This is a genomic window from Catellatospora sp. NPDC049133, assembly GCF_040648455.1.
In the GTDB taxonomy this organism is placed as follows: domain Bacteria; phylum Actinomycetota; class Actinomycetes; order Mycobacteriales; family Micromonosporaceae; genus Catellatospora; species Catellatospora aurea.
The window spans coordinates 1-92,573 of the sequence record NZ_JBEZDT010000013.1 but is presented as its reverse complement, the minus strand read 5'-3'; the positions used below and the strand labels follow the sequence as shown (position 1 = coordinate 92,573).

Sequence of the window (92,573 nt, the reverse complement as noted above, 5' to 3'; positions counted from 1 at the left end):
TGACGCCGTCGCGGTAGATCACGCCTTGTCGGAGCCTGCCCCAGCCGCCCGCGCCACGTACGGCCGGGCGCCTCGACGGTCTTCCACGACGCATTCGCAGCTCTCAAGCGAACGTCGGCAGCGCCGGCCTGCGTTGCTGCTCGGTGCGCTGTCGCAGCAGCACGAGGGCGAGGCCTGCCAGGAACCAGACGGCGAGGATGGCGAGCGGCGCTGCCGTGTGGGATCCGTCGAAGTAGCCGAACTTGTTGACCGCTCGCACGGCCGCGCCGGGCGGGAGCTTCGCCGAGATCGCTTGGGCCCATCCCGGCAGTAGGTCGAATCCGATCGCCGCGCCGCTGGTCGCGTTGCCGATCGTGGTGAGGGTGAGTACGGCCAGACCGATGCCGGCCGGGCCGAGCCAGGCGCCTAGGGCTTTGGTCGTGAAGGCGCTGGCTGCCGACAGGAGGATCAGTGAGAGCGCGAGCAGTGGGAACGGGGCTGTCAGCGAGCCGTAGACGGGACCGGCGATGGTGGCCGCGACCAGGCCGATCGCTATCGCGAATCCGCCCATGGCGTAGAGCCGGTGGCGCAGGCGCACCTTCGTGACGGCTGCGGTGAGGCCCTGCGCGAGGACGAACGACGAGAGGGTCACGCCGAACACCACGTAGAAGGCCGACAGCCCTCGGCTGTCGTAGCTGGTCAGCGGCACGATGTCGTGCTCCTGGACGGTCGCTCCGACGTGCGTTGCCAGGCCCGCGACGAGTTGACGTGCGGCGCCGCTTTCGCTGAGCCCGCTGGCACCGGCGTAATCGAGTCCTAGGGTCGTCGGGGAGGTGGCGTCGAGCACGGCGATGGCTTCGCCTGAGCGGACCATGGCCCGTCCGTCCTCGATACTCGTGACCGGGGTGACGGCGACGGCGTCGGCAAGACCGGTCCGGGCGGTGCCCGCCAGTTGCTCGCCTACCACCGCGATCGGCAGCCGGCTGGGCTCGGGGTCGCGTTGCAGCCCGACATAGACGGCGATGAAGGCTGCGCCGATGACCAGGCCGGTGAGCACCAGGGAGGTCCAGGCCCGGTGCTGTGTGAGGATGGGTTTGTCGGTGTCGGCAGTCGGATCAGGTGATGAGGACATGTTCACTTCCCCGCGTAGTGTGGTTTGAATGTCAAACCAGGCAGACTCGAAGGCTAGCACGGGCGGTTTGAAAACCAAACCGACTCGTGACGCTCTGGCTGTCGCGCTGGACGTGGTCAACGACAGATGGTCGCTGCACATCGTGCGAGCGCTCGCGTTCGGCGCCTCCCGCTATACCGAGATCCTGCGGTCCGTGGGCGCACCCAGGGACGTCCTGGCCGCCAGGCTGCGCAAGCTCACCGAGTCCGGCATCCTGCGGGCTCGGCTCGCCGAGCACGACGCGGCCGCGGGATACGAACTCACCCAGAAGGGGAAAGACCTGGGCCAGGTCATTCTGGTGCTCAAGCGCTGGGGAGACACGTACCGCGACGTCGATGTGCCCGAGGTCGACTTCATCCACGACGTCTGCGGGCAGGTGTTCGTCGCCGAGGTCTGCTGCCGCGCCTGCGGCAAGCCGGTGCGGACCGGCGAACTGTCCCCCGGTGACGAGTCCACCGGATGCTGACACGGCGGGCACCTGTATTTGGTAGTGCCTGGCCGCCCGGTCGGCGGCTGATCGCCCCGATCCGGGTCGCGGTACCCCGGGTTCCAGGCTCGCCCTCGGACACTTTTGCTGATTTAGCCATATTCATCGCTAATATTTTCTGGGTAATCGGACTTTTGGCCTACGTCAGGCTGCGCGCTTTGGGTCGGCGACGAGGGGTCCCGTGGCGCTGGTGAGACGTTCTGTTGGCCCTTGCGGATTTGACTTCGTGGCCAGACTTAGACGCCGTTCACATCGAATCCATCGACCGCAGGCTCGCCGACCCGGCCGCTATGTCGCGTCGGCCTGGGCGAGCATCGGGTTGCGAAGGGTTCCGATGCCTTCGATCCAGGTGACCAGCACGTCACCCGGAGCGAGAAACTTCGGGGTAGTGCGGCCGACGCCGACGCCGACCGGGGTGCCGGTGAACACCACGTCGCCGGGCATTAGGGGGCACACGGCCGACACATAGGTGATGATCTCCGGTACGCCGAGGACCATCCTGAAGGTGCGGCTCTTCTGCAAGATCTCGCCGCCTTTGAGCCTGCAGCCCAGTTCGAGGTCGTCGGGGTCGGCGAACTCGTCGGTACTGACCAGCTCCGGGCTTAGCGGAGCATAGCCACGGGAGGACTTGGCCAGGCCGAACTGCGGTGCCGGTCCGGCCAGTTGCATCCGGCGTTCGGAGAGATCGGCGCGTGTCAGAGCCGCCGAAATTTCTGTTTCATGATGGTCTGACGCATGTTACTCGCGTCGGGCCGGGATGATGCACGAATGCCGCTAGTGAAACGGGCCGGCCGGCGTCGGACAAGGAGACGAACTAGTGAAAACGTGGACCCACTTTTCCGTAGTGGCCGAGACCAGGAGACTGTGGCGGATCACGTTCGACAACCCTCCGATCAACCTGGTCTCCCCGGAGACGCTCACCGAGCTCCCGCGTCTGCTCGACCAGCTGGCGGCTGCTTCTGAGCTGCGTGTCGTCGTGTTCGAATCGGCGAACCCGGACTACTTCCTCAACCACTACGACACCTCCCGGGTCGCCGAGACTCCCGAGGAGCTCGGGGCGAGCGGCTACCCGCTGCTGATCGACGCGAGCACGCGCCTGTCGCGCCTGCCCGTCGTCTCGATCGCGAAGATCCGGGGACGGGTCAGAGGCGTGGGCAGCGAACTGACCCAGGCGATGGACATGCGCTTCGCCAGCGAAAGGGCACTGTTCGGCCAGCCTGAGGCCGCCAATGGCAACCTGCCCGGCGGCGGCGGTCTGGAGCACCTGCCGCTGCTGCTCGGCCGCGCACGGGCCTTGGAGGTCGCCCTGTCCAGCGACGACTACCCGGGCGAGCTGGCCGAACGGTACGGATGGGTCAACCGCACGGTCCCCGACGGAGAGCTCGACTCGCTGGTCGACGACCTCGCCAGGCGGATCTCCTCATTCGACAAGGAATCGATCACCGCGGTGAAACAGCAGGTCAACAGGTATACCCTTCCGTCCGCGGACGATCTGAAGTCCTCCTATGACATGTACCTCTCGTCCTTCGGCTGGCCGGGATCCGAGCGCAGGCTGCCCGCCGCCGACGCTGCCGGACGTAATCAGCCGGGCGACTACGAGCTGCGCCTGGGATATCACCTCGGGCGCCAGCCGGACGTTGTTTCTTCACGAGACATCTCATAGAGGCGTGGCTTTTCCGAGACCGAACGCAGTTCCGGCTCGACGGCCCCGTCGCCGGTACTACGCTGATCGCGGCGGAGCAAACGAAGGTCAGGGCTGCCGGGCCGGTGCTCGCCGGCAAAGGGTCCCGGTCGGTCGCTCCGCGTGGGCGGCTGGTGGCCGACCCGATCGGCCTGGTCTTCGCGGTGCGCGCGCACGACGACAGCTACCGGAGCTGGCAGTCGGGGGTCTCGGCGACCGGGACGCGCGCTCACTGTTGGCGTCGGCGGTGCCCGGACCGCTCGATGAGCGGGTGCGTGAGCGGATCCTCGTCGAAGCCCGGGGCAACCCGCTGGCCTTGCTGGAACTGCCAGGGGAGCTGACTCTGCCGGAACTGGCCGGCGGATACGACCTGCCCGGTGTCCGGCCGCCGACCAGCCGGAGCGGCCGGATCGAGCGGGGCTACCTGCGGCGCTTCGACGGCCTTGCCCCACAGACTCGACGGCTGCTGCTGGTGGCAGCCCCCGAACCCCTCGGTGACCCAGCCCTGCTGCGCCGTGCCGCATCCCGGCTGGGCCTGCCTGCCGACGCCCTGGAGCCTGCGGAAGCAGCCGGGTTGATCACGGTCGGCGCCTGGGTGCGCTTCGCCCGCCCCCTAGTGCGCTCCGCCGTGTATCGCTCCGCCGCACCGGCCGAACGCCGACAGGTGCACCTGGCGCTGGCCGAGGCGACCGACCGTCTGACCGACCCCGACCGGCGCGCCTGGCACCTCGCGGCGGCGACGGCGGTGCCGGAGGAGCCGGTCGCCCGGGACCTGGAGCAATCGGCGCAGCGCGCCAAGTCCCGCGGTGGCGCCGCGGCGGCCGCCGCCTTCCTGCAACGGGCCGCCGAGCTCACCCCCGACCTGCGCCGTCGAGGAGAACGCGCCCTGGCCGCTGCGCAGGCCGCGGGGTGAGGCAGGCGCTCCGGCCGCGGCCAACGACCTGCTGGCGATGGCGCAGCTGAGTCCGCTCGACCGGCTGCAGCAGGCCCGGTGCGAACGCCTGCGTGCGCAACTGGTGTTCTACCGCAGTCGTGGCAGCGACGCGCCAGACCTGCTGCTGCAGGCCGCGCAGCGACTCGCCCCACTAGACGCGGCGATGGCCCGGGAGACGTACCCTGAGGCGTTGCTGGCCGCGATGTGCGCAGGCGCCGGACAGCCGCAACCCGAGGTCGGCGTGCGCGCCGTCGCCGCCGCAGCCCGGACGGCGCCGGTCGAACCGGGCTCGCAACAGGCCGCCGATCTTCTACTCGACGGGCTCTCGGCGCAGTTCACGCAGGGATTCCCGCAGGCGGTGCCCACCCTGCGCAGGGCGTTGGAGGTCTCCGGCTCCGGCCATACCGGGCTCACCCTGGTCTGTCTCGCCTGCTCGCTGGTGGCGATGGAGCTGTGGGAGGACACGGCGTGGCTTAACCTCCTGGAACGCGAAGTTCGGGTGGCCCGGCAAACGGGCACGCTGAGCATGCTTCCCGTGGCGCTGGACTATTTGGCCAGTTACCACATCCAGGCCGGGGACTTCACCGCCGCGGCGGCGTTCAACGACGAGTCCGTCGCGCTCGACGCCGCCATCCGAGTCTCACCCCCGCCGTACTCCCCGCTGATGCTGGCCGCCTGGCGCGGAGACCAGCAGAGCACTGCCCAGCTGACCCGGTCCGGCATCCAAGACGCGTCCCCCCGCGGCGAGGGCAGCGCTCTGGTGCTGACCGAATACGCCGCCGCGGTGCTGGACAACGGCCTGGGCCATTACTCGTCGGCGCTGGCAGCCGCCGAGCGCGCCATCACCGGCGACGTCCTCGTGGCCAGGTCGTGGACGCTGACGGAAATGGTGGAGGCCGCCGCCAGGGCTGGGCGGCGCGATGTCGGCGAACAAGCGCTGGAGCAGCTCGCGGAGCGAACGCAGGCAAGCGGCACGCAGTGGGCGCAGGGCAGCGAGGCCCGCTCGCGGGCGCTGCTGGGCGAAGGTCCGGCAGCCGAGGACCTCTACCGCGAGGCGATCGACCGGCTCGGGGACTGCCGCATGAACGCGCACCTGGCGCGGGCACATCTGGTGTACGGCGAGTGGCTGCGCCGCGAGAACCGCCGACAGGACGCCCGCGAACACCTCCACCGCGCCTACGACATGCTCACGGCGATGGGCGCTGAAGCGTTCGGGGAACGCGCCCGAAACGAACTGCTCGCCACCGGCGAGACGGTCCGTAAGCGCTCGGCGGACACGATCTCAGACCTCACTCCCCAGGAGGCCCTGATCGCCTCCCGTGCCCGCGACGGGCGCACCAACCATGAGATCGGAGCCGAGCTGTTCATCAGTCCCCGCACCGTCGAGTGGCACCTGCGCAAGGTCTTCACCAAGCTTGCCATCAACTCCCGCAGGGACCTGCGCGAGGCCGCCCTCGACACCAAGCTCAACGGCGCGTGGACACCTCCTCAGTCCAGGTCATCTAGTTGATGGCTGGCACCCCTGGGACCTCACCGTGCCTAACGAGGAGACCAGCGAGGCCACACACGCTGCGCGCCACCCAGCACCGCCCGCTCTGGAACGAGACCACGGAACAGGACTGCGGCGAAGACGAGCACTACCGGCCGCTGTGGTCCGCTGAGATCCTGGACGAGGTGCGGCGCAACCTGCCGCAGTCGGTCAGCGCGGCGGCCGCGGATCGTCGGATCCAGGCGATGCGCAGGTTCTTCCCCGAAGCCGAGGTCGACGGGTACCAGGACCTCGTGGACCAGATGACCAACCACCCCAAGGACCGGCACGTGCTGGCAGCGGCCGTGGCAGCCCGCGGACTTCATCGTGACCGCGAACCTCCGCGACTTCCCGGTCCACGCACTCGACCCGCACTCGGTCGAAGCACTGCACACTGACGACTTTCTGTGCGACCTCCTGGACGCGTCGCCCCGCCGCATCGTGCAGATCCTGCATCAGCAGGCCGACGCGACGGGCCGACACGGGCACACCAAACTCACGGTGAAAGACGTTCTCGACGGCCTCGCCGGATGCAACGTGACGCGCTTCGCTCACCGGGTGCGCGACGCCGTCTAGCACGGTCTTGGTTGATCATCAACAAGCACGCCCCGCGGTTCGACATTCACTGCAACCGCAGCTCAGCTGCCATCGTGATCATGTATTTGGGGTTCAACTCGCCCCTCGTACACGTAATTACCCCACGAAGCTCATTCGCATCTGCTGCGGATGGGCCTCTTCGGTTTGCGACGCTTACTTGTCGGCAGGTTCGATGGTCCAGCTGGTGCCGTTGGTCGTGATCGCGAGCCGATCGAATCCATGGTGTACGAGGTCGCGCCGCCACGGAGTTCGTGACGGCGCGACCTCGTACCAGATGGTGCTTGTCTACCTCAGGCGGCCGTTCTTGCCGATGCGGACGACGTCACCGTCCAGCCGGCCGACGCCGGCCAGTGACGTGCCGCTGTTGGCCTTGACCCCGGCGTTGGTCGGCGGTGTGCCGCCCAGCCTGATGATCATGGCATCGGTGTCGCGGACGAGCACCGCCCGGATTTCGGCCTCGGGCACCAGCGAGGTGTTCAACGCGAGCGCGCGGAACTCCTTGAGCTGGTTGATGGCCTTGGCGTCGTTGCCGTTCGCCTCGGACTGGCGAGCCGCTGTCAGCTTGGTCGTCAACTTCTTGTGCGCGTTGGCCGACAGCCGGCTGGTCGCCTTGAACCGGTCCAGCAGGTTCTGCATGTCCCGGAACGAGGTTGTCACGTAGAACCGCACTGTCGAGACCGTCTTGTTGCCGGCCTTGTCGGTGGCGGTGACCGTCAACTCGTGCAGGCCGAGCCGCAGCTCGTACATGGCCTGCAGGGTGCCGGTCGCGTACGGCGCGCCGTTGAGCGTCCCGACGACCGACGCGATACCGGAGGTCGGATCGACGGCCTGGAAGGTGACCCGGACGTCCTGGCTGTCGCCGTAGAGCTGGCCGTCGGCCAACCCTGCCACGATGACGGTCGGCTGGTTGCCGTCGACCTTCAGGATGGCGGACTTCAGCGTCTCCACGTTGCCGGCCCCGTCGGTGGCCTGGTAGAGCAGCTCGTGCTGCCCGTCGCCGCCGATGTTGACAGGCTCGGTGTAGGGCGTCCACGGCCCGCCGTCCAGTGACCACTCCAGTTTGGCCACGCCGGCACCGGCGTCGGTGGCGGCGAGCACCACCGGCACCTGCCCGGCGTGCCAGCCGTCGTCGTTGGCCGGTGCGAACGTCGCCGTGGTGATCGGCGCCGTGGTGTCGACCTTCACCTCGACGGTCTTGGCCTGCTCGACGTTGCCTGCGGTGTCGGTGGAGCGGTAGCGCAGCTGGTGCGTTCCTGTCCCGCTGATCAGCACCGGCGCGGTGTAGGCGGTCCACGTCGTGGCGTCGTCGAGCTGGTACTGGGTGCTCGCGACGCCGCTGCCTGATGCGTCGTCGGCGGCGGTCAGGGTGACCGTCGGCGACTCGGTGTACCAGCCGGCGGTGGCCGCGCCGGTCACCGCTGCCGTGGTGACCGGCGCTGTGGTGTCGCCGGCGCCCGGCGTGGTCAACCGGAAGTAGTCGAAGCTTGCCGGCTTCGACGCCGTCTGGTTGGCGCCGAGGGTGAACAGTCCGACCTTGGGTGTGTCACCTACGGCCGTGTTGGTCAACGGCTCCAGCGCCGTCCAGGTGGTGCCGTCGGCCGAGTAGGAAGCGGTGTAGACGCTGCCCACCCGAGCGAGTCGCAGGTGCCATACCGCGTCGGTGAGGTTGGTGATTCCGGGTTGCGGGTTCTGCACGACACTGGCGATCTCGCTGCGGAACTCGATCCGCCGGCTGACCGGCGAGCCGGCGGTGTTGTCGACGATGTAGTCCAGCTTCAGGTAGTTGTCGTCGTCGAGGTAGACCAGCAGGCCTGCCTGCTGGTACTGCTCGTTGAGCTGGCTGCCGTCGACCTTCGTCTCCAGCGTCCAGTCACCGGACGGCGCGTTCTGCAGGATGAAGTTGGTAGGCCCGGTGTTGCTGGCTGTGTAGATGTCCCCGTTGGGCACATCGATCTCCAGCTTGCCGCCGGCGACGCGGTACTTGGTGGTGTCCTCGCGGACTACCGCGTTCCACTTGCACCGGTCCAGGGCCGACCCGTCGAACTCGTCGGACGGGTCGATCGGCCCGGCCGGAGCGTCCGGGGTGAGCTGGAACCAGTCGAACGCCGCGTCGACGACCGGCGCGGTGGTGCCGCCGTTGAGGGCGAACATGCCCACCTTCGGGTTGACGATGCCGGCCAGCGCGGCCGACTGCCCGACCGGCGCGAACGTCACGCCGTCAGCTGACCAGGCCGCCGTCAGGTTCACGCCGTCACTGATCAACCGCAGGTAGGCGGTGCTGCCGAGCTCTGCCGGGGCGTTGACCGCGTCGGCGGCGCCGTTGCGCGGCACCCCGGCGGTCTCCCGGATGAACTCGAACTTCCTGTTGCCTCCGTAGAGCAGGTCGAGCTTGGCGTAGTTCTCGTCGTCGCCGTACACGATCAGGCCGGCCTGCTGGTAGTCGGCCGCCACGGCGACGGACACCTTGGTGGTCGCCTGCCATGCGCCGTCCGGCGCCGGCTGCAGGATCAGGTTGGTCGCGTCGTTGCGGGCGCCGTAGAGGTCGCCGACCGCGGTGGGCAACCGCAAGGTGCCACCGGTCACCGAGTAGAGCTGGTTCTCGCGGACCACTGTCGACCAGCGGCCCTTGTCCAGTGCCGTGCCGTCGAAGTTGTCCGACCGGGCGCCCAGGCAGGCGTTGTTCGGCGCTTGCACCCTGACGACCACATTGGCGTACGACTTCGCGCCGCGCGCATCGGACACGGTCAGCGTCGCCGTGAACGTGCCGGGGGTGGCGTAGGTGTGCGTGGCGTTGGCGGTGCCGGCGGTGGCGCCGTCGCCGAACTCCCACAGGTAGGTCAGCGGGTTGTCGCCCTCGGTGTCGGTCGCCGAGCCGGTGAAAGTGACCAGCACCGGCGCGGTGCCGGTGGTGGGCGTCGCCGACGCGGTGACCACCGGCGGCGCGTTGTCGGTCACGCCGCGTCCCAGGAAGTCGACCCAGTTGACGTTGAACAACGAACCCGTACCGGTGTCGCCTGCCGGGTTCTTCGCCACCAGGAACAGCGGCCCGGTCACCGTGCTCGGGCTGCTCAGCGTCGCCGTGACATCGGTGAAGGTCTGCCAGCCGCCGGTGCCCGGCACTGTCGCGGTGGCCAGCACCGGCCCGTCCGCGGTGCCGGCCCGTACCTCGATGCGTCCACCGGCGGTGTTCGACGCGACCCGGAACCGCAGCGCGTCGATGCCGGTCAGGTTCACCGGGGCGTGCGACCAGAAGTCGCCGTCCTCGATGAAGCCGATGTTCTGGAAGCCGCCGGCGGTGTCGGTCGTCGTCTCCAGTTGCACGCCCGGGTCGCCGCCGCCGACGCCGTCCGGAGCCCGTCCGGTGGCGGTGAAGTACTCGGCCTGCTTGCGCTTGGGCTGCAGCTGTTCGATCGCCCTGCCGGTCAACGCGTTGGCGCCGCCGACTCCGCCGGCATCGGTGTAGGTGGCCTCGAACACGGCGAACACGTTGGCGTCGGCGCCGTGACCGGAGGCCAGCGACGTCTGCACGGTGCCGGTGCACCCGGTGTACGACTGCAGGGGGTGCGCGTGCTGGTCGTGACCCAGGTAGTACTGCAGCCTCACCCGCGAGCAGTCGATCGTCCCGTCCTCCGGGTCGGTCACCGTGATGGTGTACTTGACCTGGTCACCCCACTCGAAGAAGCCGCCGTCGGGAGGGAACGAGATGGTGACCGTGGGCGCGGTGTTGCCGACCGTGACCGTCACGTTCGCGACGGCCGTACGGTTGGCGGTGTTGGTGACCGTCAGCTGCGCCGTGTAGTTACCCGCAGCCGGGTAGGTGTGCGACGGGTTGGCCGCGGTGGAGGTGCCGCCGTCGCCGAACGTCCACGCGTAGCTCAGCGCCCCGCCGTTCGGGTCACGCGACCCGGCGCTGGAGAACTGCACCGAAAGCGGCGCCGGTCCGGAGTCCGGCGTGCCGGTCGCCACCGCGATCGGGGCCCGCTCGCCCGCGATGTAGTCGATGCGGTAGATCCCGGAGTCGCCGTTGTTGCCGCCGAATCCGGTTCCCCACTCGATCAGGTAGAGCGCGCCGTCCGGACCGAACTCGAAGTCCATCGGCCGCAGGAAGGTCATGCCGGCCAGCATGTTGTTGATGTCGACCAGCGACTTGCCGTCGGCGGCGACCTGGAACGCGTACATCTTGTTCTGGTTCCACTCGCCGAACATCGCCTTGCCGTCGTAGTACGCCGGCCACTTGCGCTCGGAGACGAGGTCGGGGTCGTAGCGGTAGACCGGCCCGGCCATCGGCGCGCCGCCGCCGCCGAGCTCCGGGAACAGAGCGTTGCCGCTGTAGTCGTAGTCGACGGTGGCGCTGACCGCGGGCGGCAGGTTGGTCAGGCCCGTGTTGTTGGGCGAGTTGTTGACCGGCGCGGCGCAGTCGAACTTCGCGCCGGACGGTCCGCTGGGGAAGGTGTAGTCGTTGTAGGCGTAGTTAGCGCCGTGGCAGTACGGCCAGCCGTAGTTGCCGGGCTGGACGATGTTCCATTCGACTGTGCCTTCCGGGCCGCGGTTGGGGTTCGCCGCGCTCGCGTCGGGGCCGTAGTCGGCCACGTAAAGCGTGTTCGTCTTCGCGTCGATGCCGATCCGGAACGGGTTGCGGAAGCCCATCGCGAAGATCTCCGGCCGGGTCATCGCCGTACCCTGCGGGAAGAGGTTCCCGCTCGGGATGGTGTAGGTGCCGTCGGCCTCCGGGTGGATGCGCAGCACCTTGCCGCGCAGGTCGTTGGTGTTGCCGGCGGTGCGCTGGGCGTCGTAGTTCTGGCGTCCGGCCCGCTCGTCGATCGGGGTGAACGAGTCGGACTCGAACGGGTTGGTGTTGTCGCCGGTGGCCAGGTACAGGTTGCCGGCGCTGTCGAACACCATCGAACCGCCGGCGTGGCAGCAGGTGGTGCGCTGCGTCGTCACTTCCAGCACGACCTTCTCGCTGGCCAGGTCGATGCTGTCGCCGCTGACCGTGAAGCGGGAGACCCGGTTGCGCGTCATGCCGTCGTTGGGCGCCCAGTACAGGTAGACCCAGTTGGTGGTGGCGAAGTTCGGGTCCAGCCGGATCCCGATCAGGCCGTCCTCGTTGCCGGTGAAGACATCCAGGTCGACCGCGGTCACCGTGGTGCCGGTGGCGGGCTTGATGATCTGCACCCGGCCGTCACGCTCGATGTAGAAGACCCGGCCGTCGGGCGCGATGTCCAGCTCCATCGGGTTCTGCGTGTTGCTGTCCAGCGTCACCTTCTCGTACCCGCTGGTCAGCGACGCGCTGCAGTCGGAGTCGAGCGCGCCGGCCGCTGTCTGGATGCCGCCGAGCAGATGAGCCAGGAACGAGGGCTCGGTGTACGACGCGATGGTGTGACCGATACCGGTGTACCAGGACCGGCCGCCGTCATAGTCCTGGCACCACGCGATCGGGTGGTCGGCGCCCATCGCACCGGTGCCCGGCGAGTAGGACCGCTCGTCCAGACTGGCCAGCACATGCACGTTGCTGCGCGGGTTCGTCTGGTAGTTGTACCACTCGTCGAGCCGCGACCACTGCGCCGGCAGAGAAGCCGTGGACGGGTGCGACGGGTCCTCGACCTTGATGGTTGCCTGCTGGTTGTTCGGGTGCGCCGAGAAGTAAGCGCCAACCAGACTGCCGTACCACGCCCAGCCGTACTCGGTGTCCGATGCCGAATGCACGCCGGCAAAACCGCCACCGGCACGGATGTAGCGCTCGAAGGCCGCCTGCTGGGCGGCGTCGAGCACATCACCGGTGGTCGACAGCCAGATCACCGCCGCGTACTGCGCGAGGTTGGCGTCGGTGAACGCGCCGGCGTCCTCCGTCGCGGCAACCGTGAACCCGTTGTCGACGCCGAGCTGCTGGATCGCTGCGATACCAGCGGGAATGGAATCATGCCGGAACCCGGCGGTCTTCGAGAAGACCAGCACCGAGAACGGAGCAAGCGCCGCGTTGGCTTGATTGGTGGTTGCCTGCGCGGCCGGGGCGGGCGCCTGCCCGACGGCAATCGCGATCACGGTCATGGCGAGCGCGAGCACCGAACCGAGGAGAGATCGCGCTCTTGTATTCGGATGGGTGCGGCTTCGACGTCGTGATGACATTCAGAGTCTCCAATGTTTGGGCAGGATTGCAGACCCCTCCGCGGCTCGCCGAAGATCAGCGGGGGTAATAGTTGAGCCACTGAACAAACTAGCGCCGACACCGAAGTCGTGGTCAGATTGTTGCTGATCAATTTCATAACGTTTCGATAGCGCGGGTGTCATCGGCGGAGTTCTGGCCGTTCGATCTCTTTGGGACCCTCCGTAAGCCGGGCACGACCACTCCTAATCGAGCCGCCCGACGATTGCGGCTCCGAAGACGATCTCGCTGCCAGAACGGCTTCGGCCTACGCGAGTTTGCGCTCGGCGACGTCACGGGCCCGTTGCGCGGTGGTTCGGGTCGGCGAAGGTCCGTAAGTTCCTCTCGGGCGTCGCGTCGCCAATGCAGCTCGGTAAGTTCCTTCTCCAGCTCGGCCAGGTCGCCGATGGATCGCTGCTCGGCCTTGGCCGCCTCGTCCAGCGTCGAGCGGGTCCGTGCATCCACCATGCGCGCCGCATCAACGCTGGCACGTGACCAATTGATCTCCGCTGTCCGCTACGAGGCGCCCCGGGAGCTGCTCACCGTGAAGGTGCCGAGACCCGGAACGCCGCTGCGCTCAGCTGCTGAGTCAACTGGATCGACGTCGACAGCGCCGGACTCGGTTGGGCTTTGGTTGTGCTGACCTCGGACACTGTATGAGTAACCTGCATAACGTCTGTAGAACATCATGGAGATCAGCTTCGCGACCCAGGCAAGAGTCCAGCGCCGGTCGTCATAGTCTGCCGCGGCAGGGCGAGGTGGGCGACTAGGCGCAGCACCGGACCGGAGGGTCTTGATTAGCACGCAAGCTCTATTTTCGAGTCAACCCTCTAAACCTGGCGGCGTTCCTAGTCGCCAGCGGCGGCGAGGACGCCCTGGCCTCGAGTAGCCCGCCGGGTTGGGCCCGCAAACGGTCTAACGTCGAGTCGGAAGGTTCCGACATTGGCCGACCGCGTACGAAGCAACATCGCGGTTAGGTCATGGAACAGGACCCCCAACAGTATCGAGAGTCTAGAATCGGACAGTTCTCCGAAAGCAGCTCCGATGTCGAGAGAGCATACAGCGCTGCCGCCATATTAGACTTTGATGCTGCAGGTACCAGACGCACCAACGACGGCCGGTTGAAGGATCGAGGAAGCCGCTGCCGGCACTGTATTTACTGGCCAAACTGGAGGTTTGTAAACCAATACACACGCAACACCCCACCATCACCTGTGTGCCGAGACATATTCAGTAACGCTGCGAGCTTAGCCTGGATGACCCAACGGTGAGGGCAGGAAAGAACGGGCCAAACTGTAGGTCGTTCTTGTTCTCTATTTGAAAGAGTTTGGCACTCAACTGCTCCGAATGTCGCCGCCGACGGGCGAGTTCAAATGGAGGTATCATGTCACTAATCATGACTATTAGAGTTGAGACCGAGACGCTGGAGGGGGCGCTCTTCGACGTCGATCTTACTAAGAGTGGCAAAGGTCGAATTCGGCCCGAGATTTATGAGTCAAACCAGCCGGTGGCGAGAGGCAATTCGCGAGCCTACAATGCACGATTGATACAGTTCATTAATGACTTTCAGAATCGTATGGGTGTAAGTGGTGACCTGATAGCGATCGCATTAATTCACCCAGGTATTGTCGATTCAAAGCAAGGGGTGGCGGTAAATTCTCGATTTGAAATCTGGAACGAGCCCGTTGCGAATACCATCACAGAGGCGTTCAGTACTCAAGCCTTCGTGTTCCACGACGCACCTTGCCTTGCCTTGGGGGAAGTAAGGTATGGAGCTAATGGAAGTGCAAGTGTGAATACACCCGATGGCCGTCCGAAAACTCCTAAAAACTTTGTCTATGTGATAGTTGACGAAGGGGTAGGAGGATGCATCTTTATTGAGGGAAGGCCATACGCTGGGGCAAGTCTTAACGCGGGAGACCTGGGACATATCTTGTTGGACGATCATGGTCCACTTTGCCGGGCATGTGACCGTCCAGGATGTCTGGAAACCTACACAGGAAGGTATTGGATCGCGGAAGATATCCTTGCGCGGTATAGACGCCTGCGAGAGACGAAGTCAGCTAGTATTCAGGACTCTCCTTTCTCCAGGCGTCTCTCCTTCCTAGAGCCCGATAATGTAACTGTTGAAGACATAGCTAGCGGCACGCGTGAAGGCAACGACTATGTAGTTCCCGCCATCGAGCAAGCGGCAGATCGTTTAGGCATGGGGCTCGCTTACGCGCTTGACTACCTAAATCCGGAGGTCGTGATTCTAGGTGGTGCGTTGATGACAAAGGTCGACTTGTACTACGAATTGGCGATGCGAGCCACACAGCGGCGATGCCTTCCCATCGCATGGGAGAGCACCGCCTTTCGTCGAGCAGGTCTGGACCACGCTGAGCATTATGGTGCCATGGATCTCGCGTTGACGCGTATTCGTGCCGAATTGGGTCGATCCCACCGCCAGTCGACGGCATGATCCTGATCCCACAAATGAATTCTGCTCCAGCTATATGTCTGGAGCGGGTGTTGAACGATAATGGACTCGATACGTTGTTAAGGATTAGATCCGATGAGTACGAAGTTACGTCTCCGCAAGTAAGAGAGAGGTCAACGTGCTTGCAATAGGTTTAGATCTTGGAGGTCACGGCGTTAAGTCGGGGATCGTCCGGCTGGGAACCCTTGAGGTTAATCACTATGAGGACTTACGCTACAATGCCGCGAAATCCAATCGTGCCATCGCGAAAAGCGACATACCTAGAGCTGTACGGCTACAGGCAGTCATCGAATCTATACAACGTCTTATTCGTGTCGAGCCAACGGTCGGTGCGATCGGACTGGCCTCGACAGGCATCATTGACTCGGCCGCGGGAATCGTTCTAGACGACCAAGCCCCAGATTATGTTGGCACGGATTGGCTTTCGGAACTTCGCCAAAACTTCGGTAACGAGTTCTACTTCCATGTCGAGAATGATGCGAAGTGCGCGGTATGGGGCGAGTATGTAACGTGGAACAATCGTCCTGGTGAGCGAATTGAGCCTCCCAGCAGTCTTGTTCAATTGACCATAGGGTCGGGCATCGGCGCGGGTGTAGTTCTCAATGGCCAAATCCTGTCGGGGGCGAACTATGTCGCGGGTGAGTTTGGAAGCCTGCCATTTAGGTCTTGCGGAAGCAAAGATTCTGTGACCATAGAGTCAATTTCGGCTGCGCCTGGGTTATTGCGCAATGGGAAGTGCGATTCGTTGGTGCGCCTTAATGAGCTCTATTCTGTTGGGAACAAATCTGCAGTTTCAGCCGTAGCGCTCGGTGCTGAAGCTCTCGGGCATGGGTTGGCCGCCATTATCAATATTCTAGGTCCGGCTGCCGTTATTTTCAGCGGTGGTGTTGTTGATCTTGTTCCGTCGTATAAGAGTCTCATAATCGAACAAGCAAAGCCTTACTGTGAGCCGGCAGCACTTAAAGCTGTGAAGTTCGTGGAGGGGTCACTTGGAAGATTTGCTGGACTGGTGGGTGCAGGCAATCTGGCGCTGAGCGCCCGGCGCTCGGTTGGGTGAATAATGTACGCGAAAGAAGTACTGCAGGCAGTAATTTGGGATATTGACGATGTATTAGTCGACACATCTCGCACATATCATGAGTCTCGAGTAGCAGCTTTACATGTCATCGGGTTATCACCTGAACGTGTTCAGGAGGCTCTGGCCGTTTGGAATCGTTTATTCTGGTACTTTGACCAAGATGATCTCCGAGGGATTGTTTTAGCGTTAGCTCATGAGCTCGAGCTTGATCGCGAACATGTTGCGATGAACTTCGATCGTGTACAGGAGCAATACGACGCTGTTTGGAGTATTGGTATACCCCCGATAGGGGGGATGGCTGGGATCGTGTCTGGCCTTCATGCTTGCGGTGTACCACAGGCAGTGGTCTCCGGTGGAGATCCTGACTATCAAACCGAAAAGCTAAAGTCGGCGGGGCTGGACATCTATTTCAATCGGGATGCTATAGTTGTAGCGCCTTCAAATTCGGTACTCGCGAAACCTAATCCGGCTGGCATCTTGAAAGCATGTGCCGTTCTCAAGGTTGATGCTCGGCGGACGTTGTATATCGGTGACAGGATTAGTGATGTAATTGCTGCCAGGTTGGCAGGGTCAATACCTGTATATTTTGACCGAATTCCATCAGCCCCGGAGGTTCGGCGTGCGCCAGAGGCCGGTTCTCTCCTCCTCGAAAATCCACAGTACCGAGTGGTAGGTGTGGATGGTCTGAGGAACGTTTTAACGAAGCATTTTCCGTCATTATTCATATAATCAAGAAAGGCGAGAAGGAATGTATATTGGGATCGATAATGGAGGAACGTCGACGCGCGTCGCGGCGTTTGTTGAACCGAGTTCCGGTCATTACGAGGTAGTTGGACAGTTTGCTACCAAGGATGTATTTGATCAGCAGATCGAGGCGATTGTCAAGGTTATTAATGCGGGATCTTTCGCTGCAGTGAATGGCATCGGAATAGCCATCGGTGCACAAGTGGCCGTTGACGGAGCATCGGTCGTCGATTCGGTAAACCTCTCAGACTACGTGGGAAAGCCGGTCGTCGATGTGCTTAGCCGAGAATTTGGCTGTCCCGTACGTATGGCTCACGATGCGGTCTGTGGACTACTCGCGGAGAGGGCATTCGGACACCTTCGAGGTCAAGAACGATGTGCATATTTGACTGTATCAACTGGAACTGGCGTGGCTGTGCACATTGGCAAGGCCGAGGTAAGCCAGTCGTTCTCGATCGAGATGGGACATCAGATTATCGGTGGGAATTCGCTGGTGTGCTTGTGTGGTCAAATCGGCTGTCTGGAGACGATCACTGGTGGAAAGCAAATCGAGCTCCGGACAGGTAGACGTGCTGAAGAAATTAGCGATCTTGAGTTTTGGCGGGAGTTTACTGAGACGCTCGCTATCGGTTTGGTTAATCTCGCGCAATTAACACGCGTGGAAGCGGTCACTCTCAGTGGCGGCATCGGACTTCATAATGAATATCTTCGTTCTAATCTTCAGGGCGCAGTGAACAACTTGATCAGAGGAGTTTCACTTCAAGTTAGCTGGGCGACTCTTGGTGAGGCTGCCCCACTAGTAGGTGCGGCCCTGTTGCTCAGAACGCCAGAGGAGGGTATTCTCCATTGAGAAACGTGAGTTGATCTAAGCTTTCTCGGTGCCCGGGGCATCCCATCCCTCGTAAATAAGTCGGTAGGCCATACTAATATGACCCCCAGTGACGATGCTCGCCTCGAAGTTCTTCATGTACATTATTCGGAAACGTTCTCGATAATAGGTGCACAGGTAAGGACGCGCGATCGGCTTGTTTTGGCGGTCCTTGCGTCACTCGCCTTGCTGGCTATTGATACCTGGCTTCCGCAACAGCTTGGAATCGTAGTTGGCGGTGTCGCTCGGGAGAAGTTTGGAGTTGGCGCGACATTCGGCCCTGGATTGCTTACCGCCGTTCTATGGTCACTTTTCACTGTTTCGGTCATTAGATATTTTCAGTCGTGCGTCTACTTGGAGCGGCTGTACAGGTACGTTCATGCATTAGAGTCCGACCTCAGTCGTTTTTTTTCTGGGGTTCCATTTACGCGCGAGGGGGAATTCTACTTAAAAAAGTATCCGTGGTACTCGACGGTAATCTCGACCGTGTATTCATTTGCTCTGCCAATTGGCGTAGTGGTGGCAGTTGTCTTAAAATTGTTGGACGAGTTCTCTAACGTTGCCTCCGTGCCGGCGTTGATTGTGGATACGTCCCTCGGTTCAATAATTGTAACTGCTTCCATCCTGTATCTTGTGCATGTGGTGTTTACGCGGTGAGGTAGGCTGCAACCTTGTTCGGTAATCTCGGCTCCCGAAGTGCTCGCTAGGATAATGCTCCAGGTGCGTTTGCTAAAGCGAGGTCTTCACGGGAAGCGCTACATCTGGGGACGTGATGGTGTGCGCACGCCATCGTAACCTCGATTGACTTGATCACTGCTTGGTATGTCGGTGGTCAGGTGTGCCAGGAGACGACAGGCCTCGGCAACGGTAAGCGTGGTAGCCCTGGCCGTTTAGCGCCACTTTGCCCGTTCTGTAATGACGGCGAGGAAGGCGGGCCAGCATGACGAGCGTGATGCAGCGGTACCATTCTGCATTTCGGACCTTTGTATTCGTCGAGTCCGACTCGGTTTTTGACGCTTGGATAGTTATTCTCCGATGCACCGTCTGGCTCCTGCGACCCGGATTAGCCTTTCGCCGTGAGTGTCCTCGGTTCGTAGCAGAGGAAGAGCGCAAGTTCGGCGAGGTTGGCGATCGACCGGCAGATTAACAGCCAGTACTCCAAGCCGCACTTTCGCCGAGGAGTTTGCACTGCTGGACACGCATGGAGGGGCACCTTACGAGTAGCCACGTGTGTCCAATATGGATGCACGTGCTTGCGAATGGTGCGGATCTTGCGGGATGGGTGGCAGGCCTGGACGACCTGGTGGCGCGGTTCGCCGGCCGGTTTCGGGTGGAGCCGCGTCGGCGCGCCGGGGCTTACCTGCTGGGGTTGTTGTCGCCGTTGTCGGACAAGAACGGCAGGACGTTGGCGGAGGCGGCCGGGGAGAACACGCCCGACGGTATGCAGGGCCTGCTCAACGACGCGGCGTGGGACGCCGACGGCGTCCGCGACGACCTGCGCGGCTATGTCGCCCACCACCTGGGCGACCCGGACGGTGTTTGATCATCGACGAGAGCGGGTTCGTCAAAGAAGGGCAGCAAGTCTGCCGGGGTGCAGCGCCAGTAATCCGGCATCGCTGGGCGGACGGAGAACTGCCAGCTGGGCGTGTTTCTGGCGTATGCGTCCCAGCACGGACGGACGCTGATCGACCGGGAGCTGTACCTGCCGCAGACCTGGTGCGACGACACCGTACGCCGCGCCGAAGCCGCAGTGCCCCCGCATGCCGCGTTCGCGACCAAGCCGGCGCTCGGGCTGGGGATGCTGCGTCGGGCGCTGGACGCCGGGATCCCCGGCCCGGTGGGTGACAGCCGACGAAGCCTACGGCAAGTACGGCAAGTTCCGGTTCTGGCGACAGGCATGCCATATGCCCTACGCGCAGGCCGTGGCCTGCAACCAGAGGTTCCCGACCGAGGGCGGCAGCGCCCGCGCTGACACCCTCGCCCGCCTGGCCCCGGACGTCGCATGAAAGCGGCGCAGCTGCGGCGGCGGCGCCAAGGGCCCTCGCCTGTACGAGTGGGCGGTGGCCAGCCTGCCCGACACCGGCACCGCCGATCACGGGTTCACGCGATGGCTGCTGGTACGCCGCTCGATCACCGACCCGACCGAACTGGCCTACTACCTCTCCTACGGCCCGGATGGCACCGACCCCGAAGAACTGATCCGGGTCGCCGGCACCCGATGGGGATCGAGGAGTGCTTCCAGACGGCCAAGGGACAAAGTCGGGCTCGACCAGTACCAGGTCCGCCGCTACGACGCCTAGTACCGGCACATCACACTCGCCATGGCGGCCCACGCCTTCCTGTCCGTCACCGCCAAGAACGCAAAAGAGGCACTGCGACCGGGACGGACTCGTGCCCCTCAGCCTCGCCGAGGTCCGAGGGACTGAGTCGAAAATAAGCTGAGTCGAAAATAAGCTCACCCGGTGGGGTTGAGAGTGGCCTGGAACCCGAGTCGGTTCAGTTGGTCGAGTAGGCGTCTGGCCTGGCGTTCGGGGTTGACGCGGGTGAGGAAGTGCTCAGGGCCGAGGTCGTGGTAGTCAACCCCGTTGGTGATCATGTGCCATGTCGCAGTCAGGATGCTGTGGCCAAGGGCGACGAGTGCTCGTTTCTTGCCGCGGCGGCCGGCCAGGCGCCGGTATCGGGCCTGCAGGTAGGTGTTGCGTGTGCGCGCGGCACCGGCGGCGGCTTCGCCGAGGGCACCGCGCAGCCAGGAGTCGCCTTTGCGGGTGCCCGGCGGTCGGGAACCGGGTCATGTCCGCCCCGATCTCGGCGAAGATCACCTGGGCGATGCGGGTGCCGACGCCGGGGATGCCGTCCAGCCGCTGAACGATGGCGGCGAACGGTGCGATCTCGGCCACGATCCGCGCGGACAGGGCCTCTATCGCGGTGTCGGCGGCGTCGATGCGAGTCAACATGGCGCGGCAGATGAACGCGTGGTGCGCGCTGAACCGGCCGACCAGCGCCTCGCGCAGCGCCGGAAGCTTGGTGCGCATCCGGGCTCGGGCCATGTCAGCCAGCACATCGGCGTCGCGTTCACCGGCGATGAGCGCCTCGATCATCGCGCGGCTGGACACGCTCAGCGTGTGTGAAGTGACCGTGGACAGCTTGATCCCGGCGTCTTCCAGGACCTTCTCCAGACGCTGGATCTCACGGGTGCGTTCGTGCACGACCGTGGTGCGGTAGCGGGTGAGATCACGCAGCCTGCGGATGCGCGGCGGCGGAACGAAGCTGGGCCGGACCAGCCCGTGTTCGACCAGTTGCGCGATCCAGGCCGAATCGGCGACATCGGTCTTGCGGCCGGGGACGTTACGCATGTGCCGGGCGTTGAGCAGCTGGACATCGAATGCGTCCTCGAGCAGGTAGTAGACCGGCTTCCAGTAGTCACCAGTGGCTTCCATACCGACGACGGTCACTTCGTTGTCGGCCAGCCAGTCGCGCAGTCCCAGTAGTCCAGGTGTGGTGGTCGGGAATGTCCGCACCTGCTGGCTGCGCCGTCGTCCGTTCGGGATGCGTATGCATGCCTTCAGGTCCGCCTTGCCGATGTCCAGTCCCGCGCAGCGGGCCACCACCGTGTCCATCGCCTGTCCCTCCTCGCGCCGTTGCGACCCAGGGTCGGGCGGACCGGAGAGCCGCACAGGCGCAAGAGTCTGAGTCGCGTGCTCGAGGCAACAATCAAGGGGCACCTGTCGCGCGGCTCCAGCGTCCCGCTGTGTGACGGGATCGAAGCACCACAGTCCCACGACGTCACCGGACCGCCCTGCCACCGTTTTCAGCCCTACCAGGGCGGCCTGGCCAGGCCATCCCCGCTGTGTGACACAAACGGCTCAGGTGCACATTCGGTGGTGACCGTGCGTGGGGTCAGCTCAGCAGGATGCGATGGCGTAGCAGCGTGAAGCCGGCTCGGCCGTGCATCTGGCGCATGATCCGTTTCGTTTTGGTGTTCACGCCTTCGGTCCCGCCGTTGTGGTAGAGCAGGGTGACTGCCGCGTGGACGGTGTCGCGGTCCTGGACCAGGCCTCGGCTGAAGGAGTGCAGGCAGGGTAGTTGAGCGGCTCGGGCTTTCGTGATCCACGCGTCCAGTCGTTCGCTGTTGCCTTCCCGGGGCCGTAGGAGGTCGGCGAACGAGTGGATGAGTTCGGCCAGGTCGATCATCTCGGGGCAGCTGGCGGTGAGATCATCGCGGACTGCGCGCTGCTTGTCGGTTGAGGCCGTCCGGGCGGGTGAGCATGAGCCGGGCCAGGCGGCGGGGCGAGATGGACGGCCGGTCGCCTTCGACTCGGCCCTGGGTGATGTAGCGGATCGCAGCGGCAGGCGCGAACCCAGCCGTACTCACGGCGAGGTGGTCGGCGTGCGCCGCCCCCGAGCACGCCCGCGCTGCGCGCCCGATGGCGGCACGCCCCTATGCGGTGCTCGACCGGCACGTGCGCCATGTCGGCAAGGACCGCCTGGTCGCGTTCGACGCCAACCGGGTACTCCGTGCCGGCCCGCAGGGTCCGCCCGCGCCAGCTGGTCGAGGTCCGGGCTTTGACGCTCGGATCTCGATGGGTTCGGTGGCGGGCAGCGGATGGCAGGCCCTCGTTGGTGGCGCGTTTCGAGTTGATGGATGCCGGGTGGTTGTTGATCGAGCCGTTGATGCTGGTGGCGGCTACTGGACCGCTGCCGCAGCGGTGCGGGAGCGTTCAAACGAGATCCTGCGGCGGTTTAGGACCGGGTCGGCGTGGCGTGATGTTCTCGAGCGGTAGGATCCTGGCCCGATGGAGAGGACAAAACCAAGCCATCGCCAGACGCAGCCACAACAAACATCGCCACGGCTCTGCCCACGAGCGCTTAAGCACTACATGCCGCTGGACTACTAGCTCCTCGAATCACCTAACGGCAGGCAAACTCGAAAACCAATTTCATCACTCGCGTCATAGGGGGCCAAGCGACCCCTCTCTGTCAGGTTTGATCGCTCGACAGTGGTACGCCACGAGCCGCCCTTAACGACCCGCGGCCTTTGACCTAGCAGGTCGTCGGTATTATCATCGGTTCGCTTTGATGCATATGTAGTTTGACACCACTCCCACACATTGCCCACCGCGTCTTCAACTCCATGTACGCCACGCCCCAATGGGAACATTCCAACTGGGCACACGCGGTCGAGACTGTTGGCTGCCTCATCACCGACAAGTTTGATATTAGCACGGTCGGAAAGGTGCTCATCGCCCCATGGATACAAGGTCATTCGCCGCCCACGTGACGCGAATTCCCATTCCGCCTCGGTCGGCAGTCTGATCCCAGGCAGGCCTGTCTTTGCCGACAGCCAGCGACAGAAGGCTACTGCTTCATACCATGTCACCTCACATCGAGGGCAGGCCTGGTCGGCAGGCTCGGACCGTACTGGAGGAGTCGAGCCAGGCCGCATTCGCCACGCCATAGCTTCTGGCGAGAAAGCCCACCAATCTGGATTGGACCAACCATCAAGATCTTCGACGAATGAGTGATATTGAGCATTCGTTACCGGAAATTTCGACAACTGAAACCTGCCAATCCGCGACCGTGTCCTTTGCGTTGTCCGGCCAAGAGAAATGTAGCCCCCGTCGATTGGATCAGACCATCGAATGTCTGGAATTCCCAAGGCGGAAACTCCGATACCTTCTCTCGTGTCGCCCAGCACCCCCAGAACTTGTCCTGCTTCAAGTCGATTAAGGGGCGTCAGTGCGCCCGTTTCAATTAAATTCTTGAGCCAACCCAAGATCCTATTGTGGACAACATGGGACCGGCCTCGCTCGGGTGCTTGATCCACGCCGCATCCAGTGAGGCACAATCCAGCGAACAGCGCCATAGTCCACTCAATGTTTTGAGGGTCGGTGAGGCCATCGAGCGGCAGATCGACTGGAATAAGCTCGTCCAACAAGTCGTATAGTTGACGATATCGACCAGGGCCTGGCACAGACTCTCCGGCAGCTAGAATTAGAACTTCCCGCCATCGATCTGGATCCTCCCGTGCGTGAACTACAAGTTGTTCAGGAAAGAGCGGGTCCAAACAGAGATGACAGGCAGCCATGTACTCTTGAAAAGTGCGGTGGGGAAACCGATATACGTCTTCATCGTGGGCGACGAGAATGCCGGAACGGTCACGCAGCTCTTGTGCTAATGAAAAGGGATTGAATGCCACATCGTCAGTTGGGTCAGGCATTAGTGCTCTGTTTAAAACAAATGCAAGATGCTTAAACGTGATATCGGCGCTATCGCGCCCGGCGTCCATCGACATGTGGGCTTCATATGCTACTTGACAGAGTGCTGCGTGCAAATCCTCGGGTTTTATTCCATGACCAATGAAGGCAGCTAAGCTACTTGGCGAAGATTGAGTCTCTCCTGTCTGTGGGTTGAGTACGTTCTTTAGACCCTCCCAGTGAACTAGTAGTAAATTAGTAATCTCGCGGTAGAGCGCTGCCCGTCGATGCGGGAGCATGCCGCTCCCGTGACTATGAATTGACGCCATTAGTGAAAGCAGCAACGGACGTTGCGCCAAGTAGCCCAGGTCTTGACGTTGTGCGATCGCGCGCTTTAGTGAAACTTGCCGACCTCCTAGCTCCGGGCGCCGCCTGGCTAGCGCTGTGTACCATCGGTCAATATACGCATCAATTTGCCGTGTCTCAAAAGGTGCTATTTCCGCTTCGGCAAAGCCCGAAAGTTTCCAGTCCTGACTACGAAACGCATAAGTTCGCGTTGTCACAAGAATTCGGCAATCTGCGAATTCCTGAGAGAAGGATCGTATGCTGGCCAATACATCAAGGCGCCGTCTTTTCGCCTGTGGCACCTCATCCATCCCATCTAGTACGACAAAACATTTTCCAAGAAATAGTCGGCGCCTGAATTCGGGTACCAGCTCGCCGTAGTTAATTTCAATTGCCTTCAGCATATACTTGAGCAGCTGAAGACCCGCAAACTCATCGGACTGCTCACCTCTTGCCGCAAACTCCCTGAGATCGACGTAGATCGGAGTCATCGGTCCATGAGTCCATCCTGATCCCAATCCGATAAGTCCTAATCCCCCATTGAGAGTGGGGTCTAACTCCGCGGACGCGAGGCATAGTGCCACATACCGAGCTGCAGTGCTCTTTCCAGCTCCAGGGTCGCCCATCAGAACCAGTTGTTGCTCGGTCGCGATCATATCCGTGACCGAGATGGTTTTTCCAGGCAACTTGAACATTTGCTCGGTACTGGTCGGAGAGCTCCTGGCTGTTGTGTCGAGTGGAGTCCAAAGCCGTGGGAGATCCAACTCATCTTCGGCCATTTGGTCTATTGCACTGAGTGGCAGTGCGCTCAACCGATGTATCAGGCTCCTGAGGTAGCTCCGGTATACGGCCCTGGTCGTCGCAGGCATCTGGCCGAGATCGCGAGGTGGCGGCTGACCTTTCCGTAGGTGTTGAACGAGTTCCCGGCTAGCAGTTTCGCGTTCGCCTGTGAAGTCGACATATTGCAGGTCAATTATTGTTAACGGAATGTCGCACGGTTCAATTAGAACTGGAAAAATAATTTTGTCGTGATCCTGCGCGTAAAGAATTTCTTTTGCTACGAAGGCGGATTCCACCGCTCCCTTGGTCAAAATCAGCACCACAAAGTGGGCCGAATCAATCAATTCTTCGAGCTGGCGTGACCAGCCCTCCTTCGCCGCAGGGCTCAAGGCGAGATCATATGACACGTTGATCTTTTCGCCAGGCAACCCGTGAAGGTAATCGACGAGCCACTGAACGAATTCTTGACCGTCATCACGGGAGTAGCTCACAAAGAGCTGGATCATGGGCCCGTCCTATTGTGGGTGTTAAGCAACGTAGTGTAGCCGAGGGCGCCAGAAACGTTGCTCGATCTGCGCCCTCGCGGCGCGTCTGTATATTTGTACTATGAGCGGACGAAAGGTATAATTTGCCTTTATGGCATTGCTATCTATTAGATCGTAGGAGTTGGGTCACTACGTCACATCGCTCAACCGAGTCATTTTAAATAGTGATCGCTAGACCTAGACCTTTGAAGGCTGCGCCACGGTATAGTCATCAGCGTCGATTGCCCCGATCCGTCCGTGGAGGTTCACTGATGACGATGAACACTAGCGCCTTGACGTCCGAAGCGACGGTATCGCTCAATATTGCTAACATGTTTGAGTTCAACTCCAGGCACGCCCGAGACACTGATGACGAAAGTTTGTCCCGCGCCCGGAGGGCTAAAGAAAATTTTGGTGTATCGGCTGAAGCAGCTTTGTTTTGGGGAGGGGCAACGCGGAGGCGAATCGTGATTACGCCAGAGCCGCCAGACGCCGACTTCCTCCAAGAGATTCAGGAACTGCTCGGTGTTCAAATAGAGTCATTTTCGCCGAAACTTGTTACCGGCTGGGTGTGTCGCGACTTGATGCGTGACACAGCATGCCTGCAGAGACTGTTCGATATGCTCCAGAATGAGATCTCCTCCGTGCTTCCGTGGGGGTTTACGAGTGACCTTCTTCGGTTGCTGTCTCACCTTCAGGATTCCGGACTTTCGCTTATTTTAGAGGAGTCGAATCTTCCTTCGTCGGCGGCCAGTGTGGACTACCTGGATAGTAAGATCGGCTCAAGGTCAATTTTTGAACACGTCCATCATAAGGTTCCAGAGTTTTATGCAATTCCAGGTTATGCTTGCCAGAATTTGGATCTGGCAAAAGAACTAGCGAGTACTCTCTTAATCAGTGGATCTGATCCATTAGTGCTGAAATCTGATCGTGGGCACGGTGGTTCAGGCGTCAGGCTGCTGGACTCAATTGATTCGGCGGCACTCACATTTAGTGAAATCTTGACGACTGGAGACGGCATTTGGACGGACACTCCAGTATTGCTCGAGCGTGCCATAGGCGGTGGAACTAAGCCCGCTGTTCCAAATTTTAACGGAATTGTCGGAATGAACGGCGACATCCGTACGTGCGGCATCGGTCAGCTTAAGATTTCTGGCTTCGGGACCTACGTCGGAATGGAGTTCGGGGTAAACGTAGTGTCCGACGAGATGTTGGCATTAGCGGAGTTGGCTGGCCGCGCAGCAGGTGATTTAATGCGTGAGCTCGGTTATGCGGGATGGTACGATCTCGACTTTATATTGGATCCTTCAAGCGATAGGCTTTATGGATCCGAAATCAACGCTCGTCGTACTGGTGGTTCTGTTTGTATTGAGCTGGCAGACCAGTTGCTCGCCACTGACTGGCGAGCAACTATGCATGTGAGCTCTTATGAGCACGTAAAGATTAGGTCTAGTTTGGCTGGGTATACATATCTTCGCCCCGCATTCGCGGACGTCAGGAGGTCTTTAAGCGGGGATTGCGGGATTGTGCCAATCTTCACTCGATCAATTAGTCTTAAGTCGGCATATGTGGGCTACGTCATATATGCGCCAAGTCGTGCAATTGCGGCGGCAATCGATAATGAGATCAAGATGTTGTTGGGGAAATTATCTTAAGACTTTAGCTGCACGTGGCAGAAGCGGTCCGACCGAGGTTAAGCGGGGTCGCCGACAGGAAGACCAGGTAGTCCGACCAGTCGGCGAGCAGCTGTCCGAGCTGATGGGATCTTCTGCCACGGTTGCATAGGTAGTGGGCCTCGTCGACGATCACCAGGTCGAAGCGAGGGCTTGCTTTTGTCAGAGCTTCGAGCACACCTCCGGCGGCGCGCAGCGACTCGAGCGAGATCACGCCGTGGATTTGTGCGGGGTCGCCGTCTTCGAGGCGTTGGGCGAGCTCGGCCAGGTTTCGACGGGCGCAGCAGGTCGAGCCTGCGGTCAAAGCGCCGCTCCATTTCCGATTTCCATTTCAGGGTCAGCACTGCCGGTGCGACGACCAGGACTCGGTCGAGCGTGGCGCGTTGTTCTAGTGCCCCGTCACGCGGCCTTGATTGTGTAACCCGGCTCGCGAATGCGGGAGTTGGGTGCGAAGTTGGTCTTGGGTTGGGCGCGGTGGTTGCGCCATCGGACATAGGCGCCGATCGCTGCGTTCTGCTCGGCGTGGGACTGGTGGTCGGTGCCGTTGAGGGCGAAGTAGCGCAGTGCCGCGAACTCGCACTCGATCCAGTTCAACCACGAGGCGTAGGTCGGCAGGAACACCAGTTCCACCTGGTTGGCAGCGCACCACGCCTTCACGCTGGCGTGCTTGTGGGTGGAGAAGTTGTCGGCGATCAGGTACAGCTTCTGGCCCGGCCACCGGGCCCGCAGCGCCTTGAGCAGGCCGAGGAACTCCCGGGCGCGTTTGCGGTCCTTGATTCGGTAGAACACCTTTCCGCTGGCCAGGTCGAGGGCGGCCAGCATGTGCCGCACCCCTTCGGTGCGGGTGTAGGTCGCGGGCAGCCGGCGGGTCCGCCCGACCGGCCGCCACACCCTTCCGGCCCGGGGTAGGAGGTTGAGCGGCCCGAACTCGTCGACGCAGACCACCCGCCCGTCGGCGGGCGGGTGGTCGTAGAGGTCGAGGATCCGGCGGAGTTTGGCCTGGAAGTCGGGGTCGTTGGACGACTTCCACGTCTTGGTCGCCTGCCATGACACCCCGCCTTCGTGCAGGATGCGCCGCAGCGTCTCGCGGCTGACCGCGGCGACGAGGCGGCTGTCGATGAGGTGCCGGCGCAGCTTGGACAGCGACCAGGTCGAGAACGGCAGTTTCAGGAACCGGGGGTCGCACCAGGCGATCGTGACGATCTTCGCGCGGATGACGTCACTGATCTTCTTCGGTGGGCCCCCAGCCCATTTTGGGTCAAGCGCGTCGAACCCCCGCTCGTTGAACGCGTGGATCACGCCACGGACGTAGTCCGGGGTGACCCGCATCAGGTGCGCGATGTCGGCGGCCGGCTGGCCCTGGGCCGACATCAGCACCACGATCGACCTGCGCAGCTTGACCGGGTCCTTCGCGGTGCGCCCGATCCGCTGCAGCCGTTGACCCTCGGTCATCGTGATCGCCCGTACGAACACTTCCGGTGGACGAGCCATAGCCACCCCTGCAACCCGAGAAACAGTCGCAGCAAAGCCTGCCTCACCGGCTGCCGGAATCAGCGGATTACACGGCCAACCCCATGGGACGAGCCCCTAGTTCGCTCCAGATCAGGCCTGCTTCGATGGTTTTGCCGAGGCCGACTTCGTCGGCGATGAGGATCCGCCCCGACGAACCGTTGAGGATCTTGAGCGCGGGCTTGAACTGGTATGATCGGAACACTGTCTTGCTGTAGGCGAACGAGTAGAGGGTGTCGGTCAGCGGATGCGACAGCTTCGTCCACGTCAATGTCAGCGAAAGGTCCGCCGCACCGACCGGGTCTTGGGATAGCCAGAATTCGGGATCGCGGGGGTCGCCGACTTCCAGGCGCAGCGCCTGCTCGCTGTAGGTCTTGATCTCGCCTTGGACGTCGACGTGGTATTGGTAGCCCTCGCCTACTGCGGTGACGCGCTTGATGCGCCCGACGTGGCTGGCGCCTGCGGCGCGCACCATGTCCAGCGGCTTGAACTTGGCCCGGCCCGCGAACGGTCCTGCCTGGCCCCACAGCTGCTCGTGCAGCAGGTACGCGGCTACCAGGTGGCTGTCTTCGGTGTGTTTGCGTCGGGCGCTGTCGGTGCCGCGTGGCTGTCTGCCGGCGCCGGCGATCAGCACATGCCAGACACCTGCGTGCGCGAACGCGTAGGTGCCGCGGTGCAGCATCGACACGAACGGGCTCGACTCCACCGAGCGTGTCTCGACCGCTGCCTCGTTGATCACGTCGCGGTCGTTGTCGGGCACGGTGCCGACGACGAGGCAGGTGGCAGGTTTCAGCGCCCCGAGCCAGCCGTTTTCCACGTGTGGCGGCTCGTAGCGCAGATCATCCATCTTGGTTATCCCGTCGAGATATCGGCCCTTGCCACGTTTTGCGGTATTTCTCGCTATGCAGTGTCGCTGCCCTCGTGCAGTCTGGGCACCACCTGTAAGGAGGACGCAGACTGGCGGTCAGGACAGTGGCGGCGTCCTCCTCGATGCTTTGGCAGCGCGGGGCGGCTAAGACGACCACCTGGTGAGCAGCATGCAGCGGGTCAGGCGTTCGTCAACGTTCTTGGTCAGCCGCTTGAGCCCCAACGTCTCCAGTGTCACCCGGAACAGGACTTCCACGTTGTCCCAGCCGTGAGTCGACGCGACCCGTTCCAGCAGCGCAGCGATCTCGGCCGGGGGCACGTCGTCCAGTGCGCGCGGGCCGAGCCGGCGCACCTGCACGCTGGGCTGGGATGCCAGCCGGTACGTGCGTGGCTTGTTGCCGGCTTCACGTAGCGGGTTCTCTTCCACCAGCGTGCCGCGGCGCACCGCGAGCGTGATCGCCGAGTTCAGTGCGCTGGCGATGGACTTGCCTACGCGCTGGCCACCGGAACTGCGCACGTAGGCGGTGTGGATGCGGTCACCGAGCACTGGTCCTTCGGCGGTGACGATCGCGATGATCCCGTCGATCAGGTCCTGCTTGGATGCTTCCGCCGGTGACCGGACGCTGCCGAGGAACTCGTGGTAGGCGGGCAGGGTATTGGGTTGGTCAGCAACGGCCGCGACCATGGCCGGGTCTGGTTCTGGTTCGGCGTCGGTCGCCTCCAGCAGCGCCGCCTGCACCTCGGGCCCGAGATCGAGCTCGACGGTGGTCACCGTATCGAGGACCTGGGTGTCGGTCATGGGGATAGTTGCCACGACGGTGTCGAGCTGGACGGTGCTGGGCGCGGCGACTGTGACCTGTGGTGTGTCACGGGCGGACGTTTCCTGCCAACCGGTGTCGGTTACCGAGGCGTCGCCGATGAAGGGCTCTGTACGCAGGCCGTCAGGCACTTCCGCCTCGATGACCTCGGCGTCGTCGGTGTCGGTCGCGGCCGGTAGCGGATCAACCAAATCGACTGTGGGCTGGTCGCCGATCTCCTCCTCGGCGGTGGAGGTCCAGCCAGACGGGTGGATGTCCAGCTCCCGCAGGGTCGCCCAGAGGTCGGCCAGTGCAGCCGGCTCATCGACGTAGAACGCGGATTCGCGGATGCGGAAGAACCGCCACCCGCAACGCTCCAGGTTGCGCTGGCGGGCCAGGTCACGTTCGTAGGCGTCTGGGCCGTGCCAGGCGTCACCGTCGCACTCAACTGCCAGGCGCGCTTTGCCGCCGACGACCACAAGGTCGATGCGGTACGAGTCGACCTGGTACTGCGGCAGCACCGTGTACCCGCGGTCGATGAGCCGGTTGTAGACGCGCTGCTCGAACAGTGAATCGAACGGCTCCACCCGGCGGTCGTGCGGGGCGCCGCCGGAGATCGCCGCCGGCATCGCCGACGAGGCACGGCCGGTCACGCCGTAGCAGTAGTCGAGCAGCTGAAAGCGCATGTCTTCGGGGTTGCCGACGTCGGAGAGCCGGATCGAGTAGAATAGCTACATCTGGTCTTTGGCCCGGGATGCGGCGACGTTGTAGCGCTTGACGTAGTCGTCGCGGGTCAGCGAGATCAGGGTCCGGCCTGGTTCGATGGCGGCGACCATCGACAGGAACACCACGTCACGTTCGGAGCCTTGGAAGTCGGCCGAGTCGCCGCAGCGCAGGTCACGGGCTGCCCATTCGGCGGATGGGGGACCGCGAGATCCTTCCCGCACGCGCGGGGGGTCATCCCGTGCCCATGAACACCACCTGCAGTCGGCTGTTCTCCTCTCCGTGCACACGGGGTCATCCCTTGGCACCGGCGTCGTCCGGCTCTCTCCAGACCCCCACCCCCCGCAAACGCGGGGGTAATCCCTCGCCACGCAGGCCCACCACGGACGACACCAGCTGCTTCTCGCGAGCGCGGGGGTTAATCCCGGCACGGCGAACGAGTCGATCATGCGGTTGGTCGTCTACTTCTTCAGGTTCCGGCCGTGAGTTGCGTTCGCGGCCCGAGCCATGCGGTGCAGTCTGGCCCGGCAGGGACGGCGGAGAGGTCGAGTCCGATGCAGTTCGGGCCGGCGTGGGTGCGCTGGTGGAACATCCAGACGATGACGCCGAGAACCCGCAGGACTGAGACCTGTTCGGGGAGGCGAGCGGCGGTGTGAAGGCGGCGGAGTTGGTTGCGTAGCAGGCCGTCGTTGGTCTGGAGCTGGTGGTTGAGCGAGATCCATAACTGGTGGGGCGGCGGTTTTATCGCGCATTCGACGACCGCGTCGTGGACCGGGATGAGGCGTGGCCGCTTACGAGCGAGCAGTGTGCCTGCGAGGACCGGACCGATGCGGTGCTGTGCGGTGAGCAGGTGCCATGCCCGGTTGGCAGCGCTGCCATCGCGGACGAGTTCGAAGGCCTGAGCGGTGCCGAGGTCGACGTCGGTGGGGATGGCGCGCAGCTGCTCGGCCACCTGCCGGCCGAGGTCACCCTCAAGCAGGGCGATAGCGCCTTCGGCTGGGACGGTGACACTGAGTAGGCTCACCGCGGCGATGTCGGCTGCGGTGATCTGGTCGGGGTGCGGGTCGGTGCCGTCTGGTCGGCCGAGTGACTCGAATCGACTGCCGGTCCAGCCGCCGTAGTAGCAGCGCAGCGCCGAGACTGCGGCTGGATGTTCGACGATGGCGAGCAGATGCCTGTGGTTCATGGGAGCACGCCTCCTGAGTGGCGGGCCGGGGCGGCCACGCCGCCAGTGTGGGCAGACGCCGCAGGTGTCATTGAGCAGTTCCTCTTGCGGTCCGTTGTCGGTCATCGCGAGTTCGGCGATGGAGCGGCTTCGGCGTCGTCGGTCGATTGTTCGCGGGTCCAGGCGGTCCAGCCGCGGGCGGCGATGTTGCGCAGGGCGGGTACGTCGACGGCGATGATGGTCTGCCCGTCTGGGTAGACCAGGCCCCATCGGCACCAGGTGTTGAGGGTGTCGGTGACGATCGTGGAGATCTGTCGCGGGTTCGCCCCACCGGCGGCGGCAGTGATGAGCTCTTGTTCGCTGACGGTCCGCCGTTCGGCGAGCAGTGCGGCCATTGGCCTGCGGTAGCCGGGTTCGGCGACCGGCGGTGGTGGCGGTGTGGGATCGTGCCACGTGGCGCGGCTGGTGAGGTGCCACGCCTCGTGCTGTGGGCAGTGGTAGACCCGTAGTGCGGTGCCGCGCTGGCGGGAGCAGCGCAGCGCTACTGAGATGGCCCGGTCTTGGCTGGGGTAGGCGTTTTTTCCGCACGTGGCGCAGGTTCGTTTCATCGGCGCTTCACCTCGTACAGGGCAGTGGTGTCCGGTGGCCTGGGGTGGCCACCGGACGGTGGGTGGGGCTCAGAGGACCCAGTAGGCGGCGGGGGTGTTGGCGTCGAGGCCGACGCCGTCGATCTGGATGCGTCCGCCGGTGAGGGCGGCCTTGGATACGTCGAAGACGATCTTCCCGCTGGTTTTCTGGCCGGCAGCGAGGTCGGTGGCGTGCAGCTCGGGCTTGAACCCGATGGCGAACGCCTGCTCGAAGACGGTGCCGTCCTTGGCTACGAATTTGAAGTTGAACGGATTGGAGTGGTAGCTGCCCTGCTTGCAGACGGCGGTGACGTCGAGGACGAGGAAGACGCCCTTCTCGGGCTTGCTGCCGTACGAGCCGGGCTCTTTGGTGTGCTGCTTGGGGTTGGTGACGGTGACGTCGACGATGGTTTTGTCGCCGAGCAGCTCGTTGGTGAGGGTGATGGTCTGGCCGACCTTGCCGACGGCGGTGGTGGGCTCCGGGGCGGCTTGGACGCTGGTGCCGTCGCCGCCGGAGACCGTTGAGGAGGTGTCGCCGGTGCCGGCGCCGCAGGCCAGCATCGTGGCGGTGGCGAGGGTGGCGGCGACCGTCAGCAGGAGCTGCTTGCGGTTCATGAAGGTCCCTTTCGAGAGTCCGCGGGTGTCTGGTGTGCCGCTGGGCGGTTTCCGGAGCCCGTGAGACCGAGGAAGTCTGTGGAGTTAACTGGTAAACACTGGAAGAACGTGGAGGACGGTACAACCTCACCGCAAGGCGTGTCCAGCCTGTTGTGTCGTCGAAGAATCAGGGCAGGTCAACGCACAATCGGCACACCCGTTCCTGGCCGCTCGGGTGAACGCGGGGTCACTCATTCGGGCTGGCTGTTGCTGGGAAATGCTGGAATGCGGTACCGTGTCCCGCGTGACCACCGAAGCAGCGGAAGCTCTCGAACGACGGATCGATGAGCTGCGCACGGCAGTACGCCAGGCGGTTTCCGCCGGCGACGCCGAACGCGCCCGCGTGCTACGGGCAGAACTTCGCAGGGCCGAAAACGAGTGGGATCAGGCCCTCGAAGACATCGCCGAACAGCAAGCCGAAAAAGCGACCCCAGTCCGCCCGACGGCGCCGCTGCTGCCGCTACGAGAACAGGTCCACCAGGCACTCGTACTGCTCGGCGCACCGGCCGCCCCGAAGCTCATCATTGCCGTGCACGAGGCATTCCAGGTCGGCGAGATGGTCCCGGCCCGGCTGACCAGCCTGCGCCGCGACGAGGAACGATCCTTCCGGTCCGCGCCGAACTCGCGGCCTTGTTACCTGTGTCCAGCGCTGACCTATGACCTGCTCGCCCCGGCCCGTGGCCTGCTCGCTGTGTCGACGTGGCCGATGGAACGGCGCATCGTCGGACCGCTCAGCCCGCGGGTCGACTTCCTCACCTCCGCGATCCGGCTCGCCGAACACGTCGAACGGCTACCAAATCCGAGCCCTGCGGCGATCCGGCTGCTCTGGAGGTTCGCCGCGAACATCCCCGACGCCGCCGCCGGCCCCGACGGCACCAGCCCATCAGGCGTTCTACGTGCAGCTAAGGCCGAGTTGGAGATCCACGCTGACGCTGACCGGTCGCACCGCGAAGCGGCCGCCAAGCGCGCGAAGAAGCAGCTCGACAATGTTTCGCAACTGTTCGGCAGCCAGCTGCGCGAAGTCGGGGCAGCCGCGCAGTAACGCGGCCGCTACTCTCCTTACTTCTCCTGACGCTTCCCCCGCGAAGGAATCCGAGTGCAGAACGACACCGACACCCGCCTTCGGCGCCTGCGTGGTCCCGTGCAGCCCAAGCGGCACAACGCCCGCACGATCGCGGCGCTGACCAGCAACCCGGGCTGCGCCCGGCGCGGCGTGTGCGACGCCGCCGGTGTCGACAAGGACGCCCTCGCCGCCCGTGTCGGCTTCCCTGTCCGCGCCGGGCAGTCCCAGTTCGCGATCACCCGCGGCAACGCGTTTGAAGCCCAGGTCAAAGCCGACGGCTGCGCTGAGCTGCTGACCCTGCTGCGCGAGGTCCTGAACCTGGAGATCACCGAGGTCGGCTACACGAACCTCGACGAGGTTGGCGGGAATGACAGCCAGGATCTGCGCCACGCGCACTCACGCGCCACGCTGCTGGCCGCCGCGGCCGGCCGCGACGACGCCGGGACGCTGTTCGACCATCCGCTGCTGCGGATGGAGGTCGCCGGCAACGGCGTCTACCTCGAACCGGACCTGATCGCGTTCCAGTACGCGGGCATCTTCCACGTCATCGAGATCAAATCGTTTGCGGTGATCGACGGGCAGGCCGACGGCGGCAAGGTCGCCTCCGCCGCGATCCAGTCCGCGGTGTACGTCCACGCGCTGCGCAGACTGCTCGGCAGCGACGACGCGGTCTCCTCCGACATCGTGCTGGTCTGCCCGAAGGACTTCTCCAACAAGCCGTGCGCGACCAAGGTCGACGTACGCAAGCAGCTCATCGTGCTCAAGCATCAGCTCAACCGGCTCGCCGGCATCGACACCCTGCTCGACGCGTTGCCGCCCGCGGTCAGCTTGAACCTGGCCAAGGACGACGCCGACCGGCCCGTCCGCACCCCCGCGGAGCTTGTCGAGGCCCTCGGATGTATCCCGGCCCGTTACTCGCCGGAATGCCTCGCGAGTTGTGAACTGGCGTTCTTCTGCCGTGACGAGGCGGCGGGGGAGACCGCGGTGCTGGGCAAGAGTGTGCGGGAGGAGCTCGGCGGGGTCGACACGGTCGCCGCCGCGTTGGGGTTGGCCGCGGGGAGTCTGCTGCCCTCCGATGAGCAGGCGGAGATCACTGCGCTGCTGCGTGCTACCGCGCGCATCTACGGCGAGTCGGCGACCACGGCTGCGACCTCGGTGGGGTCCGCGCCGCTGCTCGCGCAGGCGGCAGCATGACCAGGCGCAACCAACCGACGACGAACGCGGTCGGCCGCGACGGCGTGAACAGGGCCGAGGTGACGGCGTGAGCGCCATCACCTCCTACGCCCGCGCGATGGCGGTCGCAGCGCAGGTTGCGCAGCCGATCGCTACCGTGCGCCACGTCCACATCGCCGACCGGCCGCTGGTGTTCGTGCCGCTGACCCTGGCCGGCGAGGCCAACGCGCCGCTGGCAGCTCTGGTCGGCAGCGACGAGCACGACCCGCAGTTGCTGATCGTGCCGCAGCCCCGCGACCGCGGCCAAAGGTTCGCGTTCGCTGCGCAGCTCGCTGACATCGTTGTCGCCTACCTCACGACGTTCTGCGGGGCAGCCGACGAGATCAAAGGCCAGGTCTGCTTCCGCGACGCGCCGCAGATCCTGGTGCCGAACCCGGCCGGGATCGGGTTCGTCAAACTGTTCGGCCGCTCCACCCGGTTCCGCAGCACCACCGGCCCGTACGCGGTGCCGGCGAGCGTGCCGCTGCTCGGCCGGTGGCTGACCTGGTTTGCCGAACGCGCCGAACACCCCGGCTCGGCGAACCTGCTTGCGATGACCGAGGTGTTGTCGATGCACTGGGCCACCGGGCAGAGCGCGGTCGAGGACGCGAACCTTGCCGCGCAGCTTGGCTGGATCAGCCCGCCGCCGGGGCGTACCGGCCCGCAGGCCGCGCGCGAGGCCGAAGACCCGCTGCTGTGGCCGCCGGCCGGTCCGACGACCGACCCGGTGTTCGACAACGAGATCCTCGCGCCGGCCATCCGCGCCTACAGCGGCACCGAGCCCGGATCCGCAGGCCAGGACCGGGCGGTCGAACGGCTCCGGCAGGTGCTGGGCAGCCAGCTCGAACCGACATGGCGGCTCATGTGGCGCGGCGTCGCCAAGCTGCGTGAGCTGACCGCTGGGGCGTCGGTGGAGGGCCGGTGGATCGAGGACCGGCTGCGGTTCACCAGCTTCAACGAGTACCTCGTCAACGGAGGGCTGCCGCAGGCCCGCCGCGACGGCGCCATCGCCGCCGCACGCCGGCTCAACCGGCTCGAACGTGCACAGCTCGCCTACGACGTTGCCCGCGCTTTCGACGACCCCCTGGTCATGGCCAACCACCGCGCCGCCGGCGAAGCGTTCCTCGGCACCGTCACCGACGTTGAGCGGGACCGGCGCGTCGAGAATGCCAAGGGCAACGCGGTCACCCGGCCGCTGATCGTCGTACGCACCGAGGACCCGGCGCTGATCGCACCCGGGGCCAAGGCGCGTGCCGTCAGCAGGCAGTCGCAGGACGCCGTCGTTTTCTCCATCGTCCGCCAGCCCGACGCGGTCGAGGTGTGCCTGGAGATCCAGAACGGGATGGGCCGGTCCAAGACCCCACCGCCCGGCACCGTGCCCGAGCCCGGCGAGACACTGATCTACACGGCAGTCCTCGCAGACAGCATCCCGTCACCCAAACTGCCCGACGCCGAAGACACCCCCTGGACCCACGGCGGGCCGCCCCAGCCATACGTGCCCAGCGACGACGACGCCACGGAGGTGTGGGAATGAGCGCCTTCGACCCGGCCACGCAGGCCGAACAGGTCATCCAGGCCGTGCTCGCTGACCTGCGCTCCGGCGCGCATCGTGGCGTGGTCGTCGACTCACCACCCGGCGCCGGCAAATCGACCCTGGTCGTACGGGCCGCCGCGGAACTCGCCACGACCGGCGAGCCGCTGATGATCGTCGCGCAGACCAACGAGCAGGTCGACGACCTCGTTGAACGGCTCGCTGCACCCCTCGCGGAGGCGATGCCAGGCGCGCGGATCGGGCGACTCAGCCGGGCGGGCTATGAGGCCCCGGTTCGTATCGCGGGGCTGCCCAACGTCGATGTCGACAGCGACCTAGCTGCATTGGGAGCGCCGGCGGTGACGATCTCGACGGCGGCGAAGTGGGCGCACGTCAAAGACCGCACCTGGCGGTGGGCGGTCGTCGACGAGGCGTACCAGATGCGCTCCGACGCGCTGCTGGCGATCGCACCGCGATTCGAACGGGCGCTGTTCGTCGGTGACCCCGGCCAGCTCGACCCGTTCTCGACCGTGGAGAACGACCGGTGGCGGGGCTTGTCCTGGGACCCGATGCAGAGTGCGGTCGCGGTGCTGCTGCGCAACAACACCGACGTGCCCGTGCACCACCTGCCGGTGTCGTGGCGGCTGCCGCACTCCGCGGAGAAGGTCGTCGCGGAGGCGTTCTACCCGTACACGGGCTTCCGGTCGGGGACTGGGCCGGGGGAGCGGCGGCTGACCTACGCGACGAAAGGGTTCGGGGACACCGCGCACGATCGGGTGTTGGAGCAGGCTGCAGAGACCGGCTGGGGGCTGCTCGAGCTGCCGGCGCGGCACACGATGCGCACCGACGCCGAGGCCGTGTCCGCGGTGGCGGAACTGGCGCGGCGGCTGCTGCAGCGCGGGACCAGCGCGCACTCCGAACGCGGGGTGCAGGCGGTGACTGCGCAGCGGATCGCGATCGGGGCGGCGCATCGAGACCAGGTCGCCGGCCTGCGGGCAGCGCTGGGAGATGCCGAGGTCACGGTTGACACAGCGAACCGGCTTCAGGGACGTGAGTACGACGTGACGTTCGTGTTGCACCCGCTGTCGGGCCGGCGCGACGCGACAGCGTTTCACCTGGAGGCGGGTCGGCTGTGTGTGCTTGCGTCGCGGCATCGGCATGCGTGCGTGATGGTGGCGCGGGCCGGGATCCGGGAGCTGCTGGACGCGCATCCGTCGAGCGAACCGGTGCACCTTGGCGAGCCGGTCAAGTTTCCGGATGGGTGGGCGGCCAATCAGACAGTCATGGCTCATCTGGAAGGCCATCGGGTACGCGCCTGACGGATGATCAAGTCAACACTGCGGGCCGCTGAGGAAGGGAGCCGAGGGTGAAAGAGACTGTCAAGGCTCGAGAACTCATGGTAGCTGCTCTAGTGTCTCGGATAGATTTCGTCCGCGTTACGCGTAGGCTGGGCGATTACGGGGAGGATCGCGATGAACGACGGCATCTGGAGCAGCGTCGCCCCGCGGCCTGTCCGAGCTTGGCGCGAAGCTGGAGGAGCTTGCTCCCGGCGGGCGTGGTCGGCGTCGTTGCTGCCAGCGGGATACCCCCATCCGTTCCGGCACAGACTCGCAATTACTCTGGACCGCGCGCCTTTATCCGGCTGCACCGGGTCAAACCGGGTGTGAACCTGGCTACTGCTGGTTGGGTGCGGGCGCCGGATGCACCAGTGGCCGGCTGTCGACTGGAGGTTCCACCGTGGCTGGATCCTGGCTGTTCGGCTATGGCATCGCCACCCATCTCGGGGTCGCCAAGAACACAGTACGCAGCTCGATCGCCGAAATGGGCATGTCAGCCCACAAGCTTGACTTCCTCTGGAAGTTCCAGGCCAGCGAGGTCGACGAGTGGGTCCGTAGCGGTGGTGCAGCGTCATCGAGCAAGCATGCGATACCGACTGACCGATCGTCGGCCCGCTGACACGGCGAAGGTGTCGGTGGGCCATCGTATCCTGAGCGACTTGTTTGAAACCGGAAGGAGGTGCCCCGTGGGGGAAGCGATAACGCCCGTCTCGCGCTACCGACTCTCGTTCAGCGTCGGTGGGCTCTTCCTGGGCGCGGCATCTATCGCGGCGCCTCTTTACTTTCAGAGCCGGGACTGGCAGGCGGTGCGGGCGGCGATCGACGCGAGTAACCTCCTTCAGGCCCGTACGGTGGCATCCGGGCGGCGGCTCAGCCGCGAACTCGTCCAGCGGCTCGCCGAGCTGACAGATGACGAGCTTGAGCTGTTGATCGATGCGACGGCGACGGAGCGTGGCCACGTGATGTGGGTGGCGGCATGCCGTCGATACGAGCTGGTTGGGGAGTTTGCTGAGGAAGTCGTCCGCGAGCGATTCCTTCTACTGACCCCCATGCTGCTGCCCGAGCACTTCGTGTCATTCGTGCAGGCGAAGTCGATGTGGCATGAGGAGCTATCGATGCTCGCTGATTCGACGCTGCGCAAGCTCCGCACGACCGTGTACCTGATGCTCCGTGAAGCGGGCCTTTTGTCGAAGGCGGGTGAGATCTTGCCGTGCGTATTGTCGCCGCGGGTTGCCGAGGCGCTCCGGAGGCGGCGGCCGAGCGACGTGCGGTTCTTCCCGACGACTGCCGCGATGACAGGGGGTGGACGATGACGCGTGCAGAGCTTTCCAAGCAGGAAGAGCATCTGTTCGCAGTGCTCAGCGGTAGGCGGTTCCTTCAGATGGAGGGCCTGAGCAACGAGGTGCCGTTCTTCATCTACCCATACGACCCTGAGGACGCGATTGAGGTCGCCAAGTCGAAGAAGCGCATCAAGAACCGGCTGGCAAACAAGGGCATCGAGGTTTGTGAGATCAACATCTATGACCTGTCGGTGGAGATCCTGAAGGAGCGCGGGGTCTGGGATCGTCTGCTCGCGTTTGAACCCGAGCAGGACAAGGCCGACTTCCGCGAGCTGCTTCAGGGGATGCTCGATCCGGAGCTCCACATCGCGCCCGCGATCCGCGCCAAGCTCGCCAAAGGCAACTTCGACGTCTTCTTCCTCACCGGCATCGGCGAGGTCTTCCCGTACATCCGCTCGCACAACGTGCTGAACAACCTGCAGAGCGTGGTGACGGGCAAGCCGATGCTGATGTTCTTCCCTGGCCGGTACGAGCAGTCCGACACGTTGGGCTCGTCGCTCGTGCTGTTCGGCCGGCTGAAAGACGACCAGTACTACCGAGCCAAGAACATCTTGGAACAGGAGGCGTGACTTGATGCACCTGAATACGATCTTCGCCAAGGACGTGCAGCGTCCGATCGAAGGAGTCATCAAGGCGGACGACGCCGCGCACCTTGGCATAGAGGTCGACGAGTATGTCCTGACTAACGAGGCCGCCAAGGGCCTGGACATGCTGCTTGAGGCATACACGAACTACACCAACGCCAACGGCGTGTGGATCTCGGGTTTCTTCGGTTCCGGTAAGTCGCACCTGCTCAAGATGCTCGCTCACTTGCTCGGTGACGTGGAGGGGCAGGACTTTCCGCGCGAGCAGGTCTCGGCGAGCTTCCGCGCCAAGGCGCATGACGCGTTCCTGCCGGCGCTGTTGACCAAGGCTGACCGCATTCCGGCCAAGAGCCTGCTGTTCAATATCGACCAGAAGGCCACGCTCATTACGAAGGACCAGACTGACGCCCTGCTGAAGGTGTTCGTCAAGGTCTTCGACGAGTGCCGAGGCTACTTCGGCAACCAGGGTCACGTCGCCCGGTTCGAGCGCGACCTTGACAACCGCGGCCAGTACGAGGCGTTCAAGGCCGCGTACGCGCGTATCTCGGGTCGCGACTGGGTGCGGGGCCGTGAGGAAGGCGTGCTCGAGGAGGGCAACGTGGCTAAGGCATACGCCGAGGTCACCGGCCACACCGAGGGCGCGCCAACCAACATCCTGACGAAGTACCGCAACGACTACTCGGTGTCGATCGAGGACTTCGCCGACGAAGTGAGGGCCTGGCTCGACAAGCAGGCGTCTGGCTTCCGTTTGAACTTCTACGTCGATGAGGTCGGCCAGTTCATCGGGTCGAACACCCACCTGATGCTCAACCTCCAGACGATCGCCGAGTCGCTGAACACCAAGTGCCAGGGCCGGGCGTGGGTGTTCGTCACCTCCCAGGAGGACATGGATAAGGTCGTCGGTGACCGCACGAAGCAGCAGGGCAACGATTTCTCCAAGATCCAGGCCCGCTTCAAGACCCGCGTGAAGCTCACCAGCGCCGATGTCGAGGAGGTCATTCGCAAGCGCCTGCTCGAGAAGAACGACGCGGGCGCGGCGGAACTGCGCACGATCTATGCGGCGGAGTCGGCGAACTTCAAGACGCTGTTCGACTTCGTGGAGGGCGCGAAGACGTACCGCAACTACACCAACGAGGCGCACTTCGTCGGCACCTACCCGTTCGTCAGCTACCAGTTCCCGCTGTTCCAGGCGGCGATCGAGGGCATCTCGGACCACAACGTGTTCGAGGGCCGCAACAGCTCGGTCGGCGAGCGTTCCATGCTCGGCGTCGTGCAGCAGGTGGCCAAGGACATTGGTGATGTCGAGGTCGGCAGACTTGCGACGTTTGACCGCATGTTTGCGGGCATTCGCGCGTCCCTGAAGGCCGCTGCGCAGCGCGCCATCGATCGTTCTGAACGAGACCTCCCCGATCCTGAGTCCGAAACGACGAAGCTTGCTGTGCGCCTGCTCAAGGCGCTATTCCTCGTGAAGTATGTCGAGAGCTTCCAGGCCACGCCGCGCAACCTGACCGTACTCGTTTACGACCGGTTCGGGCTCGACCTGCCCGCCCTGTCGAAGCAGGTACAGGAGGCCCTGACCCTGCTGGAGACGCAGACCTACATCCAGCGCAACGGCAACGTCTACGAGTACCTGACCAACGAAGAGCAGGTCATCGAACAAGAGATCAAGAACGTCGACATCGACGCCTCCGAGGTCTCCAGCCGCCTGTGCAAGATCCTCTCTGGCGATGTCATCAAGACCAGCAAGCTGCGGTACGCCAAGAACGGGCAGGACTTCGCCTTCGGGTACAAGCTCGACGACCAGGTTTACGGCCAGCAGCGCGAACTCGCGGTGCACTTCATCACGCCGGAGTACCCGTACGGTCCCGAGGAAACCCGGATGCACAGCGCCGGCAAGGATGAGCTGCGCGTCATCCTAGAATCCGACGCGCGGGCACTGTCTGATCTGCGACTGCTCATCAAGACCGAGAAGTACACCAAGCACAAGCAGAAGACTTCGCTATCGGCGATCGAGGAGCAGATCCTACGCTCTAAGGCCACACAAAACGTCGAACGCGAGAAGGAACTCGTCGAGCGCATCCGCCGCGCCGTCGGTAAGGCAGCTCTCGTCATCAACGCTGCCGACGTGACTTCCACGTCCCAGGACGCGATCACCCGCGTGACCGACGGGTTCCAGGACCTCATCAGCCGCGCCTACACCCAGCTCAGCCTGCTCGGCGGCACGACCTACAGTGAGCAGCAGGTGGCCGCGTTCGCTAACCCCGATCAGTCGGGCATGATCGACGATCCGTCACTGTCGAAGCTCGCGGTGCCGGGAGACGAGGTGCTCTCGTTTGTGCTGCAACGAGACCGGCTCGGCGAGCAGGTTACGGTCAAGAAGATCGTCGACGCATTCCAGGCTAAGCCCTACGGCTGGGATCTTGCCTCGACCGAGGTCGTCATCGCCTGGCTCATCGGCACCTCGAAGATCACCCTCGCCGTGGACGGTAATGCCCTCAAGCGTAGCGAGGTCGCCGCGGTGCTGCGCAATACGCAGAAGCACTCCCACGCGGTGGTTGCCCCGCAGAAGGTGTTCGACGAGCGCAAGGTCGCCACGTTCCGCAAGTTCTGCACCAACTTCTTCGACGAGGCGACTGCCCCGAAAGACCCGCTGGAGCTGGCCCGGCACGGCAGCGACAAGCTGCGCGGCAAGCTCGACGAACTCAGAGCGCGGGTGACCGGCTCGAAGTACCCATTTGTCGAGCAGTTGGCCGCACCTATCGCCCTGCTCGAACAGGCTGTCGGCAAGCCCGACGAGTGGTACCTGACTGCATTCGGCCTTGGCGACGAGCTGCTCGACGCCAAGGAATCGGTGATCGACCCCATCCAGTCGTTCCTCAACGGTGGCCAGGGCGCCATCTACGACGATGCGGTCGCGCTGCTCGCGGCGAACGCGAACAACCTCAGCTACCTGCCCGTGGGAAGCGACGCCGATGTAAAGCGGTTGCTGGACGACCCCGATGCGTTCCGCGGGAACCGTATGACGCAGCTCAAGCAGGCCGTAGAGGCGTTCAGTAAGCAGATCGACGAGGCACTTGCGACCAACCGTGCCGCGGTGGTTGAGGGTCTCGAGGGCCGCAAGTCAGAGGTCCTCGGTAGCGCCTACTACGGCAACGCCACCGAGGAAGCGCAGGAGCGCGTCGTTCGCACGATCGACGGGATCGTTGCCCGAGTTGGCAGCGAGAGGCAGATCGCGCTCATCCGCGAACAGGGGAACAGCTTCGAGAAGACTGTCTACCCGTCGCTGCTCGACCAGCTCGCATCGTCCGCCCAGCGGACCGGTGGCACCGACCCCGAGCCCAAGCCCGTGAAGCAGACTGTTTCGGTTAAGACGATCGCCGTGCCAGGTGCCCACGGCGTGTTGGAGAGCCCTGAGGACGTCGACCGATACCTCGACGCCCTCCGCAGCGCACTGCTGTCCACGCTCAACGACGGAAAGCGAATCGCACTCTGATGGAAACTGCTCCGCTGAAGTCATTCGCCACCTGGGCGCGTACCGCACTCATCCGTGAAGTGACCGCCCGCATCGCCGTGGTACTGGCCCCGGCATCGCCGGAGCGCGTTGAGCAGTCGGACGCCGTCGCCGCCCTCGAGAAGGCCGTCAGCGCCGCAGGTGTTGGCGAGTCGGGTCGTGCCGCAGTGGCGGACAAGGTTGCCTACACCTGGTTCAACCGCATCGTCGCGCTGCGCTTCATGGACGCCAACGGCTACACCGGCGTCGGCGTCGTCTCACCCGAACGCGGTCGCGAGAGCGGCCAGCCCGAAGTGCTCGCCGAAGCCAAGCGCGGGAACATTGACACCACGGTCGTGACCAAGACGCGCACCATTGAGGCGGTTACGGGCCTGCTCAACGGCACGCGTCGCAGCGAGGACCCCCAGGGCGAGGCGTACGCGCTTCTGCTTGCCGAGTATTGCCGCCACTGGAACCGCTCGATGCCGTTCATGTTCGAACGCGAGGGTGACTTCACGGAGCTGCTCATTCCCGCGAACCTGCTCGCCGACGACTCCGTGCTGACCCGTGTGGTGGCTGTTCTTACCGAGGAAGTCTGTCGGGACGTCGAGGTTATCGGCTGGCTGTACCAGCTCTACATCTCCGAGCGGAAGGACGAGATCTTCGCCGGATTCAAGAAGAACAAGAAGGCTGGCGCCGCCGAGATTCCCGCCGCCACACAGCTCTTCACCCCGCACTGGATCGTCCGCTACCTCGTCGAGAACTCCCTCGGACGCCTCTGGATGCTTAACCGACCCACCTCACGCCTTACCGAGCAGATGGATTACTACATCAAGGTGGTCGACGAGGATACCGATTACATAAAAGTCGCCAGCCCCGAAGAGCTGAAGATTATCGACCCCGCGTGCGGCTCCGGCCACATGCTCACCTATGCCTTTGACCTGCTGTACGCGATCTACGAGGAAGAGGGTTACGCGCCGTCCGACATCCCCAATCTGATTCTCGCCAATAACCTGTACGGTACCGAAATCGACCCCCGTGCCGGCGCACTTGCCGCGTTCGCCCTGACGATGAAGGCCCGCGCCCGCCAGCGTACATTCTTCGCCAAGAAGGTCCAGCCGAACATCGGTGTGCTCGAACCCATCTCTTTTACGCCTACCGAGCTCGATACCCTTGCTACGCGTGATGGTGACCGAGCCGTAGAGGAGACGTTCTGGAACCAGTTTGAGCACGTCGACGTTTATGGCTCGCTCATTCGGCCGGATGAGGATCTGATCGAGGTACTCAGACAGCACGTCGATGCAGCATTGCCGGACGGCAACGATCTCCTAGGAAATGAGCTAGGCTCACGTGCGCGGAGGGTGGTGCTCCAGGCGGAGTTTCTGTCTTCTCGTTACCACGTCGTGGTCGCGAATCCCCCTTACATGGGATCTGGAAACATGGGTCCAGATCTGGCCGCATGGGCGAGGAAAGAATGGCCGTCAAGCAAGGCAGACCTGTTCACCATGTTTATCGAACGGTCTCTTGATGCGGTAGAGCCTCGTGGCTATGTGGCCATGATTTCTATGCAGAGCTGGATGTTCTTGTCGACCTTCGAAGAGTTCCGCGAACAGGTGCTCCAATCGTCGTCGATAATTTCGATGGCTCATCTTGGGCCTGGGGCGTTCGACACTATCGGAGGCGAAGTCGTCGCGACTGCTGCGTTCGTTCTCAGGACCGCCACCACGGATACAGACAAAGTGGGGGTATATTTCCGCCTCGTTGATACTCCTTCGAAGAGCAAGAGCAGTTCTTTCCTGGCAGCTTCACGCACCCACGAGACAGGCGGTATCCGCTTCGAGGCCGCGCCATCTGAGTTTAGCTCGATCCCTGGCTCGCCTATTGCCTACTGGTTGTCTCCCGCCATAAGGAGAGCGTTTGAACGGGCAACCTTCCTCGGCGAGGTAGCCAGCATCCGAGAGGGGATCAACACAGGTAACAACGCCCTCTTCCTGCGTCGATGGTGGGAGGTCAGTCGAGGTCGGATCTCGTTCGATCGCACGCAAAACGGGGAGCCGTCGGAGCGATGGGTACCACACAAAAAGGGCGGTGCCTTCAGGCGGTGGGCTGGTAACGAAGAGTACGTTCTGGACTGGGGCAGGGAAGGCGCCGACATTCACGCCTACCACGGGGTCCCTCTATCGACAAACGGTGCGCCGATGAGGGGAAAGGCATACTTCTTCCAGCCTTCGCTCTCGTGGAGTCGGATCAGCACCTCCGACTTCTCGATCCGGGAGTATCCGGCTGGGTTCTCGTACGATTCGACGGCCCCTTCCGTCTTCAGTTATGAACAACACCGCAAACTGCTACTTGGCTTGCTGAACAGCGTCGTGGTGGGACACCTGTTGCACGCGATGAGTCCGACGTTGGACTATCGGATCACTGCTCTGAGCAGAGTGCCGCTCCCTGCCGGCTGGAAGGAGATGGATGTCACGCGCATTCGTCGGCTGGAAGAGTTGGCGCGCTCGGACTGGAATGACTACGAGATTTCCTGGCATTTCGCGGGCTTGCCGTGGATCCCGGAAGATCGGGAGCCTAAGCGGATCTCGGATCACTGGGACCAGGTGCTGCACGCGAGGGAGTCACTCACGGCGGAGGTGCGGGCTCTCGAGAACGAAAACAACCGGACCTTCTTGGATGCGTACGGCCTGCTCGGCGAGTTCGACATAACGGTTCCGGAGGAGCGAGTCGCTCTTGGGGCAAATGCTAGGTGGCGCTTTCCCGATGTGCAGGACAGAAGCGTTACGCGGAAGCTGGCGTTAGCCGATGCAGCGCGCGACCTGTGTTCCTATGCGGTGGCATGCATGTTCGGTCGCTACAGCCTTGACGAGCCGTGGCTCATCCTCGCGAACCAGGGAGATACGCTGCAGGACTATCTCGCCAAAGTTCCGAGCCCGTCGTTCTTTCCCGACGGGGACAATGTGATCCCGATCGTCGACGGCGACTGGTTCGAGGACGACATTGTGGCGCGGTTCCGGCAGTTCCTGCGGGTCGCGTTCGGCGATCAGCACTTTGAGGAGAACCTGCGGTTCGTTACTGAAGCGCTCGGCGTGAGGGACTTGCGCGACTACTTCGTGAAGTCGTTCTACAAGGACCACGTACAGCGGTACAAGAAGCGCCCGATCTACTGGTTGTTCTCCAGCCCTCAGGGTTCGTTCAACGCACTGATCTACATGCACCGCTACACGCCGTCAACGGTATCGACGGTACTGAACGAGTACTTGCGTGAGTTCAAGGCGAAGTTAGAGACCAGCCGCCAGCACCATGAGCGCCTGGCAGCCGGTGCGAGCACGCCGCGGCAGCAAGCTGCTGCGCAGAAGGAGGTCGACCGCCTGCGCAGAGTGCTGCTCGAACTCGGCGAGTACGAGCACGACGTGCTGTACCCGCTTGCGACCCAGCAGGTACATATCGACCTTGATGATGGCGTGAAGGTCAATTATCCGAAATTCGGTGCCGCGCTGAAGAAGATCCCCGGCCTTGAGGCAAGCGATGAGTGAGGCATCCGCAGTCCGACCTCATCTGGAGCGTCGCTTTGAGACGCAACGGGTGGTGTTCTGGCACGATCCCGATGGCGAGTATGCCGCCGACCTTGACTCGCTCGGCCTGGAGAGTGTCGAGATCGTGCGTGTTGCCAACGACGAGTACGCTATCAAGCACCGCCTGCTGCACCTGAGGTCCGAGGCGAAGTTCCTCGTCTACCGTTCAGGCGCCGTGCCAACAGGGGTCGGCAACTGGCTGCTCGACTTGGAACTGGCTTACGGGGTGTTCACCGCGGACTGGACCTCGCTGGTGCACAAGGAACTCGGGCTCACCGCCGACGGCATCGGTGAGGTCATACAGGCACACGAGAAATTCTTCCGGGCGACCAAACGCGTACAGAGCCTCAAGAAGCTGCTCGACGCTAACGACGACGCGCGGTTGCTTCGGGCCAAGATGTCGGCCGTATTGCTCGGTTTAGGCGAGCACAGCCTGCTGGAGATCACCCGCGCCCTGCTGATAGAGAACGCCAGCGGTGTCGGCGCCAAGTACGGCGCTCTAGTCGACTACGGCCTCGACGAGTTTTACTGGCACGGCGTGGGCTCCATCTACGGCTATACATCGCCGAACCCGAGCATCGACGACTTCGTGCTCTGGGTGTTCCGGCAGGCCATCGCCGGGTTCAAGTTCGACCGTCCCGGCGGCTTGCGCAACATTCAGCTCGACTTCGCTAGCCTGCGCAACGATCGGCGCAGTCAGGAGGCGCTGACCATCCTCGCGAAGCGCGCGGCGGGCGACCTGGATTACGCCAGCACGATCGAGGACGCGAGCTTCCGCCAGCTGCTGGGCAACGACCTGTTCGAGGAGATCGATCGCAAGATCATCAGTGATCTCGCGCGTGCGGTCGTCGAGCGAACTGTCACCGCCCGCGAGGTTACAGAGGTCATCCGGAGCCGCCAGAGTAGCATTTGGATCGATGACTACCGCAAGTTGTACGCCGCGATCGGCAGCGCCTCCGACCTATTGACCACGCTGGGCGCGCTGAACGTCTCGATGCAGTCTTTTGACGAAGGACTGGAGCGCTATCGGCAGGACTGGTTCCGCATCGACCAGCTCTACCGCCAGTTCATCTACGCTGCCCGGACGGTGCCGGCTGAGTACTCCCGCGTCCTGGAGGCACTGCGCGCCCAGGTCGAGAAGTTCTACGTGAACAAGTTCATCTACGACCTAGGGAAGGCCTGGCAGCAGCAGGTTGATGGCGTGGACCGGTGGTGGTCTGCTGTGCTCCGACTGCAGACGTCGTTCTTCACCGATCACGTTGCGCCGATTATCCGCGATGGCCGGCGCAAGGCCGTCGTCGTCATTTCCGACGCCCTACGGTACGAGGTCGCCGAGGAACTCGGCTCACGCATCCGCCAGGAGGACAAGTTCGACGCGACGCTCGATGCCATGCTCGGTGTGCTGCCGAGCTACACCCAGCTCGGGATGGCTGCGCTGCTGCCGCACAGCACGATCGGGCACTCCAAAGACGGCGATCCCGTCCTCGTCGACGGCCAGCGCTCGGATGGCACCGCGAACCGCAGCAAGGTCCTCGACGCTGTGGGAGGGAGGGCGGTCCAGGCTGAGGATGTGTTCTCGCTGACCCGGGACGAGGTCCGAGAGCTGTACCAGCAGCACCAGGTGCTGTACGTCTACCACAACCGCATCGACGCGACCGGCGACAAGGCAGGGACCGAACGCCAGGTCTTCGAGGCGACGGAGGACACACTTCGTGAACTGGTCGATCTGGTCAAGCGGCTGACGAACGCGAACGCAACGAACATTCTAATCACTGCTGATCACGGCTTCCTGTTTCGGGACACGGCGCTCGCAGACTCGTCCTACTTGTCGACGCTGCCGCAAGGTGACGAAATCAAGATCACCAATCGCCGATATGTTCTCGGTCGCGGGCTGAAGGAGGACCCTGCCTTCAAGTCCTTCACGTCAGCGCAGCTTGGGCTTGACAGTGACCTGGACGTGCTGATTCCGAAGTCGATTCATCGCCTGCGGCTTCCTGGCGCTGGCTCACGTTTCGTTCACGGTGGCGCGTCCTTGCAAGAGATTGTCGTGCCGGTGCTGGCAATTAACAAGAAGCGCAAGAGCGACACCCGTCTGGTCAATGTCGAGGTGCTGCCCGAGTCGGACAAGATCACCACAGGGCAGTTGGTGATCAAGCTGTTCCAGTCCGAGCCGGTCAGCGAGAAGGTCCAAGCCCGCACCGTCCGTGCTGGGCTCTACGTTGGGGAGACCCTCATCTCGAACCAGCCCGAGCTGGTCTTAGACCAGGAGTCGACCGACAAGCGGGACCGCTACCAAAGTGCGCACATGCTGCTCAGCCAGGACGCGAATGGCTACAACAACCGGGTTGTGGAGTTCCGGCTCGAGGAGCGGATTCCCAACACCAACCAGTGGCGCGTTTACGCCAAGGCGACATACACGCTGAAGCGCTCGTTCGCTTCGGACTTCGACATCTAGGGAGGGTGTGACCGTGAGTGCGACAGACCAGGAAGCGCCCGTGACCGAGGTGCCAACCCAGAGCGCGCTGGATCGCAAGATCAACCGACTTTTCCCGGGCGTGGTCGTGCGAAAGGACTTGGTGAAAGCCGTCAAGGGCAACGCCATCGTGCCGTCCTACGTGCTGGAGTACCTGCTCGGTCAGTACGCTGCATCCGATGACGACGCCACCATCCAGGTGGGCATCGACACGGTGCGCAGGATCCTCGCCGACCACTACGTGCACCGGAACCAGTCCGAGCTGGTGAAGTCCACCATCCGCGAGCGCGGGCGGCATCGGATCATCGACAAGGTGACGGCGACGCTCAACGAGAAGGATGACGTCTACCAGGCCGAGTTCGCCAACCTCGGCATCAAGGGCGTGCTCGTCGAGCCCGCGACGATCAAGGCGCACCCGAAGCTGCTCGTCGGCGGGGTGTGGTGCATCTGCGACATCGAGTACTTCCACAGCGAGGATGCGCGGGTGGCGCCGTGGATTCTCGGGTCGATCAAGCCCATCCAGATGTCTAACTTCGACTTCGATAGTTATCTATCAGCTCGGCGCGAGTTCACCACCGACGAGTGGATCGACCTGCTGGTGCAGTCCATCGGCTTCAACCCCGAGCTGTTCGGCCGGCGTGCCAAGCTCATCCAACTCGTGCGGCTCATCCCGTTCGTCGAGCGCAACTACAACCTAGTCGAGCTCGGGCCAAAGGGCACCGGCAAGTCGCACATCTTCTCGGAGTTCTCGCCCCACGGCATGCTCATCTCCGGCGGTGAGGTCACCGTCCCGAAGCTGTTCGTCAACAACGCCAATGGGCGCATCGGACTGGTCGGCTACTGGGATGTCGTCGCGTTCGACGAGTTCGCAGGCAAGAAGAAGCGCACTGACAGGGCGCTCGTCGACATCATGAAGAACTACATGGCGAACAAGTCGTTCTCCCGTGGTGTCGAGACGCTCGGCGCGGAGGCGTCGATGGTGTTCGTCGGCAACACCTCGCACACCGTGCCGTACATGCTCAAGCACTCCGACCTGTTCGACGAGCTGCCCGAGAGCTACCACGACTCGGCCTACCTTGACCGGCTGCACCACTACATCCCCGGTTGGGAGGTCGATACCATCCGCGGGGAGATGTTCTCCAACGGCTACGGGTTTGTCGTCGACTACATCGCCGAGGTACTTAAATCAATGCGCTCGGCGGACTACTCGGACCGCTACCAACGGCACTTCACGCTCTCATCGGACATCTCGACCCGCGACCGCGATGGCGTGCACAAGACGTTCTCCGGGCTGATGAAGATCCTCTACCCGCACGGAGAGGCTATATCCGAAGAGATCGAAGAGGTCCTACGGCTGGCGATCGAGGGCCGCAAGCGCGTCAAGGACCAGATTCTGCGCATCGACTCCACGATGGCCGACGTCAAGTTCGGTTATGCCGACAGCGGCGGAGGCTGGCACTCCGTCTCGACTCTCGAGGAGGACGAGTACCCGGGGTACTACCACCGTGAACGCCGCGAGAGTGCCGATACCCCGGTTGACGGGATCAAGTCAGGCAGTGCTGTTGGGGTGATTGAGCTGCGCGCCGAGGCCGAGCGTGCGGTTGAAGCACGGTTGTTCGAGGGATACATCGAGTTCCAGGAGAACCAGCGTGGCGTTTCATTCGATACGCTCATCGTCCCTTACCTGCACGGTGCAGGGCAGATCACGATCGTTGACCCCTACATTCGCCAGTTCCACCAGGCCCGTAACCTCATGGAGCTCATTGGAGGGATAGCTAAGACGAAGGACGTAGCCGACGAGGTCAACGTCAAGCTCATCACTGCAGAGAACAACGAGGGCGAGGACAAGTTGCGCAAGCAGCTTGAGTTGCTCCTCAAGATCAAGCAGGGGGCGGCAGTCGCGGGCGTCAGCTTTGACGTTGCGTTCGACAACACGATCCACGACCGCTCGATCGTCACGGACACGGGCTGGAGAATCCTCCTCGGCCGCGGTCTCGACATTTTTCAGTACGTCACTGGTGATGCCTTCGACCTCGCAACCAAGCTCCAGGAGTACCGTCAGGTCAAGGCGTTTGGCGTGACCTACATCCGTGGGGGCGAGTGACGGACATCATTACGCATGCCGAGGTCCTTTCCGCGGGCATCGCGGGAGCCTCCCTCGCCACAGGACCAGCCGGCGGGCCGCTATCCTCGGTGCCATGACCGCGTACCTCGTGATCCTGGGTCACCGCGACGCGATCCGCTGGGTGCTGTCCGAGGAGCGGATGGCGTTTCCGGCCACGCCCCGGGCCGAGGTGCGCGCTCTGGCCCCGGGGGACCGCCTTTACCTGTACGCCACGCGGGGTGCCTGGCTGAATCCCACGCGGGACCGAGGCCGGATCATCGCCGTCGCATCCGCAGCGACTGCTGTACGCGTGCTTGACGAGCCGGTGGAAATCGCCGGACGCACTTTCATGTCCGGGTGCGATCTCAAGCTTGACGACGTCGTGCCGTATCCTGGCGGGCTCGAACTCCAGCCACTGGTGTCCCAGATGGAGGCTTTTCCGAAGCCAGAGGTGTGGAGCATATACCTGCGCCGAGCCCTGCTCCGCTTGTCGGAGCGAGATGCCCGTCTGCTCGACCAGCAGCTGGTCTCCTTGCTGGCGTCCGCAGCGAGGGCCGTCCCGTCCTATGCTCAAACGGTGCGCTCGCACTGACGCGGGATCTTACTTCAGGCCGTCCCTGCTGGCACTGACCGGTAGACGTGCTCGCGGTACCACGCCAGGTATGTTTCACCCGGCTGTGTCGCGTCGTTCGGCAGTGCCGGGCGATCATGTGGCGGCGGGCGGCCGAACCCCGCCGCGACGCCGTGAACAGGAGGACCGTGTCAGGTGCCCCGCTTCCCTCGCTACCTGAGCTGACCCACCAGCCGCCGACATTGGTCGGATGGGGCGGCGGCCACGCCACGTGGCAGGTGACCGCCGCCGTTGGTGACGGGAAGTGCGGGGCGCCCTGTTCTGACTACACTGGCGGACCTGTGGTGTCCGCTGGCGGCTCGCGCTCCAGCTTCCTTCGACCGCGAGTCGCAGCTCTTCCCTTCCGGGCTGGGCAAAGGCTCGCCCACGATCATGAGCTCGGAAGATCACTAACTGGGTTCCGAACTCGCTCCCCGGCGGGGCCGATACTCACTCCCGAAGCCACCGGGTCGACAGGATCTTCGACAGCAGCGCGATCCGGGGCTGTGCCAGCTCCGCAAGAGCTGCGAAGACCGCCGGATCGTAGGCAGTGGCATCCCAGGGCGGCGCACGGCCCGCCGTTGGTCAGGCGTGAGATCATCTGGGAAGGTCGGCGAACGGAGTCCAGCGCGTGACCTCGTCTCCGCTCATGACGGTATTGAGGCGAACACGGAACTCTCTCGCGACACCTGGCGAGCTGGCCAGCAGCGGTACGGCCGCGACGATCATCTTCAGCTCCCGGGCAGCGCGCAGGAGCGGCCAGTCGGGGTCGGTGCGTACGTCGTAGCCGTAGCTGCCTGCCAGCGCACGGTGGGCGCCGGGCCGGCCGAAGCGGTGCTCGCCGACGGCGACAGCGGCGAGGTCGGCCTGCCATGGTCCGGAGCAGATGGGGTCGAAGTCGCAGAACACCGGCCGTTGGCCGTCACGGAGGAGGTTGCCCACGTGTGCGTCGCCGTGCACCAGGGTTGCGGCTTGCCGATGCTGCAGTTCCGCGATGCGCGGCTCGAGTTCAGCGCACCACGTCATGAGCTTCCGTCGATCGGTGACGTCGAGGTCTTCGGCGTCAGTGAGCCGTCGGCGGGCATCGCCGACGGGGTCCCAGGCAGGCAGCCGGAATGGTGGTAGGCCGAGGGCGTGGAACTGCTTCAGCGCCATCCCGAGGTCTGTCGGGGTCAGGGGTTCGCCCGGCGGCAGATACTGCCAGACCGTGGCCTGAAGTCCGTCGACGTTCACGGGCTGAGCGCCCGGCCCAGCAAGTCTGATGGTGGGTGCGTCGATTGACTCGAACCAGCTGGCGAGTTCGACGCCCTTCTTGACGCGGTCGCCGGGCCGGTGTGAGCGGGCTATACGGATCACGGCATCCGCCGCGGGCAGGACGAATACGGCGTTGTTGGTCAGCCTGAGCAGGCGAGCTCCACTCGCGTCGAGGTCATGGGCCGCGGCCAGGCGTTTCATGGCGGCCGTCATGATCTCTTCGGTAAATCGCCCGCTGGTCACGTCGCCGCCTTGTTGGTGATCATGTGCGCGAAGGCTGACACATCCGAACGGTGGCGGTGAGGGTCGAGGTCGCGGCGCAGGTTGGTAATGCGCTCGACGACTCGCCGCGAGCAGACGGCTCTGGCCGAGGTCAGCAACTCGCCGCCGATCGTCATGGCTGCGTCGGGTTCGTCGGCGAGCATCAGTGAGCTGAACAGTCCGGCTTTGTTCAGGGTGATCGACCGGATGTGACCGGCCCCGAATCCTGCCAACGCTTGATTCACCCAGTGCACGGCTTGGGCGCCGTAGGCTGGATCAGCGGGGGGTACTCCCTGCCGCCGTTGCGCGCGATGCTGCCGGGCGAGGTCGCGGTAAACGGGCTCAACGAAGTTGACGGGGGTCAGCCAGCGGCTGAGTTTTTCCGAGTGTTCTCCGCGCTGCCACGGGCGCCAGATGCTGTGCTATGGCTGGGCTACGGCTGGGTGACGCTATGCCGTCACCCAGTGAGCATCCACAGGCCTAGCAACCCCAGCCCGGTGGCCCACCCGGTCCACAACCCCGTTTGCCAGCCTGTCGCGCCGCGTCCGGCAAGCCAGGCGACGGCCGTGAATAGCAGCACCTGGCCAACCGCGAGAAGGCAGAGAGCGGCGTAGGACACCGCGAAGTTGCCGCCCGCGTCGAGGTCACCACCGGCGTCCGCTCGCGCCGCGGCCACAGCTGCCAACACGACCCCGACGGTGGCACCGTGGCCCGTCAGCGCCAACAGCACGGCGCCGAGCGTCCGCCGCACCCCGGTCGGCGCTGGCACGGCACGTGTCTCAGCAGCTTCAGATGGAGACCTCATCGGTCGACCGTATACGCTTCGCGGCGCGCCATCCGACCTGGGCAGGCCACCGCCGACGCGGTAGTCGACGGGCGTGAGCAGAACAAGATGATTACGGTCGCGGAGACCTTGGCGGTCCGACCGGCCTCAGCGGGGGTTGAGGTGGCCGCGGTGGCGTCGCGTCGTGGCGCAGCGGGTGCGTAACCGCTGGTTGATGGGGTTGCGGAAGCCGTACGCGTCACGGGCGAGGGTCTTGGTCACGCGGTTGGTGGCCTCAGAGCCGGCATTGGTGATCCCGGTGTGCAGGAACGCCAGGATCTGTGGCCACCAGGTCTGCACGGTGTCGGCCAGACGCTGCAGCTCGGTCAGGTCCGAGTCCGCGCAGCGGTGATAGAAGCGGTAGAGCAGGTCGGCCACATCCTCACGGTCTGGGTGAGTGCGGGCCGTGGCCAGGAGGTCACGCAGGTCTTCCTTGGCGTTCCACGCGGCTAGGATCGGCAGTCCGATCCGTGGAGGCAGGCCCTTGAGCTCTCCTTCGAGCTCGGCGACCAGGTCGCCGCTCATCCTGGCCGCGCTGCGGGTCAGCCGGTTGCGCAACTCCCATTCCCGGTCGCGTTTGCGGCCGCGTCGGCCGCGGACCTGCATCGTCACGCGGCGGCGTACGTCGGTCACCGTGGAGTTGGCCAGCTGAACGAGATGGAAGTGATCGACGACGAGCTGGGCGTGGGGCAGCGCCTGCCTGATCGCGGACTTGAAGATCGTGCACATGTTGATCGCGACGTAGCGCACCTGCTCACGCCACGATTCCGGCCGCGCCATCAGCCAGTCGACGACGACCTGGGCGGTGCGGCCCTCGACCTGCCCGAGCAGGCCCTGCCCGCCGGACAGGTCGACCAGGCCGACGTGCCACCGGTCGACCACGGTCTGCCAGGACCGTGTGGCCTCGTCGAACTCCCACTTCGGCCTGCCCCGCCGGATCTCGTCGATGCCCAGGACCTGTACCGGCTGCGGTTGGGTGGGCAGCACCACCGCGGCGTGCGCGGTGAACGCCGCAGCCACCACCGGCCAGGACACGTCGTGATCACGCGCTGCCTGCACGATCGTGCGCCCGCCGTCGGCGACCGCGGCACCGGCCGCCGACCGCGACCGACAGGTCAGCCGCTTGCGGGCCGGGACGGCGGTCACCGCCGGGTGAACGAGGCGCGGGCACAACCGGGCTCGTCGCAGCGCCAACGGCGCTTGAACCAGCGCAACCTGGTGGGACGCCCGCCCATGGGCAGGTCACGAGGCTCGGTAACCCGCCGCCCCTTCGATCTGCGCGCCGTTGTTCCGCACTCAGGGCACCGCCGCGCCTGCTCATCGGCAGTGGCCAGGTCCACTATCGGGCCGCCTGGTCCCTCGGCGACCGCGGTGACCGCCAGGCCGTCGAGACCCAGCAGCCGGGTCGTAGCATCTTCCATGCCCGTGGCTCTTCACTTGTGGTCAACCTTGCTTCGACAACAAGATGATCACTGAGAGCCGCGGCACCATCACGCCAGGAGTCCACGCCAGGCATCCACGCGCCGTGCGGCGCAGCCGACCCCCACGAACTTCGTTGAGCCGGTAAACGCGTCCGTATTGTGCGTAGAGTTCGCCAGCGTCGTAAAAGTGCATCCACGGTGGCTCGTTGTCGGGCTGGCTGCCGGCGAAGGCCTCGCTCGCCTCGGCTAGGCGGCGTAGTGCATCGTCCCTGCGTCCGAGCGCTGCCAACGACGCGGCTTCGGCTCCTAATACGGCAGTCACGTTTGACTCCTGAGCTGCTGTAACTCGCGACGCCGATAGTGGCAGCTTCGGGCTATGGCTTGGTGTCGGCGTCGCCAGTAGGACCAGCGCAGCAGGTTGGCGATGTCGGGTGGCCGGTGGTGCAGCGCGTTGATCAGGTGGCGGGTCTCGGCGACGGTCAGGGCGACCATCTCGCTCGTGGTGATGCTGGTCAGGGCCAGGGTGGTAAGGGTCAGGACGGCCAGGGCCAGCATCGCCAGGATGGTGAACCGGTGCCACGAGATCCAGTTCCGGCACTGGTACTGGTCCAGGCCGACCTGTCCCTTGGCGATCTGGAACGTCTCCTCGACGGCCCACCTGGTGCCGGCGACGCGGACCAGCGTTCCAAGCGGTGCCGGTCGCGGGGTCCAGCAGCGATAGAAAGCGAGGTCGCCGTCGCTGTTGCGGCGGATGAGCAGGCTGTGCAGGCCGGGTCCGTCGTCGTGGATGCCGACCCAGGCCCAGTCGTAGAACCGCTCACCTTTGGAGCCTGGTCCACAGCTGCGTCGCTGCCAGGCCAGCTCCGACAGCCACGACTCGGTGACGTCGACACGCTCTTTGACCACCGTCGTGACCTGGGTGTAGTGGTTGCGGGCCACGGCCAGGACGTAGCCGATGCCCTGCTCACGCAGCCGTTGTCGCAGTGCCGGGTCGCGGCCGTAGGCTTCGTCGGCGGTGACGAACCCGACCCGGACTCCGGCGGCGACCGCCGCGTCGATCATCTGCACGGCCAGGGCCGGCTTGGTCGCGAACTCCAGGTCGACCGGGACGCCCGCCTGCTGGCAACGCTCGGCGTCGACGGCCCACGACTTCGGCACGTACAACCGGCGGTGTACCAGCGCCCGGCCGTGCGGCGAGGCGTAGGCGAGGAAGACCGCGACCTGGCTGTTCTCGATCCGCCCGGCGGTCCCGCAGTACTGGCGCTGCACCCCGACCGAGTACACGCCCTTCTTCAAGAGTCGGGTCGGGGACGAGGCGCCGCGCAGCGTTTCGGCTGTCGGTTTCCTCGTCCCCGCCCGCCGAACCGGACGTGCACGTTCCCGCGCATCCGGCTCTCCACGTGATCACGATGGTTCAGGCGACGAGTTCGCTGACCTGTGCGACGAACGTGACGTCGTCGTGGCTGGTCCTGCGGAAGCGGGCTCCCGCGGGGTCGACCACGTCGAGGTTGAACGGTGTGCTGATTTGCGCTCCGCGGAAGCGGTAGCGCTCGACCCGCATCTTCGCCGGGTTGTAGAGGACGATGCCGTCCTCGGCGATCCGGTCGCTGCCGTAGTAGCTGCGGCGGATCTGGCCCCAGGTCAGGTGGGGGTGCTTGCGGCGTATCCAGTAGACCATTCGCCACCAGGCATACCAGCCCAGGTAGGAGAACGTCTTCTTGGACACGCCGTAGCGGAAGTACGCGGCCCAGCCCCGCAGGATCGGGTTGATCTTCCGCAGCACCTCGTGCAGGGCGAGAGATGTGGTGCCCCGCCCTGTCCACTTCTTGATCTTGCTCATGACCGCCGCCAGGGTGTCCTTGGACGGGTAGGTCAGCACCACCGGGCCTCGGTTCCACTGCTTGCGCTGGATGCGAAAGCCGAGGAAGTCGAACCCGGCGTCGATGTGGGTGATCAGGGTCTTCTCTTCCGAGAGAGTCATCTTCAAGTCGCGGGCCACGATCTCGGCGATCTGCTGCTTGACCTGCTCCGCCTCCTCCCTGGTGCCATGCACGAGCACCACGAAGTCGTCGGCGTAGCGGATCAGGCGGTAGTTCGGCCGGCCCGTGCGGCGGCGGTGTTGCCGCCTCCACGGCGGGCTCATCTGTTCATCCCAGACCTTGGCGAAATGCCGGTCCAGGACGGACAGGTAGATGTTGGCCAGCAGCGGGGAGATGACTCCACCCTGCGGCGTGCCGGTCAGGCTCGCCGCAAAGCCACCCTGCTGTTCGACAACCCCGGCCCACAGGAACGCACGGACCAGACGCAGCACCTTCTTGTCGGCGATGCGTTCGCGCACCAGGCCCATGAGCACCTGGTGGTCGACGTTGTCGAAGCAAGCCTTGATGTCGCCCTCGACGATCCATTCGTAGGTCGACGGCTTGCGGGTGAAATGGTGGATCTCGGTGATGGCGTCCTGAGCCCTTCGTCCAGGCCGATACCCGTAGCTGGACGGGTAGAAGTCGGCCTCGAAGACCGGTTCCAGGACCAACTTGAGCGCCATCTGCGCCACCCGGTCGCGCAGGGTCGGGATCCCCAGATAGCGGACCTTGCCGCCCTTCTTCAGGATCGCCGTCTGCCGCACCGGCAACGGGATGAAACTCCCGTCGCGCAGCGAGGACCGCAGGTCTTCCAGGAACGGGATCAGCCCGTCGTCACGAGTGACGGCGATGCGGGTCACCGAGTCGACTCCTGCAGTCATGGAGCCTTTGTTGCCTGCCACCCGCTCCCAGGCGTGCATCAGCGTCGCCCGGTCGCAGACCAAGTTGAAAACATCGTCGAACTGGCGCGCCGGTTCTGTCCTTGCCCAACGGTGCAGCTTGCGTTGGTGTTCGAGTACCCGCGCCTCGGCCTGGCTGAACAATGGCCAGTCCTGGTGCGGTGCGTCGCTGTTCAACGACGGCCTCCTCCATGCCTGTCAAGATGCCGATCACGCTGTCGCCCTTCCCCATGTGCCGGGCTTTCCCCGGCTCGGAGTACTACGGCGACTCCGCCACGACTCGATGCCATCAGCGGGCGTCACGCCTGCCCGCCGGACGACCGGCAGCCGCCCGGAGAGGGCGACATCGAATCGCTTCCCACGTTCACTGAGGACCTCTGCGACGGGGATCGGTGCCCAGCTTCACCCCGGTGGCATCGCCACGGACCGCACATCGCAGTCTTGGTCCGGGCCTCCCGCCGCCCACAGGATAAAGACGGCGGAAGAGGAGGAACTACCGGATAGAGCTTCCTCCAGCACCACAAGCGGCCCATCCACCAGGTTCGACAGACTGCTGACGACTCACGGGGCTTCAACCACTGGTTCAGATCTCCTTACACCTTCCCGTCCTAGCTAGCGGACACGCGCCGTCTGGTGGTGCCGACACGCTCCTACGTTGTCGAGACTGCTCCCGGCCTCACCCCTGACCCGAGGGTCGGCCTGTCTCCAGCTTCACCGGTCACTGCGATGACCAGCGGCGGACTCCTCCTTCCGCACGGTTCCTCAGCGCCTCGTGGCGCACATCCCGTCTCGTCGACGATCAGAACACCGTCCGGGTCGCCGAGGTGTTCGGAGACGTATCCGTGCAGGTCGTCGCGCAAGGCGTTGGGATCCCATGATGCGGAGTTCAGTAGTTGTTGCATGCCGTCGGGGCTGCGGTCGCCCGCGGTCTCGGCGATGGTCCAGCAGTTCTTTCCGGGCACCTGCGACAGTAGGCCCAGCAGGTAAGCCCTTGCCCGGCGTCGTGGCTCCACCCGGTGGAACCTGCTGGCGATCCGCGCCATCAGGTCATCCAGCGACGACGTCCAGCCAGTTAGATCATCAAGGGCCATGAGCACAGCAGTCTACATAGGACATACAGCCCGTTGATCTCCGAGCCATAACTCTGGTTATGTTCGCCCACGCCTTCCTCGCCGTGACGGCCGCGCAGGCGCAAAAGGGGGCACTGCGACCCGGCCCGGGCTCATCCCGCTCACCCTCGCCGAGGTCCGACGTCTCCTGGCACACCTGAGCTCCACCGCCCGCACCACCGATCAAGTCAATCGATGGTCATGGTGGCGTCGTCGACACCAATACCGCTCACAAAGATGCCACTACCAGCGAAGACTCCTGCAAAGCAAACTGCGGCTGGAGTACTAGTGGAGTGGGTCGCTGAACGTCTGGCCGTTGCCAGGGCTGACGTATTCGGTCCACACCGACCCGTTCCAGTAGCGATACGCGTGACGGCCGACCGGATCCGAGTGCCAGCCGGCAGGTGCAGCAGACGCAGGCGTGCCCGTCCAGAGGTCGCGCAACCATGACAGCATTCCGCGGGCGGCGCCGACATAGCTGACGGGAACGGCGACGGACTCACCACGACCCATGTCGAAGTAGGACATGTTCCCCGCTTTGAGGAACACCACGTCGCTGGGCGCCAGCGGCACTGCGAAGGCCGTCGACCACACGGAGCCGGATTCGACCGTGTAGAGCTTGCGCAGCGTAAGAGTGGCGCCGGTAGGCCCTGCCCCGATACTCACCAGAGTGTGCGGCGTCCACGCGCCGGCGCCGTACGCCCGCCCGACCGGCGTGAGACCGCCGTGCCCGGCCGTGTCCTGGGAGGCGGCGCTCTGCACCGACATCCGGCCCTCGACGAAACCATAGCGAATCGGCGAACTGCGTGTGCCGGCAGACGTCGACCGCGTTTGATGCGCGGCGTTGTCAGTGCACGGGTGCTTGGGCCAAGGCGGCCCCACCTCGTCGAAATAGACGCGACTGCCGTACTCGTTGGAGTAGAAGAACACCGCAGCCCCGCACACCGGACAGCGGGCATTCGGCCGCATCCACCGTGCCGAGAAGCTCCGCGGAGCGTGCCACACCCGACGCACGGGCGCGGGAGCGTACGCGGCCCCACGGTGCGATCTCCAGGACCTCCGCTGCGACCACCTGGCGGAGCCGGACCGCGTCACAACGTGCGGGGCGACCCAATGCCGCCTGCCATCACGGCCACGTCTCCAATGCCCGCGGCGGCGGTAGGTGGTCATCGGTCCCCCAGCGACAGATCGTGATGCCCTTCGCGAGCGGCCTCGCGCCAGCACTCGCCGGTCACCGCGCCACCCGGAATCCACCCAGCCCACGTCGGAGCCGGGCGAAAGCCACAGTCCGACCCTAGTAACGGCATCTCCTGCATGCCACCCCCGCCGCAGTTCTTCACCCGCAACCGCCCACCTTGCAACCGGTCGTTGGCCTCTGGCCAGCCGCCAGGTCGGCGCTCAGTGCCCGTCCAGGGGATCAGAAGAATCGGACGAACCCGCCACACGCTCGCCGCGCATCTCACGGCCGCCGACTAAGCGTGACCGTCGACGAGGAGGCGGGCGGTCGACATGCCGGAGGTGCTCGCCGATGTGATGGCACCCGCCGCACTGCCAATCCTCGGGGACGTCGCCGTTCCCCGCCTCAGCAGTGCGCCGCCAGCTCAGGCGCCCTCCACGAGCCTGCCGCCGGTGGGCAGATCCGCGGTCCAGCCCTCTCGCACACTGCTTCGCCGCAGCCGTCGCCGTATGCGGTTCGCGTTCGCGGCCGGCACGCCCGCCTCGACGCTGCTCGCCTCCCAACAGTGTCAGCGGCCGCGTCAGTCCAGCGACGGCCCCGTGACAGCACGGTCCGCGACCGTAGGCGCCATGAACGGTTCCGTGACACAGCCTCAGCACCCGCGGAAGGCAACAGCACACTGCCCAGGACCTCCACTCCACCGGCCGCCCACCGGACCCGAATCCGTACCGGCTTCGAAGGAGCACAACATGTCACTCACCCTCAGCCACCAGGACAAGCTCACCCTGCGCACCGCCGCCTACAGCGCCGTCACGCTCCTTGCGACAGCCGGCGCCGCTGGCGGATCCCCGCACCGGATCGCCACCGACGGCTCCATCGCCCTGGCCTCCGCGACCGGGCCCGTCGGGCACGTGCTCGCCGAGAAGAGCACGGGCGTGAAGCTGAAGGGCAGCTCGGTGGCCGCGATCGCCGACCAGGTCCTGCCCGCGCTGACCGAGGCGATGAGCCTGCTCAAGAAGCAGGACCCGGCCGAGGCTGACAACTTTCGCGGCGCCGTCCTGGTAGCCGTCGAAGCCGCCATCGGCAAGGACGGCGTTAGCCCCACCGTCGCCGACATAATCCGCAAGATCACCGCGGTCCTCGACGCCGTGTGACCGCCTGTCCCGGGGTCCAGAGAAGGACCCCGGGGAACGGCGTGATCCCGGTCAAGGCAGGGCTGACCGGCGTCGCCCACCGGATCCCGCGCACTGCTCATCGAAGACAGCAGCGCCAAGCCAAGACTGGGCACTTGATGCTGCCCGGGCTCAGGAGACGGTCAGCACGATCTTGCCGGTGGTGCGGCCGGTCTCGCCCAGGGCGTGGGCCTTGGCGGCGTCGGCGAGCGGGAAGACGGCCTCGATGTGGGCACGCAGCGCGCCGGCGGCCGCCAGGTCGGCGACGGCGTTCATGCCGGCACGGTCGGCCTCGACGAGGAGGGTCTCCACCCGGATTCCGCGGGCCGCGGCCTTCGCCGCCTCGCCGGGGTCGGTGCCCGGCAGCAGCGACACGAGGATGCCGCCGGGGCGCAGGACATCGAGGGAGCGGGCCCGCGTGTCCCCGGAGACCGGGTCGAGGACGATGTCGACGTCGCGGACGGCATCGCGGAAGTCGACGGCGCGGTAGTCGACGACTTCGTCCGCGCCGAACGAGCGGACGAGATCGTGCTTGGGGGCGCTGGCGGTGCCGATGACGTACGCGCCGCGGGACTTGGCGATCTGGACGGCGAGGTGGCCGACGCCGCCGGCCGCCGCGTGGATCAGGACCCGCTGCCCGGCGCGGACCTCGGCGGTGTCGACCAGCGCCTGGTATGCGGTGAGGGCGGCGAGCGGCAGCGCACCCGCCTGGACGTGGTCGAGGCCGGCGGGCTTGGCGGCGAAGGCGCGAGCGGGGCCGGTCACGTACTCGGCGTGCGAGCCGACGCCGTGCGGGTAGGGCAGCATCCCGAAGACCTCGTCGCCGGGCTTGAACAGGGTGACGCCGAAGCCGGTGGCCTCGACGACGCCGGACACGTCCCAGCCGAGCACGAGCGGCAGCCGGCCGAGGAACAGGCCGGCGGCGCGGTGCTTCCAGTCGGTCGGGTTGACGCCCGCGGCGCGGACGGCGACGAGGATCCGGCCGGGCCCGGGAACGGGTCGGGGGAGCACGACCGGGGTGAGGACGTCGGGGGTGCCGTAGGTGTCCTGGCTGATGGCGCGCATGGTGGTGTTGTCGGTCATGGCTCCAGCCTCGCTGGAGACCCGGCCGCGTACCATGGCACGAATGCCAACTTCCAACGGGATCGTGCCATGACCGTCCACCGGGTCGCGGTCCTCGCGCTGGAGGGCGTGTACCCCTTCGAGCTCGGCATCCCCAGCCGCGTCTTCGGCGCGCTCCAGGACCGCTACGAGGTCGTGACCTGCTCCGTCGACGGCGGACCCGTCGTCACGAACGCGGACTTCTCGGTGACGGTCGGGCACGGCCCCGAGGTCCTCGCCACGGCGGACACCGTCCTGATTCCCCCGTTCGACCTGTCGCGGATCTCCCGCGAGCTGCCGCCGGGAGCCGCGGGGGCGCTCGCCGCGGTCCGGCCCGGCACCCGGATCGTGTCCATCTGCACGGGGGCGTTCGTGCTGGCCGCCGCCGGGCTGCTCGACGGCCGGCCGGCCACCACCCACTGGGCCGTGGCCGCCGTGTTCCGGTCCTGGTATCCGGCCGTCGCGCTGGATGCGGAGGTGCTGTTCGTGGACGACGGCGACGTGCTGACCTCGGCCGGTGCCGCCTCCGGCGTCGACGTCTGCCTGCACCTGGTGCGCCGGGATCACGGCGCGGCCGTCGCCAACCACGTGGCAAGGGTGTGTGTCGTGCCGCCGTGGCGCGACGGCGGCCAGGCCCAGTACATCGAGCACCCGGTGCCGCCGCCGTCGGCGATCGGCACGTCGGACACCCGGCAGTGGGCGCTGGAACACCTGCACGAGCCGCTGACGCTGGTCCAGCTCGCCGGGCACGCCCGGATGAGCCTGCGTACCTTCGCGCGCCGCTTCAGCGATGAGGTCGGGATGAGCCCGGGGCGCTGGTTGATCCAGCAGCGCGTGTCGCGGGCTCAGTTCCTGCTGGAGACCACCGATCTGGCCGTCGACGACATCGCCGGACAGGTCGGGTTCGGCACCGGGACGTCCCTGCGCGAGCACTTGCACGCCGCCATCGGCGTGACGCCGCTGGCCTACCGCCGCACTTTCCGCGGTTCCGCCGCACCGGCACGCTGAGCGCCTCCCGATCACGGCCCGCGCGGGCGGGAGCCTGCGCTGCCGCCGGCGCCTGCCGGCCGGAGCGCGCCATCGCGGACCCCGACGACGGGCAGGCTCGCGTGCCCGGCATGGGTCACCGCGACGCCCGGGTCCGGCCACGGCGCGACGGCCGCGCGGCGCCTTCACACCGTCGACCGCACTGTCCTGGCAGGCAGAGGGCCACTCCAGGATTCGGCGTGGCCCTGGGTCTCGGAGATCGACATCCGCACGGCGACGTGGCGGTGCCTTGTCGATTTCACCAGGTGGGACGCTCCGCGGGCGGGGATCGAGGCCGGGAAGGTGGCTGATTTGAGGATTAATCATCACAATTGCTGGCATGAAATTGTCGAGGGTGCTCGGTGGCACGAGCCGTCGGCTGCTGGCCGCGGGTGCCGTGCTCGCCGTGGCTGCGGCAACCCTCGTGGGCTGTGACAAAACCGATAAAACGGATGAAAGACCGCCCGTTCGGCTCGGGGCACTGCTCCCGCTGACCGGATACTTCGCCCCGACCGGCCAGCCGATGGCTGACGCGTACAACATGGCGGTCAAGGAGGCCAACGAGGCGGGCGGCGTACTGGGCCGCCCGGTGGAGATCGTCTTCGGTGACGACGCCTGCGACCCGGCCGCGGCGGTGGCCGGCGCCAACGAGCTCGTCGGCAAGGACATCACCGTCTCGGTGGGCGGCGGGTGCAGTGTGGCGGCCGTACCGAGCCTCAAGATCTTCCACGCGGCGGGGATACCGATGATCATCCCGGCTGCCAACTCCACGGATCTGCTCGCGCCCGGCTACGACAGCGTCTTCCTGCTCGCCGGAACCACCAAGCTGGAGGCGAAACGCAGCATCGAGGTCATGGGCGAGCTCGGCGTCCGGCGGCTGGCCGTCGTCGATGACGGCACGAGCTTCTCCGACACCCTGGCGTCGGAGACGACCACGTTCGTCCAGGAGGCCGACGGCGGGACGACCTTCACCGGGCGGCAGCGCGTCAGCCAGGGCGCGACGAGCTATCCCCGGGTCGTCGCGACCGTGCTCCGGCAGCGGGCGGACCTGGTCTTCTACACCGGCTACTACGCCGAGGCCGCCAAGCTGATCCGGGACCTGCACGCCGCCCACTACACCGGCAAGATCCTGCTCGCCGACGCGGGAACGGACCCGGCCCTGCTCGAGCAGATCACCCCGGCCGAAGGCGACAACCTCTACGGTCTCTCGCTGCCCGTGGCCCAGTTCATGCCACAGGCGTCGACGTGGGCCGCGAAATACCGCGCCGCCTACGGCAGACAGCCGGGGCCGTTCACCATGCAGTCCTACGACGCCGCCCGGCTCGCGATCAACGCGATCGCCCGCGCCGGCACCACCGACCGTGAAGCCGTCCGCAAGGCGATCGCCGACACCAAACCTGGCGACGTCCAACTCCTGTCCGGACCGTCGGAATTCCGCCGGGACGGCACGCAGGTCAACCCGACCTTCCTGCTGCTGCGGGCCCAGAACGGGGCGTTCGCTCTGGCGGACTAACCGCGTAGGACGCGCGGGCCGCAGACGAGGCGGGCACCTGCTGTCGAGGCCGATCATGACCTGGCCGGCCGGTTGCGCTTGTCGCTGCTCGAGGCCGAGGGCCTGTTCGTCGGCTTCTCCACCGCGCACCATCCACCGCAGGATCCGGCAGTTCACGCCCAAAGCGCTTCCAGCCTGGCGGGGTGGCTGCCCGCAACAGCTCGGCTCGACCTCCAGCGCGCCTGCCGGCACGTGGCGGACCGAATGCCGCCGTCAACCGATCCCGCTATCGGCCCGCCGCGCTGCTTCCGGATGCACCACCGAGGGCAGACCCGTACCGCCGTCGACCCGAGGGCTGGCGGTCGAATGCGGGCTGAGCACGGTCTTTCGCCTGCAGCGGGCGTCCGCGCGGGCGTCACGTCGCCGTGTCAGCGGCCGTGTCAGGACGGCGACGGCCCCACGACAGGACGCCCCGCGATCGTAAGCGCCATGAACGGCACCGCGACACACCCGCAAGGCACCGAGAGCAACGCAGCACACCCAAGCCCCACGGTCCGCCCCCCGCTCACCGCATCCGCGCCAACGCCGAAGGAGCACACCACCATGTCCCTCACCCTCACCCTCAGCGACCAGGACAAGCGCACCCTGCGGACCGCCGCGTACGGCGCCGTCTCGCTCCTGGCGGCGGCCGGTGCCGCAGGCGGCTCCCCGCACCGGATCGCCACCGACGGCTCCATCGCTCTGGCGTCGGCCACCGGCCCGGTCGGCCACGTGCTCGCCGCGAAGACCAGGGACCTGAAGCTGAAGGGCACCTCGGTCGCGCAGATCGCCGACCAGGTGCTGCCCGCCCTGACCGCGGCCATGAGCCTGCTCAACCGTCAGGCCCCGGCCGAGGCCGGCAACTTCCGCGACACCGTCCTGCTCGCCCTCGAAGCCGCCACCCGCAAGGACGGGGCCAGCCCCACCACCGCCGACATGATCGGCAAGATCACCGCGGCACTCGACGCCGCGTAACCGGCCGCCCCGGGGTCCTCGCGGACCCCGGGGCCCGGACGGCCGATCCACACAGCTCAGAACCGGCGTCGAGGCGCCGGCTCTGCTCCGGGATTCCGCTCGGCAGCACGACGCCGGACCGATCCGGCACACCTGACGAATACACAAGGAGACTCATCATGAACAACGACAACCGCGGCTTCTCTCCGACGGGGCTGCGCAAGATGCGCGACGTGCTGGCACGCCACGTCGACTCCGGGAAGATCCCCGGCCTGGTCGCCCTGGTCAGCCGCGGAGACCAGACCCACGTCGAGACGATCGGGACGATGCGCCACGACGGCGGCCCGCCGATGCGCCGCGACACGATCTTCCGGATGGCCTCCACGTCCAAGCCCGTCACCGTCGCCGCGGCCATGATCCTGCTCGACGAGTGCCGCCTGCGGCTGGACGACCCGGTGCAGCAGTGGCTGCCCGAACTCGCCGACCGGCGGGTCCTGACCCGGATCGACAGCCCCCTGGACGACACCGTCGCGGCACGGCGGCCGATCACCGTACGGGACGTGCTGACCTCCACGTTCGGCATCGGCATGGACATGACCGCGCTCGGAACCCCGATCATGGGCGCGATCTTCGAGCAGGGGCTCACGCCGAACCTGCCCGAGCCGATGCCCGAGCCCGACGAGTGGCTGCGCCGGCTCGGTGCGCTCCCGCTGATGCACCAGCCCGGCGAGCGCTGGCAGTACCACATCGGCAACGACCTGCTCGGCGTGCTCGTCGCCCGGGCGTCGGGCCAGACGTTCGAGACGTTCCTGGCCGAGCGGCTCTTCGAACCGTTGGGCATGAAGGACACCGGCTTCCACGTACCCGGCGACAAGATCGACCGGCTGCCGCCGCTGTACGCGCCCGACCCGCAGACCGGGGAGTTCCACGTGTGGGACGACGCGAGCAGCGGAAGGTGGAGCCAGGCTCCGGCGTTCGCCGGCGGCGGTGGCGGGCTGGTGTCCACGGCAGACGACTACCACGCCTACTTCCGGATGCTGCTCAACAACGGCATGCACGGCTCGGAGCGGATCCTGTCCCGCGCCGCGGTCCAGCTGATGACCACCAACCAGCTCACCCCTGAGCAGAACGCCGCCCGAAACGCCATGGCCCGCGACAACGTCCACATCTCCTTCGGCCAGGGCCAGCACGGCGGCTGGGGGTACGGGATGGCGGTGCGCACCTACCGTGGCGACTACGCCAACATCGGCCAGTTCGGCTGGGACGGCGGCAGTGGCACGTCGACCTACGCCGACCCCGGCGAGCGGCTCACCGGGATCCTGCTCACCCAGGTCGGGGCGTCGGTCCCGGACTCGATCAGGGCCATGCACGACTTCTGGACCACGGTCTACCAGTCGGTCGACGACTGACGACAGGCGTCCAGGGGCACGGACGACGCCCGCCGTGCGCGGCGGGCGCCGTCTGGCGCAAGGACCGAAGACAGGGGCGGCGCGACTCCATCCGGGTCGCGCCGCCCTCGTGTCAGGCCAGGGCCAGCATCCACTCCACGCCCCGGCGGGCCGCAGGGATGCCCGGCTCGCGGGACTGAGCGGTGACGACAAGCACCCGGCCGTCCGTACGCGGATAAAGGTAGACGCCCTGCCACCACCGTTGCCCCTCGTGCTCGTACGCCAACTCGATGACCTGCACACCGGGGCCCATCGTGCGGCGGGCGACAACCGTCTGACCCGGGGCGATCATCGAGTCCGGGTCGGCGAGGCGCACCGGGCCCTGCACGGAGATCGACGCGTCGTGCTCGCCTACCAGGCAGAACGGATCAAGGGTCGACTCGACGCTGAAGCCGGACGGCCAGGCCGCGATGAAGCTGCTGGTCTCGATGGCCCAGAACCGATGATCCGGGCCGGGCTCCACGTCGACGATGCCGGGCACGGAGTGCGCGTCCGCCGGGTCGACGAGTGCCTCCGCGGGGCCGGTCGCCCCCCAGTTCGTCACCACCACGGCGTCGGCCGCGACACCGGAGCGCTCGAACGTGTACGGCCAGTACGGTGTCAGCGCGACACCGTAGCCGACGAGGCGAGCCAAGACGTGTCCCATGGGCGCGCACTGTAGTCACGGCCACCCGCCGAAGATCTCCAGCCCTGGCGTCGACGGCAGTACGCCACCTGATACCGGGCGGGCAGACCCGCGCCGCTGCTATCGCGGCTGCGGCCGCAGGTCGGCCCGCAACTGCAGGAACCGGAACAACCCTGGTCGACCGGCGACCTTCTGGTACTCGTCGACGACGGCGTCCACGAACGCGGGAACCTCCTCAGCCGGCAGCCGCGACGTCCAGTCCGCGAACCCGACCGTGCACCACTGCGCGAACTGCTCCCGCGAGCCGAAGTCCCATTCCCGGTCGACGACCGACCGCTGCACGACCTGCAGACCCGCACTGCCCGCGATCACGGAAAGCTCGTCGGGCTCGATGTGCACGAACGGCTGAGCGAAGCCGGTGAACGCGCGCGCCCAGCGCGGATCGCGCGCCGTGTCCATCGCGACGCGTTCGATGCTCGGGCGGTCACCTCGGCAGACGAACTGCACGAGCACCCGCCCGGTGGGTTTGAGCGCCGCCGCGATGTTGCGGTAGGCGGTCTCCTGCTCGGTCACCCAGTGCAGCGCGTTGAACGAGACCACGAGGTCGAAGTCCGGCCCGAACGCCATGGTGACGACGTCGCCGACCTGGAACGACACGTTGGTCAGCTGGTCGTCGGCGGTGCGGGCCACCTCGATCATCCGCGGCGACGGATCCACACCGAGCACGGTTCCGTCGGGCACCATGGAGGCGATCAGCCGGGTCACGTAGCCGTCGCCGCAGCCCACGTCGAGGACCTGCTCGGTGCCCGCGACCGTCACGGATTCCAGGCAGGCCGTCGCCATGGTTCGCTGGAGCGCGCTGATGTGGGCGTACCCGGCGCCGTCCCAATCGGCCATCCGCACTCCCGGACGTCATCCAGCTGAAGCACGCCCAGCCGGTACCGGACCGTTCCCGGAGCCGGCTGGCTCGTCATGCATTCTGCCGCCTTCGCCGGGCGGAAACCGGTCGACGCTTTTTCTGGATCGGTTCAAGGCGAAGGAGTCCGCCGGACCGCGGTCAGCCGGCCGAACCCTTGACCGGCATGGGCCCGGGGGCTAGGCGACGGATGCCGGTCAGCAGCGCGGCGACGAACGGGTCTTGCTCGAACCGGCCATATCCGCCGCTGTGGCGGTGGCCGCGCACTTCGTGGAACAGACAAGCCCGAAGCACGTCGAGATCGTCGCCCAGCTCGGCCGGCTCCTGCCAGCGGTGTCTGACGGATTGGACCAGTCTACTGAGACCCTCCATCTCGCCGTGAAGTTCGTAGCCGTTGTAGCTGTGCGCGAACTCGACGAACTCCGAGCTCTCGGCATCTGCGGAAGGCACCCGCACCTGCTTTGCCATGATCGACCCGACCTCCGTGTGTGCTCAGGCCAGGTTCAGTTGCCAGGACACCCCGAAGCGGTCGTTGACCCAGGCGAACCGGGTGCTGAAGCCGTAGTTCGAGGGCGGCATGAGTTCCTGGCCGCCTTCGGACAGCGCCGCGTGCAGGCGGGTGAGTTCGGCGTCGTCCTTGCACCGGACGAACAGCGACAGTGACGGCGTGAACGTGAAGGCATGCTTGACGAAACTGTCGCTGCACAGCAGCCGCTGCCCGGCCACCCTGAATTCGGCCAGCTGCACGCCGGTGTGCTCGCCCTGGTGCGGCGTCACGCTGAGGACCTCGCCGTCGTCGAACAGCGAGACGTAGAAGTCCATGGCCTGCGTGGCGGCGCCTTCGAACATCAGGAACGGAGTGATCGCGGGGTCGTCGGTGCTCATGGCCGAACGTTAGGCAAGTGTCTGCTTGCCTGTCAAGGCGACCCGCGTCGCCTGCCGTGGTCGGGACCCGGCGATCGTCACGCCGATGGCACCCGGATCCCGACCACATCGGCTGCTGCGGGTCAGCCCACCGGGTTGAAGCCGCGCCCGTCCAGCTCGTTGATGAGCGCGTCGTCGCGGGTCACCGCGATGCCACGGCCGCGCAGCTCGGCGATCAGCTCGGCCTCGCGTTCGACGGGGATGTGCAGGAAGTCGCCGTTGAGCGCGGTGAACTCGCCGGCGCCGAACCGGGCCTGCAGGTCTTCGGGCAGCAGGTCGAAGGCCCGGGACGTCACCATCGGCGGCCAGTCGCCGTCGATCACCGGCCCGACCTCGCTGATGTCGAACGCGGCGTCGTCGGGTTCGGTGTTCGGGTCGTCGTCAGGGTCGTCGAACGCGACCGGGTTGTCCACGTGGCGGGTCTGCAGGCGGCGGGCTTCGCCCCAAGTCGCGGCCGCGGCGATCGCACGGATCTCCGCGGCTTCGGCGGCGGCGGTGGTGGCGTCGGCGAAGGCCAGGCTGTCGTGCAGCTCGGCGTGGCCGTATACGAGCCGGATCGGCTCCTGCGAGGCGGTGCTGTTCATGGCGGCAACGTAGCCGAAAGGATCTTCATGGGTGACCCCGAACGGGCAACGTTCCGCCAACTCTTGCCGCATGCCAGGCCGGATCCGGGCGCCGTTCGGCCGGGGCTTTCGCGCGCCCGGCGGAACCCGCGTTCCGAGTGGTTGATCAACCTGGGTGTGACCGGTGGTGCGGCGGGGCCGCCCCTTCACTGGTGTCGACCCTGCGTACGACGCTGGATCTGCTGGGTTTCCGCCGCATGACAGACAAGATCGACGGACTGCTGTGCTTCGGCCTGACCATCGCCGTGCGTTCCGGCCGGGTGACCCGCGAGAGCCACCGCTACTGCCGCAACGCGGACTGAGGCGGCATCGCAGACCTGCTACCCGTGCGCCCGCAGTCGGCGGCGGCGGGTGGCCGCGGCGATGCCGTGCACCAGCCGGGCCAGGTCGGCGGCCCCGTCGGCGTCGTCGGCGCGGCGCACCGTCGTCAGGATCGGGGCGACCTCGTCGAGTTCGATGCCCTCACGCAGCAGCACGAACTGCAGCACCAGCCCCGCCAGGCGGGCGTTGCCGTCGTCGAACGGGTGGAAGAACGCGACGTCGAGGTACGCCCGCGCCGCGCGGGCCGTCACCGGGACCGCCCGGTCGGCGGTCTGGGCCAGGCACGCGACGAACCGCTGCTCGGTGTCGGCGTGCAGCCCGTACCGTTCCCGGCCGTTCTTCGCGTACGCCGCCGCTTCTCGGAACGCCGCGTCCGGGACACCACGGCTGATCCCGTTCCAGCGGGCCAGCAGATCCAACGTGAGGTCGGCATCGGCGGCGGCTTCCCGCCGCACATCCCGGTACGCCGACAGCAGCCGGTTCGACCGCCGGGGGTCACCCCCCGCCGGTGCGCAGGCGAACGCGGTGAAGCCGTCCCGGACCGCCGGCACCGGCGCGTCCGGGTGCGCGACGACGTCCCGCCAGGCCACGGTTTCCCGCACCCGCTGCCACACCGCCAGATGGTCAGCCGTGGTCAACGGCCACCCGCCGGGCCAGGTCCTCGGCGACCGACTCCACGACCGCCCGCGCGGGCTCCACCCAGCTGTCGAAACGGCCCGCGACCGCGTGTTCGAGCAGCTCCTTCCGGCGGGCCGGTGCGATGCCGGCCGCTTCGAGAAACCAGCCGAGCACGGTCGCGCAGCAGCTGTACCAGCCGGACTCGTACTGCGTGCGGTCACCGACGGCGGTCACCAGATGCGCGACGGCGCGCTCCCAGCCGTCCAGGTCACCGGCGGCAAGCGGCAGGAACCGCTCGAACCGCTCCGCCAGGTCGTCGAGCCACTCGCGCCACTCCACCAGCGCCGCGGCGATCGCGGTCACGGCCGCCTCCGGGGTGGTGGCCGAGTGCGGCAGGCAGCACCAGGAGCCGACCGGGCCGCCGTCGAGGTCGCCCTCGCCGACCGACCAGCGCCAACCCACCGCCCACCGTCCGTACCGGCCGACGAGCCCGGCCGAGATGTTCTCCAGCCACAGCTCCCGCAGCCGCCAGTCGGCTCCCGGCGACGGCAGCTCGGCCGCCGCGACCAGGTCGCCCACCACCGCCGGGACCGTGCCGGGGGCGTACCCCCGGTCCGGGAGCTGGGTGTCCGCCCAGCTCAGCTCGCTCGGATAGGGCAGGGGGCGTTCGCGTGGGCCCGCATGGACGGCGACCCGGCCATGGCCCTGGACAGCACGCCAGGCGGGCGGCTCGCCGGTACCGTCGGTTGTCGCCGGGGCAGCGGCGGCGAAGCGGCCGCGCGCATCGGTGGCGAGCTCCACCAGCAGTTCGTGCCAGGCCACGACCGCCTCGGCGATGCGGGTCAGCGTCTCGTCCGGTGTCGTCACCGGCGGGCGCTGTGCTCGCCAGACCGGAATGACCCCGCGGCCTTGGAAGTCCTCCATCGCGACCGTGTATGACCAGCCCACCACCCAGTCGCCCAGGCGCGCGACCAGTGCCTCGGTCATCCGGTCGAACCAGAAGTCGACCAGCCACCGGTCCGTGCCGGGCGGCGGGACCTCGGCTGCCGGTGGCAGCGCCCGCACCAGTTCCGCGACGGCCGCCGGATCGAATCCGGGCCGCACTCCGGGATCGACATCGCGCCAGGTGAGCAGCCAGGGCTCAGTGATGTCGACTCGATCAGCGGTCATGCTCGGCCTCCCGTACGGCAGCCAGCGAGCCTAACGGATCACGGCGGCGGTGTCAGACCAGGTCCCACCGGTCGAGCAGCAGCGTGAGCAGGGACTCGCCGACGAGCGCGATCACCGCCCGTGTTGGACGTCGCCACCTTCCACGGCGGTTGCGATCCGTCCGCGGGTGTGAAGTATCCGGCGCAGTCGGTCCATTCGGTCATCGTCTCGTGGTCGATGACCTCCGACGTGCAGCCGGAGACCCGGACGGTGCCGGGCGTGCCGGCCCACCCGGCGCGGGCGAGCGACTGCGCGCTCAGCTCCCGCACGAGCAGGGCGTTGAACCGCATCCAGAGCAGTGCCACGGCGAGCAGGCACAGGCGCACGAGCACGACGGACGCCTTCTCCCGGAAGGCGGCCGCGCTGCTCATGAGGCAAAGCTACCTGCGGGTGGCGGACCTGCGGAACGTCTCGGGCGGGACCTGTGGTGAATCCACACAGGACGTTCGCGACATCGACCGTTTCCGGAGGTGGCCACGTGGCACGATCACCGCACCGTCGTCGTGCCGGTGCCGGCCGACTGGACGCCGCAGGGCAGGGTCGCCAAGCGGACCAAGACCTGCCTGGTCTGGGAGCGTTGCTGCGGCCGGACGCGGCATCGGATTGTCGTGGCCGGGCGGCCGGTGTGGCCTGGGCCGATCGATGATCGGCATGGGTTGAATTGAAAGTTGCCTCTGGTGTCGCGCAGCAGGGATGTGCAACGATCCCTTCGCATCGCGGTAGGGCGTATCAACGCACCGGACCCACACCCCGTGGTCCCGCGCCGCTATCGCCTCATCCAGGAGGACACCCCCGTGAGACTCGTTCGACCGGCCGGCAGACGTCCGGCCTCGATGGCGCTCGCCGCCGTCGCGACAGCCGCTCTCGTGGCGGCTTCGGCGGCAGGCGGCGCGCAGGCCGCCCCGCCGGCCTCGACGGCCACCGCGCTGTACCTCGTCCAGACCGTCAGCGAGCCGGTCGCCAACTACGCCGGCGGTGTCAGCGGCTACGCCGCGACCCGCCCGGCCGCCGGTGAGCGCGTGGACGCGCACTCGGCCGCGTCGAAGAAGTGGCGCGACCGGCTGCGCGGCGAGCACGACGCCGCGCTGCGCGGCGCGCGGGTCGACACCGCGAAGAAGTCCTACGACTACGGCGTCACGTTCAACGGTTTCAGCGCCCGGCTGACCGCGGCCGAGGTCGCGCGGCTGCGGGCCGACAGCGGCGTGCTGCGGGTGTGGAAGAGCGAGCAGCTGACCGCCGACACGATCACGACCCGTGACTTCCTGGGCCTGACCGGCTCCGGCGGGGTGTGGAGCAAGCAGTTCGGCGGCGACTCCCACGCCGGTGAGGGCGTGATCGTCGGCATCATCGACTCCGGCATCTGGGCGGAGAACCCGTCGTTCGCGGCGCTGCCCTCGCCGCGCCCGGACCAGCGGGTCATCGACAAGAAGTGGAAGGGCACCTGCGACGCCGGTGTCGAGCAGCCGATCGCCTGCAACAACAAGCTCATCGGCGCCCGCTACTTCCACGACGACGCCAACGTCAACGACGCCGAGTTCCTGTCGCCGCGTGACTACAACGGCCACGGCTCGCACACCGCGTCGACCTCGGCCGGCAACTCGGGTGTGACCGCGTCGATCAACGGCGGCGTCGTGGGCACCGTGTCCGGTGTGGCGCCGGCGGCGCGCATCGCGGCGTACAAGGTGCTGTGGCACAACCCGGTGGCGGGCAACTCCTCCGGCGGCACCGCCGACATCGTCGCGGCGATCGACGCGGCCGTCGCCGACGGTGTCGACGTCATCAACTACTCGATCTCGGGTTCGAGCCAGTACGTCGTCGACCCGGCCGAGATCGCGTTCCTCAACGCCGCCGCGGCCGGTGTGTTCGTGTCCGCTTCGGCGGGCAACTCCGGTGACACGATCGGCGTGAGCAGCGTGGCGCACAACTCGCCGTGGCTGACCACCGTCGCGGCCAGCACCCACGACCGCGGCAACACCAAGACCGTGACGCTGGGCAACGGCGCGACCTACACCGGTGTCGGCGTCGGCGTGGCCGCGGGCCCCGCGACCCTGATCGACTCGACCAACGCCGGTCTGGCGGGCGCGGACCAGAACCTGGTCAACCTGTGCTACCTGGGCACGCTCGACCCGGCGAAGGTGACCGGCAAGATCGTGCTGTGTGACCGGGGCGGCAACGCCCGCGTGGAGAAGAGCGCGGCGGTCGCCCAGGCGGGCGGCATCGGCATGATCCAGGCCAACACCAGCGCCGCGCAGTCGCTCAACGCCGACTTCCACTCGGTGCCCAGCATCCACCTCAACTCCGTGGACGGCGCAGCGGTCACCGCGTACGTCGCCTCGGACGCGAACCCGACCGCGAGCATCTCCGCGGTCAGCACCGACCCGGTGCGCGCCCCGGCCATGGCCGGTTTCTCGTCCTACGGCCCGGCCCTGGCCGGTAACGGCGACCTGCTCAAGCCGGACATCACCGGGCCCGGTGTCGACGTCATCGCGGCGGTCTCGCCGGCCGCCAGCGGCGGCAACCACTTCAACTCGCTGTCGGGCACGTCGATGTCGGCCCCGCACATCGCCGGCGTCGCCGCGCTGATCAAGAGCAAGAACCCGAAGTGGTCCCCGATGTGGATCAAGTCGGCCATGATGACGACGGCCACCACCAAGGACAACACCGGTGCGCCGATCCAGTGGTCGCAGGGCGACGCCACCCCGCTCAACTACGGCTCCGGCCACGTCGTGCCGGGCAGCGCCTTCGACCCGGGCCTGGTCTACGACTCGACGCCGGAGCAGTGGCTGCAGTACGCCTGCGGCATCGGCCAGCTGCAGCTGATCACCGAGCCGGAGTTCTGCGCCTCGGTCGGCTCGATCGACCCGAGCGACCTGAACTACCCGTCGATCGCCGTCGGCGACGTCCCCGGCGCGCAGACCGTCACCCGCCGGGTGACCAACATCAGCAAGAACAGCTCGGTGTACGCCGCGCAGGTCACGGCCCCGGCCGGGTTCACCGTCAAGGTCGAGCCCAAGACGCTGACGGTCGCGCCGGGCAAGTCCAAGACCTTCAAGGTCACCATCACCCGCACCACCGCCGCCGCCGGCACCTGGGCGTTCGGCTCGCTGACCTGGTCGGACCTGCGTAACCACAAGGTCACCAGCCCGATCGCGGTGCGCTACTCGGCACTGGCGGCACCGGTCGAGGCCACCGGCACGGGCACCAGCGGCAGCACCACGCTGTCGCTGCGCACCGGCTACGCCGGCACCCTGACCACCGCCGTCGGCGGCCTCACCGCCGCCTCGGTCAGCAACCTGGCCTTCGCCGGCCCGAACCCGACCTTCACGCCGATGGAGTCGGACTCGGTCAAGAAGGTCACGGTGACGGTCCCGGCCGGCACCGCGGTCGCCCGGTTCTCGACCTTCGACGCCGACGTGCCCATGGGCACCGACGTGGACGTGTTCGTGTACCCCGCCGGCAACACCACCAGCCAGGTCGCCAGCAGCACCGGCGGCACCGCGCAGGAGTCGGTGACCCTGACCGAGGGCAGCTACGACGTGTACGTCCACCTGTTCGCGGCGTCCGGCGCGGTCACCATGCCGGGCAATGCCTGGGTCGTGCCGAACACGGCCGCCGGCAACCTCACCGCCACCCCGGCCACCCAGACCGCGGCTGTCAACGGCCCGGCGACGGTCACCGCGACCTGGACCGGGCTCACCGCGGGCGTCCGCTACCTGGGCGTGCTCGCCTACGGTAACGGCAGCTCGTCCGTCGGCCAGACGGTGCTGTCCGTCAACGGCTGACCGGCAACGCAGTGAGAGGGGCGCCTTCCCGTGGCAGGGAAGGCGCCCCTTCTGCGCGCCGGACGCCGCGGCGACAGCAGCACGGAGCCGGCACCGGTACACGGCCTAAAGCGACCAATCGCCAGATTCGCCCTCAAAGCTGATACCTGCGTCATACGGTGGTCCGGAACTGTGTGTCGATCACCGGAGGATGCGAATGAACACTCGGACCCGATCCCTGGTCCTGCTCGCCGCCGTCATGACCGTGGCGGGCGGGGCCGTCACCGGCTGCGGCACGACCACGGCGACACCGGCCGTCGTGGCCGCGCAGCCCAGCGCCTCCGGGCAGTTCAACAACACCGACGTCCAGTTCGCCCAGCAGGCCATCGCCCTGCGGCAGCAGGCACGCTGGCTCGCCCAGCAGGCAGTCGAAGGCGCCCAGTCGGTCGGGCTCAAGCAGTACGCCACCGAGGTCGAGTCGGCGTCGCAGCCGCAGATCGACCAGCTCACCGCCTGGCTCACCCAGCACAACCTGCCCGTGCCCTCTGCCGCGCCCGGTGGCATGGCGTCCATGCCCGCGATGGCGTCAGCCGCGCCGAACGCGATGCCGTCGATGCCTGCCATGCCCGACGCCGCCGCACTGCGCGGACTCAGCCCCGAGCAGTTCCAGGACCGGATCGTCGAGCTGTTCTCCACCAACCACGAAGGCCTGCTCGGCTCCATCACCGCCGAACTCGCCAACGGCGTCGACCCCCACCGTCAGGGGCATCGCCGACCAGCTCAAAGCCACCGCCACCAGCGAGCGGCAGCAGCTCAAGGCCCTGACCGGTCCCACGCCGACGCCTTCGCGCTGACCCGGACCGCACTGGCGCACCGGCCGCTGACCGTGGGTGGACTCCCGCGGTCGGCGGTTCCCTTTTAGGCGGACACCCGCCTGTCGGCGTCCAGGGCTGCCTGCTCCACGCGCCGGCGGTGGTCCGACCACCACTGCTCGTCGGCGGCAGGCAGGTTGTCGTGGCTGGGCAGCAGCCCGGCTGTGCCGTCGATGAGTTCGCGCACGATGTCGGCGTGGCCGGCGTGGCGCTGGGTCTCCGCGGTGACGTGGACCAGGACGTGGCGCAACGTGGGTGTCGCATCGCCCCACCACGGCACCCGGCCGACGTCGTCCAGCGACAAGGTTTCGATGGTCGCGTCGGCGTGGGCGTTGGCGCGGCGGTACAGGTCGACGATCTCCTCGCGGGACTCGTCCGCGGTCGCCCACATGTCGGCGTTGGCCTGCGCCGCCTCGCCGACGAAGGGCAGCTCCTGCTCGAACGGCCGGCCGAACACGGCGCCGAAGTAGACGATCTCGGTGGCGGCCGAGTGCTTCACCAGGCCGAGCAGGTTGGTGCCGGTCCGGGTCAGCGGCCGCCGGATGTCGTACTCGCCGAGCCCGTCGAGTTTCCACAGCAGCGACTCGCGCCCGCCCTGGAGGTAACCGTGCAGGTCTGCCTTCATCGCGCCACTATGGCACCGGCCGGATGCCGGCGCTGCCCCGGATGCGCGGGCCCACGGCCGCGCTGCGGGTCAGGACGCCAGCGCTTTGTTCTTGAGCGCCTCGAACTCGGCCTGGGTGATCGCTCCGGTGTCGAGCAGGGACTTCGCCTGCGCGATCTGGTCGGCAGGTGACGCGCCGGTGCCGACGGCAGCGCGGATCTGCGCGTCCATCTGCTGCTTCATGGCCTGCTGCTGCTTCAGGGCGCGGTCGGTCATGCCGCGGCCGCGCACGATGAGGTAGAGCAGGATGCCGATGAACGGCAGGACGATCACCAGGATGGTCCACAGGGCCTTCGCCCAGCCTGAGGTCTCGTGATCGCGGAACAGGTCCGAGAAGATCATGATCAGCAGCCAGAACCAGATCACGAACAAGAAGAATTCGAACATGAACAGCAGAAAGTCGCCGTTGCCGAACGACGACTGGGCCAAGGTCATCATGTGCGTCCCCGGATGTCATTGCTTGCGACCCGGCGCGTCATCGCTTCCGGTTTATACCGAACGCTAGGGCAAATGAAGCGGCGATGTGGTCAAACGGTCTGATAAGGGGCCGCCGCTCCACCGGTGCGGGCCGGTTGCGGGGCGTTCCCGGCTTGCGCGGGTCCTGGCGGATGCCCATTATGTGCGTTGATCACGAAGGTGATGAAGGAAAGTGACGTCCCCCTGGGGCCGGCCCGCCGCCGCCTCACCCAGGCCGCGCACGAGCGCCGTGGCAGCGGCCGACCAGGCGTCGCAGCGTCGCAAGGAGGACAGCGCACGTGCCAGACGAGACGACCGCAGCCGGCCCAGAGCACCAGGCCGGACACCCGCAGCACGGCGAACACCGGCGGCGACGCCGCCGCCGACGGTGGTGGCTGTTCACCGCCACCGCGCTGGCCGGGCTGCTCTGCGTCCAACCGCTGTTCACCGGCGGTGGCGACGCGGGCTCCTCGCCGTCGTGGCATCCGGACACGACCCCCGACGGCCACTGGTCGATCGGCGCGGCACAGCCGACCGTCGAGCCGCCCTCGGCCACCGCCAGTCCCACACCGGCACCTGCGCCGACCTCGGCTGTCCCGACCCGACCCGCGGCCACGGGTCCGTCGCGGTCACCCGTTCCGGAGCCGCTCGGCCCCGCCGACGCGGCCGGAGTCCAGGATCTGACCGCGAAGTACTGCCGGCAGCACGTGACCGGCTCCGTGGCGACGCCCCGCGCGGACGGAGGCTGGCAGTGCGTACGGCTGCTGGTGTTCGTGCGAGCCGTCGACATGGACGTCGCGTGCGCCGACACCTACGGCAAGGACGCGTACGCGCGCACCGCCGACCCCGCCGACGCGTACGCCTGGCGGTGCTACCAGCGTTGAGTGACGTTTCCCGAAGCGCCCATCCACCGGTCACCCGCTGACAGGCGGTCGCCCGGGTCCGGTCCTACGAGGACCGGCCATGCCGGCAGCCGGGACCGTCCTGGCCCGGTTCCCACGACGTGTCATGCGCCAGCCACTGCGACACACCGTGCACGCCGTGCTCGACCTCGACGGTTGCCCGCCAGCCGAGCCGCGCCGCCAGCGACACGTCGACCACCGGACTGTCGCCCGCGGCGCACGCGACCGGCCGGCTCTCGGTCGGGCGCACCACCCGGCCGACGAGGTCGACCAGCTCACTGCGGTGCAGCGGCACGCTGCTGCTCAGGTTGACCACAGGATCGCCCGGCGGGCTCTCGACGACCGCCGCGACGGCGTCGGCGACGTCCTTCAGGTGGACGAGCTGGACCGGCCAGCCTCCCGTGCACGCGGTGATCGACCGGCTTGTCGAGGCCTGCCCGACCATCGCCGTGAGGGCGTCGTCGTGGGGCATCCCCGGCCCGTAGACGGCGCCCAGCCGCAGTGTCACGGCATCGGCGTCGCGGCAGAGCCGTTCGACGTCGCGGACGGCTGCCGCCACGGGATCGCCACCGGACAGCGGGGTGTTCTCGTCCACTCGGCCCGTGCAGCCGTCGTAGACGCGGTAGGAGCTGAGCAGGATCACGCGCGCTCCGTCGGCGGCCGCGAGCACTTTGCGGACACGTCCGGCTTCCAGCTCGACGTCCTGCGCGCGGATCCCGGGGCCCAGGGCGGTCGCGCAGGGACCGGCCAGCACGACCACGTCGAGCCCGTCCAGGCGCGGTGCGTCCGGGCCGATCCGGCGGACCCGGTGGCCCAGGTCGGTGAGCCGGGCGATGAGGTATTCGGTGAGGAACGTATCCGCGCCGACCACGCCGGTCCGGGGTCCGGTGGCGCGCCGGCGGCCACGGAACGCGCCCAGTCCCGCGTCGAGGCCGTCGAGGATGGCGGGTTCGAGGGCTTCGGCCATCCGGCTCGCGGCGGCGGAGCCGACGAGGTGCGACACACCGCCCTGCACGATCGTGCCGAGCGCGACGCGCAGCACCCGGTCGTCCAGGGACACGGCCGCCTGCCCGTCCACCTGGTTCACCACACCCATCGTGTACGCGGTGAGCCACGTCATCCAGGCGATGTCGTCGCGGACGCCGGGCGCGTCCGGCCGGGTGCGGTCACGCAGCCGGCCCGCATCGACGGAGAAGCGGTCCAGGTACTCCGCGCACTGCACGTGCCTGGTGCGCGGCGGGTCCGCGCCGGGGACCGGCACGACGACCTGTGCGGCTGCGGAGGCGAACGCGACGAAGAACGGGACCGCGGAAGGTTCCCGGAGCAGTTCGCGCCCGCCGGCGGCGGGCTCGTCCGGCAGGAAGCACGCCGCGCGGCGCAGTCCCTGGTAGTCGTTGTTCGCCAGCGACTGCACCTCGTCGTGCTCGACGAGATTGGGCACGGCCACGTACGTCGGCACGCCCTGCTCCCGCAGGAACCGGTGCAGTGCCACGTCGGCGGGCCAGGCGGTGTGCCGGCTGCCGGCCCACGCGACGAAGCGCACGGCGACCTCCCGGGGCAGCACGACGGCGTTGGTGGGCGTCCATTCGTTGACCGTGCGCACCCACTGTGCCCCGGACAGGGCGCCCAGCCGCATCGCGGCGCCGTTGCGCGAGCCCCAGAACGCGAAGAGGGCGAGCGCGGCGTTCGGATGGGCGCGCACGGCGCGGCGGACCCGTTCCAGCAGACCGGGGGCGGGTCGCATGTCGTCATGCATGAGCAGGTGATGGGTGGCGCCGTCGCTGACCGACGACCATCCGCGCAGCGCGGTTCGCAGCTCCGAGGGCGGTCCCGCCGGGTCGGGGTCGGTGATGACGTCGCAGCCGCCGCCGGACAGGGTCGCCGCCAGCGCCCGTGCCTGTTCCAGCCGCCGAGGGTGCGTGATCACCGCCGCTGTGACGACCGGGTGGGCGGGGTCTCGGTCCGTCATCGTCATCAGCCCTTCACCGACGTGACCTTGATGCGCGTGTACTCCAGCAGGCCCCAGTAGCCGTACTCGACGCCGAGGCCGGAGCAGCGGGTGCCGCCGAACGGCACGTCATGGCGCAGGTCGCCGTGGTCGTTGATCCAGACGGTGCCGCAGTCGAGCTCGTCGGCCACGGCGCGGGCGGCGCCGGGGTCGCCCCACACCGATGCTCCGAGCCCGTACTGGGTGGCGTTCGCCCGCGCGACGGCGTCGGCCAGGTCGGTGTAGGAGATCACCGGTATGACGGGGCCGAACTGTTCGGTGAGTTCCAGATCGGTGCCGGCCGGCAGATCCGAGACGATGGTCGGGCGGTGGAAGTGCCCGCCCTGCCGGGTCGCGGTCGCTGCCCGGTGGACGGTGGCGCCGTGGATGCGGGCGTCCTCGACGAGCCCGGCCACGCGGTCCGCGAGCTGCCGGCTCACCAGCGGCCCCAGCTGGGTGCCGGCGTCCATGCCGTCGCCCACCACGGCCTTGTCCGCCAGCGACGACAGGGCCTCGACGAGCTCGTGGCGCCGTGCCTGGGGGACGTAGACGCGTTTGACGGCGGCGCAGAACTGCCCGCTGTTTCGCATGGCGCGCCAGAAGACCTGTTCGGCGATCTGGGTGACGTCGGTGTCGGGCAGGATGATGCAGGGGTCGTTGCCGCCCAGTTCGAGCACCGTGTGCGCGAACCGGCCGGCGGCCGCGCCGGCGATGGCGCGGCCGACCTCGACGGACCCGGTGAACGACACGAGTGCCACGTCGGGATGCCCGACCAGGGCCTGCCCGAGTTCGGCGTCGCCGGCCACGGCCGTCAGCACGCCGGGCGGCAGGACGCCGGCGAGGATGTCGGCCAGCAGCAGCGACGACAGCGGGGTCATGGGCGAGGGCTTCAGCACGACCGTGTTGCCGGCCAGCAGTGCGGGCGCGATCTTCGTGACCGCCAGGATGATCGGATAGTTCGACGGTGCGATCGCCGCGACCACCCCGTAGGGGACCCGGTCCATCACGATCTGCGCGGTCGGCTCGTCGACGAGCGGTTCGGTGGCAAGGGTGAGCGCGGCGGTGTGCCGGAACCAGTCCACGGCGAGGGCGACCTCGGCGCGCGCGCCGGCGAGCGGCTTTCCCTGCTCGCGGGTGAGCAGCCCGGCGAGTTCGTCGACGTGGCGCGACAGCGCGGCGCCGCAGGCGAGCAGCTGCCGGCGCCGGTCGGCCTCGGTGCGCCGCGACCAGTCCCGCAACGCGTCACGGGCTCGGGCCACGATGCCCGCCAGTGCGTCGGCGGTGCATCGGGGGACGTGGTCGAACACCTCGCCGGTGGCCGGATTCTGCACCGGCAGTCTGCTGTCATGTGCGGCGGTGCCGGCTGTCGTCACGTGATCTCCACCAGCTGTCGGGTCGGCGTGTGGGCAGCCCTCAGTCTGGCCTCGGACGGCGACGGCCGACGACGCCGTTTTCGGACATGCCTACACGGCTAGGTCTGTTGTGCGTACCAGGGAGTCTTCCGGCCTGTCGGTGCTTCGGTGAGCATCTGTCGACGGCTGCGCCGGAGGTGCCGGTGCCCGCACCGGACTGACAGGAGACACCGATGGACAGTGCGCAGACCCCGGCCGGAGGCGTGGCCGGCGACCTCGTCGGCGCGATCGCCGACATGCTCGACCGCGACGCGGCGTCGATCTCGCCGGAGACCCGCTTCTTCGACGACCTGGGCTTCGACTCGACCAGCATCCTGGTGCTGCTGACGCAGATCGAGACGAAGGTCGGGTTCGAGTTCGACCCGGACGAGCTGGAACCGCAGGACCTGGAGACGGTCGGCGCGTTGATCAGTTTCGTGGACCGCCAAGTCGGGTCGTGACATCCGCCGGTGGGCGCAGCCGGGTCCGGTGCCGCCGGCCGTCTTTCGGGCTCGTGCCGATCGGGTTTGCGTGAAGCCGTGAATACCATTCCCGGCGCACATCGGCAGCCATTTGGCAAGCCCAATCTGATGGGTTGATATGCCAATCCGGTGGGCGTGTGGCCGCGGCTTGGATTCTCCGGATCGGATGACTCCGGCCACTTCTCGCAGCCGTTTTCCGGTAGTAGCTTGTAGACGGTTTCGGAGGGCATGCGCCTGCCATGCCGTTCCGGCATTCGCGATGATGCGTGCCGAATCCTGAGTCGACGACTATTCGCCGAAGGCTTCCGCGCGTAGGGAAAAGGAGCTGAACAATGTCCGATCAGCAATTGCTGCCCGCTGGACACCCGAGGAGGGTGCCATGACGACGGACAGCGTGGTCCACGCGAGCGGGCTGGTCAAACGGTACGGGGACAACACCGCCGTCGACGGGATCGACCTCGACATCGCCGGCGGTGAGACGTTCGGGCTCCTCGGACCGAACGGCGCGGGCAAGACGACGACCATGCACATGGTCAGCTGCATCTCGCGCCCCACCGGCGGCACCCTGCGGGTGCTCGGCATGGACCCGCTCGCCGACGAGGTGGGCATCCGCAGCCGGATGGGGATCTGCGGGCAGGCGGACCGGCTCGACCAGGAGCTCACCGTGCGGGAGAACCTGGTCACCTACGCCCGCTACTTCGGCATGTCCCGGGCCCTGTCCAGGCAGCGCGCGGACGAGCAGGCCGAGTTCGTCCAGCTCGCCGACCGGGCGAACGACCGGGTGGACACCCTGTCCGGCGGCATGAAGCGCCGGCTCAGCATCGCGCGCGCGATGATCAACAACCCCGACCTGGTGATCCTGGACGAGCCGACGACCGGCCTGGACCCCCAGGCCCGCCACCTGCTGTGGGAGCGGCTCTACCGGCTCAAGCAGCGCGGCGTCACCCTGCTGCTCAGCACGCACTACATGGACGAGGCCGAGCAGCTGTGCGACCGGATCGCGGTGATGGATCTGGGCAAGGTCGTCGCGGTCGGATCGCCGCGCGAGCTCATCGCCGCCCACGCCGGCCCGCACGTGGTCGAGCTGCGGTTCGGCGACGACCCGGTCGAGCAGTACCGCGACAAGGTGGAAGGCATCGGCGACCGAGTCGACGTGCTGCCGGAGCGGCTGCTCGTCTACGCCGCCGACGGAGAGGCCGCCGCGGCACAGGTTCACCAGCGGGGCCTGACGCCGTCGGGCGTGCTCATCCGGCGCTCGACCCTGGAGGACGTCTTCTTCCGGCTCACGGGAAGGACGCTGGTGGAGTAGGCATGGCACATCCGGCAACCGCAGTGTTCGAACGCCACCTGCTCATCTACCGCAGCCTGTGGCGGACCACCGCGTTCTCGTTCTTTCTCGTGCCCATCCTCTACCTGGTCAGCATCGGCCTCGGCGTCGGTGACTACGTCGGCAGCGTCGACGGGTTCAGCTACCTCGACTGGATCGCACCCGGCCTGCTGGCGACGCTGGCCTTCCAGATCGGCGTGAGCTCCTCGACGTACGCCGTGTTCGTCGACTTCGCCTGGGTCGGCGGTCTGTACGTCATGCGCAACACCCGGGTCCGCATCACCGACATGCTCGTCGGCTGGTTCGCGTTCGTGCTGGTCGTGCTCGGGATCGCCGTGTCGGTCTTCCTGCTCGTGGCCGCGGCTTTCGGCGCCGTGCATTCGATCTGGACGCTGCTGGCGCCGCTGGTCTGTGCGCTGCTGGCGGTCGCGTGCACGGCCGTCGTGGCGGCGTTCTCCGCGACGATCCGCAGCGACAGCTACTTCCCGCTGCTGTTCCGGTTCGCGGTGGTGCCGACCACGCTGTTCTCGGGCGTCTATTTCCCGGTCGCCGCCATGCCCGAATATCTGCAGCCGCTGGCCTACGCGCTGCCGCTGTGGCACGGCGTCGAGCTGGTCCGCGCCACGATGCTCGGCACGACGCCGGCCTGGCCGGTCGCCGCCCACCTCGGGGTCCTCACGGCTTATCTGATCGTCGGATTCGTGCTGGCGCGGCAGGCGTTCCGCAAGCGGCTGGTCGACTAGGAGGAACGATGGTGACATTGGCAATCGCGCACCGGCTGTCGGCCCGCCGGGCGGCGGCGGTGCTGGAGCGTAACGCCAAGGCGACCCGCGTCGGGCCGTCGTACTGGCTACTGCTGGCGTCGGGCATCCTGGAGCCGCTGCTGTACCTGCTGGCGATCGGCGTGGGCGTCGGGCAGCTCATCGGCGGGCCGGTGGACTACGCCGGCCAGGCGGTGTCCTACCAGGGTTTCGTCGCCCCGGCGATGCTGGCCTTCTGCGCGTTCAGCGGCGCGTTCGGCGAGAGCATCTTCGGGTTCTTCGGCAAGCTCAAGTTCGCGGGCGTCGTCGAGAACCAGTTCGCCGCCGGCGTGCGCGCCTCGGAGATCGTGGTGGGCGAGCTGATCACGGCGACGTTGCGGGGGGCGGTCTACAGCCTGCTCTTCCTCGTCGTCATGGCCGCCTTCGGGCTCGTCACGCCCGTCGGGGCGGTCACGGTGTTCGCGGCCACGGTGCTGATCGGCACCGCCTTCAGCGCACTGGGCCTGGCGATCAGTGCCACGCTGCGTGGCTGGCAGGACTTCGAGCTGGTCACCACCGGCCAGGTCGCGCTGTTCCTGTTCTCCGGCACGTTCGCACCCATCGCCAACTACCCGCAGGCGATGCAGATCGTCATCGAGGTGACGCCGCTCTACCACGCGGTGGAGCTGGTGCGCGGGCTGTCGCTCGGCGCACCGGCGCCGAGCACGCTCCTGCACGTGGCGTACCTGGCCGTCATGATCCCGATCTGCGTCTACCTGGCGGTCCGCCAGGTCCACCGGGCGCTGCGCCGCTGAAACCGGCGAGACGGCCGCGGGGTGCGCAGGCCGGCGTCCCAGGACAGGGGCGCTGCGCACCCCGCGGCCGTCGCCGCGCGGCCCGCCCGAGCGATCACGGGTCTGCGCGCTCCACCGCCGCCACCGCGGCGACGTATCCGTCGTCGGCGGCCGCGTCCCACACGCGCACACCCGGCGGCGGGTTCGCCGCGTTCAGCCTGGCCATCTGCGTCACCGGCAGACCGGTCACCTTGAGCAGCGCCTCCTTGCGAACCCACAACCGCAGCAACGCCGGTCCGGCGGTCTCCGGGGCCTCGTCGGGGTGCAGAACCAGCCGCCGCAGCCCGTCGATGTCGCGGCCGACCTGCTCGACATCCGCCCCCACCCGCTGCTCGCTCACCGCCAGCAGCACCCTGTCGCCCGAATGCGACAGCGAGAACTGCGGCCCCGGCATCGCCAGCCGCGGACGGCCGTGTGACGGGTGCGCGCAGTTCTCGCACGAGCGGGTGAAGGTGAGACTTCTCGGCGGCCGACCGGTCAGCTCGCCCAGCTGCCGCCTGGCCAGCGCCCAGGCGGCAGCGAACCGTTCCCGGTCGCCCGGTCGGCCGATACGCTCCATCCGGGCGGTCTCCGCCGCCGACAGCAGCCGGCGGTCATGGCTCTCCAGCGCGGACGGTCTGGCCCACCAGATCCGTACCGGGCCGACGCCGCTCACTTAACGGCGCGCCGACACGAAGTAGCTGCGGGGCACGATCGCCGAAGGCGGCGGAGTGCTGGCCGCCGGCCAGCGACCGAAGTCCGCCGCCGGCTTGCCCGGTTCCAGCACCGCGTCGACCTGCCAGCCGGCGCCGGCCACGAAGCCGCCGGGGTCGTCGGTGCCGAACCGCCACGGGCTGTTCGCCTCCTGCAGCCGGCGCAGGAACTCCCGCGTGTACGGGAACGAGAAGATGCCGGTGCCGATCAGGTCGACGGCCAGGCGGCTGCCCGGGGCCGACAGCGCCGCCACCCGGCTCAGCAACCGGTGGGCGAGCTGCTCCGGCAGGTAGAACAGCAGCCCTTCACCGAACCACACCGTCGGGCAGGTCGCGTCGAAGCCGGCTGCCAGCAGCGCGTCGACCCACCCGTCGCTGTCGTCGAAAGCCACCGGCACGATCCGCCGCTGCGCGTCGCCGGGCACCGGCACATCGCGCAGACGGTCCACCTTGTACGCCAGCAGCGAAGCCTGATCGAGCTCGAACAGGGTCGTGCCGTCCGACCACGGCATCCGGTACCACCGGGTGTCCAGGCCGGCGCCCAGCGCCACCACCTGCGCGGGCGCACCGGCGCACGCCTGGCTGATGAAGTCGTCGAACCACCTGGTGCGGATCGCGATGAACGGGTTGCCGTCATCGGGCGCGCGGTCGGTGTGGAAGTGTTGCAGCAGCTCCCGTCCCTCGTCGCCGGCGAGCAGGCCGGCGAAGGGATCGTCGAAGAGCCGGTCCGGCCGGTTGCTCTCACGGGCGCGCGCCGCGGCCGTCCACAGCGCGGTCTTCGCCACAGCTGCCATCGATTGCTGGTCAATCACGCGGTCAGTGTCCACGTGACGAAATTGAAGTGCGCCGCACGCCGTCGGGCCACTCCTCCGTACGGCTATGACCGCCCGGGTAGGCGCAGCGAGCGGTCGATGGTCGCTTATCGGCCGCGACGGCCGTTGGCACCATGTGCTGGCGGCGTCGGCGGGGCCCGGTCTCGGCGGCTGCGGTGCGCGGGCCGGCCGCGAACGCTGTCGGGGCGGGTCCACTCACGGCCGCACCGGCCACCGACGCCGGCAACGGACCACACACGCCGATCAGGAGGTCATCGCCGCCATGGATCTGACACGAGCACAGTTCACCGAGATCATCGGCAAGGAGATGGGTGGCGTGCTCATGCGCCCGCCGCTGGACAAGTCCGACGACTTCTTCCTGGCCGGCGGCGACTCGCTGCGTGCCGTCGAGCTGATCTCCCAGTTGGTCGCCCGGTGGCATCCCACCGAGGGCGAGGACGCCGACCGGCTGCGCAACGACCTGCTGCTGGCGATCTTCGAGAACGCGACGCCCGAGCACCTGGCGGGCCTCATCGGTTCACCGAGATGACCTACACGGTGCGCGAGGGACTGATCCTTCGCGACGGCGCACCGCTGCGGCTGCTGGGCGCGAACTACTTCCCGGCGGCGGCAGGCTGCCGGATGTGGGCCGACTGGGACCTCGACGTCATCCGCCGAGACTTCGCCGCGATGGCACAGGCCGATCTCAACGCCGTGCGCATCTTCGTCATCTGGCGCGACTTCGAGCCCGCCCAGGGGCAGCTGGACCCCGTCAGCCTCGACCGGCTCGCCGACGTGGTCGGCGCGGCCCGGGAGACCGGCCTGCACTGCGTCATCTCGCTGTTCACGATCTGGATGAACGGTGAGCGCCTCGACCCGCACTGGCGTGCCGACCGCAGCCTGTGGCGTGACCCGCTGATGCTGGACCGCCAGGAGCACCTGGCCGGCCGTATCGCCGCCAGGCTGCGCGAGTACGACAACATCGCGGCGTTCGACCTGGGCGACGAGATCGCCAACGTCGACCCGGCCGAAGCCGCGCGCCTCACCCGGCAGGACGTGGCTTCCTGGTACGCCCGGATCGGCGGCGCGATCCGGGCGCAGTCCCCGGACAGCCTCGTGCTGCAGGCCAACGACGCGTCCGCGGTGTTCGGAACCACCCCCTTCGCCGTCGACAACGCCGCGGCGCTGGACCTCATCGGCGTGCACGCCTTCCCGCTGTGGTCACCCGGCGGCATCGAGTCGACGCTGTCGTACAAGGCCACCAACCTGGCGCCGTTCGTCACCCGCTTCGCGGCCGCCTACGGCACCCCGCTCCTCGACGAGATCGGCAGCTACGGCGTCGACGAGCCGACGGCGACCGCATACCTGAACGCCGCCGCGGCGGCCAGCATCGCGGGCGGAGCCGCCGGGCTGTTCGTGTGGTGCTGGACCGACATCGTCTCCGAGGCCGAGCCCTACAGCCAGCGCCCCACCGAACGGGCCGCCGGGCTGGTCACCGCCGACGGCGAACACAAGCCCCGGCTGCGGGCACTCCGCCGGATCTCCCGCAACCTGGGATCGCTCGCGATCGATCGCAGCCCGGCTCCGGTCGCGATCTACCTCAACGACCGGCTCCGCAACCAGGCCCTGTCGTACCTGGACGACGGCAACGCCGGACCGCGCGCGGTGTTCGTGGCCGACCTCCTGCTCACCCGAGCCCACCTCGGCCACGTGATGGCCGCCGGGAACGCGGCGACCGCGGACAGCGGCCGGACCCGTCTGGTCGTCTGCCCGTCCGTGGAGCACCTGACCCTGGCCGACCTGCACCGCATCCGCGCCCTCGCCGAGCACGGAGCCACCGTCTACCTGTCCTCCGGCAGCCATTCGACCGGCTATCCCGGCGAGGACCTGGCCGGCGCCCGCGTCGTGGACTTCCGCCGCGGCGACCCCGGCAAGTCGGCAGTGCGCTGGGGCGACCAGCACTGGCCACTGGCCTGGCGCGACGAGGTCGGCGTCCCCTCCACCCTGGAGGTGACCACGGGCAAGGTGCTCGCCGAGTACGCCGACGGCTCGCCCGCGCTGGTCGCCAACCCGGTCGGTCTCGGCCAGATCCTGTACACGAACCTGCCCTTCGAGCGTTTCCTGGACGGTGTGGGCGGCCTGGACTCGGCGCGCGGCGAGACGTTCTACCGCATGCTCGCCGAGCTGGCACAGGTGCGCCCGGAGGTCGACTGCCCCGACCCGGAGACCGAACTGATCATCGGCACGGTGGACGGGTCCCGGCTCGCCGTCGTGGTCAACCACGCCGCCCGGCCGATCCGGACCGTGGTCACCACCCCCCACCGCACCGTGCCGGTGGTCCTGGCGGCCAAGGACTGGACGGTCGTCGAGCTCGAGGAGGCGGCGGCGTGAAGGCGGTGGTGTACCGCGGCCCGCGTGACGTCGCAGTAGAGACGGACCTGCCCGAGCCGGCCGTGGAGCACGCCCGTGACGCCGTGGTCCGCGTCACCCGTTCCGCGATCTGCGGCAGCGACCTGCACCCCTACCGCGGAGAGATCCCCGGCTTCGCGCCCGGCACCATCCTGGGGCACGAGTTCGTCGGAGTCGTGGTCGACGCCGGCGCGGAGGTCCCGTATCCGCCCGGCACCCGCGTGGTGGCATCGGACGTGATCGCCTGCGGCCGCTGCGCGACGTGTGCGAAAGGCTGGCATTACCACTGCGCCCACGCCACGCTGTTCGGCTACTCCACGGTCGTCGGCCGTGCGGTCGCCGGCGGTCAGAGCGAGTACGTGCGGGTGCCGTTCGCCGACACCGTGCTGTACCCGTGTCCCGACGAGCTCGACGACGAGCGGATGCTGTTCGTCGGGGACCTGCTGAGCACGGCCTGGGCGGCGGTCGAGGCCTGCGCGGCGCCGGGCGCCACGGTCGGCGTCGTCGGCGCGGGCGCCCTGGGGCAGCTCGCCGCCATGTGCGCCGCGGCCGCCGGGGCGTCGCGGGTGGTCGTCGCCGATCCGGACCCGGCCCGGCGCGCCGGCGTCGAGGCGCTGGGGTTCGCGGCGGTCGAGCCCGCCCTGCTGGCCTCCACGCTCGGCGAAGCCCAGGCGGTCATCGAAGCCGTCGGCAGCGACGCGGCGCTGGCCTGCGCCGTCGACAGCGCCGGCCGCCGCGGCACGGTGGTCGCCGTCGGGGCGCACAGTTCCGCGGCGATGCCGTTGCACACCCAGCGCGCGTTCACCCGGGAACTGACCCTGCGGTTCGTCGTCGGCGACCCGATCCGCGACCGGGCGTCCGTCGTGGCGCTGCTCAGGTCCGGCGCCGTGGACCCGAGGGCGGTCGTCTCCGACCGGCTGCCGCTGGCCGACGCCGACGCGGGATACCGCGACTTCGACCGGCGCCGCTCACTCAAAGTGCTGCTGATCCCGTAACCCCGGCGGCGACCTGCCGCCGGGGTTACGGCCGCACCGCCCGGGTGGGGCCGGGGCGCCCGCGCGGGGGCGGGGCGGGGCGGGGGGCCGCCCC

Annotated in this window: 74 protein-coding genes and 4 pseudogenes; 39 read left to right on the top strand and 39 right to left on the bottom strand. The window is 66.5% G+C overall.

Translation table 11 applies throughout. The features are described from left to right. Nucleotides 1-103: 103 nt before the first annotated feature. Entirely contained in the window at nt 104-1,171 is a 1,068-nt protein-coding gene (locus tag AB0B35_RS16920; RefSeq protein WP_361046043.1) for a hypothetical protein, read from the bottom strand. A gap of 7 nt (nt 1,172-1,178) precedes the next feature. On the opposite strand from AB0B35_RS16920, the gene AB0B35_RS16915 reads away from it, so the two are divergent. Continuing rightward, nucleotides 1,179-1,616: a helix-turn-helix domain-containing protein gene (locus tag AB0B35_RS16915; RefSeq protein WP_360533666.1), complete on the top strand. Its 438-nt coding sequence runs from the start codon at nt 1,179-1,181 to the stop codon at nt 1,614-1,616. A 309-nt stretch (nt 1,617-1,925) separates the two neighbouring features. Here AB0B35_RS16915 and AB0B35_RS16910 read toward each other — a convergent pair whose 3' ends face one another. Beyond that, nucleotides 1,926-2,336 carry a fumarylacetoacetate hydrolase family protein gene (locus AB0B35_RS16910; RefSeq protein ID WP_361046320.1) on the bottom strand — a complete coding sequence of 137 codons (411 nt, stop codon included), beginning with the start codon at nt 2,334-2,336 and terminating at the stop codon, nt 1,926-1,928. Between the two features lie 118 nt (nt 2,337-2,454). Between AB0B35_RS16910 and AB0B35_RS16905 the strand changes: the two genes are divergently transcribed. From AB0B35_RS16905 to AB0B35_RS16890, 4 genes are all read left to right on the top strand, one after another. Then, nucleotides 2,455-3,300, top strand: a complete 846-nt coding sequence (locus AB0B35_RS16905) for an enoyl-CoA hydratase/isomerase family protein (protein ID WP_361046040.1) — start codon at nt 2,455-2,457, stop codon at nt 3,298-3,300. Nucleotides 3,301-3,589: 289 nt separating this feature from the next. Beyond that, nucleotides 3,590-4,231, top strand: a complete 642-nt coding sequence (locus AB0B35_RS16900; RefSeq protein WP_361046037.1) for a hypothetical protein — start codon at nt 3,590-3,592, stop codon at nt 4,229-4,231. A 37-nt stretch (nt 4,232-4,268) separates the two neighbouring features. Next, complete coding sequence (locus tag AB0B35_RS16895) at nt 4,269-5,762, top strand: LuxR C-terminal-related transcriptional regulator (RefSeq protein ID WP_361046035.1); 1,494 nt, start codon at nt 4,269-4,271, stop codon at nt 5,760-5,762. Nucleotides 5,763-6,107: 345 nt separating this feature from the next. Next, nucleotides 6,108-6,356 carry a hypothetical protein gene (locus AB0B35_RS16890; protein ID WP_361046033.1) on the top strand — a complete coding sequence of 83 codons (249 nt, stop codon included), beginning with the start codon at nt 6,108-6,110 and terminating at the stop codon, nt 6,354-6,356. A gap of 306 nt (nt 6,357-6,662) precedes the next feature. Here the strand turns inward: AB0B35_RS16890 and AB0B35_RS16885 are convergent, their stop codons facing one another. Then, nucleotides 6,663-12,440, bottom strand: a complete 5,778-nt coding sequence (locus tag AB0B35_RS16885; RefSeq protein WP_361046030.1) for a ThuA domain-containing protein — start codon at nt 12,438-12,440, stop codon at nt 6,663-6,665. Between the two features lie 1,463 nt (nt 12,441-13,903). On the opposite strand from AB0B35_RS16885, the gene AB0B35_RS16880 reads away from it, so the two are divergent. The 6 genes and pseudogenes from AB0B35_RS16880 to AB0B35_RS16855 all read left to right on the top strand — a co-directional run bounded on the left by AB0B35_RS16880 (nt 13,904) and on the right by AB0B35_RS16855 (nt 20,114). After that, nucleotides 13,904-14,980, top strand: a complete 1,077-nt coding sequence (locus tag AB0B35_RS16880) for an ROK family protein (protein WP_361046027.1) — start codon at nt 13,904-13,906, stop codon at nt 14,978-14,980. A gap of 136 nt (nt 14,981-15,116) precedes the next feature. Then, nucleotides 15,117-16,055, top strand: coding sequence for an ROK family protein (locus tag AB0B35_RS16875; RefSeq protein ID WP_361046024.1), 939 nt, complete (start codon nt 15,117-15,119; stop codon nt 16,053-16,055). A 3-nt stretch (nt 16,056-16,058) separates the two neighbouring features. Beyond that, a complete protein-coding gene (locus AB0B35_RS16870; protein WP_361046022.1) occupies nt 16,059-16,805 on the top strand; it encodes an HAD family hydrolase in 747 nt (248 codons plus the stop codon). A gap of 19 nt (nt 16,806-16,824) precedes the next feature. Next, on the top strand, nt 16,825-17,670 hold the full coding sequence (locus AB0B35_RS16865; RefSeq protein WP_361046020.1) for an ROK family protein: 846 nt from the start codon (nt 16,825-16,827) through the stop codon (nt 17,668-17,670). Nucleotides 17,671-17,748: 78 nt separating this feature from the next. Then, nucleotides 17,749-18,345: a hypothetical protein gene (locus AB0B35_RS16860; RefSeq protein WP_361046018.1), complete on the top strand. Its 597-nt coding sequence runs from the start codon at nt 17,749-17,751 to the stop codon at nt 18,343-18,345. A gap of 586 nt (nt 18,346-18,931) precedes the next feature. Further along, nucleotides 18,932-20,114 (top strand): annotated as a pseudogene (locus AB0B35_RS16855) (IS701 family transposase). Between the two features lie 29 nt (nt 20,115-20,143). Here the strand turns inward: AB0B35_RS16855 and AB0B35_RS16850 are convergent. From AB0B35_RS16850 to AB0B35_RS16840, 3 genes and pseudogenes are all read right to left on the bottom strand, one after another. Then, nucleotides 20,144-21,305 (bottom strand): annotated as a pseudogene (locus tag AB0B35_RS16850) (IS110 family transposase). A gap of 280 nt (nt 21,306-21,585) precedes the next feature. Continuing rightward, nucleotides 21,586-22,024: pseudogene (locus AB0B35_RS16845) on the bottom strand (transposase); the annotation flags it as partial. A 555-nt stretch (nt 22,025-22,579) separates the two neighbouring features. After that, nucleotides 22,580-25,513 carry an SUMF1/EgtB/PvdO family nonheme iron enzyme gene (locus tag AB0B35_RS16840; protein WP_361046016.1) on the bottom strand — a complete coding sequence of 978 codons (2,934 nt, stop codon included), beginning with the start codon at nt 25,511-25,513 and terminating at the stop codon, nt 22,580-22,582. Between the two features lie 290 nt (nt 25,514-25,803). On the opposite strand from AB0B35_RS16840, the gene AB0B35_RS16835 reads away from it, so the two are divergent. Next, the gene (locus AB0B35_RS16835; protein WP_361046013.1) at nt 25,804-27,186 is read left to right on the top strand and encodes a hypothetical protein; all 1,383 of its coding nucleotides are present in this window, start codon (nt 25,804-25,806) and stop codon (nt 27,184-27,186) included. A gap of 4 nt (nt 27,187-27,190) precedes the next feature. Here the strand turns inward: AB0B35_RS16835 and AB0B35_RS16830 are convergent, their stop codons facing one another. The 8 genes from AB0B35_RS16830 to AB0B35_RS16795 all read right to left on the bottom strand — a co-directional run bounded on the left by AB0B35_RS16830 (nt 27,191) and on the right by AB0B35_RS16795 (nt 33,506). Next, entirely contained in the window at nt 27,191-27,508 is a 318-nt protein-coding gene (locus AB0B35_RS16830; protein ID WP_361046010.1) for a hypothetical protein, read from the bottom strand. Between the two features lie 95 nt (nt 27,509-27,603). Next, entirely contained in the window at nt 27,604-28,656 is a 1,053-nt protein-coding gene (locus AB0B35_RS16825) for an IS630 family transposase (RefSeq protein WP_361046007.1), read from the bottom strand. Between the two features lie 106 nt (nt 28,657-28,762). Beyond that, on the bottom strand, nt 28,763-29,560 hold the full coding sequence (locus AB0B35_RS16820; protein ID WP_361046005.1) for a hypothetical protein: 798 nt from the start codon (nt 29,558-29,560) through the stop codon (nt 28,763-28,765). 165 nt (nt 29,561-29,725) lie between these two features. Further along, on the bottom strand, nt 29,726-31,063 hold the full coding sequence (locus tag AB0B35_RS16815) for a DUF559 domain-containing protein (RefSeq protein ID WP_361046002.1): 1,338 nt from the start codon (nt 31,061-31,063) through the stop codon (nt 29,726-29,728). A 45-nt stretch (nt 31,064-31,108) separates the two neighbouring features. After that, on the bottom strand, nt 31,109-31,324 hold the full coding sequence (locus tag AB0B35_RS16810) for a hypothetical protein (RefSeq protein WP_361046000.1): 216 nt from the start codon (nt 31,322-31,324) through the stop codon (nt 31,109-31,111). A gap of 245 nt (nt 31,325-31,569) precedes the next feature. Beyond that, entirely contained in the window at nt 31,570-32,391 is an 822-nt protein-coding gene (locus AB0B35_RS16805) for a DUF6308 family protein (RefSeq protein WP_361045997.1), read from the bottom strand. After that, a complete protein-coding gene (locus AB0B35_RS16800) occupies nt 32,388-32,873 on the bottom strand; it encodes a hypothetical protein (RefSeq protein ID WP_361045995.1) in 486 nt (161 codons plus the stop codon). The genes AB0B35_RS16805 and AB0B35_RS16800 overlap by 4 nt, the downstream gene beginning before the upstream one ends. A 69-nt stretch (nt 32,874-32,942) precedes the next feature. Further along, nucleotides 32,943-33,506 (bottom strand): DUF4352 domain-containing protein, encoded by a 564-nt coding sequence (locus AB0B35_RS16795; RefSeq protein WP_361045992.1) that lies wholly within the window; start codon nt 33,504-33,506, stop codon nt 32,943-32,945. Nucleotides 33,507-33,789: 283 nt separating this feature from the next. Between AB0B35_RS16795 and AB0B35_RS16790 the strand changes: the two genes are divergently transcribed. From AB0B35_RS16790 to AB0B35_RS16735, 12 genes are all read left to right on the top strand, one after another. Continuing rightward, nucleotides 33,790-34,587, top strand: a complete 798-nt coding sequence (locus AB0B35_RS16790; protein ID WP_361045990.1) for a hypothetical protein — start codon at nt 33,790-33,792, stop codon at nt 34,585-34,587. 54 nt (nt 34,588-34,641) lie between these two features. Next, a complete protein-coding gene (locus AB0B35_RS16785) occupies nt 34,642-35,802 on the top strand; it encodes a hypothetical protein (RefSeq protein WP_361045988.1) in 1,161 nt (386 codons plus the stop codon). A 67-nt stretch (nt 35,803-35,869) separates the two neighbouring features. Further along, the gene (locus AB0B35_RS16780; RefSeq protein ID WP_361045985.1) at nt 35,870-37,354 is read left to right on the top strand and encodes a hypothetical protein; all 1,485 of its coding nucleotides are present in this window, start codon (nt 35,870-35,872) and stop codon (nt 37,352-37,354) included. Next, nucleotides 37,351-38,670, top strand: a complete 1,320-nt coding sequence (locus AB0B35_RS16775) for an AAA family ATPase (RefSeq protein WP_361045983.1) — start codon at nt 37,351-37,353, stop codon at nt 38,668-38,670. The genes AB0B35_RS16780 and AB0B35_RS16775 overlap by 4 nt, the downstream gene beginning before the upstream one ends. A 418-nt stretch (nt 38,671-39,088) precedes the next feature. After that, nucleotides 39,089-39,307 carry a helix-turn-helix domain-containing protein gene (locus AB0B35_RS16770; RefSeq protein WP_361045980.1) on the top strand — a complete coding sequence of 73 codons (219 nt, stop codon included), beginning with the start codon at nt 39,089-39,091 and terminating at the stop codon, nt 39,305-39,307. Between the two features lie 67 nt (nt 39,308-39,374). After that, the gene (locus AB0B35_RS16765; protein WP_361045978.1) at nt 39,375-40,001 is read left to right on the top strand and encodes a DUF1819 family protein; all 627 of its coding nucleotides are present in this window, start codon (nt 39,375-39,377) and stop codon (nt 39,999-40,001) included. Then, nucleotides 39,998-40,597: a BREX protein BrxB domain-containing protein gene (locus AB0B35_RS16760; protein ID WP_361045976.1), complete on the top strand. Its 600-nt coding sequence runs from the start codon at nt 39,998-40,000 to the stop codon at nt 40,595-40,597. The genes AB0B35_RS16765 and AB0B35_RS16760 overlap by 4 nt, the downstream gene beginning before the upstream one ends. Before the next feature lie 4 nt (nt 40,598-40,601). Next, entirely contained in the window at nt 40,602-44,105 is a 3,504-nt protein-coding gene (gene brxC, locus AB0B35_RS16755) for a BREX system P-loop protein BrxC (RefSeq protein WP_361046317.1), read from the top strand. Continuing rightward, on the top strand, nt 44,105-47,638 hold the full coding sequence (pglX, locus tag AB0B35_RS16750) for a BREX-1 system adenine-specific DNA-methyltransferase PglX (protein WP_361045974.1): 3,534 nt from the start codon (nt 44,105-44,107) through the stop codon (nt 47,636-47,638). The genes brxC and pglX overlap by 1 nt, the downstream gene beginning before the upstream one ends. Continuing rightward, nucleotides 47,631-50,132, top strand: a complete 2,502-nt coding sequence (pglZ, locus tag AB0B35_RS16745; protein ID WP_361045972.1) for a BREX-1 system phosphatase PglZ type A — start codon at nt 47,631-47,633, stop codon at nt 50,130-50,132. Before pglX ends, pglZ begins: the two co-directional genes overlap by 8 nt. Before the next feature lie 40 nt (nt 50,133-50,172). Then, nucleotides 50,173-52,254 carry a BREX system Lon protease-like protein BrxL gene (gene brxL / locus AB0B35_RS16740; RefSeq protein ID WP_361045970.1) on the top strand — a complete coding sequence of 694 codons (2,082 nt, stop codon included), beginning with the start codon at nt 50,173-50,175 and terminating at the stop codon, nt 52,252-52,254. A gap of 94 nt (nt 52,255-52,348) precedes the next feature. Further along, nucleotides 52,349-52,846, top strand: coding sequence for a hypothetical protein (locus AB0B35_RS16735; protein WP_361045969.1), 498 nt, complete (start codon nt 52,349-52,351; stop codon nt 52,844-52,846). A gap of 615 nt (nt 52,847-53,461) precedes the next feature. Here AB0B35_RS16735 and AB0B35_RS16730 read toward each other — a convergent pair. From AB0B35_RS16730 to AB0B35_RS16685, 10 genes and pseudogenes are all read right to left on the bottom strand, one after another. Beyond that, entirely contained in the window at nt 53,462-54,331 is an 870-nt protein-coding gene (locus AB0B35_RS16730) for a phosphotransferase (RefSeq protein ID WP_361046314.1), read from the bottom strand. A gap of 26 nt (nt 54,332-54,357) precedes the next feature. Next, the gene (locus AB0B35_RS16725) at nt 54,358-54,624 is read right to left on the bottom strand and encodes a hypothetical protein (protein ID WP_361045967.1); all 267 of its coding nucleotides are present in this window, start codon (nt 54,622-54,624) and stop codon (nt 54,358-54,360) included. Between the two features lie 212 nt (nt 54,625-54,836). Next, on the bottom strand, nt 54,837-55,109 hold the full coding sequence (locus AB0B35_RS16720; RefSeq protein ID WP_361045966.1) for a hypothetical protein: 273 nt from the start codon (nt 55,107-55,109) through the stop codon (nt 54,837-54,839). Nucleotides 55,110-55,310: 201 nt separating this feature from the next. Next, on the bottom strand, nt 55,311-56,348 hold the full coding sequence (locus AB0B35_RS16715) for an ISL3 family transposase (protein WP_361045963.1): 1,038 nt from the start codon (nt 56,346-56,348) through the stop codon (nt 55,311-55,313). Continuing rightward, nucleotides 56,345-56,623, bottom strand: coding sequence for a transposase family protein (locus AB0B35_RS16710; protein WP_361045961.1), 279 nt, complete (start codon nt 56,621-56,623; stop codon nt 56,345-56,347). Before AB0B35_RS16710 ends, AB0B35_RS16715 begins: the two co-directional genes overlap by 4 nt. 139 nt (nt 56,624-56,762) lie before the next feature. Then, nucleotides 56,763-56,945 (bottom strand): annotated as a pseudogene (locus AB0B35_RS16705) (hypothetical protein); the annotation flags it as partial. Next, the gene (locus tag AB0B35_RS16700) at nt 56,942-57,919 is read right to left on the bottom strand and encodes an IS701 family transposase (protein ID WP_361045959.1); all 978 of its coding nucleotides are present in this window, start codon (nt 57,917-57,919) and stop codon (nt 56,942-56,944) included. The gene AB0B35_RS16700 and the pseudogene AB0B35_RS16705, both read right to left, overlap by 4 nt. 118 nt (nt 57,920-58,037) lie before the next feature. Further along, entirely contained in the window at nt 58,038-59,525 is a 1,488-nt protein-coding gene (gene ltrA, locus AB0B35_RS16695) for a group II intron reverse transcriptase/maturase (RefSeq protein ID WP_361045956.1), read from the bottom strand. Between the two features lie 506 nt (nt 59,526-60,031). Next, the gene (locus tag AB0B35_RS16690) at nt 60,032-60,424 is read right to left on the bottom strand and encodes a transposase (protein ID WP_361046311.1); all 393 of its coding nucleotides are present in this window, start codon (nt 60,422-60,424) and stop codon (nt 60,032-60,034) included. Nucleotides 60,425-60,775: 351 nt separating this feature from the next. After that, complete coding sequence (locus AB0B35_RS16685; protein WP_361045954.1) at nt 60,776-61,420, bottom strand: DUF2510 domain-containing protein; 645 nt, start codon at nt 61,418-61,420, stop codon at nt 60,776-60,778. Between the two features lie 996 nt (nt 61,421-62,416). Between AB0B35_RS16685 and AB0B35_RS16680 the strand changes: the two genes are divergently transcribed. Then, on the top strand, nt 62,417-62,821 hold the full coding sequence (locus tag AB0B35_RS16680; RefSeq protein ID WP_361045951.1) for a hypothetical protein: 405 nt from the start codon (nt 62,417-62,419) through the stop codon (nt 62,819-62,821). Between the two features lie 150 nt (nt 62,822-62,971). Here the strand turns inward: AB0B35_RS16680 and AB0B35_RS16675 are convergent, their stop codons facing one another. Next, entirely contained in the window at nt 62,972-63,922 is a 951-nt protein-coding gene (locus tag AB0B35_RS16675) for an NADP-dependent oxidoreductase (RefSeq protein ID WP_361045950.1), read from the bottom strand. A gap of 69 nt (nt 63,923-63,991) precedes the next feature. Between AB0B35_RS16675 and AB0B35_RS16670 the strand changes: the two genes are divergently transcribed. The 4 genes from AB0B35_RS16670 to AB0B35_RS16655 all read left to right on the top strand — a co-directional run bounded on the left by AB0B35_RS16670 (nt 63,992) and on the right by AB0B35_RS16655 (nt 68,860). Then, nucleotides 63,992-64,948, top strand: a complete 957-nt coding sequence (locus tag AB0B35_RS16670) for a helix-turn-helix domain-containing protein (RefSeq protein ID WP_361045948.1) — start codon at nt 63,992-63,994, stop codon at nt 64,946-64,948. Between the two features lie 358 nt (nt 64,949-65,306). Beyond that, complete coding sequence (locus AB0B35_RS16665) at nt 65,307-66,479, top strand: branched-chain amino acid ABC transporter substrate-binding protein (RefSeq protein WP_361045946.1); 1,173 nt, start codon at nt 65,307-65,309, stop codon at nt 66,477-66,479. Nucleotides 66,480-67,061: 582 nt separating this feature from the next. Then, complete coding sequence (locus AB0B35_RS16660; protein WP_361045944.1) at nt 67,062-67,472, top strand: hypothetical protein; 411 nt, start codon at nt 67,062-67,064, stop codon at nt 67,470-67,472. Between the two features lie 158 nt (nt 67,473-67,630). Further along, the gene (locus AB0B35_RS16655) at nt 67,631-68,860 is read left to right on the top strand and encodes a serine hydrolase domain-containing protein (protein WP_361045942.1); all 1,230 of its coding nucleotides are present in this window, start codon (nt 67,631-67,633) and stop codon (nt 68,858-68,860) included. A 112-nt stretch (nt 68,861-68,972) separates the two neighbouring features. Here the strand turns inward: AB0B35_RS16655 and AB0B35_RS16650 are convergent, their stop codons facing one another. From AB0B35_RS16650 to AB0B35_RS16615, 8 genes are all read right to left on the bottom strand, one after another. Continuing rightward, nucleotides 68,973-69,545 carry a hypothetical protein gene (locus AB0B35_RS16650; protein ID WP_361045940.1) on the bottom strand — a complete coding sequence of 191 codons (573 nt, stop codon included), beginning with the start codon at nt 69,543-69,545 and terminating at the stop codon, nt 68,973-68,975. Nucleotides 69,546-69,644: 99 nt separating this feature from the next. Beyond that, nucleotides 69,645-70,421 carry a class I SAM-dependent methyltransferase gene (locus AB0B35_RS16645; RefSeq protein WP_361045938.1) on the bottom strand — a complete coding sequence of 259 codons (777 nt, stop codon included), beginning with the start codon at nt 70,419-70,421 and terminating at the stop codon, nt 69,645-69,647. Between the two features lie 160 nt (nt 70,422-70,581). Next, nucleotides 70,582-70,908, bottom strand: a complete 327-nt coding sequence (locus AB0B35_RS16640; protein WP_361045936.1) for a hypothetical protein — start codon at nt 70,906-70,908, stop codon at nt 70,582-70,584. Nucleotides 70,909-70,932: 24 nt separating this feature from the next. After that, a complete protein-coding gene (locus AB0B35_RS16635) occupies nt 70,933-71,325 on the bottom strand; it encodes a VOC family protein (RefSeq protein WP_361045934.1) in 393 nt (130 codons plus the stop codon). Between the two features lie 122 nt (nt 71,326-71,447). Beyond that, the gene (locus AB0B35_RS16630; protein ID WP_361045932.1) at nt 71,448-71,948 is read right to left on the bottom strand and encodes a hypothetical protein; all 501 of its coding nucleotides are present in this window, start codon (nt 71,946-71,948) and stop codon (nt 71,448-71,450) included. 359 nt (nt 71,949-72,307) lie between these two features. Further along, entirely contained in the window at nt 72,308-72,946 is a 639-nt protein-coding gene (locus AB0B35_RS16625; protein ID WP_361045929.1) for a Fic family protein, read from the bottom strand. Further along, nucleotides 72,933-74,096 (bottom strand): hypothetical protein, encoded by a 1,164-nt coding sequence (locus AB0B35_RS16620; RefSeq protein ID WP_361045926.1) that lies wholly within the window; start codon nt 74,094-74,096, stop codon nt 72,933-72,935. The genes AB0B35_RS16625 and AB0B35_RS16620 overlap by 14 nt, the downstream gene beginning before the upstream one ends. Before the next feature lie 38 nt (nt 74,097-74,134). Then, nucleotides 74,135-74,506 (bottom strand): hypothetical protein, encoded by a 372-nt coding sequence (locus tag AB0B35_RS16615; protein ID WP_361045923.1) that lies wholly within the window; start codon nt 74,504-74,506, stop codon nt 74,135-74,137. A 423-nt stretch (nt 74,507-74,929) separates the two neighbouring features. Here AB0B35_RS16615 and AB0B35_RS16610 point away from each other — a divergent pair, with 423 nt between their 5' ends. Both AB0B35_RS16610 and AB0B35_RS16605 read left to right on the top strand, forming a co-directional pair. Next, a complete protein-coding gene (locus AB0B35_RS16610; RefSeq protein WP_361045921.1) occupies nt 74,930-77,917 on the top strand; it encodes a S8 family serine peptidase in 2,988 nt (995 codons plus the stop codon). A 196-nt stretch (nt 77,918-78,113) separates the two neighbouring features. Continuing rightward, nucleotides 78,114-78,818, top strand: coding sequence for a DUF305 domain-containing protein (locus AB0B35_RS16605; protein ID WP_361045919.1), 705 nt, complete (start codon nt 78,114-78,116; stop codon nt 78,816-78,818). On the opposite strand, the gene AB0B35_RS16600 is transcribed toward AB0B35_RS16605, so the two are convergent. Both AB0B35_RS16600 and AB0B35_RS16595 read right to left on the bottom strand, forming a co-directional pair. Beyond that, nucleotides 78,815-79,393, bottom strand: coding sequence for a DinB family protein (locus AB0B35_RS16600; RefSeq protein WP_361045916.1), 579 nt, complete (start codon nt 79,391-79,393; stop codon nt 78,815-78,817). The genes AB0B35_RS16605 and AB0B35_RS16600 overlap by 4 nt on opposite strands. A 69-nt stretch (nt 79,394-79,462) precedes the next feature. Beyond that, nucleotides 79,463-79,867, bottom strand: a complete 405-nt coding sequence (locus AB0B35_RS16595; protein ID WP_361045913.1) for an SHOCT domain-containing protein — start codon at nt 79,865-79,867, stop codon at nt 79,463-79,465. Between the two features lie 320 nt (nt 79,868-80,187). Here AB0B35_RS16595 and AB0B35_RS16590 point away from each other — a divergent pair, with 320 nt between their 5' ends. Next, nucleotides 80,188-80,772 carry a hypothetical protein gene (locus AB0B35_RS16590; RefSeq protein ID WP_361045911.1) on the top strand — a complete coding sequence of 195 codons (585 nt, stop codon included), beginning with the start codon at nt 80,188-80,190 and terminating at the stop codon, nt 80,770-80,772. Nucleotides 80,773-80,836: 64 nt separating this feature from the next. On the opposite strand, the gene AB0B35_RS16585 is transcribed toward AB0B35_RS16590, so the two are convergent. Both AB0B35_RS16585 and AB0B35_RS16580 read right to left on the bottom strand, forming a co-directional pair. After that, a complete protein-coding gene (locus AB0B35_RS16585; protein ID WP_361045908.1) occupies nt 80,837-82,759 on the bottom strand; it encodes an NAD-dependent epimerase/dehydratase family protein in 1,923 nt (640 codons plus the stop codon). Between the two features lie 5 nt (nt 82,760-82,764). Next, the gene (locus tag AB0B35_RS16580) at nt 82,765-84,150 is read right to left on the bottom strand and encodes an aldehyde dehydrogenase family protein (protein WP_361045905.1); all 1,386 of its coding nucleotides are present in this window, start codon (nt 84,148-84,150) and stop codon (nt 82,765-82,767) included. Nucleotides 84,151-84,362: 212 nt separating this feature from the next. On the opposite strand from AB0B35_RS16580, the gene AB0B35_RS16575 reads away from it, so the two are divergent. From AB0B35_RS16575 to AB0B35_RS16560, 4 genes are all read left to right on the top strand, one after another. Continuing rightward, nucleotides 84,363-84,629: an acyl carrier protein gene (locus AB0B35_RS16575; protein ID WP_361045902.1), complete on the top strand. Its 267-nt coding sequence runs from the start codon at nt 84,363-84,365 to the stop codon at nt 84,627-84,629. A gap of 400 nt (nt 84,630-85,029) precedes the next feature. Continuing rightward, nucleotides 85,030-85,959 (top strand): ABC transporter ATP-binding protein, encoded by a 930-nt coding sequence (locus AB0B35_RS16570; protein ID WP_361045899.1) that lies wholly within the window; start codon nt 85,030-85,032, stop codon nt 85,957-85,959. Between the two features lie 2 nt (nt 85,960-85,961). After that, nucleotides 85,962-86,720 (top strand): ABC transporter permease, encoded by a 759-nt coding sequence (locus AB0B35_RS16565; RefSeq protein WP_361045897.1) that lies wholly within the window; start codon nt 85,962-85,964, stop codon nt 86,718-86,720. 8 nt (nt 86,721-86,728) lie between these two features. Next, entirely contained in the window at nt 86,729-87,532 is an 804-nt protein-coding gene (locus tag AB0B35_RS16560) for an ABC transporter permease (protein ID WP_361045896.1), read from the top strand. A 94-nt stretch (nt 87,533-87,626) separates the two neighbouring features. Here the strand turns inward: AB0B35_RS16560 and AB0B35_RS16555 are convergent, their stop codons facing one another. Both AB0B35_RS16555 and AB0B35_RS16550 read right to left on the bottom strand, forming a co-directional pair. Next, on the bottom strand, nt 87,627-88,226 hold the full coding sequence (locus tag AB0B35_RS16555; protein WP_361045894.1) for a 4'-phosphopantetheinyl transferase superfamily protein: 600 nt from the start codon (nt 88,224-88,226) through the stop codon (nt 87,627-87,629). Continuing rightward, nucleotides 88,227-89,075, bottom strand: coding sequence for an SAM-dependent methyltransferase (locus AB0B35_RS16550; protein WP_361045891.1), 849 nt, complete (start codon nt 89,073-89,075; stop codon nt 88,227-88,229). Nucleotides 89,076-89,358: 283 nt separating this feature from the next. Between AB0B35_RS16550 and AB0B35_RS16545 the strand changes: the two genes are divergently transcribed. The 3 genes from AB0B35_RS16545 to AB0B35_RS16535 are packed head-to-tail and all read left to right on the top strand — an operon-like array spanning nt 89,359 to nt 92,479. Further along, nucleotides 89,359-89,625: a phosphopantetheine-binding protein gene (locus AB0B35_RS16545; protein WP_361045888.1), complete on the top strand. Its 267-nt coding sequence runs from the start codon at nt 89,359-89,361 to the stop codon at nt 89,623-89,625. After that, nucleotides 89,622-91,466, top strand: a complete 1,845-nt coding sequence (locus tag AB0B35_RS16540; RefSeq protein ID WP_361045886.1) for a cellulase family glycosylhydrolase — start codon at nt 89,622-89,624, stop codon at nt 91,464-91,466. Before AB0B35_RS16545 ends, AB0B35_RS16540 begins: the two co-directional genes overlap by 4 nt. Then, complete coding sequence (locus tag AB0B35_RS16535) at nt 91,463-92,479, top strand: alcohol dehydrogenase catalytic domain-containing protein (protein WP_361045883.1); 1,017 nt, start codon at nt 91,463-91,465, stop codon at nt 92,477-92,479. Before AB0B35_RS16540 ends, AB0B35_RS16535 begins: the two co-directional genes overlap by 4 nt. The last annotated feature ends 94 nt before the right edge of the window (nt 92,480-92,573 follow it).

Excerpts from the sequence above, each read along its gene's own strand:
- AB0B35_RS16895 (WP_361046035.1), top strand. The coding sequence starts at position 4,269 with ATGGCGCAGCTGAGTCCGCTCGACCGGCTGCAGCAGGCCCGGTGCGAA.
- AB0B35_RS16880 (WP_361046027.1), top strand. The coding sequence starts at position 13,904 with ATGTCACTAATCATGACTATTAGAGTTGAGACCGAGACGCTGGAGGGG.
- AB0B35_RS16870 (WP_361046022.1), top strand. The coding sequence starts at position 16,059 with ATGTACGCGAAAGAAGTACTGCAGGCAGTAATTTGGGATATTGACGAT.
- AB0B35_RS16865 (WP_361046020.1), top strand. The coding sequence starts at position 16,825 with ATGTATATTGGGATCGATAATGGAGGAACGTCGACGCGCGTCGCGGCG.
- AB0B35_RS16860 (WP_361046018.1), top strand. The coding sequence starts at position 17,749 with ATGACCCCCAGTGACGATGCTCGCCTCGAAGTTCTTCATGTACATTAT.
- AB0B35_RS16840 (WP_361046016.1), bottom strand. The coding sequence starts at position 25,513 with ATGATCCAGCTCTTTGTGAGCTACTCCCGTGATGACGGTCAAGAATTC.
- AB0B35_RS16835 (WP_361046013.1), top strand. The coding sequence starts at position 25,804 with ATGACGATGAACACTAGCGCCTTGACGTCCGAAGCGACGGTATCGCTC.
- AB0B35_RS16825 (WP_361046007.1), bottom strand. The coding sequence starts at position 28,656 with ATGACCGAGGGTCAACGGCTGCAGCGGATCGGGCGCACCGCGAAGGAC.
- AB0B35_RS16820 (WP_361046005.1), bottom strand. The coding sequence starts at position 29,560 with ATGGATGATCTGCGCTACGAGCCGCCACACGTGGAAAACGGCTGGCTC.
- AB0B35_RS16815 (WP_361046002.1), bottom strand. The coding sequence starts at position 31,063 with ATGCGCTTTCAGCTGCTCGACTACTGCTACGGCGTGACCGGCCGTGCC.
- AB0B35_RS16805 (WP_361045997.1), bottom strand. The coding sequence starts at position 32,391 with ATGACCGACAACGGACCGCAAGAGGAACTGCTCAATGACACCTGCGGC.
- AB0B35_RS16800 (WP_361045995.1), bottom strand. The coding sequence starts at position 32,873 with ATGAAACGAACCTGCGCCACGTGCGGAAAAAACGCCTACCCCAGCCAA.
- AB0B35_RS16795 (WP_361045992.1), bottom strand. The coding sequence starts at position 33,506 with ATGAACCGCAAGCAGCTCCTGCTGACGGTCGCCGCCACCCTCGCCACC.
- AB0B35_RS16775 (WP_361045983.1), top strand. The coding sequence starts at position 37,351 with ATGAGCGCCTTCGACCCGGCCACGCAGGCCGAACAGGTCATCCAGGCC.
- AB0B35_RS16760 (WP_361045976.1), top strand. The coding sequence starts at position 39,998 with ATGACGCGTGCAGAGCTTTCCAAGCAGGAAGAGCATCTGTTCGCAGTG.
- brxC (WP_361046317.1), top strand. The coding sequence starts at position 40,602 with ATGCACCTGAATACGATCTTCGCCAAGGACGTGCAGCGTCCGATCGAA.
- pglX (WP_361045974.1), top strand. The coding sequence starts at position 44,105 with ATGGAAACTGCTCCGCTGAAGTCATTCGCCACCTGGGCGCGTACCGCA.
- pglZ (WP_361045972.1), top strand. The coding sequence starts at position 47,631 with ATGAGTGAGGCATCCGCAGTCCGACCTCATCTGGAGCGTCGCTTTGAG.
- AB0B35_RS16735 (WP_361045969.1), top strand. The coding sequence starts at position 52,349 with ATGACCGCGTACCTCGTGATCCTGGGTCACCGCGACGCGATCCGCTGG.
- AB0B35_RS16730 (WP_361046314.1), bottom strand. The coding sequence starts at position 54,331 with ATGACGGCCGCCATGAAACGCCTGGCCGCGGCCCATGACCTCGACGCG.
- AB0B35_RS16710 (WP_361045961.1), bottom strand. The coding sequence starts at position 56,623 with ATGGAAGATGCTACGACCCGGCTGCTGGGTCTCGACGGCCTGGCGGTC.
- AB0B35_RS16690 (WP_361046311.1), bottom strand. The coding sequence starts at position 60,424 with ATGGCGCGGATCGCCAGCAGGTTCCACCGGGTGGAGCCACGACGCCGG.
- AB0B35_RS16680 (WP_361045951.1), top strand. The coding sequence starts at position 62,417 with ATGTCACTCACCCTCAGCCACCAGGACAAGCTCACCCTGCGCACCGCC.
- AB0B35_RS16675 (WP_361045950.1), bottom strand. The coding sequence starts at position 63,922 with ATGACCGACAACACCACCATGCGCGCCATCAGCCAGGACACCTACGGC.
- AB0B35_RS16670 (WP_361045948.1), top strand. The coding sequence starts at position 63,992 with ATGACCGTCCACCGGGTCGCGGTCCTCGCGCTGGAGGGCGTGTACCCC.
- AB0B35_RS16665 (WP_361045946.1), top strand. The coding sequence starts at position 65,307 with ATGAAATTGTCGAGGGTGCTCGGTGGCACGAGCCGTCGGCTGCTGGCC.
- AB0B35_RS16660 (WP_361045944.1), top strand. The coding sequence starts at position 67,062 with ATGTCCCTCACCCTCACCCTCAGCGACCAGGACAAGCGCACCCTGCGG.
- AB0B35_RS16655 (WP_361045942.1), top strand. The coding sequence starts at position 67,631 with ATGAACAACGACAACCGCGGCTTCTCTCCGACGGGGCTGCGCAAGATG.
- AB0B35_RS16650 (WP_361045940.1), bottom strand. The coding sequence starts at position 69,545 with ATGGGACACGTCTTGGCTCGCCTCGTCGGCTACGGTGTCGCGCTGACA.
- AB0B35_RS16645 (WP_361045938.1), bottom strand. The coding sequence starts at position 70,421 with ATGGCCGATTGGGACGGCGCCGGGTACGCCCACATCAGCGCGCTCCAG.
- AB0B35_RS16640 (WP_361045936.1), bottom strand. The coding sequence starts at position 70,908 with ATGGCAAAGCAGGTGCGGGTGCCTTCCGCAGATGCCGAGAGCTCGGAG.
- AB0B35_RS16635 (WP_361045934.1), bottom strand. The coding sequence starts at position 71,325 with ATGAGCACCGACGACCCCGCGATCACTCCGTTCCTGATGTTCGAAGGC.
- AB0B35_RS16630 (WP_361045932.1), bottom strand. The coding sequence starts at position 71,948 with ATGAACAGCACCGCCTCGCAGGAGCCGATCCGGCTCGTATACGGCCAC.
- AB0B35_RS16620 (WP_361045926.1), bottom strand. The coding sequence starts at position 74,096 with ATGACCGCTGATCGAGTCGACATCACTGAGCCCTGGCTGCTCACCTGG.
- AB0B35_RS16615 (WP_361045923.1), bottom strand. The coding sequence starts at position 74,506 with ATGAGCAGCGCGGCCGCCTTCCGGGAGAAGGCGTCCGTCGTGCTCGTG.
- AB0B35_RS16605 (WP_361045919.1), top strand. The coding sequence starts at position 78,114 with ATGAACACTCGGACCCGATCCCTGGTCCTGCTCGCCGCCGTCATGACC.
- AB0B35_RS16600 (WP_361045916.1), bottom strand. The coding sequence starts at position 79,393 with ATGAAGGCAGACCTGCACGGTTACCTCCAGGGCGGGCGCGAGTCGCTG.
- AB0B35_RS16595 (WP_361045913.1), bottom strand. The coding sequence starts at position 79,867 with ATGACCTTGGCCCAGTCGTCGTTCGGCAACGGCGACTTTCTGCTGTTC.
- AB0B35_RS16585 (WP_361045908.1), bottom strand. The coding sequence starts at position 82,759 with ATGACGGACCGAGACCCCGCCCACCCGGTCGTCACAGCGGCGGTGATC.
- AB0B35_RS16575 (WP_361045902.1), top strand. The coding sequence starts at position 84,363 with ATGGACAGTGCGCAGACCCCGGCCGGAGGCGTGGCCGGCGACCTCGTC.
- AB0B35_RS16570 (WP_361045899.1), top strand. The coding sequence starts at position 85,030 with ATGACGACGGACAGCGTGGTCCACGCGAGCGGGCTGGTCAAACGGTAC.
- AB0B35_RS16565 (WP_361045897.1), top strand. The coding sequence starts at position 85,962 with ATGGCACATCCGGCAACCGCAGTGTTCGAACGCCACCTGCTCATCTAC.
- AB0B35_RS16560 (WP_361045896.1), top strand. The coding sequence starts at position 86,729 with ATGGTGACATTGGCAATCGCGCACCGGCTGTCGGCCCGCCGGGCGGCG.
- AB0B35_RS16545 (WP_361045888.1), top strand. The coding sequence starts at position 89,359 with ATGGATCTGACACGAGCACAGTTCACCGAGATCATCGGCAAGGAGATG.
- AB0B35_RS16540 (WP_361045886.1), top strand. The coding sequence starts at position 89,622 with ATGACCTACACGGTGCGCGAGGGACTGATCCTTCGCGACGGCGCACCG.